Here is a 115,343-nt window from a genome sequence, read left to right on the forward strand (position 1 = left end):
TCCAGACCCAGATTGAACTGGTCTTCCCACCGGAACTCGAACCGCGCGCGGGACAGCGCATCGTCACGCATCTGCGCGCCCGGATGTCCCTTTGCCAGATCCGCCGCATGCGCTGCGAGCTTGTAGGTAATAACGCCGGTTTTGACGTCATTCCGGTCCGGCAGGCCCAGATGTTCCTTGGGGGTCACATAGCAAAGCATCGCCGTGCCGAACCAGCCGATCATCGCCGCACCAATAGCGGAGGTGATGTGGTCGTAACCCGGCGCAATATCGGTCGTTAGTGGGCCAAGCGTGTAGAACGGTGCCTCATGGCAATGTTCGAGCTGCTTGTCCATATTGGCCTTGATCTTGTGCATCGGCACATGACCCGGCCCTTCGATCATGACCTGACAGTCCTTCGCCCAGGCGATTTTCGTCAGTTCCCCAAGGGTTTCCAGCTCCGCGAACTGCGCCGCGTCATTGGCATCCGCAATCGAACCGGGACGCAGTCCGTCGCCCAACGAGAACGAGACGTCATAACGGCGGCAGATGTCGCAGATTTCATCAAAATGTTCGTACAGGAAGCTCTCGCAGTGATGATGCAGGCACCATTTCGCCATGATGGAGCCACCGCGGGAGACAATGCCCGTCACGCGGCGCGCCGTCAGCGGGATCATGTGCAGGCGGACACCGGCGTGGATGGTGAAATAATCCACCCCCTGCTCCGCCTGTTCGATCAGCGTGTCGCGGAAGATTTCCCATGTCAGGTCTTCCGCAATTCCCCCGACCTTCTCCAGCGCCTGATAGAGCGGAACCGTCCCGATCGGCACGGGCGCATTGCGGATGATCCAGTCGCGGATGTTGTGAATATTACGGCCCGTCGAGAGATCCATAACCGTATCCGCGCCCCAGCGGATGGACCACACCATTTTCTCGACTTCTTCTTCCATCGAAGACGTCACGGCCGAATTGCCGATATTGGCATTGATCTTCACAAGGAAATTACGGCCAATAATCATCGGTTCGAGTTCGCGATGATTGATGTTGGCGGGAATGATGGCGCGACCCGAGGCAATTTCCTGCCGCACGAATTCCGGCGTCACAAAATCCGGGATGCTGGCTCCGAAATCCTCGCCGTCGCGCGCCTCTTTCAGGGCTTCCGCCCGGCCGATATTTTCGCGGATGGCGACGAATTCCATTTCCGGCGTGATGACCCCCGCACGCGCATAGGCCATCTGTGTGACGGCGCGATTCCCAACAGCCCGCAAGGGACGACGCTGCTGCGGAAAGCTCGGAGTCAGACGATCCCCCTGTGCAAAACCGTTATCGGCTGCCGTGATCGTCCGCCCCTCATACTCTTCCACGTCCCCACGATCGCGAAGCCAGTTTCCCCGGTTGTCCGACAGGCCCTTTGCGATGTCGATGCTGACGGCGGGATCGGTATAGGGGCCTGAACTGTCATAGACATTCAGCGGACATCCACCCGAAACCGCAATCTGCCGCAGCGGCACCGCGATGTCGTGATGCACGCCACGGACATGGATCTTGCTGGAGGCCGGCAGAGGGCCAGTCGTAATAGCGGGAATGGAAGCGTTCATGTGGTGTCTCCTCAAGCGCACTCGAAAAGACCCAAGAAACGTGAGGCAGAAAGGGAGCCGCCGCCCCCAGTGCCCGATAACGGACACGGAAAAGGCCAAAACGGCCCGAGAGGGACACGCCCTCCGGTCTTCCTACGCCAGCATCAACTGGGTCAGGTTCAAAGGGTCGCCTCACCGTGACGCCGGTTTCCCGACGTCACCAATTGGCCTCTCAGTCCCCTAGGCGGGACTCCCCTGACAGAGTTCGACAGTGCTGGAGAAGAGCAGAAAGATCAAGACCCGACAGATCTGGCGAAAGGGGTTCGCCTTGAAGTTTGATGGCAATTTATTGTCACGAAAACGAGAGGGCGCCTTGGTATGGGGCAGTCACAAATTTTCGAAAATTCGCTCATCAGCTCGGGATAAGGACACAACATGCAGATTATAGATTTTATTATTCCCACGAAATAACAAATTATTCTATGGAAATTGTTTCGGAGAGTAACATTGCATTTTAGGTATGTTTTTAGGCAACACACAGGCATTAAATTTTCGACTGAAGAATAAACAGTTTTTTCGACAGTAAAGCCAAGCTATCAGGCAAATTATGTTGTTTTTACGGAATGACATTATCCGGTAACGAATCCACCAGTTTCCCATCCAACGTGAGGATTGTGTTTTTATGAAAGCCAGATCAGCACCACGTCGGAACATCATGCTTTTCGCCTTTTCCGCGCTCACCGGGGCCGCTGTCACAGCCCCCACTGGCTCCGCGCAGGCACAGACCGTCAGTGCGTCCCAGGACAGCACTGCCGCCCCCAAACAGACCAAGTCCCAAAGCCGTGCTGCTACGGGAAAAACATTGACAACCACATCATCGCGCAAGGCGGTGTTGCAAAAAGCCTCCGCAACCGGCGTCAATTCAACCCGCGCAGAGAGCGTCGTCGTCACGGGCACATTGTTCCACGATAAGAACCTGAGCAGCGCGTCTCCGATCGAACAGATCACCGCCAAACAGCTCCAGCAACGCGGCATCAAGACCGTGACTGACGCCCTTCAGCTTCTGTCGTCCAACGGTTCCGGCAACCTGACCAACGCCTTCTCCGCAAACGGCGCCTTCGCAGGCGGCGCATCAGCCCCCTCCCTCCGCGGCCTTCAGACATCCGCAACGCTCGTGATGATGGACGGCATGCGTCTCTCCTACTATCCCGCGGGCGACGATGGGGCGCGTAACTTCGTTGATACGAACTGGATGCCCGCATCTCTGGTGCAGACCATCGACGTACAGCAGGATGGCGGCTCCGCACTGTACGGTGCTGACGCCGTGGCCGGCGTCATCAACATGATCACGCGCGAACAGATCAAGGGCTTCGAAGGCAACGCCGAAGGCGGCCTCAATCAGGCTGGATATGGCGGCCATCAGCGTCTTTACGCCAATTACGGCGTGGGCGATGTGGAGAAGGATGGCTACAATTTCTATGTCAATTCGGAATATCAGTCCGATGACATGATTACCAACAGCCAGCTCGGCTATCCTTACAACACCAGCAACCTGACAGGTATCGGCGGCGGCAACGCGGACGGAAACATCCTTGGCCCGGATGGAACATTCAGCAATGCTGTCACGCAGACCACAGGCGTCGTGGCCAAAGCCGTCGACAGCAGCGGCAAATCCCTCAGCGGCTATCAGTTACTCAATCCGACTTCAGGCTGTAACGGTTTGTCCGGCGCACATTCGGGCTATGTAACCGGCACGCCGACAGGTTCCGTCAGCAGCCTGTGCCAGCAGGACACTGTCTCGAAATACAGCGTGATCTCACCTTATGATCGCCGTGTGGAGGCCACCGCGCATCTCACGGTCAAGCTCGGACCGCGCGCCAAGCTCGTGAGCATGTTCACCTACTCCCAGAACCTGTCTTCCTACACCGGCACACCCAGCGCGTTTTACGCCAACACACAGTCGCAGCTCGGAACGAGCAAAGGCGTGCTGGCCCCGGCCTATCTGCCCGACGGCTCCCTGAACCCCAACAATCCTTATGCGTCGCTTAACGAAAGCGCACAGCTTTACGGACGTTTCATCGACCCTACAGAGGTCACGCAGTTCTCCCAGAACTATCGCGGCTCCATGCATTTGACGGGCTGGGAGTCTTCAAGCTGGGGCGGCGACTGGAACTACGATTCCAGCATGGTCGGCATGAATACCGATCTTTCAACGAAATACGGCAATTACATCAATATTGGCGATCTCAATAATGCGATTGAGAACGGCACCTATAACTTCGTCGATCAGAGCGCCAATTCCACCGCAGCAAAGAACGCCATCGCGCCGACAGAAATCGTCCATTCCAAGACGGAAGAATATTCCTGGCAGGCGTCCGTCACCAAGGGGCTCGTCCGACTGCCCGGCGGCATGCTGAACCTCGCGATCGGAACAAACGTCCGTTACGAAGGCTTCAGCGCGCCAAACGCCAACCCGGTCGACACCACCGACGTCAACAACCAGTACGAAAGCATCAACCCGTTCAGCGCGATCGGCCATCGTTACGTCTATTCCGGCTACTTTGAACTGAACGCCCCCATCGTGAAAATGCTGAACGCCGATTTCCAGGGGCGTTACGACTCATATTCCACAGGTTTCAGCCATTTTTCTCCAAAAATCGGCGTCACGTTCAAGCCAAGCAAGGAGTTCATGCTCCGTGGGACATGGTCGCAGGGCTTTCAGGTTCCGAGTTTCTATGAAACCAACGGCACCACCATTGGCTATACGTCCTATGGCCCGTCGAACCTGACCTGGATCAACCAGCATCTGGATGCCAACGGCAGCAAGGACAGCTACGCACAGGCTTACAGCCTCGGCGGCCAGAGCGTCGGCAATCCAGACCTCAAACCCATGACAAACAACACCTTCACGGGCGGCCCGGTCTTTCATCCCTTCCCGTGGATGACGTTCAGCGCGGAATACTGGTATATTCGCGAGAAGAACGTCATCGTCTCCAACCCGACCCCGGCAGCAACCGTGGCGGCGGCCTACGAGGCCATGAACACCAACCAGACGGTCATGATCGACGGCAATACCGTCGTCCCGGACATTGCGGACCCGCTGCATCCTGACGCGCCGCGCCGTGCGGGCATCATTGAATCGTCCTACATCAACGCCAACAGCATGATGACCGACGGCGTGGATCTCAACCTTTCGATCACCCATCGCCTCCCCGGCCCCCTGAAGATGATCAACTGGTACAGCAACGGCCACGCAACATGGGTCCACCGCTTCAACCAGACCATTCCGGGTGTCGGCGTTGAGCGTTTCGCCGGAACCGAAGGCCCGTGGAACACGACCTCAGCCTCTGGAACGCCCCGCTGGCGCGCCAACTGGCAGAACACCTTCACCTGGAACAAACTCTCAACGACCTTCACCGTCTATTACACCAGCGGCTATCACGGCACAGCAGAAGACAATGACGGCCCGGGAACAGCCGGAAACTGCAATTACGCCCTGTATCAGAATGTCAGCAGCTTCTATCCGTCCCAGTGCAATGTCCGCCATTTCTGGGATCTCGACATGACTGTGAACTACCAGTTCAACAAACAATGGGCTGGTTACGTCAACATCTACAATCTGGCCGGTTTCAAGGCACCGTATGATTTTGGCACCTATGGATCCTATCTCTACAATTCGTCCTGGGCGCAGAGTGGTGCTTTGGGGCGGGCCTTCCGTTTCGGAGTTACAGCAACACTGTAAGGCGTGATGCACAACACAATCAGGCGCTCCTGTTCGCGCACGGCATTCCTCATGGCGATGATCGCCATGGGGGTGCCCCGAGCCTTTTCGGCCCCCTTCGCGCCCTCCGGCATGGCGGAGGCGTCTGCGCCTTTCGCCCTCCAGTCAGGCTCCGGCCCGGACTGGAGCCTGTCCGATGCGGACGGCCCCACGAAAAACGAAGTCCTCACGGCCCGTGCCGGAAGCGGCCTGACCGGCCTCCGAACGCTTCGCCTCGACACCACTGCGACAGATCTGCGGACCGTCATCGCAAAGCCGAACTCCGCCTTTCGCATCAACAGACAGTCGCATCTCACCTACGCCATTTTTCCTGTCGCCGACGCGCTCTCCCTGACGGATGACGCGACAGATACCAGCCTCGATATTCTGTTCACCGACGGCACCCGCGCCTCCACACTCGGCGCCCGCGACCTGTCCGGCGCTGCCCTGACAGCACAGGGTCAGGGCGCAGGACGCGCACTTTATCCCAACCAGTGGACACTCGTGGACGTTCCTCTCGGCAATATTGCCGCAGGCCGGACTGTCGCAGCCGTTGAACTGGCGTCCCATGCGCCCAACGGCACAACCCGGCGCGTTTATCTCGATGCCGTCTCCATCGCCGATCGTCCCGATCAGACCGGCCTGACACCCGCCGACCTCGTAGATACGCGCCGTGGCACCAATGCGAACGGCCATTATTCGCGTGGGAACAATTTTCCCGCCGTGGCGGTCCCGCACGGCTTCAACTTCTGGACGCCCGTGACGCGGGGCAATTCCAACTGGCTTTACCAGTATCAGGAACGCAACGGCCCCAATAACCATCCGCGCCTCGAAGCCCTCTCTTTAAGCCACGAGCCCAGCCCGTGGATGGGCGATCGCAATACTTTCCAGATCATGCCCGCTCTCGGACCCGACGCGCCTTCCGCAGATCGAACCGCACGCGTCATCGGCTTCACGCACGATCACGAAACCGCCCTGCCCTACCGCTACGCCGTCACGCTGGATAACGGAATCACGGCGGATCTGTCCCCGACCGACCACGCGGCCATCCTGCGTTTCCGCTATCCCGACGGCACAACGCGCGGACAGGTCGTGTTCGACAACATCACCAATCAGGGCCGCCTGAAGATCGCTCCGGACGGACGCAGTGCGGACGGCTACACGGATGTCGCCAGCGACCTCTCCACCGGCGCAAGCCGGATGTATGTCCATCTGGAATTTGACCGTCCCGCCGTCGCACAAGGCCGCCTGACCGGCCAGAAGCGCGACGATGTGCAAGCCTGGGCCGCGTTCGACACCACAGCCAACCCCACGGTCACGCTCCGGATCGCAACGTCCCTCATCAGCCTCGATCAGGCGCGATACAATCTTGCGCTCGAACTGCCGCCCGGCGCCACACTGGAAACAGCCGCCCAGAGCGCGAAAGCCGCGTGGAACAGCAGGCTGGACCGCGTTCAGATCCCCGGCGCACCTCTCGACGAGCAGCGCACGCTCTACGGCAACCTCTACCGCCTCTATCTCTACCCCAACAACGCGGCTGAAAATGTCGGCACAATCGATGCACCGCATCTGCAACATGCCAGCCCGTTCCAGCCGAGAAAGCACCTCGACAGCCCGACGCAAACCGGCGTTCCTGTTCTGGACGGTCCGCTCTACGTCAATAACGGCTTCTGGGACACGTACCGCACGGCATGGCCCGCTTACGCGCTGCTGACACCCGAGGAAGACGGCCAGTTGATCGACGGCTTCGTCCAGCAATACCGCGAGGGCGGCTGGATCGCGCGCTGGTCTTCGCCCGGCTATGCCGACCTCATGACCGGAACGAGCGCGGACGTCGCCTTCGCGGACGCCTACGCCAAACATGTCCGCAACTTCAATGTCGCAGCCTTCTATCGCGCAGGCCTGAAGGATGCGACCGTCATGCCCGACAATCCGGGCGTGGGCCGCAAGGGCCTCAACCGCTCCATGTTCCGAGGCTATACCGACACCGATACGGACGAAGCCCTGTCATGGTCCAATGCCGCCACGCTCAATGATTTTGCTCTGGGTGAAATGGCTGTCTCCCTGTCCGCCGCCGCGCCCGATGCGACAAAAGCCGATTACGCGGCGGAAAGCTGGTATCTGCACAACCGGGCCCTGAACTACGTCCATCTGTTCGACCGGGATGTCGGGTTTTTCGTTGGTCGCCGCCCGGACGGACAGTGGAGAGTCCCGAAAGAACAGTTCGATCCGCTCGCCTGGGGGGGCGACTATACCGAGACGAACGCCTGGACCATGGCTTTTGACCCCGTTCAGGACGGGCAGGGACTGGCCAGCCTCTATGGCGGACGCGACGGACTGGCGCACAAACTGGACGCCTATTTCGCAACACCCGGCGTCTATCACACCGGCGCCTATGGCGGCGTCATCCACGAAATGCGTGAAATGCACGACATCCGCATGGGCCAGTACAGCCACAGCAACCAGCCCGCACATCATATCCTCTATCTGTACGACACCGCCGGTCAGCCCTGGAAAGCACAAGATAAAATTCGCGACGTCATGAACCGGCTGTATCGCGGCACGGCGATCGGTCAGGGCTATCCGGGCGATGAGGATAACGGCGAAATGTCGGCCTGGTGGGTCTTCAGCGCGGCGGGGTTCTATCCCCTGAGGATGGGCACGCCGACTTACGCCATCGGCGCGCCGCGCTTTGAGACCATGCGCCTGACGCTCGGAAAAGGACACATCCTGACAGTCCGGGCACCCGGTATCAGCGACCGCAATCGCTTCGTCCAGTCCGTCAGCCTGAACGGCAAACCGCTCACGCGCTGGTGGCTGGACCATGACGACATCGCGGACGGAGGCGACCTGCTGTTCCGCATGGGGCCGCATCCGTCGCACTGGGGAACAGCGCCAGAAGCGTCGCTGCCCTCCCTGACTCCCGCCGGGCACAGTCCTGACCCCGCGATCGATCTGACCGATATCGCCGGAGCGACGCATACCGGATCGGAGGCGCTATTCGACAATGACGCCCTGACTTCCGCTTCCATCGGAACCACGGACGTCACCGTCACCCTCCCTGCCGGAGCTTCCGCGCTTGCCTATACGCTCACCTCCACCGACATGCCCGGCCATGCTCCGTCCGCATGGGACGTACTGGCTTCGGATGACGGAAAGACATGGCAGAAAATCGACCATCGCGAGAACGAAACATTTCCATGGAAACACCAGACACGCCCGTTCCTTCTCCCCGACCGTTCGCCACACAGACTGTATCGCTGGCATGTGCTCCAGCCGACTTCTGCCGAGGCTGGAGAGTTTGAACTGCTGGGCCACACGCAGCCCTCGTCACCCTGAAAGTCTTATTTTCCGGAGCCCCAAGCCCTTATGTCGCTTTCCACACTCACCCGAAGCCTTTTGGCCGCAACCCTCCTGTCCGGAACGGCTTTCCTGCCCGTCCATGCCCAGACCATACCGCAGCCACAAGGCTCTCCCGCCTCTGCGGTAGATCCGCGCATCGGAACCGGAGGGGCCGGACATACCTATCCGGGTGCCACCGTGCCGTTCGGCATGATCCAGCTCTCTCCCGATACCGCGATGACGGATTTTCATCACGCCTATGCCTGGGCGGCGGGCTACCAGTATGACGACCCAACGATTATGGGCTTCTCGCATACCCATTTCTCGGGCGCGGGCCATTCCGATCTCGGCGACGTTCTGGTGATGCCGATTGCGGGCGACGTGCGGCTGGAGCCCGGCGATGCCGCGGTGCCGGAAAGCGGATACCGCTCCCGCTTCCGCCATGCCACGGAAGTGGAAACTCCGGGCTATTACGCCGTCACGCTCGACGATTACAAAATTCGCGCCGAACTGAGCGCCTCCCGCCGCGTCGGCTGGCATCGCTATACGTTCCCCAAAGGCCAACCCGCCCATCTGCTGCTGGACCTGCGACCCAGCATCTACGACTATCCGGGCAAGGTTCTGTGGGCGCGCCTGCATGTTGCCGCCGATGGCACGGTCTCGGGCTGCCGGACGACGCGGGGCTGGGCGCCGGGGCGGACCCTGTGTTTTGCCATGCGTTTTTCAAAACCCATGACGGAACGCACGCTCTATAATCGCGAAACGAAAGTGGCGTATCGCGGCTTCAGTGGACCCGGAAACCACCCTGTCGATCATGAGGCGCAGAATGGCCGCGAACTGGAAGGCGTGTTCGATTTCGGACGTCTGAAAGAGCCGCTCCTCGTCAAAACCTCCATCTCCCCGGTCAGCGAAGAAAACGCCGTCGTCAATCTCGACAGCGAAGGACAGGGCTGGGATTTCGACGCACAGCACAACACGGCTCTGGGCGCATGGAACAAGGCCCTGTCGGTCATCGACATGCAGGGCACGCCGGATCAGCGGACGCAGTTTTATACCGCGCTCTATCACGTCATGCTGGCCCCCACGCTCAGCATGGATGCCAACGGCGACTTCACCGGCCCTGACTATCAGCGTCACCGCGCGGACGGGTTCGAGTTCTACTCCACATGGTCAATGTGGGACGTTTACCGCGCGCAACAGCCGCTTCTGGCCATCCTGCGCCCCGATATGAGTTCGCATTTCATCCGCTCGCTCATCGCGTCCCAGCAGACCAGTCCGTTCGGCCTGCTGCCGGTCTGGGCATATCAGGGCCTCGAGACCTGGTGCATGATCGGCTATCACGCCGTCCCGGTCATTGCGGATGCGTATCTGGCGGGCGTGCGCGGCTTCGATGCCGACGCAGCCCTCAAAAGCATGATCCGCAGCGCAACCTACGGACCTTACGGCGACCTGACCGACTACATGAAAATCGGCTACGTCCCGATCGACAAAGAGCCCGAGGGCGCCTCCAAGACGCTGGAATACGCCTATGACGACTGGGCACTGGCCCGCATGGCGCGCGCGATGGGTAAAACCGATGTGGCGCGCACATTCGAAAAGCGCTCCGACAACTGGCGGAAGGTCTGGGACCCCGAAACGCGCTTCATGCGCGCCCGCACGTCCTCAGGCGCGTTCCACACGCCCTTCACCCCGGCCGCCGCCGCTTATGGAAGCGACTATACCGAAGGCAATGCCTGGCAGTATTCTTGGTATGTGCCGCAGAATATTCCGGGCCTGATAAAGGTCTTGGGCGGGCGTGAAAAATTCACGTCACGGATCGACGAACTGTTCGACACGAAGGTCGATCCTGCGATTTTCAAGAATGTCGAAGACATTAGCGGTCTGATCGGCTGGTATGCACATGGCAACGAGCCCGATCATCATGTCGCCTATCTGTATGATTATGCAGGTGCGCCATGGAAAACGCAGCAGCGCCTGACACAGATCATGCAGACACAATACGCCCTGCGCCCCGACGGTCTGGCGGGCAATGACGACCTGGGCCAGATGTCGGCATGGTATCTATTCACGGCCATGGGCTTCTATCCTGTCGCCCCGGCCAGTCAGGAATATGCAATCGGTCGGCCCTTCGTCTCCCGCGCCGTCATGCATCTGGGCAACGGACATGATTTCACGGTCACAGCCGACAATCTGGACGACGCCCATCCTTATGTTGGCAAAATGACGCTCAACGGTCAGCCCCTGAGCACTCCGTTCCTGCATCAGCAGGACGTTCTCGCAGGCGGCGAACTGCACTTCGTGATGCAGGCCCAGCCGCCAGCATAGCCCTACCTAAAAGTCCGTAAAATCTTTTGGCGATATTCCGGACTACTAAGCTGTTTCCCTCAACGGTCCGTCAGGGTTTTAAGAAACGCAATAATGGCTTCGCGATCATGCGGGGTCATGGCGGGCTGCTCGCCGGGTTTGCGATCGAACGGAGCGTCGGTCGTGTCCAGATTTGCACGGTACTGGGCCGGGATATCGTTGTACGCCTCAACATGCCCGGTCTTTGAAACCGGATAGAAGCGTTTGGGTTCAAGATCGCGCAAGGCGTAGAAATCAAGTACGTCCTCCAGCGAACGAAAAACGCCGTTATGGAAAAAGACCTTGCGCGTGGCCACGTTCCGTAGCGTCGGCGTGGTGAACATGCCGCAATAGAGGCTCAGAGCAGTCCGACCGTCGGGCTGACGATCACAGACCCCAAGATCATAGGAAGACGGGTTGTGATTGGCCTTGAGCGCCATATTACGCGGCGCTCCCAGGGCTTCGTACTGGTGATCTGTAAAAAGCGGCGGCAGGCGCGTGCTGGCGACCGTATCGACATGACACGCCGCGCAATTGCCTTTTGCGGGATCGTTAAAGGCCAGATACCCCTCCCGTTCCAGAGGGGAGAATTTTTCGTGTCCTTCGAGCCATCCATCGAATTTACTGTTGTAGCGATGAAAGGCCGGGTCCTCGATCTGATAGCGGGCCATGGCGAAAATCGCCTCGGCCAGCAGGAGGGAAGATGAGGCGTTAGTGCTCACACCAGCAAGCTGTTTCAGGGTTTCCGAATAGGGCGCATGAATGACGCGGTCCGTCACCTTCTCTGGCGTTGAGGCCATTTCAGCAGGATCGTAAAGCGGGCCGAGAGCCTGCTCCTGCAAGGTGTCGGCACGGCCGTCCCAGAACAGACCGCCCTGCGGCACCATATTTGCTGACGCAGCGCCCGGATTGGAGGCATTTTTTCCACCGCGCTGTGTAGCCGCCGCATTGGCCACGATAGCAGGTGCGGCTTCGCTGGTCGGATTGTCAGGACCAATACTGAAATTGGGATTCCGCTCGGCATAAGTCAGAGTTGGAATGGAGCGCCGCCCCTGAAGATCCAGATGCGCGCCACCCAGAAAAACAGGTGTTGCAGCCGAGGAGGCATAATGATTTCCGGGTTCATGACACGACGCACAGGACAGTCGGCCAGACCCGGAAATCAGAGGATCGTGAAAGATCTGTTTCCCGATTTCCGCCATCTGGGAGAGCGGATGAACATCCGGTCGCCGCAATGACACAGGACATGGATTGCTGCCGTCCTCTGCGGGAAGGCAGGAGCCAGTCTGCTGCGCCAGAGCACTTCCCGTCCAGAGAAGTGCCAGAAGAGTGATGCGACCCAGAAGAGGCCGCATCCGATGGTGAAAATCGGGCATAAAGATCAGAGGTAGCGTGAGAACATGGAGAAGATCGAGGACAGCAGGGAGGAGAAATAACCCTGCGCGTTATCGTTGGAAGCCGTGTCACCCGAGTGATGGCCGAACGGTGAGTCATCATGCCCGAAAGAATGATGGCCACCGCCATGATGGGGGTGACGGGTGGCAACGATATCGCCTGTGTTGTCGTCAAGCTCAAGCGTTTCCGTGTTGGGCTCGTGACGGAAGTCAAACAGATCGTCGATCTTGCCAGCCGTGGCATCAAAGGAACCCTGTCCCAGACGTTTGCCACCCAGCCAGTTGTCTTCGATGAAGCGTGCGATGGAGGCCTGGGTCGTCAGGGTATGGCTGACGAAGTTCTGCTTGGCCCAGGGCGAAATCACGATCAGCGGGATACGCGTTCCGGGTCCGCAACGGCCATTGACCGGCTTTCCGCCAACGCCCTTCGGAGCCGCGCCTGTGCCACAGATCCCTGCGCCACCGAGCTGGTCCGCAGAGGCGTCGAAAGAGCCGTGTGTCGGCGCGACATAGGCATGGTCATACCAGCCGTCAGAGTCATCATAAGCGATCAGGATTGCTGTATCCTGCCATTCCGGCAGCTTCTGAACAGCATTGACCACGTCAACCACGCCAACCTGCTCGTCCAGCGGGTCGGAATATCCAGCGTGACCGTCCTGATAGGCCGGGAGCTTGACGAAAGACACGGCAGGAAGGTTGCCGGCTTTCACGGCGGCGTAGAAATCCTTCAGATCATATTCATGATTTGCGGGTTCCTTTTTCGCCGTCCCCGGAACGTAGCTGTATCCGATGGACCTGACCGAAGCCGGGCGGGCATGGGTCGGGTTAGACGTGCTGAGGTAATACTGGAACCAGTTGTGATGCGGGATATAGTCCGCAACGTTTTCCGAAACGATGCTGGAATATGTTGTACGCGCACAGCCCGTGGAGCCATCCGTGTTGGAGGCGCTGAGGTCGAAGCCTCCCATGAAGCCGCCCCAGGTGATGCCACGCTCGTTCAGCAGGTCGCCGATATTGCGGCCCGTCATCATGCCCTGATTGGTCTTGGAGGAGCAGGCGTCGTAGCCGGGGTCGATGTCGTTGACCATCGTCCAGCCGCCCTGTCCGTCAGCCACATAGGCGGACGACTTGGCAACGGTGGACGGCTTCTGCGTGGTCGCCAGAAGCTGAAGACCGTTCGTCTGGCCGGAAACGACTTCAAGTGCGCCCGGGGTCGAGGGGCCATACGTGTCGGTGTAGGAATTATCGCTCATGGCAAAGCGCTGTGCATAACGCCAGTACGCCGTGACCGTGTTGCCATCGTAATAGCCGAGAACCTGCCCCTTGGTGCCGAAAGCACCAACGCCGCCGGATGTTCCACGACCGGTATAAAGCGGGAAGAGGTCCGCCTTGCCGTTATCATAGGCCATCTGCTCGGCCGTATAGGCGTGATTCTGGTCGGCCGTGCTGGCCTGAGTACGATCCAGACGGAACGGAAGCGCTGCGTCAGATCCGTTAGCCGGATTGGTGTTGGGATTCTGCTCCAGCAGTCCCTGCGAGAGCAGGTTGTTGACTGTCGGTGTGCCGAGGCGCGCCCTGAATCCCGGCTCTCCCGTAGGGTTTGCCGCCTTCGGATAGGTGGCGAAGTAATGATCGAAGGAGACGTTCTCCTGATAGATCACCACCAGATGACGAATGGGGGTCCGGGTCTCGGACCCATGATGGAATGAACCCTGATTCTGGTCCTGCCACTGGTCATTCCAGGGATTCCAGCCACGAGCCTGACTGAGGGCAGGAGCGGCAACCGATAGGGAGAGCAGAACAGACAGAGCAATTTTGGTGCGCTTCGCAGACACGTCGCGGAATCTTTCATGATGCACGGCATGACCGGAACAAGGTGCCAGAGGTTCAGGTGAACACCATCTTTACCGGCTCACGCCAACACAGTGGATGAGACAGTGCGTTAACTAAATGAAAGCCATTAAAAGAAGTGTTATGGTTTCGTGAAAAGCGATATCGTTTGAAACATTACTGTCACGGAGCTTCCCCGGACGCCGGATCGAAATGAAACGTCGGTTTTGACTGACCCGAAACGGGAGCAGCCGGTGAAGTGCTCGGGGGCACACTCGGCGTTGTTGCACCCGGCGGCCGAGATGCTGCCTGAGAAGAATGTTTCGCAAAAACCGGAGCGAGATGCCGCACGCTTTGCCCGCGTTTGAGAGTTACTCCGCCCGCACTGATCTCCACGATGCTCCAGTCGCTCACTTTGTCACCGGCAGCCACGACCTTGCCGCGGCTCCCGGAAGCGCCGGTCCTGATGATTGCCCGCCATCCTCCCGGATGCCCAGAAATCCCCACAACCTGCGGCTCACCCGCCTGCACAGCGCCCCTGCCCTTTGGCTGGCGGTCAGGCTCGAACAAAGGATGTGCCAGAATGGAGTCAACATCGATCCTCTGAGGCTCCTTTTGGGGTTGAGCATAGGCATGCCCCATCAGCAGAAAACTGCCAAACAGACCGGCGTAAGACGTTCGTGCCAATATCGTCATGAAACATCTTCCCTCTGATCTGACCGGATTGGTCGCCGTCATGTTCTTACTCTCCGGCGGGAGCAGCGAGCAGCGGGCGCACCAGAATGGCGGGCCAGAGGTCCCCTCCTCCGACGCGTTCCAGCCGAATGCGGACCAGCAGGGGCAGCGCCCGGCTTTCCCATGTTTTCTGCCAGACATAATGTCCCTCAACGACGCCGTAATAAGAAAATTCAACGCGCCCCACATTATGGGCCAGCGTTTCTTCATGCGGAATTTCAGGTTGCAGGGCGCAGTCCGCGCGCCGGAACCGCCCCCAGCGCAGAACCAGCCGTTTGTCCGCATCCACGCCGAACGCCACCTGAACCTGTTTCCTGTAACCGCCCTGCTCCGGCAGCCACGACACGAAACCAAGCCGCTCTGCATCGCCCGAAAAGACGGAAGCACCTCGGGCATCGGGGGGTTCCGCACGCTCGATCAGACGACGCAGGGACTCTTCCGTTCCCTGAAACGTTGCCTCGTCCCCATAGCGTCGCTCCGCCTGCGACCAACCGCGCGTTCCTACGCCTACACCCTGCCAGAGGGCGACGGACAGCAGCCCGAACACGACCGTCACGACCAGAATTTCCAGCAGCGTGAAACCGTCTTCTCCCGAACCTTCCCCTCCACCCGGCTTCATTCCTGCACGGCAGCCCCAACTGCCCTCCCCGACAGAGACACAGACCGCGCCGCGCCGTCTTCCCACACTCGCACCTCAATCGAAAACAGCCCCAGTGGCGCCCGCTCCCCCCTCGCCGGAGACGCTGTAATCTGGTGGATGTCCACGCTGGAATGATAATGCGGCGGGACGTCATAGGTCTGCGAGCCCGGCCGGAAAGACGGCATGGCCAATGCACCATCCAGCTGCGACCGGGCTACAGAAAGCAGACGCAAACCATGATCCGCCCGTCCCCCGCCCGCCAGCCCCGCTTCGATCGAGCCCAGCATGGCCGCCAGGGCAAAACCCGCGATCATCAGGGCCACGATGACTTCCAGCAGCGTGAAACCCTGATCCGGGCGCAAAGTGCGGACCGGTCGTTCAGCGCTCATCGATCTGAATCCGTCCCGTTACGTCGCTGAAGCTGACAAGAGCGGCATGATGCCCCAGAACAACCATCAGCGGCGGCCCCGTCACGCGTCCATCCGCCATGAACCGGTAAGACGCCCGCGCCATCATCCCGCCAGAGACCGTCGGAACAAACGCCCGCGCAGGCTTGTGAATGCGCGTCGTCCGGAGCGTGTGTCCCTCAACCGTCAGGAACGTCCCCTCCGTGCTGTCCAGCAGAACCGTCACGGTTTCACCACGGGTTTCAGACAGATCCTGAGCCTGATGCAGGAGATCCACAACCTGTCGCCGCGCCACGGAAAAGGAGAGGGCCTCACTCCGTAGCGGTCCCCGCTCCAGCGCAACACCCAGCAGAATCCCGGCAATGGCCAGCACCACCATGATTTCCAGAAGAGTAAAACCGGCATCCCCCCGGCCCTGCGCGTCAATGTGCAAGATCATTAAGGCTCAGCATCGCCAGAAGCAGCGCGGAGACGATCCCGGCCACCAGAACGCCCATGATGATGGTAATCGCCGGGACGAGAATGGCCAGAAGACGCTGGATAATGACGCGACTTGCATCCTCATGAATATCAGCAGACCGCAGGGCAATAGCCGAAAGCTGGGCCGTTTCTTCACCCACGCGCAGAAAATGGATCATGGCTTCGGGAAAAACCTTCGTCCGCTCCAGAGAATAGGCCAGACCCCGCCCCTCTCGCATGTCCCGCGTAGCCTCGCTGACACACGCCGCGCCCGCCGTGTTTCCGATGACCCCCTCCGTGATTCTCAGAGCCCCCACAATGGGGACACCGTTCTGCATCAGCGTGCCGAGCGTGCGGGTAAACTGGGCGGCCATGATCTCCAGCAGCAGCGATCCAAGGATCGGAACCCGCAGCAGAAAACGGTCAAAGACAAGCCGCCGCTCAGGCTTCCGAAGTATTGCGTGAATACTGACGCCCGCAATTCCGAAAGCGGTCAGCAGCACCAGCCCCCAATGCGTCAGGAAACTGCCCGTCGCAATCACGATCCGCGTTGCCAGCGGCAGGGTAGCGCCATTTTCTTCAAACAGAGGCACGAACTGCGGCAGCACCTGCGTCAGCAGAAGCACGATCGAGAACACGGACGCCACGACCAGAACCGCCGGATAGATCATCGCGGACTGGATGGTCGCCCGCAGCTTTCTCTCCCGTTCGAGCAGTTCCGAAAGATGCAGCAAAGCCTCTCCTAGCGCGCCCCCCGCTTCCCCGGCCCGGACCATGCCCACATAGAGTTTTGGAAAGACGGAGGGCATGGTCTCAAGGGCCTCGGCAAAGGCCTCACCATCCCTGACCCGATCCCGCAACGCCCCGATGACCCGACCATTGCGCGGCCCCACGGCCGTTTCCCCCAGAAACCTGAGAGCACGGTCCAGATCGAGCCCGGCGGTCAGCATGGTTGCCAGTTTGCGGGTAAAATCCGCAACCTCAGCAGGCCGCAGCCGAAGCGTATGGCGTCGCCCCAGCAGCATCCGTACGCCGCCCTGCACTGCGCCCCGCCGCGTTGCGGGCGCGACCTGCACGACCATCAGTTTCTGCCGTTGCAGCCGCTGCATCACCTGCTGTTCCGTGCTGGCAAGCATGTCGCCATGCACCAGCCGCCCGTCCGGACCAACCGCGCTGTAGTGCCACATCTCGGAAGGACCCGATGCCGCACTCATCCGTCATGCCCGATGATGCGCGAAACCTCTTCAAGAGACGTCTCGCCTTCAAGCGCCAGCCTCAGACCCGCCTGAAACAGCGTTTCCATTCCTGCCGCAACAGCAGCCTGTTCGATCTCGGAATGGTCCGCCCCTGCCATGATGAGGCGGGAAATCTCCCGCGATGTCGGAAGAAATTCCGCCACGGCACTGCGGCCGCTATAGCCGGTCTGACGACACTCCGCACAGCCCACCGGATGCCACAACGTGTGCGACACCTCCGGATCAAGACCCAGACGATGCGCGAGTGCCGGATCAACAGCTTCAGGACAGCGACAGTGTCCACACAGCCGCCGCACAAGCCTCTGCGCCAGAATACCGCGCAGAACGGCCGTCATGAGATAGTCTTCCAGCCCCATGTCCCGCAGTCGCGTCACCGCCGCCGCCGCCGAATTCGTATGCAGCGTGGACAGCACGAGATGCCCGGTCAAAGCTGCCTGTACGGCAATCTGGACGGTCTCGGTATCGCGAATTTCACCCACCATGATGACATCAGGGTCCTGACGCAGAATGGCCCGGAGCAGACTGGCAAATGTCAGACCGATGGCCGGTCTGATCTGAAGCTGGTTGATCCCCGAGAGCTGATACTCCACCGGGTCCTCGACCGTCATGACATTGCGCTCGGTCGCATTGAGGCCGGCCAACCCCGTATAAAGGGTGGTGGTCTTGCCCGAACCAGTCGGTCCCGTCACCAGAACAATCCCGTTAGGCATCTCCAGTGCAGAGCGGAACGCCGCGATGACGGAGGGCGCAAGGCCCAGACGGCTGTAGTCGAAACTGACGGTCGTACGGTCCAGAACACGCAGAACGACTGTCTCCCCATGCAGTGACGGAACGGTCGAGACCCGGAAATCCACCTCATGCCCGCGCACGGCCAGCTTGATGCGCCCGTCCTGCGGCAACCTGCGTTCCGCAATGTCCAGCTTGGCCATGATCTTGATACGCGACACGATCGCGGCCGCCAGCCGCGGGCTCTGGCTGTCCACCTCATGCAGCACGCCGTCATAACGATACCGGACCAGAATCCGGTCCTCGAAGGGTTCGATATGAATATCCGACGCCCGCGTTTCCACAGCCTGAAAAATCAGCTGGTTCACCAGCCGGATAATCGGTGCTTCGCTGGCAAGATCCTTCAGCCGGTCCGTATCGTCCTCGGCAGCAGACCCTTCCGCATCGAAAGCACCCTGCCCTTCGGAGCCGTCCGCGCCGTCCTCAGGATAAAGCCGGTTCAAAATCGCAGAGATATCCGACGGCCGCCCCACCTCACGCCGGACCTCGCAGCCCGTAGCGAGGTGAACAGCAGCCGAAGTGTAATCATCCAACGGATCCGCCATGGCCAGACGCAGCGTACCCTGCACACAGTCCAGCGGAACGGCGCGCGCCTGATGTAAGAACCGTGCCCCCAGATCGTCGGGCAGAACCGGCTCCAGCACTGCGGCCAGTTGCTCCGGTGTCAGAACGGTTCCGCCAAGCATGGCAGCATAGGTTGCAGCCAGATCGCCCTCGCTGACCAGACCGAGTTGGAGCAAAACAAGCGCCAGAGACTGCCCTGTCTCGGTCGCCACGTTCCGCGCACGCTCCAGCGCACGATCTTCGCAGACGCCGCGCTCGCTCAGAGCAGCCTCAAGGCGCGCATCAGCCGAAACCATGCAAAACTCCCGCGGCCTTGCGAGACAGACGGACGCTTCTCATGAGCTTGTCGTGCAACTGCAAATCCGCCAGTGTCCCACCGCCATGACCGTTTCCCTGCTTGTTGCCGTTTTCCTTCTGACCCCGGTTGCGGGGAGCTTTCTGGGCGTGCTCATACGCCGGATCCCGAGGGGAGAAACCGTGGTTTCCGGCCGCTCGCATTGTGAAAGCTGCCATGTTCCGCTGTCTGCCCGCGACCTGATTCCGATCCTGTCCTACGCGATGCAGAAGGGGCGGTGCCGTCACTGCAAAAGCCGGATTACCCCAGACCATCTCTGGATCGAACTTGCGGCGCTCACCGTGCCCGCCATGGCCCTTCTGGCCCGCATGATCGCCAGTCATTTTCAGGACATCCCCTTCCAGCTGGCCGACTGGGACGCGCTGTCCTTTGTGGGAGACTGCATCCTCGGCTGGGGGTTGCTCGCCCTGTCCGTGATCGACCTGATCTGCCTGCGCCTTCCAGACATGCTGACGCTGCCGCTGCTTCTGATCGGGCTTGTGGAAGGATATGTCACAGCCGGAACGGACGGCGCGCTGGACCGTGCGCTCGGTAGTACGGCGGGGTGGCTGATCTTCGCGCTCATTGCCGTCGGATACAGGATGATCCGTCACAGGCAGGGTCTCGGAGGGGGGGACGTCAAGCTGCTGGCCATGGGCGGAGCCTGGGTCGGGCTGGGCGCGCTGCCTGTTATCATCGGTGCGGGTTCGGCCTTCGGTATCGTGCTGGCTCTGGCAACGGCCATGCGCTCGGGGCGCTTCAACATGACGATCCTTGTTCCCTTTGGCCCGTGCCTTGCCGCAGCGATCTGGCTGGCGCGTCTCATGCTGTGTCGTTCGTGATCCTGCCATGACTTACCCGATGCCCTGATACAGGGGCAGAGAGGTTTTCGAACTGTCATGAATTTATAATATTCCAGCCCTGTCATCCTGCGGGGGTGCAATGATATTGCCTCGCGGAGCCTTTCATTCCCTTGCATGTGGACCGTTTCATCAGGTGGCCCCTCCCCGCTTTCCCGTGTTCCGTCTCAACACATGATCCTGTCGATACCGGGGTTTGACACTGTCTTCCGCTGGTGGCTGAGCCGTATGGCGGAACTCCTGCCTGCCGCCCTGAGGCGGGACCAGAAGCAGGATGTGCGCCTCCCGATCCGGCCGGACGGGACCCTGGAACCCGGCAGCCTGTCCCGCGTTCCGCTCCCGTCCTCCCGCAAGAAGAGCCTGCTTTCGGCCCGTCCCGCGCCGTTCTGTCTTGTCCTGCCTTCCGGTGCCATCCTGTCGCGTGAACTCACTTTGCCCCGCGCAGCAGCCCCTCATGCGGTGCAGACCATCGGCTACGATCTGGACAGGCTGACCCCGTTCCGCCCCGAAGACGTCGTCTGGACTGTCACGCCAACGGGGAAACCCTTCCCCCTGCGCAATGGTCAGGTGAGCTTCCGCCTTCTCGTGGCCCCACGCCGTGCCTTTGAAAAAGCGATGCAGGAACTGGCAGAGCATGCCATCAGCCCGACGCATCTGCGGTGCGAGGGGCTGGAGGGTGTCCTGCCACTCGGCACGCCCTCGAAGACCACAAAGATCCGGCCTTCTCTGCTCGTTCTGCTGGGTCTTGCCCTGATCGCATCACCCTTTATCCGTCAGGAAATCTCGCACCTGCGGCTCGATCACGCCCTCTCCGCGCTGTCCGCAGAAAAACAGCAAGCCGAGGCGCTGCGGCGAGACATCACCCGCTTCACACAGGGGCCAGCCGCTATCCGCCGGGAAGAACACCGGCTGGGATCGTCCCTCCTTGTTTTGCAAACCCTCACACAGGCGTTGCCGGAAGATACATTCCTGACAGAACTGCATCTGCATGAACGTCATGTCACGTTGGAAGGACAGTCCGCACAGGCTACGCAACTGATCGGCATTCTGGAGCACCATGCCGCATTTTCGAACGCGGCTTTCTCGGGGCCGATCACACGCTCCGAAGACCGTCGGCAGGATCTGTTCACCCTTCATGCTGACGCTCCGGGTTGATCCTGATGTCCGCCTCACCCACCTTTTTCAGCCTGCCCGACGGACGAAAAGGACGCGTCTTCGCCCTCGGCATGACGGTCGTCCTGCTGGTGCTGGTCGCCTCTGCTGCCTCCCTGCTGCTGAACCAGTATGCCGAGGGGCAGGCCGATCTGGCCGAGCAACAGGACATCCTCGCCCATACACAAATTCTGGTGGATAACCTGCCCGATCTTGAAAAACGGGCCCAGACGGCATCGCTTCAGGCGCGTGGCAGCACGCTCCTGATCAGTGAAACCTCGCAGGAAACGGCCCTTGCCCGCCTCCAGCAGATCGTGCACGACACCGCCCTTGAAGGTCAGGCCCTGCCGACGAGCATGGAACCGCTCCCCGTCTCCCGCGCCGGAGCGTTCGAGCGGCTCGGCGTGAGGGTTTCTCTCACCACATCCTATGCCGTGCTGGTCCGTCTTCTGGACGCCCTCGACCACAGCACCGCTCCGCGCCTGCTGGTCGATGATCTTCGGATCGACGTGTCTGGCAACCCGCAGGCCATTGACGAAACGGCTGAAGGGCGTGCCCTGGATGCTTCCTTCACCATCCTCGCATTGCGCGATCCCCACTCCATCGCGGCGTCCACCGCTCCCCGGCCATGATCCCTTTCCGCCGACAGAACAGACTGAGAGACAACGTGCCTGCTTCCCTGTCCCTTGCCATCTCCGGGATGTCCCGCCGTTTCCTCCTCATGGCAGCACTTCCGCCGCTGACCCTGCTGGCGGCCTGTTCTTCCACACCACCACACCTGACACCCCTGCCAATCTCAAAGCATCTGTACGGCCAGACCGCCACGCCCCGCGTTGACGGCCCGGTCGGGAGCATGGAATCCGCCCGGGGCGGTATGCTGAGTTATGGTCGGCCCTCCGGCACCCGTCAGGCCGGCGGCGCCTCCGGAAATGGAACCTTGACCCTGAATTTCGTGGACGCTGATATCCAGTCGGTCACAGACGAAATTCTCGGGCGGCTTCTTCAGGCCAACTATCTCGTCGATTCAAACGTCCACGGCACCATCACCCTGCGCACCCCGCATCCGCTGCGTCAGGATCAGCTTCTGCCGGTTTTCCGGACCGCACTCGCAGGCGCGGGCGCGGCGCTGGTTGAGGAGAACGGCATTTACCGCGTGACCACCCTTGCGGGCACGGGAGGAACCGGCGGCGGAACGGCAGGCAACACGATCGTTCCGCTGCGCTACACTTCGGCTGAAAGTCTGGTGAAGGCGCTTCAGCCCATCCTCAAGGGCGGGGACCACATCGTTGCGGCCCCGGCGGGAAATGCTGTCGTGATTTCGGGCGATCCCGCCACGCGGGCCTCTCTGGAAGAACTGGTCCGGACGTTTGATTCCGATGTGCTGGCCGGGCAGTCCTATGCCCTGTTCCCCGCGACCAGCGGCAATGCCAGCGAAGTCTCGCAGGCCCTTCAGGCTGCTTTGGGCAGCAAAAAGGAGCAGGCGCTCGCTGGCCGGATGCAGGTCGTACCCATGCCGCATATCGAAGCGGTGATGGTCATTGCCGCAACCCCCGCCCTTCTGGATCAGGCCCGCCGCGCCTTTTCCGTCATTGAGGCGCAGCGTCGCAGAACCGTGCGGAAATGGAATGTGTTCTACATCCAGAACAGCCGGGCGAACGACGTGGCCTATGTCCTGCAACAGGCCTTCACCCCCGGCCATGTCACGGCCGTTCCCACGGCAAAAGCCCAGAACTCCTCATCAGGCTTCCAGAACTCCTCATCCGGTTCCGGCTCGGGGAACGCGGGAGGTTTCGGCAGCGGGATGGGCTTCGGATCTTCCAGTGGCGGGACATCCCAGCAGGGCAACCAACTCTCCGGTTCCGGTCAGAATAGCCCGTCTTCGGACGGCCAGTCCGGCCAGACGCAGACCGCACAGGACGGAATTTCGAATAATCCCCTGCTCGGAGGGCTGGGTCTGGGCAGTTCGGGCAATAATTCCGAAACGTCGGAAATCCGCATCATTCCCGATACCCAGAACAATGCCGTTCTGGTCTATGGCACGGCCAACGAGATGGAAACCGTGGCTTCCATGCTCCGCAAGGTGGACATCATGCCCCTTCAGGTCCGGGTGGATGCCACAGTCGCCGAAGTGACGCTGAATGACTCGCTCAATTACGGCACGCAGTTCTTTTTCAAGTCGGGCGGAATAAACGGCATTCTCAGCAATGCGTCCCAGTCCCTTGGAAGCGCCAATCTGGTGTCGTCGCAGCTCTCCAGTTCGTTCCCCGGTTTCGTTCTTGGTGGATCAGGACAGGGCGGTGCGCCCTTCGTTATCAACGCACTACAGGCCGTTACGAAAGTGCGCGTTCTGTCCTCGCCTGAACTGATGGTCGTAGACAACCAGCCCGCCTCCCTCATGGTCGGCGATATGGTGCCGTATCTGACCGGCTCGACCACGGGGGTTCTGACGTCGAATTCCACCATCACGAATTCGATCAATTATCAGCCCACGGGCGTGATTCTTCAGGTCACCCCCCATGTCAGCAATGGCGGGACGGTCACACTCGACATTTCCCAGCAGGTCAGTTCCGTGGCTTCCAGCACGACAACAACCGGCAGCGGGTCCATCAACAGCCCGACCTTCTCCCAGCGTCAGGTCACCTCGCGCGTCGTCATCGCAGACGGTCAGACGGTCGGACTGGCCGGGCTGATCTCGGACACGTCCAACCGCAACAACAGCGGAATGCCCTGGCTGAAGGATATTCCACTCCTTGGAATGCTGGGCGGTAATCAGGCCAATACGCGAAACCGCACGGAACTTCTGATCCTCATTACGCCCCACATCATCCACAGCCAGAGCGAAGCCTACGCCCTGACGGAAGATCTGCGCGAACAGCTTCTTCACGCAGCACTCCTGCCGACTGAAATGAACGGCATGCCCCCGACCGGCTCGGCAGATCCGCAGCACCGCATTCTCAAAGCGGTCGGACTGCACGACTGACATGCCGCCCGGCAGCCCTCTGCGCGGACGGGAGGCAGGGTTTGCGCTGCTGCTGGTGCTCTGGACGCTCGCTTTTCTGGCGCTGATCGGCACGCAAGCCCTGATGATGGGCCGGGCGTCCCTGAACCTCGAAAGCACGGCACTTTGGAAGGCGCGGCTCCAGACAACGGCAGACGCCGCCATCACGACGGAACTCTACGCCATCGCCACGGGACGCACGCGCCCGGCGGGTCAATGGTCTTCCAGCCCTGAGGCCACAGAGTTTCAGGTCAGGACGCGCAGTCAGATCCGACGTGACAGGATCAATCCCAACATTGCCAGCCAGCCACTGATGGCGGCACTCCTGATGACACAGGGACTCCCTGTCGATCGGGCCGCGTCTCTGGCAGCCACGCTTCTCAGTTGGCGCAGTGAAGGGTTTCATGTGGCAGACAGAGCCTCGGCCTGTGTGTCACAGGGCCTGCCGTTTCATGATCTGGATGATCTTTCGGCTGTTCCCGGCATGACACCCCTGCTGCTTGAAGGGCTGGAGCCGCATCTGTCCTTTGCCCAGCAGGAGCTGCCCGATCTCAACAGCGGCGATCCATCCGTTCGGCAGGCTCTGCTGAAATCCGGGATTTCAAGTGGCGCGGATCAGACTGATCCGAACAGCGAAGGAAACGGCGGCGTTCTTGTTTCCGTGGACGCCATCGTCTTCCACGGTGCTTTCAGGATGTGGCGTCATGCCGAGGCGATCATGCTTCCCGATGAACGCCCCATTCCCTGGCGTCTGATCCGGCTGGAAACCATGACGCCAGACAGCAGTGCCTCAGGGATTGCAGATCATTCCTGCCCCGGCCTCGCCCCGGCCGTTCGGTCCGTGGGAACAGAGGTCATAATCATGCCCTTCCCGCTCGGAAGGAGCATGATACACATAGGCATGGTTCCAGGGATCGGACGGAACAGCGCCGCCCTTCAGATAAGGGCCGTTCCAGTTCTCCACCGATGACGGACGATGGACCAGTGCGTCCAGACCTTCCTCCGTGGAGGGATAATCGCCTGTATCGAGCTTATACATGTCCAGAACCGTACCGATCCGCGCGATCGACTGCTTGACGACGGACTGGCGCGCCCCTCCCAACTGGCGCAAAGCAGCTGGCGCCACGAGCCCGACCAGCAGACCCAGAATGGCCAGAACCACCAGAATTTCCAGAAGGGTAAATCCGGCATCATCGCGATGCTCGGCACGGGAGACCTGTCTGGGACATGACATTTTGATGACGTACCTTTTTTAACCGTTCGTCAAACGGTACTAAAGCCTCGGACCTTCTCTGCCCAGCGGATGAAGAGTGTCACAGTGCTGTCTTCATAATTTCTTCATTCCGGACAGAGCGTCCAGACAGGTTTGCCATGCCCGCTCCCCTTCTGGCCTGTATGCTTGCAGCAGCCATCCGGTATGATCTTCCACCACGGGTGCTGCCCGCTATCTGGGAAGTCGAACGCGGAGCCATTGGCCTCGTGCATCACAATACGAACGGCTCCGACGATCTGGGGCTGATGCAGATCAACACGCAGTGGATCGGCCTCCTTTCCCAGATCACCCGCATGCCGGCCACCCAAACGGCTGCGCGCCTCGTCTCGGACGGATGCTTCAATATCGCCGCCTCTGCTCTCATTTTGCGAAGTTACCTCAACGAAACACACGGAGACCTGCTTCAGGCCGTGGGAGATTATCATTCCCACACGCCCCAACTGAACTCCGCTTATCAAAAACGCGTTCTCGAACAGGCGACGCGGCTGTTCGAGAACAAAAATCCGTCACTGGAATAGTAACTTCGGGCTTCTTTAACGCCGCAAAGCAATCGCTTTGCGTGGTCGCAGCACAAAAACCCAAAATAACACTTGTCAGAATCCGAACGACAGATTAGTAACCCCTTCGCCTCGTCCCATTCGTCTAGAGGCCTAGGACACTGCCCTCTCACGGCGGCAACAGGGGTTCGAATCCCCTATGGGACACCAGCATTTCCAATAATTTAGCGGTTATATAGCGAAGCAATTGATTGCTTTTGGGCCCAGACGAGGCCCACTGTGAAAAACTGAGACATTTACCCTAAAACCCCCCTCCCAGCGGGGTCGAGTGTTATGGCCAAAGTCCAGTATCGGGTCCGCAACCGCATCGCAGAGTGGGACGTTCCCCTTCTCGAAGAGCCGCGGCGGCGTTGATAGCGTGATTAACGAACATCGCCTTAGGCTGGAGCGCATTTACATGCAGGCCTTTATGGGCTCGCTTGTAGGGCATGGATCAACCAAAAGCGCGTTCTTCATCACGTCCTCCTTCAGCATCCCGACGATGGACTACGTTTGTCCCCAGAGACAGCGCGCCACTCTGATTGACAGGTCCACGCTGGCCGATCTGATGACCGAACAGGGCTTGCGTGTCAGCCGCGCGGTAGAGCTCAACAATATTGACCTGAATTGCTTCGAGCCCGACTAACAGATTTTACGCGGACAGATATGGATCATCACGCCGTTGGGGGATGAATCGCGTGAAGGTCACTTGAAAATCATGCCCTGATCCGTGACAGTCTTCTGTAACGAAGTATGAATTTTTCTTCATGTTGCGCTCAACGAGATCACAGGCGCATGCATGCGATTATCGAGCGTTGTGGAGATTTCAGTGACAGCCGACCACCAACACATTGCTGACGACGTTGAAATCACTGCAGAAGAAAAAAAGCCTGAACTTCGGATCGTCCTACAGGAAACAGTCAATGCCAGCCTGTGGGAGAACAGCGTCCCCATCCTCGAAGCGCTGGAATTCGACAACAAGAGCGAAAATACATATCAGGTTGTTGAAATAACCATCACCAGCGAGCCGCATTTTCTGACCCCACGGTCATGGATGCTCCAGCAGATAGGCCCCGACGAACTTCGGGTTCTGAATGATCGTGACCTGACACTGAACGGGTCATTGCTCTCTGCCCAGGCCGAAGCATCAAGGGCCGTGGTAACCATTGTCGCCCGTGCGGGCGAACAGGAACTCACAAAGGTAACGCGTGACGTCCGGATGCTCGCCCGCAATGAGTGGGGCGGGCTGTCCGGTATCCCTGACATTCTGGCGGCTTTTGTTCTTCCCAACGACCCCGCTATTGCCCGTATTCTGCGCAGTGCGTCCGAGATCCTGCGGCAGGCCGGACACTCTCCCTCTCTGGAAGGTTATCAGGGAGACAAAACGCGTGTCTGGGCACAGGCTCAGGCGTTATGGTGCGCCATCTGCGCGCTGGATATCACCTATATCAATCCGCCCGCCTCTTTCGTTGAAAACGGCCAGCGTATCCGCCTTCCGACGCAGGTCGTCGAAGATCGTCTGGCGACCTGTCTCGATACGACTGTTCTGTTTGCTGCCTGTCTCGAAGCCATTGGTTTGCGCCCCCTGATCGTTCTGACGCGCGGGCACGCCTTTGCGGGCCTGTGGCTGTCCCAACAGGATGCGGGTTCTTCGGTAGTGCAGGACTTGCCAGGCATTCGCAACCGCCTGAAGCTCGATGATCTGCGCGTCTTTGAAACGACTTTGGTGACGGCTGCCCATAAACCCAGCTTCACCGCAGCCTGTGAGCATGGCGAGGCGCACCTGCGCAAAATAGACGATGACGATCAGGAGGCGTTCCGCGAAGTCATCGATATTTACCGGGCGCGCCTGCGCCGTATTCGTCCCCTCTCCACTTCCGCCGGCGCTCTGGGTGCCGACGCGGCAGAAACCATCCCCGATGAGTCAGCGGGGCAACCGGCATTTGAGGCGGCTCCCCCTTTACGTGAGGACCGCGAGGAAGAGCGCCTGCCAGATCGTCCGGCAGATCGCGTGCAGAGATGGTGCAATCGCCTGCTCGACATGTCCGCGCGGAACCGGCTGCTGAATCTGCCCAAATCAGATCGCCAGCTGATAGAACTCGACTGCCCTGATCCAGCTGCGCTGGAAGACATGGTGGCGGAGATGCGCTCAGGCGGGAGCGCCAAACCGCTTCGTTTTGTCGCAGCGCCCGGGCTCATGGACGATGATGATCCCAGAAACAAGGCACTTCATCAGGGAAGACATCACGAAGATGCCTCCAGAGCGTATGCTTTGGAAGCTCTCAAACGGCGCGAGATCGTCGTTCAGCGGAAAGAGGACAAGCTCCAAACCGCACTGACCGAAATTTACCGGCACGCCAGAAATTCCGAGCAGGAAGGCGGCACGAACGTCCTTTTCCTGACGATTGGGGCGCTGGCCTGGACATCGCAGGATAAATCCCGGCCGTATCTCGCTCCTCTCATTCTCGTTCCGGTCATTCTGGAACGAGCCAGCATCAAATCACCCTTCACGCTCCGAGCGCACGGAGATGAAACCCGTATCAACACAACGCTGCTGGAAATGCTGCGCGCCGAATATGATATCCGGATTCCCCTGCTGGAAGCAGAATCGCTTCCGGAGGATGAGTCCGGCCTCGATGTTTCAAAAATCATCGAAGCCTTCCGGTTGCATCTTCGACACATTCCGGGCTGGGAAATTCGCGACCACGTCAGCCTGACGACATTGAGCTTCGCGAAATTCCTGATGTGGAAGGATCTGCTGGAGCGAAAAGAGCATCTCGCCACAAACGACGTCGCCAGTCGTCTGCTGAACGGGGTCAAGGACGGCGAACAGACAAGCCCTCCTCTGCCAGACGGTTTCAATCCTGCTGATGACCTCGACGATGCTCTCGCCAAAGCCGATCTTGTCTGCCCGATGGAAGCCGACTCATCTCAGCTCAAGGCCATCGCACGCGCAGCAGCGGGCGAAAACTTCGTCCTGCTCGGACCACCTGGCACCGGGAAAAGCCAGACGATCGGCAATATCATTGCCAACACGCTCGCTCAGGGTCGTACGGTCCTTTTTGTGGCTGAAAAACGAACGGCGCTTGAAGTCGTCCGTGCGCGCCTGTCTAAACTGGGCATTGCTGAATTCTGTCTGGATCTGTTCTCGCCCAAAGCGAACAAAATGGCGGTGTTGCAACAGTTCCAGACTGCACAGGCTGCGCTGGAGGATTTTCAACCTGAAGAATATTCACGGACAAAACAGACGCTTGATACCATTCGTACAGAACTGAACGCCTATGTCCGAGATCTTCATACGCCCCGCCGCAATGGCTGGACGCCCTATCGCGGAATTGGCGTCACTCTTCGCGCACAGGAATCATCGATCGTCCGCATTCCTCTGGAATGGGCCAATGCAGATGTTCATTCAAAAGCGGATTACGATGCGCTGGTCCAGTCCGTTGAGGATCTGTCGACGCTCTACGCCCGCATCGGAGACGTCGTCGTCTCACCCAGACTGGCAGGTCTTGAGCAGACGGACTGGTCGCCACTGTGGGAGGGCAGACTGCTTGACGCCGTCAATGGAGCACTCTCTGCCCTCGACACGCTAAGAGAGGCGGCGCTGAGCGTTACCAAGGCGCTTTCGCTGCCTCAGAACAATTTCTCTCTTCAGCGGCTTGAACAGATCAGGGCACTTTGCTCACATCTCCTGTTGCCCAATGCAGCGGCATGGAGCTTTACAGAAAGCGCCCGCGAAACACGCGATGCCGTATTGCTGGAACAGGAATCTGTTGCACGGTGCCACACCCTGACAGTAGATCTTAATGCCCGATGGAAAGACAGCGTACGCACTCTTCCAGTGGCTGAAACCCTTGCGGAATGGCGCGCCACCAAGGAAAAATGGCTACTTGCGCGCTCCATGGGGCAAAAGGCCATCCGCAAACGGCTTGAGTCTCATGCCGTCGCCCTGCCTGAAGACTGCGAAAGCGACCTTGAGGCTCTTGTCGAACGTGCGGCCCTTCTTGAAAAACTCACGAATGCGTCTCACAAGACGAGCATCGGTCCGATGTGGCGGGGTCTGGAGACTGACTTCGATGCAATCAACGCCGCATTTGGCTGGGGACAGGAAACACGCACCCGCCTTGCGGGCTGTACGGCTGAAACGGGCGAGTTGCTCACTGCACGCGCCCACCTCAGAACCCTTCTCACGGAAGGCCAAGATCTTCTCGCACCTGGCGGAACAGTCCACGCCTCCCTGACCCGTTCTCTGGCTGCATTTATCAACCTTGATGCCGCTGTGGAAACACTGGCGAACTATAGCGCCAGCGACATTACCCGACTGGCTCCCCCCGAAAATCCCGATTGGCTCGAACAGACCTCAGACAAGCTGCGGGACTGGAAAGAGGCTGCTCGCGAACTGCGCGACTGGTGTTCATGGCGCCGCGCCTGCCATCAAGCTGCACAACTCGGTCTGACACCCATGATTGAAGCCATCGAGCATGGGTTGGTCGCAAAAGATGACGTACTGGCCGCTTTCGAAGCGAATTACGCGCGCTGGTGGACCATGCACGCGGTCAGTGAGTCCGTCCTGCTGAGCAGTTTCGTGGCCGCGACCCACGAAGGACGGATTGTCAGGTTCCGCGAACTGGACGAAAAACTGAAGACCCTGGCCATCCGTCTGATCCGGGCACGCCTTGCCGGACGTATTCCCGGCGAAGCCGCACGACAGCACGATCCGGAATATAAGGTTCTGACGCGCGAGATCGCCAAGAAGTCCCGTCATCTTCCGGTCCGTCAGTTGGCCGAAAAGATGCCGAGTGCCCTTCGCACCCTCACGCCCTGTCTCATGATGAGTCCGTTGTCGGTCGCGCAGTATTTGCCCGCCGATGCAGATCCGTTCGATCTTGTTATCTTTGACGAAGCGTCCCAGATCGCAACATGGGACGCGATTGGCGCCATCGGACGTGGCAAACAGGTCATCGTGGTGGGCGATCCCAAACAGTTGCCACCCACGGATTTCTTCACGGCGGGTCGGGTGGGGGCCGATGCTGATCCATCCGATGAGATGACCGACCTTGACTCGATCCTCGACGAATGTCTTGGGGCGGGTATCCCGGCCATCAGTCTGGAGTGGCATTATCGCAGTCGTCACGAAAGTCTTATCGCATTTTCGAACCAATCTTATTACGGCGGGGATCTGGTCACCTTTCCCTCACCGGTTACAGCGGATCAGGCCGTCTCTTTCCGTTTTGTCCCGAAAGGGATTTATGAACCGGGCAAAAATGGGTCACACACCAATCCTGCGGAGGCCCGGATGGTGGCTGCCGAGGCTGTGCGGATCATGCGTGATGGCACTGACCGCTCGGTCGGTATCGTCACTTTCAACGCAGAGCAGCAGAAGCTGATTGTCGATCTTCTGGACGCGGAAGTCCGCAAAGATCCTGCGCTTGAAAGATTTACGGGAGAACAGGCCCATGAGCCTGTGCTTGTGAAAAATCTGGAAAACGTACAGGGCGAAGAGCGGGACGTGATGCTGTTCTCGCTCACCTACGGGCCTGACATCACGGGCAAAATTTCCATGAATTTTGGCCCCCTGAACCGTGATGGTGGGGAACGTCGTCTCAATGTTGCGATCACGCGCGCTCGCGAACAGTTAATCGTGTTCGGGTCGCTGCGGGGGGATCAGATTGCGATAGAACGAACACGCGCGGCTGGTGTTCGGGACCTGCGCCGCTTCCTGCTGTTCGCAGAACGGGGTCCAATGGCTCTTGCCGGCGCCCATGAAGGATCTGTTGGAGGATATGACAGTCCTTTCGAAGTCGAAGTTGCTACGATGCTTCAGGCAAAAGGCTGGGAGGTCACGACACAGGTTGGCGTCTCCGGTTTCCGTGTGGATCTGGGCGTCATTGATCCCGATTTACCCAGCACATTTCTGGCAGGCATAGAGTGCGACGGCGCCACCTATCACCGAAGTGCCACGGCACGCGATCGCGATCGTCTGAGACAGGCTGTTCTTGAAAATCTCGGCTGGAACATTCTGCGTATCTGGTCCACGGACTGGTGGACCAATGCCCCTCGCGAAGTTGAGCGGGTTGAGGTTGCCCTGCAAAACTTTCTGAAGATTGCCCGCCAAGAGCGTGCTGATCAAGCCGAGCAGGACGCAGCAAAAGCTGAAGCACTACTGAACACAGGTCCTATTGAGCACGAAGAAAACCCTGCTGCCTCGGTCGAGACCACGGAATGTGAAGTGCTTCCCGACCAACCCGCCGCAGAACCTTCATCTGAACAGATCGAGCATTTGGAGCCTCTGTACGCAAAGGCACCCGAACATATGCCATCAGATGATGTAACCTGTTCGGATATCGAGGCCGATCCATCCAGATTTACGCAGGACGATTATCTGCCGACGTTGGCTCGCCTTGTCGTTCGCACTGTTGATCAGGCAAAAGTCATTCGAGAAGACGTTCTTATTCAGACCCTGTCGCGGGCACACGGCTTCAGTCGGGTCGGGCGCGAAATTCGCGAACGCGTCCAAAGCGCTATTCCCACATCAATGGCGCGCACCGAGGAAGATATCGGCACTTTCATATGGTCGGATCGACAGCCTGTCGTCCCAAGACTACCCCTGACGTCATTAACGGCTGAGAAATCCGTGGACCCAGCCATGTTTCCTCTTGCAGCCCTCATGGACCTGGCAAGCCGCGCCATCGCTATCGACTGTCCAGACGACGACGCAATTGCACGAATGCGCGATGCCTGCGGTATGAGTCGTATGGGACAGGCAACACGAGCACGATTTGCCACAGCTCTGAATGAAGCACGCCGTATGAAAGATGCGCCCGATACGTTTCATCTATAAAAAACGCTGCCTGCCAGCCTTGAATTGGCAGGCTTTCAAAGTAATTGGGAGCCGGAATACCAACCCTCTGAAAATGTCGCAGACTGCGTGAAGCACAACATAGTTCTTCACCATCGCTGTCGCCGCGATTGTCGCGGCAAACTGGCTTCAGACTGAACACGACTGGAGCGTGGATCGAAACTTGCGAGGACGGCATTATGCGCTGACGGATGATGGACCGGGAAGCGCTATATTCTAATCTACCAGGAGGCGATACTAGTCCTCTTGAGGAAAATAAATCGGCATCTGCTGTAGATGAATACTGATGGCCTCGATCCCCATACAGACACAGAGAGTACCCACGGTCAGGATGAGCCGGATCTGAAGATTGGCACCAGATCATATGAAAGCGGCTGCTTTTGCTCCCATCCACTGAGGGGCAGAGCCTTGTCCAGATTAGGGCGGAAGGCCTCAAAATCCCCAATCAGGGAAAAGTTGGTTGCCAGGTCCTCACAGTCGGACAAAGCGCTCTGCAAAATCAAAAGAAATCGGCGCGCTACACGAGCCATTCCAATTCCAAAAAAAGAATACAACCACAAAGGCGGCTTGCCTGTAAGAATTTATTCCACGCCATCAAAATACTGAACAAAAGAAAAAAAATATATATCTTAAAATAAACTCATAGTAGAATTTTTATATAAAATTAATTTATTTCTATTCTTCATTTTTAACTAAAAAATTTACAAGTAAATTTTATTCATCATCTACAGACACAATTATATTGTTATAATCAAAATTATTTTATTCATAGAAATAAATGAACTTTTCATTTTTGATTCCGTTAAAAATATTCAAATTATCTCCATACCACTTATTATAATATAAATTACTATTTTGATTTTATTTATCAAAATAGTTTGGATTTAATTATATAAATATCAATTATTAATGGATATATATCATGATTTTTTGTAATGATTTTGTATCAATGAATTTTTCTCCAAAAATCAATAATGATGGAATAAGAGACAATACTATAATCGTAACAATAAGTGGAATTGGGCATGAACATGATTCAGATAAATATATTCTGTTAGAAGATGATTTTTCTGATTTCAATTTGCTTGGCATAACCAGTAAAAAAAGAGATTTTTTTATCAATAATTCTACAAATATAGCCATAGACTTTTTGAAAAATTTTTTGGGGCAATTCTCTGAAGTGATTGTTATTACCCATTCTATGGGTGGTTTTTTTGGATTTTATTTAAATAAATACATAGACATTGATTTATGTATTGTTTGCAGCCCGTATCTATCTCTTTCTTCAGAGGAAATGAATTTAAGCAATGACGACAATAGGGTGTTACAAGACAGAATAAGTGGGTTTTGCATAGAAAATTACTGCATTAATAAAATTAAAGTATCAAATTTAGAATTAAAAAGACAAGAAAATCTTATAATTATAATAGACCCAATTTTAATTGATGATAAAAAAACAGCTCACATGGTAGATACATTTTTTAAAAAAATTAATGTTATTATGCTTCCAAACTGCGGACATTTATCACTTTATTATTTGGAGAGGAGCCATGTAATAAGCTCAATAATAAGAAATAAAATAAAAACTATTGATAAACTGTTTGTTAAGAAAATAATAAGTGGCGTATTAACTTTTTATCTTCGGTGCGTTTCTTTTAGAAGTTCAAAAATTTGTATCAAGAGTCAAATTTATTTCAACGATCAGGAACTTCATAAAAATTATTATTCCTTTGTCTATGATGCATCGTGTTCAGATGAAAACAATGACCATTATATATTTATCAATAAATATGGTTGCATTATGAGTTTTTGCCTCTCAAAATCAGGAATTTCTTGGTCATCAATGCCTTTTGAAGACGGTAAGTTTTCTGCTGTCATTATGAATAAGCACAAAAATATGTGCTTTTCGTTCTATAATGAGCAATTTATTGAAATGGACTATAAAAAAGTCTATTTAGAATTAAATAAATCAGAAAATGAATTTTCAAAGATTCCCTTTTCAAGAGATTTTTTTACTAATTACTTCAATAAATTAAGCTTTAACGAAAAAATAGATCTTTATTCAATCATAAATAGGAACAAAAAATCATGAGAATAAGTTAAAATCTATTATTAATAGACTTATTGGAGAATAATATAAATAAAATAGGAGAAATTTTTAAATTATTACTCCAAAGAGAGGTTTTAATTTATTTATCCTTCGTAAATAGCCGTCTTTGTGGAACAAAATCAAATTACGAGCGCCCGCCTCTCTTTCCATATTAGCGTTTGATCGCAAGTTCCGCCCAAATGAGCCAGCCCGTTGCCAGACAGGTTGACGTCAGCATGTACTTTTAACGTCTCAGCCAGAATAATTTTTCTCTGTCTTGATGGAGCACGGGCATGTTGATTGGGACTATCGCTTCGGGAGGCACTGAAGCAGGTGCTCAGACGGCGGGCAGCGAACTGGAACATTCTGGCTCGGAGAGTACCAAGACAGGAAAGAAAGCCGACAAGAATGCGGCCTATAACGAGGATCTAGAACAGGGAATGGATACGCTTCAGCAGAGCGATCCGGCCCTGTTTTCAAAGATCATGACCGCTGGCGAATCTGGAAACGGCAACGGCCTCGTCGAGAACGAGCTTCAGGCTTACAAGAACGGCGATCTAACCAAGAGCCAAGCAATTGCAGCGATTTCCGGCGCCCAGTCACTTGCAAATAACAATGGCGGCGGACGGATCAACAAGAAAGAGCGGGCCGAGGCAAAAGAGGTTCTGGGGGGAAGCTATATCAAGGGCGGCCAGACCCGTGCCGGTCATGCAATTCTCAAATTTCTTGAAGATACGTCCCCGATTGCCCAGATCGTGAAGGGCATCAAGTCCAAGACGTCTGATGGACCGGGGAAGGAAACGATTCTTCAGGCAGGAAGCGGCGCTTTGTCGACCGCGACACAGCAAGCCATGTCTGATCTCGAACAGACAGATCCTTCTCTGGCCCAACAGTTTTCGACCGATGCCAGCAAGAAGAATGGCAATGCCATGGCGCAGGATCTGGAGATTGCTGGCGAAGAAGCCGTCAACTCTGGGGGAGCGTTTTCTGATGCAGATGCAGCAACACTCGGAAGTCAGATTGGGCAGATGGGGGCAGGAAAGGTCTCCAAAAAAGATGCGGCAGCTTTTGAGGCCGAATTCGGGGAGGGCACGATTGATCGTGGCAGTACAAAGGCCTCCAAAGGGTGGGACAAGTTCGAAACGGGGATTGGAAATTTCCTGTCCTCTGTTGTTTCTCCGCTGACAGACGGGGTCGGAATGATCGACCAGTTTGCCAAAGGGAATAAGAGTCAGGGTCTGAAAGATCTGGGCGGGATGTTTGAAGGCGTCGCCAGCGATGCCGCGCTGCTCTTTGTTCCCGAGATCGCGCCGGAAGTGGATGGGGCAACCGCTGCTGCCCGCACTGCTGAAGGCGTTGCGGAGAGTGCAGGGAAAGGTGCATCTTCAATTGGCGACATTCTCAAAAGTGCCGCTGGCAAGGTGGGCGACGGCCTCATGACAGGCGTAGATACCCTAGATTATGGATATAATATCTACTCCATGGGAGAGGGCGATCCGACTGCTCAGCAGCACAAAAATGCAGAACAAGCCTGATCAGACTGTATTCTGGTTTTAGTCTTCCAAAGACAAAAAGCCATAAACCGGGGCGATACGGCCCCGGTTTATGGCTTGGTTATTTAACCCTGATTCAGGCGTCTCCGAAATCCGCAGTGTAATGCTGGCTTGCATCCTGCGCCATGGTCATCGGATTGGAACTGGTGGCGTTGCGATCGTCATCGGGATGGAGATAGGCGTTGCCTGTTCCCAGCTTTGACTCCATATAGGCGCCGCCATCTTTCATGTCCTGCGTTGAGCCGTCATACCATCCGGTTACGGTAGCGCGGCCGCCTGCGTCTTTTGTTACGGCGTTGGAAGGGGCGTCACTGGCAATGCTCTTGCTATCGCCTGCGGTCTTGCCATTTCCATCAGAGACTTTGATGGATGCGTTGCGTCCGTCAATATAACTGACATCGTCATTATTGACGCCCTTGGCATCCGCATAGAACTCCAGACGGCTGGCAGTGGACTGGAAATTGCCGGATGAATCTGCCTCGGCGTCATAGCCGCCCTGACCATTCTGATATTTCAGTGTGCCAGTCTGGCCGGGTTTGAGGTCGATCTCAGCTGTAGGCTGGGTCGTGGACCCGCCGTTGAGAAACTGGCCGATTTTTTCATCGTGATTGCTGGTATTGGTGATGGTGGTCGTATTGGGACCGTCTCCCGCATTGACGCTGGAAGTGCCAGACGTTGCCGCAGCGGGGCTGGACGCGTCGCTCGAAGCCGGAGCCGCGGCTGCGGGCGATGTGCTTCCTGTTGCGGGTATCGCAGATGCAGAAGGCGCACCGGCCGGAGAGATGGCAGGGCTTGGCGTATCGGAACCCGGGCTTGTGGAGCCTTCTTTATTTCCCTGCTTCAGCAGGACCATGAGCTCCTGAAAGACTTCCGCAAGTTTGGCTTCTTCCTGCGTGTTCTGTGGGCCGCTGCTCTGGCCTGCGCCATTCGCGCTTCCTGTACCGGAAGACAGGCTTCCGGACTGCATTGCGGCCATCAGTTCCTGAATCAGGCTCTGTGTGTCGGGCGTAATTGAAGTGCTCATGTCGTCCTCATCGTGCGGCTGAAAGCGGGCATGACAAACGGATTCATAGCCGCGTTTTTCTGCAGGATCTGTTTACGATGGGAAGCTGACGTCAGCCTGATTTGCGTCCCGACGGCTTCATGACGGAAGATTCTGAAGAATACGCGCGACGGGCTGGAAGAATTCCGGCGTGATCGTTGTGCCAGGCTTGAATTTTTCCGCAAGATTTCGCGCAAGTTCATAATCCCAGACGATAGGAATGCGGCTCTCCTGAGCAATCGTTCGATAGATCTCAGCCTGTTCTCCATGCGCTCGGCAGACAATACGCGGAAGCGGAGTTTGCGGCGGTTTATAGCGCAGGCCAATGGCAACCGAGTCTCCACAAATCATGACGCTTGCCTGCTTCGGACCAAGCGGCACCGTATTGCGACGGGCCTGACTCTGAAGACGGCGCTGTTGTCGTTTGATCAGCGGGTTGCCCTGACTTTCCTTCCGTTCGTTCTTCGCCTCGGTGGGCGTCATCCGCATTTCCTTGAGAAACATCTGTCTTTGGATCAGCAGGTCGATCACGCCGGAAACCATGTAAAAGACGCAAGCCGCCCCAAAGATCGGCATAAGGAGCGTAAAGAGAATGCGGGGCAGTTCGGTAACCCCGGCTTCAGGCACACGGACGAGACCACCAATCGCGCCATGAATAATGAGTGCCAGTGTTCCACCGAAAAACAGAACCTTGACCACTGACATGCCCAGATCCACGAAAGTCCGGGCTTTAAAGAGGTTTGCGAACCCTGAAACCGGATTGATCTTCTCGAATTTCGGCATCACGGGATCAAGTGCGAAGACAAACCCACCATTGGTCAGAATCCTGACGAGAATGCCTGTTATAATGGCGAGAGCGAGGGGCGTCAGGGCGTCTTCGAGGCAGACATTTCTGAGGGCCTGACCCACGCTCCCGACCCCGGACCTGAAATCCATCGTGAGAGCATTTCCGACAGCATCCATCATCGTTTGCAGATGGATGGCAATCGCATTGCGCCGCAGCAAAAGCCAGCCGATCAGAACGATAGTCACCACTCCGGACTGAAGGTCCGGAGCCTTGGCGATATGGCCTTTGCGACGTTCATCAGCGAGTTTTTTGGCAGAGGCCGGGAGGGATTTTTCCTCGCTACTGCTACCGCTCATGGCTTCAGCAACTGGTGCATGGTGCCAAGAACATCCCGGGAGGCGACAAGATCATGCTTCATGTACGAAACAAGCCAGGCGCAGTAGCCGAACATCATCAGGATGAAGACCAGATTGCGCAGGTTCGGAGCGAGATCATAGAGATGCAGTTTCGGGATGGCGCGCATCAACAAAATGACGCTCGCCTCACACAGCAGCATCGCCAGCATGACGGGGGCGCCGATTGAAAGACTCACGGTCTCCAACCGGTCGAGCAGCCCCAGCAGAACCATACCGAAACCCGGTTGTGGCGCCAGCGCCAGAGCGAGCGGAGGCCAGAGCATTTCGGACGACAGCAGCGTATCGGCCAGAAGATTGAGCCCTCCTGACAGGACAAACAGAGTCGTGACAGCAAGAGCGAAGAAACCGGCGGTTGTGGATTCCTGATTGCCGCTTCCCGGATCTTCGGCCTGTCCCTGTGTTGCGCTGCGCTGGGTATCGAGCAGTTCGCCCGCACATTGAACGCCCCAGATTGGCAGACCAATGAGGAACCCGATGATCACACCGATCACCATTTCCTTGGCGCCGAGCATACCGAGCGCCATCAGGGAACGTGGTTCGGTAAGCAATCCGGCATGGATCATGGGTGTTGCGGGAATACCGAGCGCGAAGGCAATGGCGCCAGTGATGGGGCCGCCAAGCTGCATGCGTGTAAAGACCGGCAGCACGATAGCCGCCCCCGCTGGACGGCTCATCGCCAGTGCGATGGCGCTCAGCCAAGGCATCATCTGTTGCAGGACAACAAGGGCGTCAGTGGCAGGCACGGATCAGAAGCGCGTCATGGCCGGGAAATCAGTCAGGACGTGTTCAGTAAAAGCCAGCAGAGGCGGAAAGAGCGTCGAGGCCATGAGCAGCAGCGTCGCGCAAACAGCGACGACCTTGAAGGTCAGCGGCATCGTCTGGTCCTGCAGCTGCGTTACGGCTTGCAAAAGACCGATCAGGAGCCCGACCACCAGCGCAATCGCCAGCGGCGGCCCGGCGATCGAGGTAAACAGAAAAAGCGCGGAAGAGAGTTCCTGCGTGAGGGCCGCATCATCCACCGGTAGTGTTCTTCCGCAGATACCCGCGAAGTGGCGGCCTACGCATAGCTCATCACCAGACCGTGCAGCAGGCGCGTCCAGCCGCTGGCGAGAACGAACAGAAGCAGCTTGAGCGGAACCGAGATCGTGTTGGGCTGAACCTGGGACAGGCCCATCGCGATCAGGATCGTGGTGACGACGAGGTCAATCGTGATGAAGGGCAGATAGATCAGGAAGCCAATTTCGAAAGCCCGTTTGAGCTCTCCCGTCAGGAAGGAAGGCAGGAGAATGGGAAGTGATTCCGGCGTCAGGCTGTCGCGCATGTCTTCGGGCCACAGGCGCTGGGTGGCGTTCATGAAGAAATTACGTTCGGGGGCCTGTGTGAAGCGGAGCAGATGCTGGGCAACGGGCGCCTGCACGCGTTCATAGGCATCCACATAATCCGTCAGCGTCTCGTATTTCTGGTCGCTCTCCATGGCCGCCTTGTAGATGTCGTGGCCGAGAGGCGCGGAAATGAAGAGCGTGAGAATCAGCGAAATCGCATAAAGCACAATATTCGGCGGAGACTGCTGAATACCGAGCGCAGTGCGCAGCAGGAACAGGACGACCGAGATTTTCACGAACGACGTGGTGGTGATGACCGCGAGTATCAGGACGCCGAACCCAAGGGTCAGGACGAGGGCCGTGACGAGATTGGTCGAGCCGATCATGCGGTGATGATCCGCGTCACCCGGATGGCGACGGAGGACCCGAGATCCACGAGTTCGCCTTCGCCAATGCGCCGGCCATTGGCCATGATTGACACGGAACGCTCGGTCAGGGCGCCGATATCAATCACATGCCCTTCTCCGATCGTCCTCAGTTCAGCCAGCGAAACCGGCATCCGCGCCAGTTCGAAGGTCAGGGGGATCTGAAGCTGTTCGATTGCGGAGGCATCGGCCACGACAGTCGTGGACTGGTGCGGTTCGGTCGCGGAGGACGGAGGTGTTTCAGTCATGCTGTTCCAATCTGCTGGCCAAATCCGGGCAAGCGGCGCAAACGCACCCTCAAAGACAATCCTGCTGCCATCATGCCGGACCAGTGCGCCCAGTACATCGCCCGCAACGATCACATGCCGGACCTGCGCTGCCGTTCCGAGAACCAGTCCAAAGCCGGGCCCGAGCGTCATGAGCTCATCCGGTGAGACCAGAACGCTCCCGATCCTTAACGACAGCATTACTGGCGGATCAGGAAAACGACGCATAAGCGGCGGTGCAAGACGGTGCAGCACGGGCATCAGTACCGGAGGCAGACGAAGCACGCCACAGAAACTGCCCGACGTATCAAAACGGGCCTCAAACCCAATTTCAACCAGTGCGGAAGCTTGGGCCGTGGCCTGTTGTGCTGGTTCGATCCGCGTGAAACGGATCGGCGCGTTTATCGCAGCCTCCAGCGTCGTCAGCCCCCGATCCAGCAATAGCTCCAGAAGCAGCAGGACCGCCGTGGACTCCATAGGCGCGCGAGGCTTCGGCTCAGCCAGTGAAACCAGCGTCTGAAGGACATCGTGAGGGAAAAGACATTGCCCCTCCTCCCGCTCGCCGATCCGAAAACAGACTGCACTCCACCGCGCTGATGTGATTCTCGGTGGTGTAAAACGGGCCGAAAGCCTCTCTTCGCCCACCGGCAGGGCAAAGTCGTGTCGCCCGAGCAGGCCGGCCGCCGAAACGTCATAGCCCAGAGGCTTCGGAATGAGCCGTCGTATCGCGGGTGGCAAAGACAGCATCATGGAACGCTGTGCCGTGATGTCGTGCGATACTGGCGGGTGAGGCGCGCGCTACTCTGGCGCATCATGGCGAGTTCCGCGATGTCCTGCTCCTCGCGCCGTTCCTGCGCCGTGCGGCGTTCAATGACAACCCGTTCCAGCAGGTCGCGCGCCTGTTTTTCGCGCTGTTCGTATTGCATCAGGAGACGACGGGTCGCGGCAGCGAGCTGACGCGCTTTTTCGACGTCACGTTCGGCCTGAGCAACCTTGTCCTTCAAGCGTTTTTCGTGATGGGCCAGCTCCTCAGTATGCTCGTGATCCCGGCGCAGCAGAACGGCACTGACCAGCGCGTCCTGCGGGCGAGAGGAGATCTCCGCCCGCACCTGAAGCTGGTGTGCCTGGTGGGTGGAAAGGACCTGACATGCATGAGTGAGTATGCCGAGACGCTGATCGACCTGTGACGTCGCAGCAGACAGAAGCTGCCGCGCCTCTGTGGCACGGCGCTGACGCAGCGTCACAAGCTGTCCCGCCGCCTGCGGACTCAGGCGCAAAGACGGCTCAGCCATTCCAGCATCTCCGCAAAGGACGTCCGCTCGTCGTTACCCTGACGCAGGAAATTCCGGAGCGCGCCGATTTTGGCAATCGCTTCATCTGCCAGCGCGTCGCCGCCGGGTTTGTATTCGCCGACCTGCAACAGAAACTCGATCTCCTGATATTTCGCCCAAAGGCTCCGGATTTTCGTGGCCGCAGCCTGATGCCGCGGATCGGCCACGAGAGACATCACGCGCGAACGGCTGGTCAGAACGTCGATGGCCGGATAATGCCCGGCTGCTGCGAGTGCGCGCGACAGAATGACATGGCCGTCCAGAATGCCGCGTGTTTCCTCGGCAATCGGATCATCCATCCCGTCCTCGACCAGCACGGTATAAAACGCCGTGATCGATCCCCTCACCCCCATGCCGGCGCGCTCCATGAGCTGGGGCAGTGCTGCGAAAACCGACGGAGGAAAGCCGCGCCGTGTGGGAGGCTCCCCAGCGGCCAGTCCGATTTCGCGCAGGGCCCGGGCGTAACGGGTGACATTGTCCACGAACAGCAGGACCTTCAGCCCCTGATCGCGGAAATATTCCGCAACCGTCGTGGCGGCCTGTGCACAGACGACGCGCTCGGCGGCGGGTCGGTCAGAGGTGGCGACGATCAGGACAGCGTTCTTCAACCCTTCCGCACCCAGATTATGCTCGACGAATTCGCGGACTTCACGGCCACGTTCGCCTACCAGCGCTACGACCGCGACATCGGCGGAACTGCCCTTGACGATGGCAGACATCAGGGTGGATTTGCCCGCCCCGGCCTCGCCATATACGCCGAGCCGTTGCCCTTCCCCACAGGTCAGCAAGCCGTCCAGAGCACGCAGCCCGACAGGCAGCGGCCGGTCGATTGGCTGACGCTCCATCGCGGGAGGCGGCGCGGCAGAAACGGAGCGTGAGGGCCCTGCTTCCAGAGGTCCCAGACCATCAATGGGCGTGCCGAGCGCATCAAGAACCCGGCCCAGAAGCCGCTCGCCAACCGGAAAGCTGCGTCGTCCCCCCGTCGTGACGACTTCCGTATCCACCGAGACGCCTTCGAGGCCGCCCATTGGCGTCATGAGCACTTCGTTTCCGTCCAGCCCCACCACTTCCGCATCCAGAGACCAGTCGCGATCACGGTTTTGCAACCGACAAAGATCGCCCACGGCCACATTTGGTAAAATGGCGCGGATAATGGTTCCGGTGGCACTTACGACGCGCCCCTGCATCGGGTGCGTATCGATCCCCGCCGCCCGTGAGCGCAGCATGGGCAGGAGGGTCTTCATTCGCGCAATGACATGATCGGCAGTCTGTGACGGATCACGACTCACCTGCGCTTGAGACGCCTGCTTAGCCTGCGGTTTATGCGGCTCGGCCTCATCGGGCAGACGGGGCGCGTCCGTCGGGTCTGTGTTTTCCGAAGCCCGATCCTGTCCGATAAGAGACGCACCGGACTGACCGGTCCGGGCATCAGGTGTTTCGGGATCGGAACGTGAAACGGCCTGTTCCGTTTCGCTCGGGACCAGTTCCTGTGCCTGCCGTTTCTTGTCCGTCCGTTGCAATGTATGGAGCCGAACGAAATCTGCTTCTAACACGCTGGCAAGCGACACAGCCGGACGGGACACATCCGTCATGCCATCCACAGAAACCGTGTCGTCCGGAAAATGTGAGGATGGCGTCAGGGGCATGTCAGTCATGCTGCATCCATTGTGCGCTCAGATGCTCTCGCAGCACGGCAAGCTGGGCGTCCACGCCCAGTTCTGCGACGCCCAGCTCACTTTCCAGCACGCAGCGCCCGGATGCCAGCATCGGGTCGATCTCAAGGCGCAGGCCGGGGTTGTGGACTGTCAGGTCTTCTACGACCGGACGCAGGATTTCGGCGCAGTCGGATGCCACGCGCAGCGTTGCCAGCGTGCCATGCCGGATTTTCCCCAGTGTATGCCGGATGGCCGCAGGAAGGGCGCTCCCGATATCGAGCCGTCCGAACAGATCCGTTACGACGTCCGTCACGATAGCTGGAAGGCTCGTTTCCAGATCCCGAAGCACTTTGGCGACGGCTTCATCCGTCGCGAGAAGACGACGTGCCATTTCTGCGGAGGCTTTGTCATGGCCGGTCTGATAGCCACGCCGACATTCCGCGTCATAGGCGTTCCGCGTCGCGGACAGCAGCACGGTGGCATTACGGATGGCGGTATCATAGGCCAGAGACGCCTCGCACCACGCGCTCATGTCCTCAGGGCGCAAGACCGTCGTGGAAGGCCGCATCCGCGAAAACATCCGTTCAGACATGCGCAGCAACCCCTTCCGCGACCTTCAGGATGATCGGGTCGTACGCGCCGGATGCTGCTGGCAGAAGTGTTCTTGCAGGCAATTTCAGCGTTGCGAGGCGCCCATAATCTCCCGTCAGGCTGTCGCGCCAGCGGATCAGACAGGACCAGCCGCAGTCCGTTACGGCTCTGGCGAGTCCGGCAATGTCCGTATCGGGTTCGGGGGATGGTCCTGCGGACGGCATTGGCACACCGCTCTGCGCCCAGTGCGCACCATTGCGAATTCCAAACAGTCTGACATTTTCGCCCAATACGGTATCGAGCACCGTAATCGCCTGACGGTCCACCTGTTTCGCCAGACTCCGCCAGTAAACGACAGCCCCCATATGCCGCCCTGCCCTTTGCAAACCCTCCTCCGGCTGAAGGGCCAAAGCCTCCAAGGGGTCCTGTGGAGGATGGACAGGCGGCAGTCCCTGACAGTCCAACAGCTCGATCAGGCGTTCTGAAAGTCTTGAACAGGTCTGGAGTTTCTGAACCGTATCACGGTGCAGCATCGGCAGACGCAACTGCAAATGGGACGGATGAATGTCCGCCAGCATCTGTCCGCATTTCATTTCAGAAGAAACGGCCATACTGTACGCTGCGTTCACGCGGCTTCACGCTGCACGATAGCCAGTTCCGTCGCGTTCGAAGCAGTTTTCCTGCGAAAGCGCCGCCATAGAATGCTGGCGCCATACCCGGCAGGAAAGGCGAAAGCAAAAAACCATCCGGTCCAGCCGAGCGGGCTCATCCATTCCGTCTGAACCGGCGGAAGATGCGGAACCGCGACTGGCAAAAGAATGACGGAGACCCGGTCATAGGCCAGATCCTGAACGGCATTGGCGACCATCAACTTGATCTTGGGCAGCAGCCCCGATACAGCCGTTCCGGAATCGTACCGGATGACGACAGAGGCTGTGGCCGGTTTGTCCACACCCGTCACCGGGTCGCTCGCGGCAGGTGCGATATGGACACGCGCATCAATCACACCATCAATATCATTGAGCGTGTGCCCAAGCTCCTGACTGATGCCGTAATACAGCTTGGCCCGTTCAGCGGTGGGCGTGCTGATCATGCCCTGCTGCTGGAAAATCTTGTCCATGCTGTCATATCCGTTGCGGGGATAATGACTGCTGCGCAGGATGGAGACCGCATCCGCAACATGCCGCTCTGACACCTCCACGGTGGAACTGCCGTCCTTGGCAATCAGACGCGTAGCGGAAATCCCGTGTTGCAGAAGGATGGCGATCATCTCCATCGCATCGCGTTCCGAAAGCTCGGTGTAGAGCACGGTCTGGCACGCAGTGAGGGAGAGGAGAAGCAACAGGGCAGGAAGAGTAAGAAACAGGCGGCGGATACGAAACATCGCCTCATCCTCCCTGTGTGAGGAGGCTCTTCAGCGTGGATGTCATGTTCTGTGACGACACGGTGATGATATGGGTTTCGAATTCGGAATTGGTGAATGCCATCTGGCGGGTCAGGGCTTCGTTATACATCGCAACCCCCTCCTGCTCGACTTTTTCAAAAAGATTGTTGAGAGGGGCAGTTTTTTCGTCCACTTTCCCTGCGGGAGCGGCACTGGAAGACCCTGAAAGTCCCGGAACTCCCAAACTGCCCTGCGGAAGAGCCAGATGTCCCGATCCTGTTGCCGGAATAACTGTCGGCGCCAGCGCATTGAGCGTTGAAAAGGCACTACTGATCCGCCCCAGTCCTGACAGGATCTGATCTCCCAGTGTGTCTGTCGTGGAGATGGACTGCGTCTCGTATGTCTGACGTGCGGGCGTGCTTTGCAGGAAAGCAAGCTGATCTTCGCCGACAGGAGATACGCCTGCCGTCATCCCGGTTGTCTGGTCAGTTAGGGAGCGCTGGGCCAGCGCTGTCGCATCCAATCCCGTAATGCCTGTCATACCTGCGACCCCGAACGATTTCCTGCAACAGGCCCGGACCTATCGGGACTAGTTCTAGGGACGAAAGCTGATCTGAACCTGACCTTAAAATGGCCGCCGGAAAGCGTCTTCATGCAGTCGGCAAGAATTGTCGGGCTTCTGTGCGCGGTCTATAGAAGAACAGATGAAGCAGAACTCCACTTGCAGTTCAAAAAAGACGATGACGCTGCACCAGCGATTTCTTTCGGGCGTTCTGATGGCCTCTGCCATGTTTGCACTGCCTCGCAGCGTCAGGGCAGAGCCGCTGCCGCTTCCCGATCAGGGGCGCTATACGGTCATCCATCAGACCTTGTCCGACGTCCTGACCCAGTTCTGTGAAGATGTGAATCTGCGCGTTGTTGTGGACCCATCCATTCAGGGGAATGTGCGCTCAGGCTTTACCGCTGAGACGCCTCTGGCATTTTTGAATGCTTTGTCCGCCGAATACAGGCTGGACTGGTATTATGATGGCAACATCTTGCACGTCACACCATCATCCGCGACGACCACCCAGTCCTTTCCGCTTGGCGGCGTGTCGTATGCGGCGCTGATGCGGGTTATCGACGCAAAGAAAATGCTGGAACCCCATTATGCGATCCACACCGATGATCATGGGCGTTCAGTGAGCGTCTTCGGGCCGCCCGATCTGCGCGATCGCGTCAGCCAGACGATCCAGTCCCTCAGCGGACCGGGCGCGGGGCATCGAACAGTCAAGATTTTTCGAGGAAGTGCCGTTCAGGAAGTTTCGAAGTAGCTCGGGATTTCCTGAAAAATGCGCTGCCGACGAATTTGACCAGTTTTCCTAGTCCGTTCGTCGGCAGAATTCCCGATCAGAAATTCTGACCGGGAAGAGGAGCGCGCTATATCCTCAGGAGGCCGGCTGGGAAGGAATGGGAGCCAGATCCGGCTGACCTGTTTCGCCGGTCGTTTCCCCGCCCTTCGGGCTGGAGCTGCTGGAGGAGTCCTTGTTCTTGGCTTCCTGAGCCTGGATGAAACTGACCAGGCTGGTAATCTGCGTGAGGGACCCCAGCGGAACGGTGAGAGGCTTCAGAATCTTGTCAAATTTATCGCCAAAATCCTTCGCCTTGTCGCTTTTGGACTTAGTAGGCTTGGCCTTCGGTTCTGCGATAGCGGGCTCGGGTTCAATATGAGGGGTGTGCACGGCAGGCACATGCTCAGACGCTATCGATGCAGGATGGATTTCCGAATTTTGCGAATAAACGGAGCTGGGAGGTCTTGGCGCCGTGTTGTGAAGAGTCTCGTTGAAACTCGTAATTTCGCTGTGAGGGGTGGAGGTGCTTTCGCCAACGTGGGTTACAGGCGTATGCGGCTCAATTTCGCTGGATCCGATTCTACCGGGCATCTCTGGCTCTCTCCATGAATCAATGTTGCGCTCATCACCGAAATGCTAAAAGACCGGGACAGAGGGGCAAATCGGCGTGCTTTCATTCTGTAAGAGAGCAGTCTGTCTTTATCCTGATCTAGTTTTGACATTTGAAAGTGCTGATCCGGTTTCACGGAACCATTATACTCTGACGGGAATCCGGCCTTCGGGATCTGTCAAAAAAATTCCATATTTCAGGAGGCCGCCTGAAATCGTCAGCGCCGGATAAGATTGATAAGTTGCGCCTCTCAGAGCTGTTCTGCGCTTCGTTACGAAAGTTTTTCCATGCGGGTTTCTTTTCCGTCACGTACCGTGTTTTTTGCTTCCATCATGACGGTTTGCCTTGCCGGATGCGTGTCAAACGCTTCGCATAACGCACAGGATGTCGCGCGGGAGCGACAGGCGGCGCGAAACCCGGAAAGCATGATGAAAGTCGGTGACAGTGCGCGCGCGCGTGGAGAGTGGTCGACCGCCGCAGCCTTTTATGGTCGCGCCGTTGCCCTGCGTCCCGGACAACCGGATTATGTGGGGCCGTACGCCGAAGCGCTCATGCATCAGGGGCGAACGAACGAGGCGATCGAGGCCATTCACAGTGCCGAAGCCAACGCGACATCTGCTGAGCGCGTGCGCCTTGCGCTGCTGCTCGCCCAGTTACTCAATACCTCACAGCGTTCGCAGGAAGCGATCGGGGTTCTGCTCCCCGTGATCCAGCAAAACCCCAATTCCGCTCCTTTACGGGTGGCATTGGGGATTTCCTATGAAATTTCCGGAGATGCACAGGGTGCGCGTCAGAGTTATCGCGATGCGCTGCGGATCGACCCAAACAATATCGCCGCTGCGAATGATCTCGCCCTTTCGGAAGCCCTTGCAGGGCAGCCGCGTCAAGCACTTACTGAGCTTTTGGCTCTGCGGACGCAGGCCGTGGAGCGCGGGGCTTCGGCAGCCTCGCTTTCCACGATCGATGGAAATCTGGCGATCGTTTACGCTCTTGAAGGCAAATTATCTAACGCACGGCAATCCGCACGCTCGGCGGCCCTCAGCAGCGAACAGATCCAGCAGAACATGCGGTTCTATACCCTCCTGCACGCTGCTCAGGGCGTAGATGCCGCCTCATCCGTAGCGGGAGACTGAGACGCATCAGTCTGCGTCGTGGTGGTTGTGGATGTTGCCGGACTGTCGCTTCCAGTCGTCGCAGACGAACTGGTCCCCCCCGTGCCTCCACCGCCGATAGCGGATGGGAAATTCGACGTCGCAGGCGTTCTGTTCTGTGAATTGCGATCCATCCCCGCTTCCCACAATTCCACAACGCGGCCAAACCGCGCGCCATTGGCCGGTTGCAGATGCGCGGGCTCCAGCAGATCTCCCGGATTGGCGATTTCCGCGGCCAGGGCTGCGGCCTGAAGGCACTGCCCAAGCGGATACAGGCTTTCGGATGTATCCCCCGTCCAGGACGGACGGACGGCCTGACGACAATCGGGCTGCGCGACGACATAGGCCCTGAGCACAAGCGTGTCGGACGCATCGTGGACCACGCGGATCCGCGCCGGTTCCACACCAGCACGGACAAGTGCATGCGTCACGAGAGCCGTAATCTGCGGATCCGCGCCGTTGATCGTGGCGTGAACAGCGCGCGGATCGCCCAGTTTGGTGAGCGCGGCGTCGAGCGCACGGGCTGCGTTGGCGGCGTCAAGAGGAATGCGATGCTGGTTGACGCCCAGAAGAAGCGGCGGCGGAGGGCCAGACGAACGCGTGCCGCTGAATGTGCATCCGGTCAGCGACAGTGCAAGAAGGGCGAGGAGCGCGGGTCTCATTCGTAAAGAAACCCGGCCGCACCCTGAAGATGGGGCATGCGTGTGGGGTCGGGCCCATCCGTTGCCGCGGCCGCCGAGCGTCGGAGCAGCAGCGCCTCGATGGCGGATGTCGGACGGATATAGTCGGTCGGCAGCGCCGGGACACGATCGGACGGGTGAACGATATAGGCCGTGACGACGATCAGCAGTTCGCTCTCGTTGCGCTGGAACGACGTGGAGCGAAACAGCGATCCGAGCACCGGAATATCCGCCAGCCCTGGCACCTTGGAGATGGTATTACTGGCATCGTTTGAAATCAGCCCACCAATGGCGAAGCTCTGACCCGATGCAAGCTGGATGGTGGTGTCGGCCCGGTTGGTGCGGATTGCGGGAACAACACTGCTGCCGGAAATGGAATACGCCCCTTCCGAGGCTTCGGTAGAAACGGAACTGACTTCCGGAGCGACATGCATGCTGATCGTCCCGTCAGACAGAACCGTCGGCGTGAAATCGACGCTGACGCCATAATTCTTGTAGGTAATCCCGACAGTCCCCAGACCCTGCGGGATCGGAACCGGAAACTGCCCGCCGGACAGGAATTTCGCGGTCTCGCCGGACATGGTTGTGAGGTTGGGTTCCGCCAGCATAGTCGCAAGCCCCTCCGTCGCCATGGCGTCCAGTGTGCCCGTAACGGAAGACCCTCCGCTCGTATAGCTCCCCGAAAGCGCATTGGTTGCGCTCGACAGCGCCTTGATCGCGCTGGGAACACCACTCAGGCCGCCTGTTGCGGCACCGATGGCGAAAGAGCCCACCCCGTTGAAAACCGTTGTCCAGTTAAAGCCCAGATCCTGCGAGAGCTGCCGTTGCACTTCCGCAACCCGCACCACCAGATTGACCTGAACCGGCTCGCCGATCGTCAGACGATTGATCAGTTTCGCACCACTCCCGCCATATTGTCTGGCCAGGGCCTCGAGATGCGCGGCCGCTTTGGCATCCGGAACCGATCCGGACAGCACAACGCCTTCAGGCGACATCTGGACTTGAACATTCCGGCCGCCTTCCTTGGCGATCATGGCGCGCATCGCGTCCATGTTGAACGTCACCGTCACGTCGCCGGAAATCATTTTCTGGCCGCTCTGATCCAACACAATAAGCGTTGTATGGCCGGGTTTCTTGCCGAAGACGAACAGGCCGTCATTATCGGTGTACTGCACGTCCATAATCGTCGGATCGGCGATCATGACATTGCCAGCCGCGCGGGGGAGCTGGATCAGTTGCGCTCCTCCGACAGACAGTGTCATGGAGCCGCCATGCCGGGCGGGCTGCACCTGTGCGGCTGCACTTTGTGTGGTCAGCCCGACACTGGCAACGCTCAGGAACAGAAATGATCCCTGCAATGCGCCTGTACGGGCGATCTGCCAGAAACGTGTATCGTGTGCTGAACGGCCTGAAATCATACTGAAAAACTGTCCCTGCTCATCATGCCGTAAGTTCCTGCGACTGTGTCAGTCCCATATCCTTGTCGAGCCGTGCCGCAAGACGATAACCCACGCCGCGCACAGATTCGATTGTCACAAGGGAGCGTGCCTTTGCAAGCTGCCGCCGGATCCGGCTGACGCGGACCTCAAGGGAGTTCGGGCAGTATTCGGCCTGCGCGCCATAAACGTCATGTTCAAGTCCGGCCCGGGGCACGACGTGACCACGGCGGCGCATCAGGGATTCCAGAATCAGCGTCTCGCGGCGCTGGAGTGTGAGTTCAAGATTGCCGACCCGCACTTCACGTGTGGCGGTGCAGAGTGTGAGGTCGCTGAACTGATGCTGTTCGGCCGAACGGATGCGGGGACGACGCATGATGGTGCGAACACGTGCGACCAGTTCGCGCGAACTCACATCGCGCGTTACACTGTCATCCGCGCCCGCTTCAAGAGCTGCGATCCGCTCGTCCTGACAATTGGCAATAAGCACAAGAAATTCGTCGCCGTCATGTCGGCGGCAACGACAGCGCGCCTGCCACCAGACACTATAGACGCCATCGCCACTTGTGGAATCCAGCAGGACAAGACTGTAATTCGAAGCCGTTAGGGCCTCGTTTGCATCGTCGAGTGTTGTGAAAACATCCGCGCCGAAACCGGCGTTCTGAAGGTTTTTGGCAAGGCTGTCTGCATACCCACTATCGGGGGACATGATCATCAGTCTCATGTGCTTTTCTCCTGCAAAATCCGTTGATCCGTCATTGCTGTCTGGCAATGGCTGCATCGGCCCCGAACACGTCCGTTCCGATGGACGCGATGGGATGGACCGGGAATTCGTCGGCAAGATCCTGATAGGACAGAACGGGATTGTCGAAACCGTTCCGGATCAGGAATCCCCGGACGAACCGTCGCGTGTCGACTGAACACACGATGATGGGCTTGGTGGTTTCCGCTTCTGCGCCGGATTTCCCCGGCGCATTTGCCAGACGCTCGCGAACAGCCTCCAGAAGCTTCTGGGACGCATCGACCTCAAGCGCCAGAAACGAACCGGCAGGCGTCTCACGGACGGACTGCCGCAGAAGCTGGTCCGTTGCCTGTGACAGAACGATCGCAGGGATCGCCCTGTGGTTCGTCGCATAACGGTGGCAAATCTGACGGGACAGGGCGTTGCGGACGTGCTCGGCCAGCATCGGCACCTTGTTCTCGGTCTCGCCCCATTCCACGAGCGTTTCGAGAATAAGGCGCATATTGCGCAGGGAAACGTCCTCTTCCACGAGACGTCTGAGCACTTCTGCGAGACGCTGGACGGGAACCAGTTTCGTGGCCTCGCGCGTCAGATCGGCATATTGTGCTTCCACGCGCTGAACGATCTGGCGTGTTTCCTGAAGCCCGAGGAAACGCCCGGCATGACGGCGCAGCGCGGTACGGAAGCGAAAAGCAATGATCCCGGCGTGATCGTAAAATCCGATCCCCGCCGCCCGGAGCCGTCCTTCGCTGACGGAGGGAACCCAGAGGGACGGATCATTGGTCAGCAGAGCAACGCCTTCCTCGCCATCTATTCCGGCAAGGTCCAGATGAACCGGATCGTCGTGCAGCAGGAGGAAATCCTTGCGGAGCTCATGCTCCTCGATGGGAACATCTTCCAGATCGATCGAAAACCGCAAATCCCCGCTGTCGTCGCGCTGCCGGAGCGTGGGTGGCGGGAATTGGAAGCCCAGATCGTTGCCAATTTCCATGCTGACGCGGGCCAGAAGGCGGCTCAGACGTCCCTGATCCATGACGGCATTCAGCTTCTGGCTGAGTGTGATTGCCATGAGCGGAGTGAAATTCTCCTGCAGGATCGCGCTGGCCTGACCTGTGGGCGACGCTGCGGAAAAGGCATCGTCCTGCGCGCCGGAATGCGTTTGGGCGGAGCGTCGGAGGACGCGGTTCGTCAGGCCCTTCCAGTCCGGACGGCTACCGCAGAAGAAAATCGCCGCCAGAATGAGGAAGACGGGTTTGGGAAAACCGGGAATGAGCCCCATCGCCAGAAGCACGACCGACGCCACGCGCAGGGCACTACTGTTTGCCGTAAGCTGGGTCGCCATATCGCGGCCCAGATCCATGCCATGCCCACCCACGCGCGTGACCACGACGGCCGCCGTGATGGACAATAGCAGCGCCGGAATCTGCGAAATCAGAGCATCGCCGACCGTCAACAGCGTGTAGGTCTGCATGGCCTGACCAATCGCCATGCCATGCTGCGCCACACCGATGCCGATCCCGCCCACCAGATTGACCACGATGATGATCAGTCCGGCGATCGCATCGCCTTTCACGAATTTCAGGGCACCGTCCATTGCGCCATGCAGGGCGCTTTCGCTGGCAAGTTCGGTGCGCCGACGCCGGGCCTCGATCGCATCGATATCGCCCGACCGCAGATCGCTGTCGATGCTCATCTGCTTGCCGGGCATGGCATCAAGCGTAAAGCGTGCGCCCACTTCGGCAACGCGTTCAGTGCCTTTCGTGACGACAATGAACTGGACCGTGGTGACGATGGCGAAGACCACCAGACCGACAACGATGTTTCCGCCGATGACGAATTCGCCGAACGTCTCAACAATCGCCCCAGCATCCGCCGTCGTCAGGATCAGCCGCGTGACGGTGACTTCAAGTGCCAGCCGGAACACTGTCGAGACGAGGATCATGCCGGGAAGCGCCGTCAGATCCAGCGGCGAGCGCAGATAGACCGCCACCATTAACAACAGGACCGACAGGCTGAGATTGCATCCGATCAACACGTCCGCGAAGGCCGCAGGCAGCGGCATGATGAGCATGCCGATCGTCAGGACCAGCACCAGAACGAGGGCCAGATCCTGCCGCTGGCTCATGACCCGGAAAAAGGGCGTGAGATGCTTCATGCCGCAGCGTGCCGCGTATAGTGGGCAAAACAGGTACGCGCTTCGTCGAGGCGGCCAAGCTGGTGCAACGCCCGCGCCCTCAGGAGCGCATTGCCTGCATCAGGAGTGGTCTCAAGCCTGTCGAGACAGTCGAGCACAACGAGGGCGAGTTCGCTGCGGCGGATGACGGTATAGACATGCGCCAGCATCCGCAGACATTCATGGTCTCCCGTGCGCTGGGCAAGCACCAGCAGCAGCATGGGCAGAGCCCGCCAGGGCCGTCCGCAACAGATGTAGAGATAGGCCAGGGACAGCAGGAGATCGCGTTGATCGCTTTCCACCTCTAGCCGCCGATCAGACTGTTGGATGCCTTGAGCAACTGCTCAAGGCCCGCAAGTTCATGCCTGAGCGTTTCCAGCCCACCGGGGACGACAGGGGCGTTGCTGGCGTGTGAGGACGCCTGTTCTTCCAGCTTTCGCAGCAGTTCCTGCCTACGGGAAGACAAAAGAACTGCCGGATTGCGGAGATGCGGCATGATATGGGCGTACACCGCTCCGATAATGGTCGGTGGATCAATAGTTTCGGACAGCGCGTTTTCAGTCGCCAGGGTCTGGCGAAGGGCAGCGACTTCGGCATTCAGAAGGCTGTCGTCATGCTGCAGCGAGAGGTCCTGCAGAGCGCGGTCAAGACGGACAGTGCCTTCAGACCAGACCCTCTGAATCATCTGTACTGTCTCCGGCTGATCTGCCGGAGAGGCAGATCAGTAATTAAAGTTAATAGGCCGTAAACCCTTATGCATTATTACGGTATGTTTCCGTATCTCTGAAAGAGACAATCCTGTGACAATTTCATTACCGATCCGGTAGCGCTGCGAATGCACGACAATATTGGGGTTTTTCCCCGACCAGACGGCCTGTATGGGCACATCAACCGGTGCTGCGGCTGGAGCAACTGAGACGTTCGAGACCCATACGGCCTGCGTTCCGAAGGATGCATCGAACCATTTTTCGACGTCCCGGAATACCTTCATTTCCTGAACCGAAAGACTTCCCTCGACAATGATGACACCGGAAGACGCACTGACCTTCAACTCAGGAAGATGATTTTTCGTCAGTTGCTGCACGACGAGGCGTCCAAGCTCCGCATCGTTGATCGGCGGCTGGATGGAAGAAGCCGTTTCCGGATCAGGTGCACGGGAGGTAGACACGATATCTGTTCTGCGCGCGGGCGTCGCTGAATGTGACAACGCCTGCATCACGACAAGGATCAGAATGGTTGCCACCCCGCCGACAATTGCAAGCGTGGGATTGATTTTCCGTTTTGAAACAGGAATATTTTGATTCGTACTCGGAAGGGCTTCCGCAGAGGCTTCGAGAGTGCCATCGGCTCCCAGATGAAGAGACACCGACCCAAGTTGCAGCATCGCGGGGGCTGTGACGATCGTGCTTTCGCCAGACGGAAGCGGCTTTGTGTTCACCACGACATCAGGCGCAAGAGCGTGCAGCAAATATGCGCTGTCAGGCTGTTGCTTTATCGAAAGATGCTGTGCTGCGATGCCATCATCAAGCAGCGCCATGGTTGCATCCGGGCCTGAACCGACGATGACAGCCTCTGTGCCGAGCGTCATGACGGCATCGCTGTGCAATCCGTTCTGAACAACCAGCATGATCCGGCCCCGCGTCTGGAGGGATAATTCCCGTGTTGATGAAAACAAAAAATGGCCTGCATGACGAGGTCTGCCCCCGGCATGCAGGCCATGTCCGACGATGCGGAAATCAGTCCTTCGTAAAGGCAGACTTCGCGTTGCTTTCCATCGTCTGGGCAAAATCGTTCGCAAACGTCTGAGCGTTGGAGATTTCAGACATCTGCTCCTGCTTCTGCAGGTTCTGGTCTTCCATAGCTTCAGACTGCTGCATGATCTGCTGCATGGTTGAGTCGCTGCTGGCAGAGATGGAACCGCTCATTTTATTCTCCATGACGTTGTTAGTGACTAAAAACAGCGCCGTTTTCTCTCGGCGCCATTCGGAAGCTCACATGAACTCCCGAAAACCGTGACGTTCGTAACGAACGCCTGAACACGCTCTGCATTCCCCCCGCGCCCCGAAAACGCGCAGGGCAGAATGCGGGGCGTCAACCCAGTGCGGACTTCAGTTCGGACGCAGCGGAGCTGCCGTTGAACGTGCCGGACTGAATTTCGCTGGCCAGCATCTTCGCAACGTCAGCAAGGTTGTTGTTGCCGGCGTTCGAAGCTTCGCGAGCCAGAGCATTCAGATTGTTGAACTCATCCGAGCCGGACTTGCCGGACTGCAGGGCATCAGCAATCGTGTCGACATTGTTGCTCAGCGCATCAACGCTGTTGCCCTGAAGAGCCTGCTTGATGGCATTGCTGCTGCCGCCCTGATCATAAGTACCATCCGACAGGCTGCGGCCAATGTTGCCCGCAACGGAAGAGTCGAGGCCGTTACCCTGCTGGCTGGCTTCCGAAGAAACAGCCTGAGCGTACTGCTGAAGGGTGTTGCCGTTCGTGCCGTTCATATCGACAAGCGTCTTCAGCGTTTTCATGTCATCGCTGAGGTTACCAGTCAGAGACAGACCCGTGTTGCCGACAGGTGTGGGCGTCGAAGAACCAGCACCGGACGAACCCGCGCCCGAGCCGTTGCCGCTTGCTTCCATTTCCTGCAGGAGCTGGATCAGAGCCTGCTCCATTTCCTGTGCCGTTTGCGTGCTCAGGTTCTGGCCGGTGACTGAAGTGTTGAGGTCGCCCGTGCTCATCGGGCTAAATGTTGCGTTGTAACTGTCAACCGAGGACATACGGCTCTCCACATCAGAAAATCTGTGATCAGAGAGCAAGATATCGCTCACCCTCTTGCCCGAACTTTCCATCAGATGCGGCTGCAGGTCTTATGGTCGTTTCGGTCTGACGAAAGAGATATTTGAGCAGTCTGACCAAAACCTGACGTAAATTTCGTCAGATTTAATTTCTGGGGAAAACCGGAAAATGTTCACCAAATTGCAATCAAACAAATTGCGCATGACCATGAAAATCTGGGAGGTCGTGCTCCCGCCATAAAAACGATTGGTGCAGCCAAATCTCCAGAAACGACTTTTGAGATCTTCCCAAAAGCTGAATAAAAGAAATTTTCCGGATCGCAATATTTCACAACAAACAGAACTGCGAAATACAGATCCCCAGAAGAGTTTTTAGTCGCATCCAGATGTGACTTTCTCATCCCCTGAAAGTCGCATATCTTTCCGATATCTTGTTTCTATTTCGCAAAGCCGACGCACAATGCCAGATTTTTCCCAGAATGGTCCGCAGGACAATACCCGTTCCGTTCTGGTCGCCCTGTTGGCAAGCGCAATTGTCATCAGCGCCATCTGGATCCTCAAACCCTTCCTTCCTGCCACAATCTGGGCTGTCACCATCGCAGTGACCACCTGGCCCCTGTTACGCCGTCTTCAGACTGTCGTCGGAAATAGTCGTCGGACGGCGGTCTCGTTGACAATTCTGATCGCAATGCTGGTTTTCATTCTTCCGCTGTGGCTCGCCATTACTACCGTTTCCGGCCATTTCAGCGATATTGCTACCCTGATCTCCACTGCTTCATCACTTCACATTCCGGATGAACCGGAATGGCTCGCCCGGCTTCCGCTGGTTGGCCAGCATATTGCGCCGCTCTGGGACCGTGTCCAGCACATGCAGCTCCCGGAAATGATTCAAAAAATTATTCCTGCACCAGAAACGATGATCCACACCTTTCTGGCTTATGCAGGCAGCTTCAGCATTCTTGCTCTGCAATTTATTCTCACACTCGTCATTCTCGGCTTCCTCCTCATGCGCGCGGAGGCTGCAACTGCCGTTGCGAATAGCCTTGTCACCATTCTGGCAGGCCATCGCGGCAAGGAAATGTTGCAACTTGCCGCCTGTACAATCCGGGGCGTGGCGTTTGGCGTCACCGTTACTGCAGTCGTAGAATCTACCGTTGCCGGTATCGGCATGAAACTCGCAGGTGTACCCTGGATCAGCATCCTCACCGCCGCCACATTCATGATCTGCCTGCTTCAGGGCGGCCCAGGTTTTACTCTCATTCCAGCCGTGATCTGGGTCTATTTTGAACGTGGTCTCGCACCTGCTGCACTTCTGTTTGCCGTCACGATCATTACCATTGTCATCGACAACGTCCTGCGCCCGTTCCTGATCCGCAAACAGGCCGACATTCCGCTCATTCTCATTATGCTTGGCGTTATCGGTGGACTGGGCGGACTGGGGCTTGTCGGTATCTTCATTGGCCCACTGATCCTGTCCGTCGCTTACACGCTGACCAAAAGCTGGATCAATGACTCCGGCCGGAAAAATCCTTCCCTCACGCCTCCGATGGAATCCTGAACCTACGGGGCGTTACTCGGTGGCTACCGGCCCATAGTTCTGCCGGATGCGACGGGCCTGATGAATGAAATAAAGCTTGGCGCCTGTCATGCGGACAGAGCGAAACACCAGATAAAGCGGTGCCGTCAGGGCGGTGCGGGAAGACAGCGGGATATAGGCCACCTGTCCGGCATGATGCTGCTGCATGGACTGGGGAACAAGGGAAATCCCAAGTCCTCCTGCCACCAGATTGAGAGCCGCCAGAAGCTGCGGTCCCTTCTGGTGAATCCTTGGTGTAAAACCCGCCCCAAGACAGGCATCCACGATCGTCTTGTACAAGCCATTATTATATTGGCTCTGATACAGGATGAAATCCTCGTTCTCGAGTTCGGTCAGTTTCAGACCTGAAGCCGGAGCGTCTTTCGCCAATCTGTGCGTCCGGGGAACCGCTACCACCATGGGTTCTTCCACGATCAGTTCAACCACGACATCCGACACATCAGGAATGGACGTCCGCACAAAAGCGACATCCACGGCATCTTCCCGCAGGCCTTCCAGAAGCTGACTGGAATTGCCCTCCGTCAACGTTAGTCCCACGTCCGGCCAGGTTTCGCGAAACTGCCCCAGCATGTCCGGCAGACTGGGATGACACAGGGCGGAATTCGTAAACCCGATCGACAGTTCCCCGGTTTCGCCCCGCACAATCCGGCGGACATCTTCGATCGTCTCATCCATACGCGCGATGACATCATATGCCCCCTTAAGCATACTACGCCCCGCCGATGTCAGCCGCATGCCCTTTGCATGACGCTCGAAGAGTTGAACTCCCAGTTCCTGCTCCAACCCCTTGAGCAGCCGGGTAAGCGGAGGCTGCTGGATTCCCAGCCGTTCGGCAGCCCGGGTGAGGTTGCGTTCTTCGGCAATGGCAATGACAGCATGGAGATGTCTGAGTTCGATCATCCCATACCTTTAAAGTATGATGAAACCCCTCCGCAAACATTGGTTCAGGCGCGAAATCTCTTTAAGGTCCGCTGCGTCATAAACACATATCCTTATTGACCGGACAGGAACGCGCCATGACCAAGACCATTCCCGCCACACTCATCGCCGGTGACGGAATTGGCCCGGAAATCATGCAGTCGGTCACGACCGTCATGGACGCCCTCGACGCCCCCTTCCTCTGGGATCACCAGAGCGCAGGCGTCGGCGCCTTCGAGGAGCACGGAACCGCTCTCCCCGAGGCTACGCTCGACAGCATCCGCCGCACCGGCCTCGTGCTGAAAGGCCCGCTGACCACGCCCGTCGGCAAGGGTTTCCGCTCCATCAACGTCACGCTGCGTCAGGCCTTCGACCTATACGCCAACGTGCGCCCGACCCAGACGATCGTTCCCGGTGGGCGCTACGAAAACGTCGATCTGGTCGTGATCCGCGAAAACATCGAAGGGCTTTACGCCGCGATGGAGCACTACATGGCCGTGGACGGGGACCCCGAAGCTGTGGCGTATGGCGCAGGCTTCAATACCCGCGCGGAATGCAACCGGATCGTCCGCTTCGCCTTCGAATACGCCATCAAGAACAACCGCAAGAAGGTCACGCTCGTTCACAAGGCGAACATCCTGAAAATCCTGAGCGGCCTGTTCCTGCATGAGGGCCGCAAGGTCGCCGCAGAATATGAAGGCCGCGTGGCGCTGGAAGAACGCATCGTCGATGCCTGCGCAATGGAACTCGTCATCCGTCCGGAGAACTACGACGTCATCGTCACGACCAATCTGTTCGGCGACATCCTGTCCGATCTGACGGCTGGTCTCGTAGGCGGCTTAGGCATGGCGCCGGGTGCGAATATCGGCGAGAAAATGGGAATCTTCGAAGCCGTCCATGGCTCCGCGCCCGATATCGCCGGACAGGGCATCGCCAATCCACTGGCGCTGATGATGGCGGGCAGCATGATGCTCGCCCATGTCGGACGGCTGGACCTCTCCGAACGGCTTGACGGTGCGATGAAGCAGATCCTTCAGGTCGAAGGCCTCCGCACGCGCGATCTCGGCGGCAAGGCCACCACGCAGGACGTCACGCAGGCCCTTCTGCGCGCCATCAACTAATTCCCTGACAGCCCTCCAAGGAACATTCCCATCATGAAACAGGTTGGACACGACCTTCTGGACTGCCAGCGCGACCTTTCGGTTGAAGGGCGCTCCTATCGCTATTTCTCCCTGCCCGTCGCCGCTGCAAAGCTGGGAGACATTTCGCGCCTGCCCGTCAGCCTGAAGGTTCTGCTCGAAAACGTGCTGCGCTTTACGGATGGCACGACCTATCGCGTTGAAGACGCACAGGCGATTGTCGACTGGACGAAAGCTGCACACTCCACCGAGGAAGTCCCGTTCAAGCCCGCGCGCATCCTGATGCAGGATTTCACCGGCGTTCCAGCCGTCGTCGATCTGGCAGCCATGCGCGACGGCATCGTCTCGCTCGGCGGTGATCCGCAGAAGGTCAATCCGCTCGTGCCCGTCGATCTGGTGATCGACCATTCCGTGATGGTGGACGTCGCCGGACGCAAGGATGCGCTTCAGCAGAACGTTTCGCTGGAATTCGAGCGCAATGGTGAGCGTTATGCGTTCCTGCGCTGGGGTCAGGAAGCATTCGACCAGTTCCGCGTCGTCCCGCCGGGAGCTGGCATCTGCCATCAGGTCAATCTGGAATATCTGTCGCAGGTGGTCTGGACGGGAACGGTTGGCGACGTCACCTACGCCTATCCCGACACGCTGTATGGCACGGATTCCCACACGACTATGGTCAACGGGCTTGGCGTTCTGGGCTGGGGTGTCGGCGGGATCGAAGCCGAGGCCGCCATGCTCGGACAGCCGATTTCCATGCTCATTCCCGATGTCGTGGGCTTCCGCATGGACGGGCGTCTGCCGGAAGGCACGACCGCGACCGATCTGGTCCTGACGGTCACACAGATGCTTCGCGCCAAGGGCGTGGTCGGCAAATTCGTGGAATTCTTCGGCCCGGCGCTGGATCATCTGCCGGTCGCGGACCGCGCCACCATCGCAAACATGGCGCCGGAATATGGCGCGACCTGCGGCTTCTTCCCCGTGGATGCACTCGCGCTCGACTATCTGCGCCAGACCGGCCGTGACGAACACCGCATTGCCCTGACCGAAGCATGGTTGCGCGCGCAGGGTATGTTCCGCGATGCCTCAACGCCGGAGCCAGTCTTTTCGGACGTTCTGACGCTGGATCTGGGCACAGTCACGCCCTGTATTTCCGGCCCCAAGCGCCCGCAGGACCGGATCGAACTCTCCGCCGCCACCCCGGCTTTCGAAAAAGCCCTGACGGAAGCGCTCGGCGTCAAACCGGACGCGATTCACAAAACTGCCCCCGTCGCTGACACGGATTATGCGATCGGGCACGGCTCCATCGTCATCGCCGCCATCACATCCTGCACCAACACGTCCAACCCCGCCGTTCTGGTCGCAGCCGGGCTGGTGGCCCGCAAGGCCCGCGCGCTTGGCCTGATGCCGAAGCCCTGGGTCAAGACGTCGCTCGCACCCGGATCGCAGGTCGTCACGGATTATCTGGATCGCGCCAATCTGAGCGCCGATCTGGACGCGCTGGGTTTTGAGACGGTCGGCTATGGCTGCACGACCTGCATCGGCAATTCCGGCCCGCTGGCGAAAGAACTTGTGGACGCGATCGAGGGCAATGGTCTGGTCGCGACCTCGGTCCTGTCCGGCAACCGAAATTTTGAAGGCCGGATTTCGCCCAACGTGCGGGCCAATTATCTCGCAAGCCCGCCGCTCGTCGTCGCCTATGCGCTGCTGGGAACGATGCGCGAGGACATCACGACGGCTGTTCTCGGACATGCGCCCGACGGCACGGCGGTCCACCTGCGCGATATCTGGCCGACCAACCACGAAATCGCCGAGCTCGTCGGTTCTGCCGTCACGCGCGAAGCGTTCGTCGAGCGTTACAGCCACATCACGGAAGGCACCAAGGAATGGCAGGCTCTGGCCTCTGCCGGAACCTCAGCCACCTATGACTGGCAGCCCGGCTCGACCTATGTGCAGAACCCGCCCTATTTCGACGGTCTGACCGCCGAACCCGCGCCCACGAAAGACATTTCCGGCGCGCGGATTCTGGCGCTGCTGGGCGACAACATCACGACCGACCACATCTCCCCGGCCGGTGCGATTGCGGCCTCTTCGCCTGCGGGCGTGTATCTTCAGGAGCATCAGGTTGCGGTGAAGGACTTCAATTCCTACGGCTCCCGTCGCGGCAATGACCGCGTCATGGTCCGGGGAACCTTCGCCAATATCCGCATCCGAAATGAGATGGCACCGGGAACCGAAGGCGGCGTCACGCTGCATCAGCCGGATGGCGCGCAGATGTCCATCTATGATGCCGCTAGCCGATATGCAGAGGACGGCGTGCCGCTCGTGGTGTTCGGGGGCAAGGAATACGGGATGGGCTCATCGCGTGACTGGGCCGCGAAAGGCACGCGCCTGTTGGGTATCAAAGCCGTCATCGCCGAGAGCTTCGAGCGCATCCACCGATCCAACCTCGTCGGCATGGGCGTCCTGCCCCTGACCTTCGAGCCGGGCACAACGCGCAAAACGCTGGGTCTGGACGGAACGGAAACGATCGCCATTCACGGCATCGAAACCCTGACGCCGCGCCAGACGCTGACCATGACCATCACCCGTCAGGATGGCAGCACGCAGGATGTCCCGCTGCTATGTCGTGTCGATACAGTCGATGAGGCGGACTATTACCGCAACGGAGGCATCCTGCCTTACGTTCTGCGGGGAATGGCTTCAGTCTAAAAAAATGGCGGGGCTTCGGTCCCGCCATTTTTGTCTGAAACTCAGGCTCTGCGGCTCAGCGCCAGCTTGAGGCTGAACGCCAGAAAAATGCTGCCCGTCAGCCGGTCCATGCGGCGCACGACCGTCGCACTCGACAAAAACCGCCCTAAAGGCACCGTCAGCACAACGAGCAGTCCGAGCCACGAGAACGACAGCAACGCCTGAATACCGGTCAGAAGGAGCGAAAATTCCTTCACGTTCACATGCGGCGGGATGAACTGCGGCATGAAGGTCATGTAGAAAATGCCGACCTTGGGGTTGAGCAGATTTGTCAGCAGACCCCGCCGGAAGGCTGCGCGCGCATCGGCCTGCACAGGCACCGCATCCGCTGCCCCGAGGGACGTTCGAGGATGCAGGATCAGGCCGATCCCAAGCCAGGCGAGATAAAGCGCGCCGGCCCATTTGACGATCATAAAGGCCGTTTGAGAGGCCGCTAGCAGCGCCGTCAGACCGAAAGCCGCAGCAAGCCCCCAGATCCCAAGTCCGAGACAAATCCCCACGACCGCTGCCAGACCGGCCTTCCAGCCAGAGGTCGTGGCAGTTCGCAGCGTCATGGCCGTATCGAGGCCCGGCGTAATCGTGAAGACGGCAGCCGCAGCCGCGAAAGTGAGAAGGGGGATCAGGTAAGGATGCATGACCGAAATCTACACCCCGTCCTGAAAATCCCCAATCCCCCTTTTCTTTATCCGGCCTTTGCAGTCACGGGCAGACGGATCAGATAATCGAAGGCGGACAGGGAGGCCTTGGCTCCCTCACCCATCGCAATGACGATCTGCTTGTACGGAACCGTCGTCACATCTCCTGCCGCGAACACACCGGGGACGGATGTTGCGCAGTGATCATTGATGACGATCTCGCCATACGGGCTGAGCTTCAGAGCCCCCTTCAGCCACTCCGAATTGGGCAACAAACCAATCTGAATGAACACGCCATCCGTTTTGACCTGATGCAGTCCACCATCACCGTCGCTATAAGTCAGACCCGTGACTTCCTTGCCATCCCCTTCGATCTTCGTGGTCAGGGCGTTCGTCAGAACCGTGACATTCGACAGGCTCAGCAGCTTGTCCTGCAACACCTTGTCGGCTTTCAGATGCGCGCCGCGCTGTAAGAGCGTGACATGCGAGACAATGCCTGCCAGGTCGATAGCCGCTTCCACACCGCTATTGCCGCCACCAGCCACAACAACCGGACGTCCCTTGTAGAACGGACCATCGCAATGCGGGCAGTAGGCCACGCCCTTCGTGCGATATTCGTCCTCGCCCGGAACCCCCAGATGCCGCCAGCGCGCGCCAGTCGCGATGATGACCGTCTTTGAACGCAACGTGGCACCACTTTCCAGAACGATCTGATGCAGACCACCGACGTCTTCAGCCGGGATCAGCTTTGCCGCAAGCTGCGAGGCGATGATCTGCACATCATACTGCCGCACATGAGCCTCAAGCGCTGCCGAGAGCTTCGGCCCTTCCGTTTCCTGCACGGAAATGAAGTTCTCGATCCCGGCCGTATCCATGACCTGACCGCCAAACCGCTCCGCTACAAGACCGGTCCGCAGGCCCTTACGAGCGGAATAGATCGCCGCCGCATCACCAGAAGGCCCAGCACCAAGCACCAGCACATCAAACGGTGCCATGTCGTTCAGCTTTTCCGCCGAACGGGCGACCGAAGCCGTATCCAGCTTGGCGAGAATATCCGCCACTTCCATCCGACCCGACGCAAACGGCTCACCATTCAGATAGACCTGCGGGACCGAGCGAATGCCGAGGCGTTCTACTTCTTCCTGAAAATCCGCACCATCAATGGCGGTGTGATGGATCTTCGGGTTCAGCACGCTCATGGCATTGAGCGCCTGCACCACGTCCGGGCAGTTCTGGCAGGACTGGGAGAAATACGTCTCGAAATGGAACTCCCCGTCCAGCGCGCGGATCTGTTCGACCACATCCGCCTCAATCTTCGGCGGATGGCCACTGACCTGAAGCAGCGCCAGAACGAGCGACGTAAACTCGTGCCCCATCGGCAGACCCGCAAAGCAGACCTGAATGTCCGTGCCGGGGCGGCGGATGACGAATGATGGCGTGCGGGAGCCCTGCCCCTTGTCCGAAAACGTCACCTTGGGGGACAGGCTGGCAATGTCTTCCAGCAGGCCGCGCACTTCAGTGGAACGGGCATCCGCGCCAAGGGTCGCCTCAAGCACGACCGCATCACGCAGGTACTCCATATAGGCGCGCATCTGGGTTTTCAGGTCGTCCTGAAGCATCTTTTTTCTCCGGATTACGGGACTGAATATTTGGAACCGGAAGACTGTCCGGCACAGCCGCCTTCAGAAGAAGGCGGAAGCGGGTGGAGCCCGAAAGCCCCACCCTGATCAGATCCGGAAAGGATCAGATCTTGCCGACGAGGTCGAGGGACGGCTTGAGCGTCTCGCTGCCTTCCTTCCACTTCGCCGGGCAGACTTCGCCCGGATGGCTTGCGACGTATTGTGCAGCCTGAATCTTCTCCAGAAGTTCGGTCGCGCTGCGGCCGACGCCACCGGCGGTGATTTCGATGTACTGGATCTTACCTTCCGGATCGATCAGGAACGTGCCGCGATCGGCCATGCCGGCTTCTTCGATCAGCACATCAAAGTTGCGTGCAATCGCGCCCGTCGGGTCGCCCAGCATCGTGTACTTGATCTTGCCGATAGCCGGAGACGTGTCGTGCCAGGCTTTGTGCGTGAAATGCTTGTCCGTGGAGACGGAGAAGATTTCCACGCCCAGCTTGTCGAAAGCGGCCTGGTTGTCGGCGAGGTCTTCGAGTTCCGTCGGGCAGACGAACGTGAAGTCGGCCGGATAGAAGAAGAAAACGGACCACTTGCCGCGAACGTCGGAGTCCGTGACCGTGAGGAACTCACCGTTGCGGAAAGCATCGGTAGAGAAGGGCTTCAGCGGGGAGTTGATGCGAACCATCAGACTGTCTCCTGACCTTGGGTTGGTGTTGTGTTGCGGACTCTGTGTCACACAGAAAGAGAGGGACAGGAAACAGTTCCTGTCAATATGACTGATCGCCAAAACCGAACTTATAGAATGAAGATATCAAGACTCCCGATCATGATATGAACCTTGTCCGCAAGAAACAGCCTCTTCCGACGTTATTTTTCTTTAACAAGCAGAACCGCACTTCCCCATAACGTTATCCGGTCCTATTTATGGAACATGAGCTATGTTCCCCTTTCCGGCCTGTCCCTGCGTGATATCGAATATGTGGTTGCGGTCGATGACCTGCGCAACTTCTCCCGCGCGGCCGAACGCTGCGGCGTCAGCCAAGCGGGACTGTCCGAACAGGTCCGCAAGCTCGAACAGCTTCTGGATGTCACCCTTTTCGAACGCTCGCGGCGGCACGTCGCCCCGACTCCGGATGGCGAACGTCTGCTCGCGCTCGGGCGGGAGGTTCTCGCGGCAGCCCGCAACCTGCTCGAAGTCGCCCGTGCCCAGACCGGCCCCATGGAAGGCGCGCTCCGGCTCGGCGTCATTCCCACACTCGGCCCGTATTACATTCCGGGCCTTCTGCCCCGCCTGCGTGAGCATTATCCGGCGCTCAGCCTGCGCTTGCGTGAAAGCATGACGGACACGCTGGTGCACGCTCTGCGCAACAGCGAACTGGACGTCGCTCTCATGGCACTGCCCGCACCTTCCGAGGCTCTGGAAAGCGCGCCGATCTTTGAGGAATCTTTTCTTGCCGTGTTTCCGAGCACGCATGAACTGGCGCAGAAACCGAAACTCTCCCTCAGCCAGCTCGGCCGCCCAGACCTGCTGCTGCTGGAGGATGGGCATTGCCTGCGTGATCAGGCCCTGTCCATCTGCCCGACCGTTCCGCGCGAAGGCGAGCAGCGTCTGGCCACCAGCCTTGAAATGCTATGGTACATGATCGGAGCGGGCGAAGGATTTTCCCTCATTCCCCAGCTTGCACTGCGCAACCGCGTAGATTTCGAAGATCTCATCACCGTTCGCCCCCTTCCCGAACCCGAAGCGCGCCGCACGATCGGTCTGACCTGGCGCGCCTCGGACCCGAGAGCTTCCGTCTTTCGCGATTTCGCAGGCTATCTTCGCAGCATCACCCCAGAACACTGCCACGTCTGTCGCTGAACTCCTCATGACGCCTCCCCGATCATCAGCTTTGCGCTCCGCTGAACCCACCATCATGGGGACAGCCTATGGCGTCGTCCTGTGCGTGATGCTCCTCGTCATCGCCTTACAGGCCGCCATCCTTCCCGCTTCTGTCTGGCAGGGAGACGAATACGATTACTTTGCCAATATTCGGGAGCATGGTCTGGCATTTCTGTCAGACAGGCTGCTGCACTGGAGCCCGCGTCCATTTTCGGAAATTGTCATCTTCGCCTACGGAACAGTCGTCAATGCCGTACATAAGCCGCTGGCCTGGCTCTTTCTGGCCCTTACATGGCTGTTTTGCGCTGCGGTCGCATTTGTACCCTTCCTGCGCCGAAGTAACGGCCCCGCCTCGACACGCCTGCTGATTGCGGTGTCCGTTGCCGCCATTTTCATGCTCGGTCACCCTTCCGCAGACTTCTTCTACTGGCCAATGGGCACCATCGCCCATCTTCCCGTCCTTGCCGCTGCCTGCGGACTGACCCTTCTGAAGATCAGTCAGATCCTTTCTACTCGCGCGGAAGCCCTGTTGCTGTCTCTTGCACTGACATCAAGCGAAGCGGGAGTGTTTTTCGGAATGCTCTGGTTGGGAATGCGTGGGTTTGAGCTTCTATACGTTCGCCGTGCCACCGCATTTAGGCGGTCCAGATGGCTGCTTTTGCCGACAGGCGTTGGACTCTGCGTTTCTGCAGAGATGCTTCTCAATCACCGAATGGGCGGAAGTGGATTTCCGTTCACACCCACACATGGGCATATCAGAACCAGTCTTGCCGCGGCCTTTGGTCCATTCCTGCAAACGCTGATCGCCCTACAACCGAACGAAATGAGTTCGGGTAGCGAGTTCACAAAACAGGCCATCGCCAGCGGACTGGCACTGAAAATCATCCTGACCGGCGCCTTTACGACATTATTCATGACATGCGGCATCCGCCCCGCCTTGCGGACGCTCATAGCGCCCGCCGTTGCGCTTGCGGGCACGATGTATCTGACAATCGCCGCCGCGTTCTACGCCTTTGGATTTCTGTGCTGCCAGCGCCATGAAACGTTCCGGCTGGACCTTTCAGTCCTTCTTGTTTTGCTGCTTTCCGCGGGTCTGAGCACGGTTTTATCGGAAAAGTTCAAGATATCTTCCGGCGACCACAAGAGAGAAACACTCCTTCAGGTCTGTGCCCTGACGGGACTTCTGCTGTTTGCGGGATGGACAATGCGGTGGCGCCTGTCGGACCTGTCACTCGCCCTCGCAGGCCTTCCGCTGGAAGAAGCCGCCCATCATCATGTCTGGGCGTCCGGACTGTCGGCGGGGACCGATATGACCTATTCGCAAGGCACGGCCTCACCCGCATTCTATTACTGGCACTGGGAGCCGGGGACCTATCATGCGGGTGGAACCGGATGGGAAGTGCAGTCCGCCCTGCGATATTTCGGCAAGACGACGCTTCATGTCCTGCCGCCCCTCGGCCTGACCCCTCTTCCCGCTACACCCTGAGCAGGAAGAGATCGGTTTCTGAAAATCAGGCCTTATTCGGCAGCGTTGCACCGATGGGTTGAACCGGGGAAGTCCGAGCATTCGCCCTTCACGGAATCCCAGCGGAAATCCATTTCATCGCCCGCCATGCCGTTCTTCTGGAACTCGGTCGTCACCGCGCTCACATTCGTCACATGGCCTTTGTTGTAAACCAGTTCGACATAGCCGTTATAGAAACCCGGGATCTTGCCCACGCCTTCAAAATAGGTCGGCTTTCCATCTTTTCCCGGCACCGCAAACAGCTTGACGACCTGAGCAGGCGTCGCATGTTCCAACTTGCGCAGGAATTCCGGCGACAGGGTCTGGCAGCTGATTTCCGGGCGTGGGTCTTCACCGACATTCGACGGCCAGCAGGCGGCCTGCCCCGGCAACGGCGTTGCAGACGCCAGATGCGGCAGAACGAGCGCAGCCCCAAAAGCTGCGGCCATCGTGACATGCTTAAAACGTATCATCTGTAAAATACTCCAGCAGAACTCTCTGTTTTCCGAACCTATCACAGCCCTCTTTCGGAACCCACAGAACCCACCGAACACCTTTTGCGGAAATATCGCCTCAATGGGGCTTCAGGCTGGAGGCACTTCGACTGCGGAAGGCTTCTCGGGATACAGCCAGCGCGCCACACGCCCCATCGTCAGACCCTGAACGATGATCGTGAACACCACGACCCCGTAGCACACAGGCAGCAGCGTATCGCGCAACTCACCAGCCGGAAGCCCCAGTGCGAGTGCAACGGAAATACCGCCTCGCAGGCCGCCCCACGTCAGAAGCCCCAAAGCGCGCCCCCGCTCTCCGGGTTGCAGTTGCACAGGAATGGTACACAGGAAAACACTTGCCCCGCGCACCAGCACCGAGAGCGGAATAGCGACCACCATCATCAGGAACGGCGCCAGGTGGGGACTGATTTCCAAAAGCTCGAAGCCGATCAGAAGGAACAGCAAAGCGTTCAGAATCTCATCGATCAGGTTCCAGAACCCCACCATTTCTGCTCGGGATTGCGGTGTAATGGCGCGATGCCCCGCTTTACTGGCCAAGCTCATTCCAGCTACCACGACCGCGATCGGGCCGGACATATGTAGCCCGTTCGCTAGACTATAAGTACCCGCCGCCAGTGCCAGAGAGCCCAGCAGATCAATCTGTGCGTCTTCCACGCCACGTAGCAGCATCACCGCCAGCCACCCCGTGAAAGCACCAAACAGGCCACCACCCACGGCCTCGACCAGAAAACGCAATATGAAATCACTGACCGAAACGGATGCAATATCCCCGGTAGCCATCCCGATCATCGTTCCGTAAATGACGACCCCCACGCCATCATTAAACAGACTTTCACCGGCGAAAGTCGCCTGAAGAGAGGGTGGCAGCCCCAGACGCCGCAACATGCCCACAACCGAAACCGGATCAGTCGGCGCCAGCATCGCGCCCAGAAGCACGCACCAACTGAAAGGCACGGCAAGCCCGAATAAGGGGAAAATGAGCCATACCGGAACCGCCATCAGCGCTACAGCCAGCGACGTTCCCACAATCGCCAGCGCCGCAACCGACTTGCCGCGCGACACCATCATTCCCAGATCGACCTGCATCGCCCCTGCAAACAGCAGGAAGGACAGTGCCCCATCCAGCAGTGTCCGGGGCAGGTTGATCGTTCCCAGCAATGTCCGGGGAACCTCCTGCAGGTCATAGCCCTGAAAAAGCGGATTCAGGAGCATGACAATCAGGGAGATTACCATCGAGAACAGCAGAATTCCGATGGCCAGTGGAAGTTTCAGGGTCCGGTAGTTGATGATCCCAAGCAGCGTTGCCACGGCCAGCAGCAGAGCAAACAGCCCCAGAGAATTCATATCCGCATTTCCCTTCCCGAATCCTGCTCTGCCAGCGACCTGCGACAGAATGAGCTTCGGGTAAACAAGTCCACTTTGTTTAACCCCTCACAGACACAGGAAGTTCCTTGCGAAAATCCTTACGATCTGTTGCGGAACAGGGAGTCTGAGGATCAGTAAAGGAGACGCCACTCCGCTGGTTCAGCCTCAGCCAGCGCGTACCATTCCCGCATCAGCGGCTGATCGAGCATCGTCCGCACCCAGGTCTTCACAACCGGATCAACTGCCAGTTCGAACGTGTGAATGCGAATGGCAATCGGCGCATACATGCAGTCCGCCACCGTCATCCGGTCCCCGAACAGGAACGTCGTCGGCTGACCCGAGCGCAAGAGCGCATCTTTGAGTGTACGGCTCAGCAGCGCCACATCGGCCGCCAGCTCCTCGCTGATTTCCGGCAGAGGCGCGGGAATACGCTCAACATCCATAGAGCAGTTCTGGCGGATCGGACGGAAACCGGCATGCATCTGCGCGCTGATACTGCGGGCATGAGCCCGCACAATCCGGTCTTCCGGCCACAGGGACGGTGCAATTTCCGCGCAATATTCGCAGATCGCCAGACTTTCCCAGACATCCGCACCGTCATGCTGAAGATACGGCACCATCCGGTTGGGGGAGCGGACATGAATCTCGGTCGTCCGGCCACCGCCCTTGAGCGCAATGACCTCTTCCGTCACGTCCAGCCCGGCCAAACGGACCGCCAGCCAGCCCCGCAGGGACCAGGACGAATACCGGCGCGACCCCAGAAGCAGCACTCCCGCCATCAGGCCTCTCCCGCAGTAATGAAGCCGCCGCCCAGCACACGGCTTCCGTCATACAGCACACAGGCCTGACCGGGCGCGGGCATCGCGGCTTCGTTCAGCTCCACCAGTGCGCCACCATTCTCCAAAGGCTTCACGACAGCCTCGCGCAGCTTCTCCCGGGCGCGGATCTGAACACCACAGCGCACCCCCTCAGCAGGCGCATCGATCAGCCAGTTCATGTCGCGCAGACGCACGGTCCGGCGGCTGTCGGCTTCCGAAAGCTGCACGCGCGGCCCGACCACAATGCGCCGCTTCGGCACATCAATGCGCGTCACCATCTGGCGTTCGCCTGTCGCGGTATGGATGTCGCCCAGACGCTTGCTCTGTCCGACCGTATAGCGCGCCACGCCTTCGTGACGGCCCAGAACCCTGCCGTCCTCGTCCACGATTTCGCCCTCGCCCCGCACTTCCGGGCGCAGCTTCTCGACCAGTTCGGCATAGGAGCCGGTTGGGACGAAGCAGATGTCCTGACTGTCTGGCTTGGCGGCGATGGACAGGCCCAGTTCTTCGGCCAGCGCCCGAACATGCGCCTTGTCCGGCATCTCGCCCAGTGGAAAACGCAGATAGTCAAGCTGGTCTTTGGTCGTGGCGAACAGGAACCAGGTCTGATCCCGCTCGGCATCGACGGGACGGTGCATTTCCGCCCCGTCCGGCCCTTCAACACGGCGGACATAATGCCCGGTCGCCATGGCCTCGCAGCCCAGATCCCGCGCCATGCCCAAAAGGTCCGTGAACTTCACGCCCTGATTGCAGGCCACGCAGGGAACAGGCGTTTCGCCACGCGCATAGGCGTCCGCAAAGCTCTCGACCACACTGTCACGAAAGCGCGTTTCCGCATCAATGACGTAATGCGGAAAGCCCAGACGGTCTGCCACGGCGCGCGCATCCATGATGTCACGCCCCGCACAGCACGCACCCGGCTTGGCCGCCTGTCCGTGATCGTAAAGCTGGAGGGTCGCGCCAATCACCTCGTGGCCCTGCCGTTTGAGCAGCGCGGCCACTACGGAACTGTCCACGCCTCCCGACATGGCAACGAGGATCCGCATGGTGCTCAGCCCGCCTTCGGAAGACGGACGATCAGGCCATCCAGCGCATCCGTCATGACGATCTGACAGCCCAGACGGGACGTCTTTTCCAGACCGAACGCCAGATCGAGCATGTCTTCCTCGTCATCGGTCGGCGTGCTCAGCTTGGCAGCCCAGTCCGGATCGACGACCACATGGCAGGTCGCGCACGCCAGCGATCCTTCGCAGGCGCCTTCGAGGTCAATGTCATGCTTGTGCGCGATTTCCAGCACCGACAGTCCGACAGGCGCGTCCACGTCACGACGGGTTCCATCACGCTCGATAAAGGTCATCTTGGGCATAGGTCGTACGCTTTTTCCGGTTTCAGTTGGGTTGGCACGTCCGTGCGGCTGCGATCAGAAGTTCGGCCGCACGGTCAATATCGGCCTTGGAGGTAGAGCGTCCGACCGACAGGCGCAAGCATTGCGACGCCTTCTGCGCAGAAAGTCCCATCGCCGTCAGGACATAGGAGGGCGCAATCTCCGCCGCCGTACAGGCCGATCCGGTCGAAGCGGCCACATCCGGGCAGGCTTCCAGCACGTCGAGCGCCCGGATTCCCTCAGGCAGACAGACATTCAATGTCCCCGCCAGACGCGGCGCCCCAGCCGCGTTCAGGGCGGTCCCAGGCAAGCCGTTTTGAAGCTGGGTCCACAAATCGTCCCGCAACAGGCGCAACCGCACGGCCTCATCCGCCATGTTCGCAACAGCCAGCTCCGCAGCCACTCCAAACCCGACAACCAGCGGTGTCGGCAGCGTTCCGGAACGGAATCCGCGTTCCTGGCCGCCCCCCGAAAACAACGCCTCCAGCCGAACGCGCGGTCGTCGGCGGACGTACAGCGCACCGATCCCTTTCGGCCCATACATCTTGTGCGCGGACACGGACGCCAGATCCACATCCTTCAACGACACCGGCATTTTCCCGGCCATCTGCGCCAGATCGACATGCATCAGCGCGCCCGCGGCCTTCGCGAGTGCCGCGAGCTGCGGAATATCCTGCAACACGCCGGTCTCGTTGTTCGCGGCCATGATGCTTACGAGCAGTGTCGGCACCTTCAGCGCCTCCCGCAGTGCCTCAGAATCAACCTGCCCGTCAGCATCCACGCCGAGCACGACCTCCTCAAAGCCTTCAACCGCCAGCGCCCGCACCGATTCCAGAACGCATTTGTGTTCGGTTGCGACCGTGATGATCCGCCGTCGCGGATCGCCCAGCCGTATCAGATGTCGCGCTGCCCCTTTGATGGCGAGGTTGTTCGCTTCCGTCGCACCGGACGTGAACACGATCTCCCGCGCTTCCACGCCCAAAAGCCCAGCCACGCTCTCCCGCGCCCGCTCCACGGCCTCCGCCGCCTTCCGTCCCGGACCATGCACACTGTGCGGGTTGCCGAAATCCTCCCCGAACCACGGCAGCATGGCCGCTACAACGGTCGGATCACACGGAGTTGTCGAAAAATAATCGAGATAGATCATGCCCCCCGTCCCTCTTTATCTACCCCGATCATTTGCGCAGACGCAGCGCCATCGCCTCGTAAGCCTCACAAAATGCCTCGACCTGAGCCTCCTGCACGTTCCAAGGGAGCGAAACACGAATGGCCTGCGCCGCACCCTCCGTCTCCCCCATCGCCCGCAGCACATGCGAAGACGACACCTTCCCCGACGAGCAGGCCGACCCCGCGGACACGCAGAACCCTGCCAGATCCAGCGTCATAAGCTGAACCTGCGCCGCCACCCCATCCAGAATCAGACAGCTCGTATTCGGCAGCCGTGCAACAGCCTCCCCCGAAACCCGCGCGCCGACAGCTTGCGCCACAGCTTCGACCCGGTCCCGCAGACGCTGCACCGCCCCCCAATCCTGCGCACGCGCTGCATCGAATGCCGCCGCCATGCCCAGAATGGCCGGAAGAGCCTGCGTTCCGCCCCGCCGTCCCCGCTCCTGCCCGCCGCCCGCCACCAGCGCGTCCATGGGTTCGTCTTCCGCAAGCAACAACACACCCGCCCCTTTTGGGCCACCCATCTTGTGCCCCGACACCGCAACACTGCATCCACCCAGCGCAAACGGCACCCGTCCCGCGCTCTGCACAGCGTCCACATGCAAATGCGCGCCCGAGTCGCGACAGACTGCCAACACATCCTCCAGCGGCGAAAGCACCCCCGTCTCGTTATTGGCGGACATCACACAAACCAGTGCCGGACCACTCTCCCGCAGCCGTGCGCGAAGGTGTTCCACATCCAGAATTCCGTCCCCATTCATAGGCAGGATTTCCGCTTCGGGAGCCGCCTTGAGGATGGCATCATGTTCCGTAGCACCAACAAAAATCCGGCGTCCACGTCCGAAAGCATACACCGCCATCGCATCGGCTTCCGTCGCCCCGGACGTGAACACGCAAGTACCGGAAATCCGCCCGAAACCCTCTGCCATCCGGCTGCGGGCGTCTTCGAGAAATCGACGTGCCTCCCGCCCTTGAGCGTGAACCGAAGACGGGTTCCCCAACAGCATCATCCCTTCAAGCGCCGCCTCTCTCGCACAGGGCCGCAGCGGTTCGGTGGCATTGGCGTCCAGATAGGTCGTCCCGGCGACGGTTTTCAGCGCAGTCATCATGTTTTCCAGATTGGACAAACGGGCGGAAATCGCAATGCCATGTCGATTTTGGTGGAAATCGGCTTTTGCGAATCGATATATACAGCATCACCGGACGGCAGAGTTCCAATCCTGCCTGACACAGCGCGAGAGTATTATGCCTGAAGTGATGTTCGCCGGCCCAGACGGCCGGCTCGAGGGTCGTTACCACCACTCCAGCGAACCCAACGCTCCGCTCGCCCTGGTGCTGCATCCCCATCCGCTCCACGGCGGCACCATGAACAACCGCATCACCTACACGATGTATCGCAGCTTCGAGAAAATGGGTTTCTCGGTCATGCGGTACAATTCGCGTGGCGTCGGCCGCTCCCAGGGCCGTTATGACGGCGGTATCGGCGAAATTTCCGATGCAGCCGCCGCCCTTGACTGGATGCAGATGGTCAATCCGAACTCCACCGAACTGTGGATTTCGGGCTATTCCTTCGGCGCGTTCGTCGGCATGCAGCTTCTGATGCGTCGCCCCGAAATCAGCGGCTGGATCAGCGTGGCTCCTCCGGCCAACGACTACGATTTCGGCTTTCTGGCACCCTGTCCTTGCGGTGGCCTCATGATTGCCGGCGGCAAGGACGAGATGGCCCCTGAGCCGGGCATCCGAAAGCTGGTGGACAAGCTGAACACCCAGAAGAACGTGACCGTCGACTACCGCATCTTCGACGACGCCGACCACATCTTCGCCAAACAGGCCGACCGTGTCGGCGAGGCGCTGGAAGACCACGTCAACACGATGCGCGGTCGCAAAACACTGGCGCTGGCCGCAGACTGATCAGGGACACACATCCCGTCAGACACCCACTCAAAAAGGCTCTCCCTCACGGAGAGCCTTTTTTGATTTCGGCCCGTCCAGCCCCTCGTCTAACGCCGAAATTTCCGCTCCCGGGCCGGTCATGCTAGGGTCCGCGTCCCTTCTTTTCAGCAGCAGCGTAGCAAGACCGACCCATGCCAAAGAGTCCGTTCCTCCTCGAAGCCCAGGCCCGCGGCCTGATCTTCCAGTGCACCGACCTCGACGCCCTCGACGAGGCCCTGCTGGCCGGACCGATCACTGCCTATGTGGGTTTCGATCCGACAGCGAACTCCCTGCATGTCGGCAATGCACTTTCCATCATGGCGCTGCGCCTGCTCCAGAAACACGGCCATCGCCCGATCGCCCTGATGGGCGGCGGCACAGCCAAAATCGGCGATCCATCCTTCCGCGACGAAGCCCGCTCCCTCATGACGGGCGAGACGATCGCGCACAACATCGCCGGGATCGAGAAATCGCTACGCCAGTTCATCACCTTCAGCGATGAAGACCCTTCCAGCGGCGCCATCCTCGCCAACAACGCGGACTGGCTGGACAAACTGTCCTACATTGACCTGCTGCAAGACGTGGGCGTTCATTTCTCCATCAGCCGTATGCTCGCTTTCGACAGCGTGAAGCAGCGTCTGGAGCGGGAACAGGGTCTGACGTTTCTGGAGTTCAACTACTCTATCCTCCAGTCCTACGATTTCCGCGAACTGAACCGCCGACACGGCGCCGTGCTCCAGATGGGCGGCTCGGACCAGTGGGGCAACATCGTCTCAGGCATTGATCTGGCTCGCCGGACAGACGGAAAACAGGTCTTTGGCCTCACGACGCCCCTCGTCACCACATCTTCCGGCGTCAAAATGGGCAAATCCGCCAACGGCGCGACATGGGTCCGGGCAGAGCGGTTGCCAGCGTTTGAATACTGGCAGTTCTGGCGCAACACTGAGGACGCCGACGTCGGCCGCTTCCTCAAACTCTTCACGGATCTTCCGGTCGAGGAATGCGAACGCCTCGGCGCGCTCGAAGGCGCGGATATCAACGAGGCCAAGAAAATACTCGCCACCGAAGCCACCGCCATCTGCCACGGTCGCGCCGCCGCCGAAGACGCCGCCGAGACGGCACGCCGCGTCTTCGAGCAGGGCTCCACTCAGGCCGCCCTGCCGGAAATCGACCTGCCCGCCACCCTGATCGCCGAAGGTCTGCCCGCATTCCGCGTCTTTCAGGAGGCCGGACTGGCGGCAAGTGGCGGAGAAGCCCGCCGCCTGATCCGGGGCGGCGGCGGTCGCGTCAACGATGTGGTGGTCTCGGACGAAAACCAGACCTTCACGCTCGACGACCTGCGCGACGGTGTCCTGAAAGTGTCGTCCGGCAAGAAGAAGCACATTCTGCTCCGTCCGGTCTGAAACCCATGATGACCAATGTCATCCGCGACTCCTGACACTGAACCCTGTTTTTTCTCCTCCGGAACGGGCATCCTCGCCGCAGGTTGCCCCAACGGAGACGCAGCGCGGATGATGACGGAACGCAAAAACTGGCGTGGCCTGCTGACTGACTGTGCAGGTCTGGCCTTCGCGGCCGTCTGGGCCACGCGCGGCGCACAGGCGGCCAGGTTTCCCATAGCCTTGACCGTTGCTCTCATCGCCATCCCGACGATCCTTCTTATCCTCGGTTTCACCCGCCGTGACCTCATCCTGCGACGCCCCGAAATCTCCGTTGACCCGAAGCTGACGCGCCGTATCAAAATCCTGCGTTTCGTAGGGATTTTTGCTGCCGCCTCATGGACCCATGCCCATCACCGGCTGGACCTGTTCTATCCGATGCTCGGGGCCATCATCGGCTTGTCCTACGTCCCGCTGGGCCGCGCCCTGCAAGAACCGGTGCATGTCTTTATGGGGGGCGCCATCGTCCTGATTTCGGGCCTTTCCATGCTTCTGCCCGAACCGCACCATCTGGAAGTCGCAGGTTTCGGAACGGCCCTCGCTATCTGGGTTGGCAGCGCGATACGACTATGGCGGTCCGGCCTGTTCCTGCCTGTCGAACCGGCCACCATCACCCTCACCTGATGGCCGCAGATTCCCTCTCCCGCCATCTGGCGGATCGCAAAACGCCTTGGCCGCACTTCAACCATTATCTGGTGGCCTATCTGAGCTACCTGCTGTTCTATCCGGTTCCGTGGCTGCTGGGCTATCACCGCCCGACACTCCCGGGCGTCCTGTTTTCCGCAGCGGCCATGCTGCTGTTCCTGCTGGTCTATTTCGCGCCCTACCGCAAAGACCGCTATTACGGCTATGGCGAAATCATCCTCACCGATCTGATCGGCCATGCCTGCGCATGGACGCACGGCGACTGGGAAGTCTATTGCATTTTCGCTGCTGGAATGTGTGCACGCCTGCCCGAAAGGCGACAGTCCATCACGATGGTCATCCTGTTGCAGGTCGTGCTCATCATTTCCGGCCATTTCCGACACAAAACCACGCTTGAAGTCATTCCCGGCGCCTTTTTCAGCATCATCACCTATATGGGCACGCTCGTGCAGTGGCAGCTCGGTATCCGCAATTTCGAACTGCGCGAAGCCCAGAACGAGCTCCGTGCGCTCGCCACCACCGCCGAGCGCGAACGCATCGCCCGGGACCTGCATGATCTTTTGGGTCATTCCCTGACCGTCATTTCGGTCAAGGCTGAACTTTCTGAACGCCTGTTCACAGCCGATCCGCCTCGCGCCCGGCAGGAAATCAACGAAATCAGCCAGATCGCCCGCACGTCCCTGCGCGAAGTCCGCGAGGCCGTGTCCGGCATGAACGGGGCGTCCCTCCTGCGCGAACTGGAGCGTGCCCGCAAAGCCCTGCACACGACAGGCATCACGCTCGTTCTCGAGGGCCGCGAGCCTCCTGCTGATGCCCCCCCAAACAGCGTACTCGCCCTCGCCCTGCGTGAAGCCGTTACGAACGTCATTCGCCATTCCGACGCGCGAACCTGCACCCTGACCTTCCTGTATGACGCCAACGGAAACATCCACACCTTCACCCTCGAAGATGACGGCCCGCTTCAGGCCGCGCAACCCGCCCGGACCATCGTCGAAGGCAACGGTCTGCGCGGCATGCGCGCCAGACTTGCCGCTTCAGGTGGCACCCTGACCATCTCTCCCCGCCCCCGGGGCTTCACACTGACTGCGACGACCCTGCCATGATCCGCCTCATCCTTGCCGAAGACCAGACCATGCTCCTCGATGCCTTCGAGGCTCTGCTCCATCTTGAAGACGATATCCAGATCGTCGGGCGCGCGACGGACGGGCGCGAGGCGCTGGACCTGATCCGCGAGCACCGCCCCGATGTGGTCCTGACCGACATCGAAATGCCCTATGTCACAGGCATCGAACTTGCCGAGAAAATCCTTCAGGAAAATCTCCCCAGCCGCGTCATGATCGTGACGACCTTTGGACGCTCCGGCTATCTGCGGCGCGCGCTTCAGGCGGGAGTGCGCGGCTACATGCTCAAGGACGCCCCCATCACGCAGCTTGCCGCCGCCATCCGCAAGGTCGCCGCAGGGGGGCGCGCGATTGCGCCCGATCTGGCCGAAGCCGTCTGGGACGCCCTGCCCGATCCGCTTTCCGAACGCGAACGCACCATGCTCCGTCTGGCCGAAGCCGGACGGACGAACCGTGAAATTGCGGAAGAACTGTCCCTGTCCTCAGGAACAGTCCGCAATTATTTCTCGGAAATCGTACAGAAGCTGGACGCCCGGAACCGCATAGAAGCCGGCCGCATCGCTCGCGCGAACGGCTGGTTATAGGCGGCTCGCCGTTTTATCAGGGTTGGAACAGAACGCTCAGAGACCGCACACCCTGGGCACCATGCACCAGAACACCCTCGATATCCGCCGTCGCTGACGGGCCGCTCTGGAACACGGCATAATGGGCCTGCAACCATTCCGGACGCTGATAGGCATTGTGCAGGTTGTAAACGATCTGGGCGGGGTCCAGCAGGACGATCAGATGCTGCGGCAGAAAGCCCGTCGTGTTCACATGAAGCTGCTTTTCGGTGAAACACAGTGAGCCGGTCTCCGCCACGCCGAACGCCGCGCGCAGAACCGCGTATTCGACCGGCGCGATATCCGTGGGCTTCGTTTGGGGCGTGATTTTCATATCCCCCTCAAACTCCGGCACGCAGGACACAACAGGCCCTGGTTTGACGAAGGCCTGCCGCACGGGTGCCATCGGATCAGTCGCATCCGGGATCAGTATTTTTCCGCCCATACGTTCCAGAGACTTCTGAAACAGAGCCTTCAGATCGGCTGGGGCTGCCTGATCGAACAGCGGCACGGCAGGGCGAGGACGCTCACCCTGAATATGGTTTTTCCGGATCGCCCCAAGAATGGCGTCGCGTGAGCCGCTCATGACTTTTCTCCCTCGCTCTGCGACTTTCGGTTCCTGCGATACCATTCATTAAACGTCTGTTTGGGCGTTTCGGGAATGTCGCGCTTGCGGCCCCAGGTATTGAGCTTGTTGTACAGCATGAAATGCGGCAGGTGTCGCAACGCACTGCGGCCAAGCGGCAGGCTCGCCCTATAGACCACAGGCGACGCCAGAACCTCGCCCGCCGCCTTCATCATGACCTTCTTAACCGGAGAAATTTCTCCCTCGCCCGCCAGCGTTTTGCGCCAATCCGCAATCTGTTCGTGAATATTGATCTTCACCGGACAGACATTGGTGCAACTTCCGTTCATCGTCGAGGAGTATGGCAGGTTACGGTATTTATGAACGTTGAAGGTCGGGTCGATAATCAGCCCGATCGGCCCGGCATAGGTCGCGCCATAGCTCAGACCACCACTGCGCCGGAAAACCGGGCAGGTGTTCATGCAGGCGCCACAACGGATACATTTCAGCCCCGGCCAGAACTTCTCCATCCCCAGACGCTCGGAACGCCCGTTATCCACGAGCACGACATGCATCTCGCCACCCTCACGCGGGCCGCGGAAATGCGACGTATACTGCGTGATTGGGGAACCCAGCGCACTGCGTGACAGGAGACGGATAAAGACCGGCAGTTCGTTCAGACCGGGGATCAACTTCTCAATCCCGATGGAGGCGATATGCAGCGGTGGCGTATTGGCGGACAGATCCGCATTACCCTCGTTGGTGCAGACAACGAACGTCCCCGTTTCCGCAACCACGAAATTACCGCCCGTCATCCCTGCCTGCGCCGAGAGGATCAGCGGACGCGTGGCCTCGCGCTGACATTCCGTCAGGTAATGCGCATCGGCATTGTCTGGGTCGGAGCCGATCGTTTTGGCAAAAACACTGGCGACATCGGTGCGCAGCTTGTGCACGGCCGGAACCACGACATGGCTCGGCGCTTCGTCATCGAGTTGCTGGATGCGTTCGCCAAGATCGGTCTCGATGACCTCGACGTTGTTCTTCGCCATGAACTCCCGGAAGCCGCATTCCTCCGTCAGCATGGACTTGCTCTTGATCAGTAATTCGACGCCCTTGCTCCGCAGGATCTCCAGAACGATGGCGTTATGCTCTGCCCCGTCCTTCGCCCAGTGAACCTTGATCCCGTTGGCCGTCGCATTCTTCTCAAACAGTTCGAGATAATAATCGAGCTTCGAAAGCGTGTGTTCCTTGATGCCGGAAGCAAGGTTCCGGAGCTCTTCCCATTCCTCGATCCCGTGCATTTCCTTGTCGCGCTTCTGACGCAGATCCCATAGACGCGCATCATGCATGGCCTCGTGCTCTGTCGCGGCCATGAAGCGGTTTGCGGCTTCGGACTGGTCAACGGGCCGGTTGCCGCGGATTTTCGCGCCCCTCGGCTGAGGCTCCGAAATCCGGGATTTCAGAGGCCGGGAGGACGCGGCACCGTGATCGAGCTGTTCGCCGGCATGCGGATCTGTCAGCTCTTCATGCAGTTCGGCGGTCATGCGCGTGCTCCGTTCAGGATCTGGGCGATATGGATGTATTTAAGGTTGACGCCCATCCGCCGCGCGCAGCCTTCCTGATGCATCATGCAGGAACTGTCCGAGGACGTGACATATTCCGCCCCCGATTTAAGCTGGTCCGTGACCTTGTCCTGACCCATCTTGGCCGAAACACCTTCCTCGAACACCGAGAACGTCCCGCCAAAGCCGCAGCATTCGTCAGGGCGCGTCAGATCGGCAAATTCAATCCCCTTGACCATTCCAAGCAACGCTTTCGGTTTGGAAAACGGCTCTTCCCGACGTTCGCTCATGCTGGCGATCCGCAGATTCCGCAGCGTGTTGCAGTTATTGTGCAAGGCAACACGATGCGGAAATTCGGCCCAGGGGAAGGCATCGACCTTGAGAACGTCGTGCAGGAACTCCACCAGTTCATAGGTGCGGCTGCGAACGTGTTTGACGGCCTCGGTCTGCTCAATGGCCGTCATGTTGTTGCGCACCTGATTGGTGCAGCTTCCAGACGGCGTGACGATGTAGTCGTATTTCCCAAAATTGCGAACGAACAGTTCTTCCGTCTTCGCCGCCTCGCGCTCACAGCCGGTATTGGTCATGGGCTGGCCGCAGCATGTCTGATCGACAGGATATTCAACGGACAGCCCGAAACGCTCCAGCAGTTCCAGCGTCGCAATTCCTGTTTCGGGATGAAACATGTCCACATAACAGGGAACAAACAGACCGACCTTCATGGGAATACCTTTGTCTTCAACCAACATGTGTGGCCACAGTCTCATGAAAACAACGCAGAAACAAAAGACAAGTTTACGGGAGAATCAAAGTTATCATAACAAGAGTATTTTAGTCCTGATAGTAATACCAAAATCTTATCGTGATTTAAAAAGACTGTTTTCAAGTATTCATCCAAACAAATCGGAAGAATAAAATAATCTCAGGTCTTCTTTCCGCCGACAGCATGTCCGGATGCGGCCTTTTCCATCAGGGCAACGACATGTCGGAGAATATGGTGTTCGTCGTAAGCCTCCAGCGCCACCCGTCTTGCGGCTTTGCCCATGACGTCTCTCAACGCCACATCCTGCACCAGAAGACACAGGGCGCGGGCGAGCGGAGCGGAAAGGCCCGGCGGCACCAGAAACCCGGTTGTCCCGTTTATAACCTGCTCTCTGGGTCCGCGAACATCCGTCGCCACGACCGGCAGCCCGCTCAGCATCGCTTCGATAACTGACATGGGCAGACCTTCAAAATGGCTGGGCAGCGCGAAAATATCCGCCGCCATCAGAAGTTCGGCCACATCCTCCCGATATCCAAGCATCCGCAATCGCGGTCCCAGACGCTCCCCTGCGCGTTCGAAAGGCGCTGTCAGATCCGCCCCATGATCCGAGGCCAGACGCTCGCCGACGACCCAGAGTTCGGCATCCGGAACATCTTCCATCGCCCGCAGCAACTCGGGATGCCCTTTGTGCCGCACCAGACGCGACACCACGATAACCACCGGCCGATCCTGCGGAACCCCAAGTTCCTCGCGCATCCGGGCCCGGACGGCGAGGTCGGGATAAAAGCATTTCGGGTCCCGGCCATTTCCAATCGCAATAGGATGACGGTTCAGATGCAGCCGACGCGCATCTCGCGCTTCCTCGCGCGAGACAGTCATATACAGATCCGTCATGCGTCCCGCTGCCCATTCCAGCACAAGAGACAGCATCCGGCGTCGCCCTGATCCCGGCTGGTTGAACAGAAAGCCGTGGCAGGTATAGGCCACGATCCGTACTCCACAGAACCGTGCGGCAAACCGCGCCAGAATACCGCTGATGGGCATATGGCCATGCACCAGATCCGGCTTTTCACACCGGATCAGGCGCAATAATGCGACAAAAGCGCGATACTGGGCCACTGGCGACAGCGATCGCGCCATCGGAACGCCATGCACCGTAAAGCCCTCGGCCCGCACGGCGTCCAGATGGCTCCCTTCCGCGCAGGCTCCCTGAACATCATGCCCGGCCTCACGCAATTCCCGCATCAGCGGCAGTAAAAACTGCCTGAGCGCAAAATCCACATTCGTGATTTCGAGGATCTTCACGTCGGCATCCTGAACACGAGACGGCTTATTCCGGAATGCGTTCGAGCAACCATGTCACGCTCTGATGGGTCCGTTTGACCGGCTTCTGCGCTGCGGGTTTTTCAGGCTCGGGAGCGCTTTCGCCGTCAGGCGGAGCCACAACCTCCGCAACGGGCTGCGGCGTGATGATGATCTGGCGGCAGATTTCGCGTTTTCCACGCCCCAGATACACGTCGTTTTCCAGACGGACGACGCCGTCGCGCTGCCTGAAACGCCAGATCGTCCCGCCGACCTGAAGGATAATGTCCTCGTCGTCCTGCGTCACTGTCACATCCGGGTGGATGTGAAAACGGATGGCGAAGTCGATGTTGCGTTCGCCGTCGATCAGTTCCTGCCCCCGCAGATCCTCGCCATCAGCGCCGAAATACAGACGCCGCGTCCATTTCGCTCCCAGCGGGGCGTGATAGCCGTCATGCGACAGATCCAGCCAGTGCGCGTTTCCATCCGTCTGGTGATCGCAGGAAACAGTGACCGGACGGCGCGTCATGCCGCCATCAGGTCCGAAATCCGCCGAAGACAGGCCATCCGCCACGAGAACCGTATGGGCAGCACTGCTCCGCATGGCATCCCGCCATGCTCCGATCACGGCACTGCCGCAATTGACGAACAGACGGTGTCGCTGATGCGAAAACTCAAAAGACAGCGTTCCGGCATGGGCGGTTGTATCAAACCCAGCCGGAGCAGGTGGTCCGCTATCGACAATCAGCAGCGATTTCCCGAGCGCCAGTCGCGTGAAGCGACCCTGCGGCATGGCAGGCGCGATCAGCTTCTGACGCGATCCTTGCGCCAGAACATCCTCCACCGCCGCACTATGCCGCTCGTTCGATCCGTTGAAGACCGCAAGCCCCCCGTCCCCGTGCCGCATGGCTCGCAGAACAGGACAGACCTTGTCCAGAGCCCGGTCGATGAACGGCGGCACACTCGCATGGGCCGTGCGAAACATGACGGACATTTCCGCCAGCTCACGCGCCACCAGAAACTGCGCCTCGGGGCTGCGCTCAATCACGGTCCCATCCGCGAGAACAAGGCGCTCCAACTCCGCCGGAAGATAGCGCAGAAAGCGTGACATGAATCCCGTCTGCTCGGGCATCGCCATCGCCGCGGCCAGAAGCCCACGAAACGCCATCAATCCGCGCGCGCCCTGCGGTGGCAGCGGCAGAAGAGCCGCAATGGTCCGGCCCTCCACCAGCATCCGTTCCATCAGACGCTGCTGAAGTCGCGGATCGGCAGACGCCAGACAGAACTCGTGGTTCGAAAGCCATGAGGCCAGACGCGAACCCGTCACACAGGCATCGCGGATCAGGGGATCGGTTGGCGGATGTGCCAGCCAGTCACTGACGAGTCCGCGCGCGGTCAGACGTGCCCTGTCGCTCCCGAGGGTCCGCAGATCGCGCAGCCAGCCGAATCCGTGCAGCCACTCCCGCGCGGGTTCTGGCCAGGGGCCACGCTCCCAGTTGCCACTGGGCAAAACATAATCGTGCCGGTCGAAACGAAAATGCCCACCGATCAGGCGTGCGCCCTGCTCCGCATCCCCTTTCCAGGGATCACGGAACGCATGCATCGGTCCTTCAGGAGCAGGTGCCCCGAAAGGAAGGCGCGCAAAAGAAAGACGGAGACCGCGAAGCCAGGGACTGCCTGTCATCCGGGCATCTGTTCCACGAACGGCCCTTCAAGCGCCCGGATCGCCGCGTCCCGATCCTCTTTCCCGAAAATCGCCGAACCTGCTACAAGCATCGTCGCACCGGCTTCAACAACGCGGGGCGCGGTCTGCGGGTCGATCCCGCCATCCACAGCAAGAATAATCTCACGACCACTCTTGCGGATCATCTCCGCCAGCGTCCTGATCTTGGCAAGCTGGCTATCGAGGAAGCTCTGCCCGCCGAAGCCAGGATTGACGGTCATAACAAGGATGATGTCCACCAGATCCATGACTTCCGACAACGCCACCGCAGGCGTCGCCGGGCAGATCGCCACACCCGGACGGCAGCCCAGCGCGCGGATGGTCTGGAGCGAACGGTGCAGATGGGGCGCGTTCTCGACATGCACCGTGATATGGTCGGCACCGGCTTTTGCCGTCGCTTCCAGATACGGGTCCACCGGATCGATCATCAAATGCACGTCGAATTTCGCATCCGTATGCTTGCGTAGTGCTGTAATCACCGGAGGGCCAAACGAGATGTTCGGCACGAAATGCCCGTCCATCACATCGAGATGGAGCCACGGCGCACGCGCGATGGAGGCGATCTCTTCCCCGAGGCGGGAAAAGTCAGCAGCCAGAAGGCTGGGGGCGACAATGATCGAAGAACGCTCAGTCATACTGTCATGTATCGGCAAACCCATCGCGCGACGCAAGCCACATCCGCATCCGTGCGCATCTTCGTGAGGTTCATGTCTGCGTGTCCGCCGTTTTGGAACCCCGGCGTGTCTGAAACGTCCTGATGCCCAGATCCGCCGACCTGCCCGGAGTGCCTCATGACCGATCGCCTTTCACCGACCCTGCTCAGCCGCGATAGCTGGATCCGCCGCCCCTCACACCGGGCCTGGCTGGAAATGCAGGGCCGCCGCCTTCTGGACTTCAGCAAAGGCGGATGCGTGGACGGAGGCTTTGCGGGACTGGATCTGGAAGGCACTCTTCCCGAAAATGCCAAACCCGAAGCCACCCTGACCGCGCGCTGCGTCCATGCCTATGCACTGGCCGAGCTTCAGGGCCTGCCCGGGAGCGCTCCGCTTGTCGAACATGGCATTCACGCCCTGCGCACGCATTTTCGCGATGACGCCCATGGTGGCTGGCAGCACTTTGCGGACAAGGACAATGACCGCAAACAGGCTTATCTCCATGCTTTCGTTGCCCTTGCCGCCTCTTCCGCCGTCCTGATCGGAGCGGAAGGCGCAGGCGAACTGCTCAAAGACGCCACCCATCAGATCGACACCCATTTCTGGAACGAGGACGAAGGTGTCATGCGCGAGAGCTTCGCGCCGAACTGGTCGGATGAGGAAAACTATCGCGGCGCAAACAGCAACATGCACTCCACCGAAGCCTTCATGGCCTTGGCGGACGTGACCGGAGACGTGAAGTGGCTACATCGCGCCCGACGCATCGTCACCCGTTTTGTGCATGAACTGGCCGCGGGGCAAGGCTTCGCCATGCCGGAGCATTTCGATCGCGACTGGACTCTCATGCGCGATTATCACAGCAACAAACCCAACGACGACCTGCGCCCCTATGGCATGACGCCGGGGCACTTCGTGGAATGGGCACATCTGACCCTAAAGCTTGAAGCCGCCCTGCTCCGTCATGGTCTGAAGGCGCCGGAATGGATGCTGCATGACGCACAGGCGCTGTTCGAAACGGGGATGAATACCGGCTGGAACGCAGATGGTCGGCCGGGAATGCTCTACACGATCAACTGGGAGCACACCCCTCACAACCGCACCCGCATCCATTGGGCCCAGGCCGAAGCGCTGACGGCCGCCATCAACCTCTACAAGCGGACCGGCAATCCCCATTACGAGCACTGGTACCGCACGATCTGGGACTATATCGACACGACCCTGATCGACCGGGATTTCGGAAGCTGGTTCAACGAAGTCAGCCCCGAAGGCGAACCCACCGAAACGATCTACAAGGGCAAGGGCGATCTGTATCACGCCTATCAGTCCACACTGGCCCCCATGATGCCGCTGGCGCCCTCTCTCGCCACAGCCATTGAGCAGATCGGCGTTCCCTACTGAGTCAGCCGGGCGGCGTTTTCGTCAGAACATAAACCGGAAGCGCCACGGAATCGCGAAACAGATACCAGAGTTCCGCAGGCCGAAACCGGAATGGCGCCGCACCCGAAACCGGCGACACGCCCGCCCGTTCGAGCGCCCATTCCGCCCGCAGAACATGAAACCACTGCGTGACCACAACCGCGCCCTGCGGATGCAGGCGAGCAACATGCAGGGCCGTCAGCCAGGTGTTGTTCCCGTGTGAATCCACAATGATGGCGGCTTCCGGTACGCCCCGATCCATCAGCCAGTTCGCCATGATCCGGGCTTCATCGCGACGATTGCCGCTTTCGATCGCGCCGCTCACCACCACCGTTCGCACAAGCCCGGCACGCCACAGCCGCAGCCCTTCCTGCAACCGTTCCTGCAACGCCGGACGCGGCTGCCCCTTCGCAGTCACCGCCGTTCCGAAAACGACCGCCATTTCAGACTGCTTCGGAATAGCCGACACACCCCGAAACGCCACGAATCCCATCCAGAGCAGAAACAGGCCGGGAAGCACCGCACCGACGCGCAACCCAGTCACAATTCGGTTCCTGCGCTTCATCAGGACAACGTCTCTTTCTCCGTCTGCGTACGGTGCAGATAAAGCAGCGCCACCCCTGCCGCCAGAATCCCTGACAAAGACCCCACGCCCAGTGCCCAGCGCGGGCCAAGCGAGTTGGCCACCATCCCCACCAGCGGTGCCCCCAGTGGCGAGGACCCCGCAAAAACCGCAAAACGGATCGACACCACCCGCCCCCGCATGCCCGGATCGGTCGCAAGCTGCATGTAGCTGTTACTCACCGCCGTAAATGTCAGAGTGGCCATCCCCGCCATAACCAGCGTGACCGCAAAAGCCCAGTATCCCGGAGCGAACGCGCCCAACAGACAGGCCAGACTGAAAACAATCGCTCCCTGCGGCAAAGCTGAAAATTTCATAGTTTTGCGGCTGGCAGCAATCAACGCACCCGTAATCGTCCCGACCGCCATGGCAGAATTGAGCACCCCATAACCATGCGCGCCGACATGAAAGACGCTGACGGCCATGGTCGAAATATAAATCGGGAAATTCAACCCGAAGGCCCCGAGCAGAAACAGCATGAACAGGATGGTCCGCAGATCATCGCGCTTCCAGACATACCGCAGGCCCGACAGCAGATCCTGCTTTTCCTGATGCGCGTTTTCAGGTTTTCGAGCCGAAAGGCGGTGCAGATCCTGCGTCCGCAGGGACAGGAGAGATAGCAGCACACCGTAAAACGAAAAACCGTTAAGGATGAACGACCATCCCGAGCCCAACTCCGCAATACAAAATCCCGCCACCGCGGGCCCGATCATGCGGCCTGCATTGTAGGACACGGAATTGAGTGCCACAGCATTCGGCAGGTCTTCCTCACCGACGAGTTCACCCGCAAAAATCTGCCGGACAGGACTGTCGAACGCCGCCACACACCCGCTCAAGAAGGCGAACAGATCCACCTCCCAAAGCCGGACCATCCCCGTCACCACCAAAGCTCCGAGCGCGATTGCCAGCGTGCCAAGAGCGGCCTGGGTCAGAAGCAGAAAGCGATGCTTCTCCACCCTGTCAGCGATTTTTCCGGTCCAGAAAATCAGCAGAAGCGGCGGTGCAAGCTGAAGCGCTGTAACAATCCCGACAGCTGTTGCATCATGTCGTGTCAATTCTGTCAGGACCAGCCAGTCCTGCGTCGTCATCTGCATCCAGGTTCCGACATTCGAAACCAGCGCCCCCATAGCCCAGACACGGTAATTCCGCCGCCCCAGAGACCGGAAGGCCCCGCCCATCATAAGCAGGCCCTGTCATTCAGCGCAGAAAGAAAGAGCGAACGGACAAACATGGACATCAGTGTCGGGAATATCGCCCCCGATGTCGAGACATGTCAGGAAAATGCGTCTTTCACTTTCCTGAAAAGCCTTAGAAAGCTGCCGGAACCAGTTCGCGGGGCATGGACCGCGTTCGCCTGCCCAAGGATTGTGCGGGACTGAAACGAAATTTGGACAATTCGGCGAAAAGATCCTTCGCCTCGTTGCTCAGATTTCGACAGGCCACATTAACCTCCTCCACCATCGCGGCATTGCGCTGCGTCATCTGGTCCATTTCATTGATGGCCTTGTTGATCGTCTCAAGGCTTTCTGCCTCCCCCGTCGTGGAGCGGGAAATGTCTTCAAGCAGGGACGTAATCCCGTCCACATGTTCGCTGATGACCTTCATCGAGCGGTCTGCATCCCCCACAAGCTGGACACCTTCCTCCACCTGTCGGCCCGAAGAGGTGATGATGTTGCGGATATCCTGCGCCGATTTGGCCGAGCGCTGCGCAAGCGCCCGGATTTCCTTCGCCACGACGTCGAAACCCTGACCGGCCTCTCCCGCGCGGGCCGCTTCGATCCCGGCATTCAGCGACAGAAGATTGGTCTGGAACGCGATTTCCTCAATCAGGCCCAGAATGCTCTCGACCTGCCGCGAGGAGGTTCGGATCTCGCCCATAGCGCGGTTGGCGGAATGCATGATGCCCGACACCACGACGGTCTGTCCCCGCGTTTCAAGAGCTGTTTCGCGCGCCCTCACAGCAGAACGCGCTGTTTCCCCAACCGTCTGGGTAATACTGTTAATAGAGGCGGCGGACTGCGCCAAAGTCATGGCCTGACGCTCCGTCCGCTCGCTCAGTTCCGTCGAGGCCGACGCGATCTCAGAGGTTCCATTGGCGATGACGGAAGTCGCATCGGAAATCTTGGCAATCGCCGTTCTATAAATCTGGATCAGCGTGTTGAAGTTCTGCCTGAATTCCTCAAACCGGTCCTGAAAACCGTCACGAAACGTAAAGGTCAGGTCCCCTTCCTTCACGATCTCCAGTCCCGCGCAGATGGTTCTGATTGTCTCGTCCTGCACGCGGCGGATCCGCTCACTACGACCGGACAGTTCCTTCTGGATCTGCACCGCGTCCCGCGCTTCTTCCGCCGAGTTTTCCTGAAGCGTCAACTGCTTCTGGCTGTTTTCCCGGAACATCTGAAGGGACCGCGCCAGCCGTCCCGCACAGTCGCGGTGGTGAAGGCACGGAATGGTGATATTGAGGGCACCGCTCGCAACTTTTTCGGTCGCCGCCGTAATCTGCTCGAACGGTACGGCAATCACATGAATGGCGAACCGTCCAATCAGGAGTGTCAGCGCAACCTGAACCAGCAGTCCCAGACACTGGGATAACATCTGTTCATGCCGATAATGAATGAACAGATGCTCGCAAAACTGCTCAATCACGAATTGTACCATGACAATCATGACAAGAAGCGCAAACAGTACCTTGATTTTCTGACGGACGTAGGCGGTTTTCTCAATCCAGTTTAACATGATCGCCTTCATTGACCTTGGGTCTCACGTTATCTTCAGAATCTGGCGTGAGCTTTTCTGAAAACTATACATGTCGTTGTTAATAAAGCATGAAGAATGCTCTCGAAATTGTTTGCAACATTCTAGCTGCACTGCACGTAGAGAATCTGCTCATATTGACAATTTTCTGCCCCCGGAGGATTTCTGACACTTCACCGTGGGGAGCCCTGGCAAAGGGCTGAGATTCTGCTGGTATGGCGCAAGTCCGTCATAAGGCGCAGTGACCCATTGAACCTGATCCAGTTCACACTGGCGGAGGGATGGTGGTCGCTGCCTGCCGGATACAGTCTCACGAACCCGCCAGCCAGCAGCTTGAACCTTTCCTGTCAGCGCTGAATTCCCATTGCTTGCAGGCGAGGCGTTTTCCATCATGGCCCACAGACACCCCGGAGACTCTGCTGCGTCCCGCCTGCGGTATCATGGCATTCTCCCCGCCCTAATCAGCACAACAGTCTGTCTGTCTGTCGCCCACGCTGCTGACACGAGCAGACCGAAAGCCCATCACACAGTGGCCACCCCTTCAGCCGCAAATGCACAACACCCTGCCCCGCCCGAAAATACCGCCGAGCATATTATCGTTCATCGACTTGCGGACAGCGCGCCCGGCAACCAGCCGGGAGGCGGGCTGATCCATCCGCAGGACGGCGTGAAATCCGTCAGTACGGTCAGTCAGGATTTCATTTCCAAACAGGCTCCCATGGCAACGGCCTTTCAGCTCGCATCCATGCTGCCCGGCGCCAATGTGTCCTCGTCCGATCCGATGGGATTTTCTCCCAACACGAACATCACCGTCCGCGGGCTCGATAACAGCGCCATCGGTTATGTGCTCGAAGGCATGCCGCTGAACGACGTCGCCGCCTATTCCGGCACGCCCAGCCAGTTCGCAGACAGTGAGAACTATCAGGAAATCGCCCTGTCGCAGGGATCAGCCGATCTGGACAGCCCGGTCCTGAACGCTGCCGGGGGCCTGATGAACCTGACATTCCGCGATCCGGCCAAAAAAGCGGGCGGCGACGCCAGCGTGTCCTACGGCTCCTACAACACCAACCGCGAATTCATCCGCCTCGACACCGGCGACATCGCCCATACCGGCATCCGCGGCTTCGTCTCCTACTCCCACGGCGCAACCGACAACTGGCGCGGACCAGGACGCGACGAAAAGCAGCATGTCGATTTCAAATTCCTCAAGGAATGGGGGCAGGGCAACCGCGCCAGCCTCATCGGCACTTTCAACACAACCATCACAAGCTGGTACCCCGAGCCTACCATGGGCACATGGAAGTCGGACGGCATCAGAGGCCAGAATAATCGTCTGGCCCATTACGACAGCAGCAATCCGGAAAACGGGGCGAATTACTGGCGTCTGTGGCGGGACGGAGAGCGCACGCTTTACGGCGGAGCGCCGGTTCATCTAACGCTAACCGACCATCTGACTCTCGACGTCACACCCTATGCACAGCTTGCCTATGGCAACTGGCCCGGTGGGAGTACGCTGTCCGAAACCGGACTTTACCAAGGCACGCAGGCTTTGCCCGACACGCTGAACCTCCCCGGCGCGCAGGACGGCGTGGGTGTGGTCCGCGCGGATTACACCCAGCGCAGCTACCGTTCGGGCTTTACCAGCGCGTTGCACTACAAAACGGGCTGGAACGATTTCGTCCTCGGGTACTGGTACGATTACGGTGACGACAACGAACAACAGCCCTTCACGGCAGTTCAGACCAATGGCTATGCCCCCGATATCTGGGCGCAGAATGGCCGCGACGTGATCCGCCTGTCCAACGGCGAGCGCCTTCTGGGCGGCAGTTTTCACACCATTTCCCAGACGAACGCGCTGTTCGTCGGCGATCACATGTCCCTGCTGCATGACCATCTGGCCATCGACCTTGGCTTCAAGGCCGTTATGATGAGCCGCGATGGCACGAACAGCATGCCGGGCCCGCAGTATCATGTCGGCTCCAACAGCATGGAGCCCCTGCCCCGCCTTGGCGTGCGCTGGCGTATTGATGCGGAAAACCAGATCTTCTTCAACGCCACGACCAACTTCCGTGCTCCGGCCCAGAGTGCGCTGTACAACACCTATGACCCCTCTTCGGGCGAAATGTACGGAACCGGATCGGCCGACGTCCGGAACGAATATTCCATTTCCGAAGAACTGGGATATCGCCGCACGGGACGCTGGATCATCGGCAGCCTGACACTGTTCAACTACAATTTCACCAACCGCCAGATTTCCACGCAGGCAGTCCAGAATGGCTCCATTGTCAGCACGACGATGAACGCGGGTGGCCAGACCTCACGCGGGGTGGACGTAGAAATCGGCCTGCGTCCCTGGCATCATTTCAGTCCCTATGTCTCGGGCGAGTACCTGCATGCCACGATCGACAATGACCTGATGTCAGGCGGCGACCTGTTGCGCACCCGTGGCCGCATCGCTGTCCGCAGCCCGACCCTTCAGGCCGCAGCCGGGCTGAGCTATGATGACGGACACATCTTCGGCGTCGCCACACTGCATTACACTGGCCACCAGTATGCGACCTTCACGAATGACGAGCGCGTCTCGGATCATACGACTGGCGATCTCGCCATCGGCTACCGCTTTTCGGACCATATCCATCTGCATCAGCCGACCCTGCGGATGAACTTCATCAACATCACGAACGAACACTACCTTTCCGGCGTGGCGAGCCCGACCATGAATGCGAAAGACACAACCGGCGTGTATGGCACTACCATCGCCGGAAGTGCCCCGAGCTACTTCATCGGTGGCGGGTTTGCGGCCCTGTTCACCGCTTCGACGGGGTTCTGAGCATGGCAGAGGCTTCCGGACAGTTCGGCGTCAATGGTCCCGAAAGCAGACGGGACTGGCCTGCCCTGTCGGACGCCGAAGCCCGCGATGTCCTATCCCGTTTTCCGCTTCCTTCTCCCGCGCGGCAGGTCATCTGGCACGGACGACGGCCCTTTTCCTCCACGGGCGTCGTTTTGCTGGAGGATGGAAGCCGCGTTTTCCTCAAACGCCACGACCATTGCCTGCGCGATGCGGCAGCGCTTGCGGAAGAACACCGCTTCATCACACATCTGGCAGCGCAGGGTGTTCCGGTCGGCCAGACATGGTGCACCAAAAGCGGGGATGCCGCACTCGATCTCAACGGATCGGCCTACGAAGTCTTTTCCATCATGCCCGGCCATGATCTGTACGAGACCGTGCAGTCCTGGGAACCGTTCCACAACGCCCGACACGCCTTTTCCGGCGGCCAGCATCTGGGCCAGCTTCACGCGGCTTCCAGAAGCTTCGACGCCCCTGCGCGCCCCTCACGCCGCCCGCTTCTCTCCACATTCGAGGTCATCACATCTTCCGACCTGATGACTGGGCTGGACCGCTGGATTCCACATCAGGCCGGACTGGCCGAAGCCTTGACCCATCATCCTTGGCGCACCGATATTCCGCAGGCTCTCCTGCCCTTCCATGAACGACTGAAACCGCATCTCGGCACAATTAAGCCGCGCTGGGGACATGGCGACTGGCACCCGTCAAACCTGTTCTGGGACAGCACCGGACCGGAAGCGCAGGTCTGCGGCATTCTTGATTTCGGCATGTCGGACCGCGCCTGCGCCGCCTACGATCTCGCTGTCGCCATCGAGCGCACCGCCATCGCATGGCTGGAACCCGAAAACGACTGCCCTGTCAGTCTTGACCGCCTCGAAGCCTTCTTGTCCGGCTATCTGACACACTACGCCCTTTCGAGGGAAGAACGCCGTCTGGTGCCCCTTTTCCTGCCGCTCGTTCACGTCGAATATGCCCTGTCCGAAGTCGCCTATTACGAGACACTGGTCCATGACAGAGCCGGAGTGAAAGCCGCCTATACGGACTATCTGCTGGGCCATGCCCACTGGTTCTCGTCTCCCACAGGGCAGCAGTTCCTGCACTGGCTGACGCATAATCTCCAGACAGCACCATGTCCCTGATCGAAATTCTGGGCGCCGTCCTCAGCGCCCTTGCCGTCTGGCTGACATCGCGGCGCAGCATGATCTGCTGGCCCGTGTCTCTGGCCGCGGCAGGACTGTATTCATGGATCTTCCTTCAGGCCCGGCTTTACGCCGATGCCGGGCTTCAGATCGCATTCTGTCTGTATGTCATCTACGGCTGGCAGCACTGGCGCCAGATGGCGAAACCGGATGGCCGCATCCACGTCCGCCGTCCGACACGCCCCATGCTTCTGAAAGGGCTGCTCTGCGGCGCGACGGGAAGTGCTATCTGGGCGTTCGTCCTTGCCCGCTTCACCAACGATCCCACCCCCATCACGGACGCCACCCTCACGGCCTACAGCATTCTCGCCCAGTACTGGGACACCATGCGCTATCGCGAAACCTGGCTCTTATGGATCGTGGTGGACAGCGCCTATGTCGCTTTATTCATCAGCCGCGGCCTTTATCCGACAGCGGTGCTTTATGCCGGTTTTGTTGTGCTGGCGGCAAACGGGTACCGGCTCTGGAAACCCGAAATTTCTGCCGGGGCCGCATCCAGCCATCAACCCTGAATCACCATAAAAAAAACCGCCCTGAATGTTCAGAGCGGTTTTTATCAAGAGAGCATTCAGTCGACCGGTTCATCCTCCGGCAGAGGCTGGATCTGACGCAGCTTGCCGTAACGATCATAGTAAAAAACCGATGTTCCCCGCCGTTCGGCATAGCCGTCCGGCTGACCATCCTTCGTCTGGAACAGCAGCCGGAAAGCATCCGGCTGCTCGATCACCTTGTCCCCGGGCGGGCGATACCGATAGCGGCTGAAATCGGCATGGCTCTTGGGCAGCGACGAGTTGTGATACAGGTCGTGCATGTTTGGCTTCTTGGGGCCATCATCCGCATCCTGCGCCACGGCCGTACCAAGAGCCGCGCCTGAAACAGCAAGAACGGCCAGTACTGGAACAATCAACCTGCGCATGATGCTCTCCGGTCAGTGCGTTTGTGCGGGCACCTTAGGCGAAACCGTCTTCTGGCTCCACCCACCACCGAGCGCGCGATACAATGTCACAATATTCTGGAACCGCGCGGCCTTGACCATGATGTCGTTCTGCTGGGCCTGATAGAGGGTGCGCTGCTGCGTCAGGGTCGTCAGATAGCTGTCGATGCCCGCCTTATAGCGCATGTTGGCCAGATCGAACGCCTGCTGCGACTGCGCCACCAGCTCGTCCATGTGTCGCTGCTGGGTCGTGTAGGTTTCCCGTGCCGTCAACGCATCCGAAACTTCACGGAACGCCGACTGTACGGTCTTTTCATACTGTGCCGCATTCTGACGGGACTGCGCCTTGGCCATCATCAGGTTCCCTTCGCTCTGCCCCCATGTCAGCAGCGGAACGCTGATGGACGGGGAGATGCTCCAGGTTTCAGCACCCGGTGTGAACAGCTTGCGGAACTGAAGCGAACTGGTGCCCTCCGAAGCCGTCAGCGTAAAGCGGGGGAAGAACGCCGCGCGCGCTGCACCCACATTTGCATTGGCCCCCAGCAGAGTATGCTCTGCCGCACGGACGTCCGGCCGCTGCTCCAGCAGATCCGAAGGAAGGCCCTCCGGCAGATCCGTGATCATGGTCTGCGACCCGAAAGGAGCCGGTTCCGGCAAAGTCGACGGCAACGGCGAGCCGACGAGAAGCTGAAGCGCATGCTCGTCATCCGCCAGAGCACGCATATATTGCGCCTCATTGGCGGAGGCCTGCTCGACCTGCGTCTTGACCTGCGCCAGTGTCAGCGCATCCGTTTCGCCATTGTCATAGGAAAGCTGTGTCAGACGCAGTGTATCGCGTTCTGACGTCAACGTGGCACGCGTCACCCTAAGCTGCTCGCGATCAGCCAGCCACTGGATGTACGTCGTCCCGATCTGCGAGACCGTCGTGATGAGAACGTTCCGCGCGTTCTCGACGTTGTTCAGCACCGTTTCCTTCTGCTGACGCGTCAGGTTGCGGATGCGACCCCAGAGATCGATTTCGTAAGACGAGAACCCGATCGACGTCTGATACAGACGCAGGGTCGAGATATGCTCGCCAACGCCAGGCGCAAACGAGAAACCTGCCGTGTCGGATGGCGCCATGAACATCCCCTGCCCGCCGGCCGAGATGATCGGGAACAGCGACGCATTCTGGATCTCATACTGACCGCGCGCCACGCCCACAGCATCAAGCTGCGCCGCGATGTCACGGTTGTTTTTCAAGGCCAGTGTTACGAGCGCTTTCAACCGCGGATCAGTGAAGAAATCCTCCCACCCGAGGTTGGATGCAGCCTGAACTGCGTGCGTGTTCTTGGATGCCGTATCTGCGGGATAGCTGTTCTGGATGGCCTGCGTGGGCCGGTGGTAAACCGGCGCCATGTTACAGGCTGAGAGCATCAGCATTCCGGCAAATCCGGAAGTCAGTCCGAGACGGGCCTTCATGCGCCGTGCTCCCCTTCGACGACGGGTGCCGCCTTGTTGTCCAGATGGGCATACGGGTCCTTGCGGTCCTTGATCCGGCTGACCCGGAACAGACGCAGCACCACCACGAAGAAGACCGGTACGAAATAGACCGCCAGCAGTGTTGCCGACAGCATACCGCCCACGACACACGTGCCGATCGCCACACGCGCCGCAGACCCGGCGCCGGTTGCGATCGCCAGCGGAAACACGCCGCAGACGAAGGCGATGGACGTCATGAGGATCGGACGCAGACGCTCACGCCCGGCTTCCAGAACCGAGTCTTCCAGAGATTCGCCGTTTTCGAAGAAGGCCTTGGCGAATTCTACGATCAGGATCGCGTTCTTCACCGACAGACCAACCGTCGTAAGCAGTCCAACCTGGAAATAGACATCGTTGGCCAGCCCACGCCCCAGCGTCGATGCGATGGCACCCAGCACACCGAGCGGAAGCACGAGCAGCACCGCAAACGGAATCGCCCAGCTCTCATAAAGCGCCGCCAGACAGAACATGATGACCACGACGGCCAGAGCATAAAGCGGTCCGGTCGATCCACCCGACGCAAGCTGCTCGAACGACAGACCCGTCCACTCATAACCAATGCCGCGCGGCAGCTTGGCCAGAAGCTTCTCCATTTCCGTCATGGCCTGACCCGAACTTGCGCCCACGGCCGGCTGGCCTTGGATTTCGTAGGAGTTCAGACCGTTATAGTCCTCGACCTTCTGCGGCCCGTTAACCCAGTGCCCGGAGGCGAAGGCATTGAACGGCACCATCGTCCCCATCGCATTGCGGACATACCAGCGGTTCAGATCCTCCGGCGTCATGCGCGCCCAGTCTTCACCCTGGATATAGACCTGCTTGACACGATCATTGCGCATGAACTGGTTGACGTAGATGGAGCCCAGCGCCCCTTCGATCGTCGTGTTGATATCCGCATTCGTCAGACCGAAAGCATTGGCGCGTTCACGATCAATATCGAGCTTGAACTGCGGCGCGTCGTCCATACCCAAGGGACGAACAGCCATCAGAAGCGGGTTCTTTGCTGCTTCACTCAGGATCTGGTTTCGCGCGGCCAGCAGGGCTTCATGGCCCAGATGCCCGGTATCTTCCAGTTCAAGATCGAAGCCGGTCGCATTGCCCAGTTCCATCACGGCAGGCGGATTGACGGCAAAGATCTGCGCTTCCGGGTCCATCCAGAAATGCATCATGATCTCGCGCGACACGGTCATGGTCGTGTGCGCAGAGCCCGGACGCTTGTCCCAGGGTTTCATACGGATGAAGAATGCACCCGCACTCTGCCCCTGCCCCGCGAAGCTGAAGCCCGTCATGGTGAAGACGGATTCAACATACGGACCGTAGGTTTTGAGAACGTAGTCGGTGATCTTGCGGTTGACGGCCGCCGTCTGCGCTTCGGTCGCCCCGTTGCGCATCGTGACCTGTCCGAAGATGATCCCCTGATCCTCGTCGGGCAGGAACCCGCCCGGCACGCGCATGAACAGGAACCCGACAAGCGCGGTCAGCAGGGCGAACCCGATCATGCTGACGACCGGCACACGGATCAGCCACTTCACGCCACCGATATAGCCGTTCGTCATGCGATCGAACGTCCGGTTGAACCAGGCCGCGGGCCCACGATCATGCCCCTTGTGCGTCGGCTTGAGCATGGATGCACAGAGGGCCGGAGTCATAACCATCGCCACCAGGACCGACAGCCACATGGCCGCGACGATCGTGATGGAGAACTGGCGATAGATCACACCCGTCGAGCCGCCAAAGGCCGCCATCGGCAGGAACACCGCCGTCAGCACCAGCACGATGCCCACAAGCGCGCCCGAAATCTCGTCCATGGAGACGCGGGCCGCTTCCTTGGGAGACAGCCCCTTGTCCGTCATCACACGTTCGACGTTCTCGACCACCACGATCGCGTCATCGACCAGCAGACCAACGGCCAGCACCATGGCCAGCATGGTCAGCGTGTTGATGCTGTAGCCCATGATGGACATCAGCCCGAACGTTCCCAGCAGCACCACCGGCACCGCAATCGTCGGGATCAGCGTCGCCCGGAAGTTCTGGAGGAAGATCAGCATGACGATGAACACGAGGACAATCGCCTCGATCAGCGTCTCAACCACTTCATGGATGGAAAGCGTAATGAACGGCTCGGTATCCAGCGGATACACGAGCTTCAGACCCTGCGGAAAATAGCGGCTCAGTTCGTTCAGACGCGAACGGACGGCAGCCTCGGTCCTGAGCTGGTTTGCGCCCGGCGCCAGTTTGAGCGCCATCGCAGCCGCAGGATGGTTGTTGTAAGACGAGCCCAGCGCATAGCTCTGCGCCCCAAGCTCAACCCGCGCCACATCCTTCAGACGCACCTGACTGCCATCCTGCTGTACCTTGAGCAGAATTTCCTTGAACTGGTCAGGCGTACTCAGACGTGTCGGACCGATGATCGTGGCATCAAACCCGATGCCCTTTTTGGCTGGCAGACCGCCAAGCTCACCCGACGAAACCTGAATGTTCTGCGCCTGAATGGCGGATTGGACATCCCCGACCGTCAGACCGAAATTATACAGCTTGGACGGGTCGAGCCAGACGCGCATCGCGTATTCGGAACCGAACAGCGTATGATCGCCCACACCCGAAACACGGGACAGCGGGTCGGAAATATTGGACGCAACATAGTCCGAGATGTCCTGACCGGACATGCTGCCGTCTTCGGAAATGAAGGCCACGACCATCATGAAGTTCTTGGTAGCCTTCGTGATGCTCAGACCCTGCGCCGTCACTTCCGCCGGCAGACGCGGCTGGGCCAACTGAAGCTTGTTCTGGACCTGAACCTGCGCGATGTCAGGATTCGTGCCCTGCTCGAACGTCAGGTCGATCTCCATCTGTCCGCTCGCATACGACGAGGCCGACAGGTATTCAAGATGGTCCAGACCATACATCTGCTGAAGGATCGGACGAACAACCGTGTTGTTCACCGTCTCGGCCGATGCGCCCGGATACATGACGGAAATGGCGATCTGCGGTGGTGCGATATTTGGATACTGCGCGATCGGCATGCGCATGATCGCCACGGCACCGACGAGCATGATGATCAGACCGATCACCCACGCAAAGATGGGTCGGTCAATGAAAAAGCGGGACAATGACATGCGGGGTTACTCCGCCTTTCCGGCAGGAGCTGCGGGAGGCGCTTCATGAGGGGTCACCTTCGCCCCCGGCTGCACTTTCTGCAGGCCGCTCACGATTACCTTCTCGCCTTCCTTCAGCCCATCCGAAACCAGCCAGGACTCGCCGACCGTTCGCAGAACCTGAATGGAACGCTGACTGACCTTGTTTTCGCCGTCCACGACCATGACAAAGGGATTGCCCTTGGCATCCCGCGCAACTGCAACCTGCGGCACCAGCAGACCGTGCGGATCAATGCCTTCCTCAATATGAGCATTCACAAACATGCCCGGCAGCAGCAGATGATCGGGGTTCGGGAAGACGGCCCGCATGACGAGCGTTCCAGTCGCCGGGTCCACCGTGACTTCGGAAAGCTGGAGCTTGCCGCGCATCGGATATTCGGAGTTGTCTTCCAGCTTCAGGCCAACCGCTGCCGCATCCGTACCGTTCCGTTCAAGCTGCCCATCCGCCAGCTCACGCTTCAGACGCAGCATGTCGGTGGCTGCCAGATTGACGTCTACGTAAATCGGGTCCAGCCGCGTCACAACCGCAACCGGCTGGGTCTGCCCTGCCGTCAGAAGCGCACCGGCTGTATAGAGCGTACGGCCAATGCGACCGCTGATGGGCGCACGAACATGGGTGTAATTCAGATTGACGGCTGCCGCTTCCAGCGCGGCCTTCGCCTGCGCTACCTGTGCCTCAGCCTCACGCGCCGTTGCCAGCGTATTGTCAAAATCCTGCGAACTCACAGCATGAGCCGCCACCAGCGGACGATACCGCTTGAGCTGCCCGTTCGCCCGTGCTGCCACAGCCTGTGCGTTCAGAAGCTGTGCTTTCGCCTGATCGTAAGCGGCCTGATACGGCGCAATATAGATCTGGAAAAGCTGTTGCCCAGCCTTGACGTCCGCACCCTGCTCGAAATCACGCGAGACAATCACACCATTCACCTGCGGGCGGATCTGCGCCTGTTCATAGGCATCCGTCCGCCCCGGCAGGGACGTCTCAAGCGTGACTGGCTGCGTCTTCAGTGTGACCACATCAACAGGCTGCGGCGGCATCTGGGGAGAGGGTGTTTTCTTCTGGCATCCTGCCACCAGCAACGGGAGGGCCAGAAGTGGCACCAGAAAACTGCCCCTCCCACCCCACGAACCGACCGGAGACAGGGCGGCAGAACAATTCAAAGAGATTTTCTGAAAAGAAGGCATGATACGGCCGCTATCCTGTGATACAGAAACCCGCTAGTTTCCCACGAGAACGGAAACTAGCGGGTTTCTTTGACAGACGTCAATTCGGTCTGCGAAATAATATCGGAGTTCATCTTGCCCAGTCAGTCGAGCAGCCAGTCCGAAGACCGGAAACAGTCCTGCTGTGGCCGCCCAGCACAGCTCGACGAAGCGGAAAGACGTAACCGGATTCTCGACGCAGCCAGCTCGGTCCTGATCACGCATGGTTATCATGCCGCGTCGATGGACAGCATCGCGTCCTGCTCGGGAATGTCCAAAAAGACTCTCTATCAGTTTTTCGACTCCAAACAGGTTCTGTTCGAGACGCTGATCCTCGAGCGGCTGTTCGCTCCTATAAACTACACGCCGGTGCCCACGGACTCCATGGAAAAACAGCTTCTGGGCCTGATGACCAGTATTGCTGCCTGCATGTTCTGTGATGAACGTCTGAGCCTTCTGCGCTCCGTCATTACAGAAACGAGCCGCAATCCCGCAGTGCGGCAACTCGTCGCAGATTTGTTCCAGCTTTCGGGGCGTGTTCTGCCAATCCAGCACTGGATGACCATTCAGTCCGCAGCGGGCAAGTTGGATATTCCCGACATTACAGAAGCCTCGGACCTCCTTTTCGGCATGACCCTCGGCGGCCCCACGCTGGGACGCCTCACACACTGCAAACCAAGCCGTTCAAAAGAAAAACTCGAGGAATTCATGGCTTACGGCATCAGGGTTTTCCTCGAAGGACATCGTCCCGTCAGCCCTCCTCCAAATGGGCATTAACCACCCGCCGAGACGGGTGGCGTCGCGGCGACATCCTTGCTCCCCGTCAACAGACTGAAAACACCTTCAGAAGCTGTCCCTTTCATCGACGAGCCAAACCGGGTCTGCAGATTTCTGAGCGTCTGCTGATCCTGCGCCCTTGATGCATCTCCACCAATCCGAAGAATGAGAGCCTGCTGGTCCGGAGAGAGTGGCACCTTGGCCGCCTCTCCATTCCCTGGCAAAGCATCCAGCATTGGCGTCAGCGCCTCTATCGCCCGCGACCATTCCCCGGCTTTTTCAGCAATCTGGGCCCGCAGTGTCCAGGCCCGCGGATCCCGGATGGTCGCAAGCTCTCCCGCCGCCTCGTCCGCACGATGATCGGCAAGTGCAATCTGCGCACGCAGAAGCGCGACTTCCACGGACTGACTGCTGCTCCCTCCCGGCAGGGCCAGTGCGGCATCAGGGGAGCCTTCAGCGAATGCCGAAAGATCCTGCTTCGCCGCCTTGGTATCTCCCATATCGAGTTCCAGCTTTGCCAGCCGGATCCGAACAGCCATGCCCTGCGCCCCACTCTGGATGTCCGCAAGCTTTCGCAGCGCGTCCCGTTCCTGATCCGGCAGCCCCATAGCCTCATAACGACGCGCCAAACCATCGAGAATATCCCGCTGTAACGGTGCATCTTCCGACGCTACGGTCAGCGCATCCTTCAGAAACGCGACTTCATCCATATTCTGCCTCCCACCTGAAGAGGGAGCCTGGGCCATCCGCCGGATAATATCCGTCTTCTGCGATTCCACTTTGGCTATATCGTCAGGATAAAGCCGATCCCATTCCTGAATCGCTGACGCAGCCCTTGCAAGATTGCCCCCGTTCATCAGCGCCTCAATCTGCAAAAGTCGGGCATCCTTTTCCCGACCCGCAATCCGCAGCGCCGGCAGGATGCCATCAACCTGATCGGCAACAGCCTGCGGTGACAGAGTTTTCTTATCCAACGCCTGCCGAAGAAGCGCTTCCCTCGCCACCGGCCAAACCAGCGGCGACGTTTCATGCGACAGTGCTTTCAGCTTCCCCTCTGCGTCCGGCGCATTCCGACGCGCCGCCAGAAGTGCTTTCGCCAGGGTCACTTGTGGCCCCTCTGGCAACTGCTCAAGGATTTTCGTCGCGTTTTCATTACCATAACGCGCAACCCATTGAGTTGCAGACGGCAGGAGACGGTCTCGCAGAGGAGCCGCATATGCCTGAAGAACAGGCAGGCCCGTCGCAATCAAGTCAGCCGTATGAGCAGGATCGCTTTCCGCCGCCCCTGCCGCAAGCTGCCCAGCCCGGCTGGCAAAGGGCATGGCCATCCGCATCATCCCACGCCAGAGCTGATCTTCAGGCGTACTTCCCCCATCTTCGGCCAGATAAAAAGCAACTGCGCGCTGGTTAAGCACCGCCGAGATCTGTTGCAGTCGGCGCGTTTCAGGTTTTTCCGCCCCTTCTGGCCAGTCCTGCAACGCCACCTGCATAACTTCCCCCAGCAGCGGCCCATTCCCTGCACGAGCCGCTGCCTGCGCAACCCGCATACGCGCCTCAAACCGATCGGCAGATGGAGCCAGAGCTGCGGCATTCACACTTCGTCTCAGGGCCTCGCGCAGTTCTTCTGGCGTCCCTGCCCCCAAACTGACACCACTTAGAGACGAGCCGTAGGGCTGAAGCCGGTTGGACGCCATCAAGGGAAAACTGCCCGGACCCATCGTATCCAGCACCAGTTTTCCTGCCGTCTGGCGCAGTTCGATGTCATCAGAATCAGCAGCAACCACCACACCTATCAGGCTGCTCCGAACCGCAAACCCACTTCCCTGACGGCGCATGGGCTGTTCGATACGCCCTGATCGCGTCATTCCCAGCAGAAGCCTCCGCCCCGAGGCCGGGTCATCCAATGCCACGACCTGAGGCACCCCGTCCTGAACAGGCGAGGTGAACGTCAATGCGTTTCCGTCCTGCCCCAGAAGCATATCGGCCTGAGGCTTCACATCAGGAGCAATCGAAACCGTCCAACCGGCCCCAACCGGCCGCAGAACCGGATCGCGATCATCAGACACTCCAATGGTGATAACCGTTACATCAGGGAGAAGTCTGCTGGAGACTGATGTGAAAGGCCCAACACCAGATAGGCCTGCCGTATCAAGAACATGTCGTCCGGCCGCTACGAGGACGATATTCTGACCGTTCCGAAAAGCTACGACAGGCGTCAACTCCCCAAGCGGCAGCCAGAGCCCGGTTGCGTCGGGGGCCTGCATGGAGGCTGCGGGAGGCGCATTGACAATCTGAGGCCGAGTTTCGGACATCGGAGCGGAACCGGTCGAAATCCGTTTTTCCTGTACAGCTTTTTCCGGGTGGGGGAAAAGAGGTGCAGGATCGTTCAGAAACAACCATCCCGCCGGTAGCAGCTTGTCATCTGTTGCAGAACCGACATGGCCTTTCTCTGGTCCGGATTTTACACTGGTCGCTCTGATCGGCGCGGCAACAGATGCTCCAAGCGAAGAGAAGCCCAGAACTGCGGCCAGAATCACCTTTTTCATCCGTTACCGCCAATTCGGGCAGTGGGACGTGCATGGGAATTCGCAAGAAGCTGCGTCGCGAGAATGGCACGTTGAGGCGACATCGCTTCCATGATGGCTGAAGCCTTGCGTGGGTTCATTCTGTTGAGCAATGCCACGCCGACACGCAGGTCCAGAATATTGAAGATCGCGGCAGCATCCTCCGGCCGCATCGCCTGATAGATCTTAACGAGCCGGTCTGCGTCATCATTCCGCAACTGGTCCGTGTGCTGCTCGCTGCTCTCAAGGGCAGTCCGGGAATTTTCCAGCGCAGTCATGCGGCGCTGGAGTTCTTCTTCCGCAGCATCAACAAGACGCTGACGATCGTTCAGAGCTGCATCCCTACGATCCAGCTCTTTTTCGCGTGCGGCGAGTTGATCCGCGAGCGCGGGATCCGCAGGCTGGGCCAAAAAAGGCTGATTTGCGGGTGCTTCCCCCTTACATCCCCCTTTGGCACACAGATCATTGGCCTTCGCAATCGTTCCAGTCGGTGATGTCGTGACCTCAACAGGGTTAGGCGGCTGAACCTGTTGAGGGGCGACAGGTTGAGGTTGAGCCATGGCAGCAGTGGCCAGAGCAGACGACGTGCTATCCGTGTCGCCCATAAGATCGCCCGCAATCGCGTAAATCTTAACGCCGAGAAGAACTATCATCAGACCGCAGGCAAGATGCAGAATACGGAAAAACATGCCTGATTATCCCTGCTTCTGACGAAGCGCTCGCAGGAGTTCACGCTCCGCCGCACTTTTGCTGCCACTGGGCTTCATTGTTCGGACTTCATCCGGCTTCAGACGGAGGGCTGAACGGAAGGAAGATTCCTCAAATCGTTCCTCGGTCAGAGGGGATGCTTTCACTGCAACACGTCCCGCAGGCAGGAGCGATTCCAACTGCTGAGCGAGGGTCTCTGATCGGTCACACAGCATGGCCAGATCCCGCTTCAGACTTTTGCCGGATTCAACCGTCTTACCCAAAGCACGCCCTACGAGTTCCGTGGTCTGACGCAGATGATCAATGCCAGACTGAGCCTGTGCACTACTGGACTGAAGACTGGAAATCAGAGCATCGAGCTGCCCACGATCACGTCGCAGCACAGACAAAGCCCGCCCCAGATACAGGCTGTAAAAAATAGTCACCAGAAGCAGCACTGAAAGGGCAATCTCAATCCCAAGCTGAAATCCGTCCATAAAATATGCTCCGATCAGCTATAGGATGTGGCACGATCCGTGCCGGGTTTCTGGTTGAGGACTTCTTCAATTTTGACGGCGACCTGCCCCTGTTTTCGCCCAACACGCCCTTTAAAAAGAGCATGTTCACCGCAACGCAGAGTGACGAGGGTTTCGGGTTTTCGACGCAGAACGAGTTGATCTCCGGGAGAGAGATTCATGATGTCTCTCAAATTCACGGTCTGCTCTTCCAAAACGGCATCAAGAGTCAGATCAGTTTGCCAGAGTTCCTGCGCCAGATGGCTTTCCCACATTCCGTCATGGCCGAATTTCTCTCCCATGAACTGCTGAAGAAGAATATCCCGAACTGGCTCGAGCGTGGCGTGCGGCAACACAACATCCACGTCTCCTCCTCGACCTTCCATATCAATGCCGAACCGTGCTGTAATCACACCGTTTCCGGCACGACAGATCATCGCAAAACGTGAGTTCATTTCGAGCCGTTCGAAATGAAAATTGACAGCACAGAGCGGGCTGAAGCTGGTTTCCAGATCATCGAGAATAATCCTGACCATAGGCTCAACCAGAGCACGCTCAATAGCTGTATGATGCCGACCCGTTTGTCGGGGAGGCGTTGGGCTATCGCTGCGGACATGGCCCCCAAGAAGTGCATCGACGATGCTGTAGATCAACGAGGAACTCAGTACGAGAATGCCGTAATTGTCCCATTCTTCTGCCTTGAAGACCGCAAACATGGCCTGTCCAGGAACGTTTTCGAGATAATCTCCAAAACGTTGGGAGCCCAGCCGATCCATTGATGCTTCGACATTGTCGCTGGTGAAGTTGCGCAGGCTCGTAGTCAGTATCCGCGTAAAACGGTCAAAAACCACTTCGAGCATGGGCAGGCGCTCGGACGATACGCCCGATGTACTGACCACGCGTTCGATACCGCTACTGCTCGAAGGACCGCTGACTGCATTGTCCTTCCCAAAGAAGCTGTCAATTTCAGCCTGACTGAGAACCTGATCGTTACCCCCGTCGAAGGCTGCCATGCCGTTTCCGGCAAGCGGAAAGGCAGCGACAGGCATCTCGTCATGCTGATCAGCAAAAGTTGTATCGGACCGCTGGTCGTCGCTCACTGCACCAGCACCTCTACGAAAAAGAGATCCCTGACCCGAAGAGGCGCCACGATATTGGTGATCTGTGCCAGCATTGTTTCCCGCAAACGATAGATGCCGCTTCCGGAAAGTTCCGAGGGCTGCATCCCATGCAGACAGGTCTGAAAGGCATCCTGAATCTGCGGCATCAGAGCGGCGACATTTTCAGCATTTTTGCCATCCTCGACCTCAAGCCGTGCACCAATACGGACGTATCGCGTCCGGTCCGACCCGGCGTCGAGATTGGAGAGAATGGTCGGGATGGTGATGGTCGTCCATTTCACGGGCTGGGCCGCAGTCTTGGCGAGCGGGGTTGCCGCGTGATGAAAATGCTTCCATGCAAAGGCTCCACCGCCAGCCAGAAGCAGGCATGCCAGCACTGCAAGGATGATGATCTTGCGCTTACCCCCCTTCTTGACCGGGGTTTCGTTTTCCGGAGTCTCCGTCGTCACCGTTCGTCTGCCTTCTCTTTCGGACAGCGCTCATCATCTGCGTAAAAGATTAACAGTGGGTTTATGATGCTCAGGAAAAGGCGAGTCTTCCTTCAGACGGGAACCATAATTCTGAGCCTCGTGACCCTTGCGGGCTGCGCGTCCCAGCGTTCTCCTTACAACCGTTATTATTCTTCAAGCGGGGCCTACCGCGCACCGGGTCCGGCAGGAGACCCTTGGCGGCCCTACATCCTGCAAGCTGCCAGCCGCTTCTCGATTCCGCAGGACTGGATCCGCGCCGTCATCCATCAGGAATCGGGCGGCCACCAGTTTCTGGACGGGCGCCCGATCACCTCCCATTCCGGCGCGATGGGGCTGATGCAGCTCATGCCACAGACCTACGCCGACATGCGCTCGCGCTACGGCTTGAGATCGGACCCTTATGAGCCTCATGACAACATCATGGCAGGAACCGGCTATATCAGCATTCTCGCCCGAAAATACGGAGCTCCGGCCTTTCTGGCAGCCTACAATGCCGGTCCACAGCGACTTGAGGAGTACCTCTCCGAAGGACGCCAGCTTCCCAATGAAACCGTCAATTACGTTGCAAGCATCACACCCCATCTAGGTACGCAGATTGCCCTGACAGGCCCCTTGGCCGCCTATGCCAGCGCCGATCAGCTGAACGCATCCCAGTCTGGAGGCTCTTATGCCGGACTGCCAGCGGCACGGATCGTTCCTGTGCCCGTCATGACGGCGTCGCGCAGTGTTGGGCAAGTCTGGGCCAGCCGTCATGTCACGAGTGCTGCGGCCCAGACACCGATTACAGGACCGATTGCCGCGCCCAGTGCTGTACCCTGCAATCCGGACGACGCCTACGACCCGGACGTGCCCTGCGCGGTTCAACCCGTTGGCGAGTCACAGCTTCCCCCGCCTTCTGCAACAGCCACGTCCCGGCCTCTTCCAGCGCCTCCCACCATACCGACACCCCATATGCTCCCGGTTCAGCCTACGGAATCGACCACAGTGGTTGTCGGCTATCACCGACCGGGAAGCTATGGACCGTGGGCCATTCAGGTGGGAGCATTTGGCAGTATCGGGCAGGCGAAGTTTGCCGCCACAATGGCGCGTCAGGCCGCCTTTGCACCACTTCAGTCTGCCCGAATCGAAGTTCATCCGACGCCGAGTCATGGCACCACGGTCTGGCGCGCGCGCTTGACGGGAATCAGCCGCGTGGGAGCCGCCGAGGCCTGCTCAATTCTTTCCGGACAAGGAATGGCTTGTATGGCCGTTCCGCCTGGGCATTGAAAGCACAATCAGCAGCTCAGTTTCACCTGCGCCAGCAATCCGCGTTGGCAACCCGGCGACTTTCGCCTATGTTCCCATGCATGAGACACATAGCTGCCGCGCATGAAGCGTAGGCCCACCCGGCCTTCGCCTCTCGTCAGACCCTTTCAGCTTCACCGCTACCTTCCCCGACGACTTCTCAGGACGCGCAGATGACGACAAGCCCGGTCCCCGATCACACCCCGACCCACCGTACAGGGGTCATCAGCGAGGAAGGCTATCACAAGGACCTTGGGCGCCGTCATGTCCAGATGATCGCCATCGGGGGTGCCATCGGTACGGGACTGTTCCTTGGGGCAGGCTCACGCCTTCAGATGGCTGGCCCATCCCTTGCCATCATCTATGCAGTCTGCGGCGTTTTTTCGTTCCTAATCCTGCGCGCGCTGGGCGAGCTTGTCATGTATCGCCCGACCAGCGGCAGTTTCGTGACCTATGCGCGCGAGTTTCTGGGAGAGCGTGCGGCCTATATGGCGGGCTGGCTGTCCTTTCTGAACTGGGCCATGACAGGGATCGTCGATATCACCGCCGTCGCTCTCTATATGCATTACTGGGCGGTTTTCCTGCCGGTACCGCAATGGGTTTTCGCGCTTGTGGCGCTGGCGATTGTCGGCACCATGAACATGATCGGCGTCCGCTATTTCGGCGAGATGGAATTCTGGTTCTCACTCATCAAGGTCATAGCGCTGGCGCTGTTCCTGGCCGCAGGCGCTCTCATTCTCGGCACGCGCATGCCGGTCGCGGGGCACACCACGGGCTTTCATCTTATTACAGAGAATGGTGGCATTTTCCCGCACGGGCTGTTTTCGGCTCTCATGCTGCTTCAGGGGGTAGTGTTCGCCTATTCCGGTATCGAATTGCTGGGTACAGCCGCAGGTGAGTGTGAGGACGCCCGTGAAATCCTTCCGCGCGCCGTCAACAGTGTGATCTGGCGGATTGGGTTGTTTTATGTGGGCTCGGTTGTTTTGCTGGTCTGCCTGCTGCCCTGGACCGAATATCATGCAGGCACCAGTCCGTTCGTCACGTTCTTTCAGGCACTTGGTATCCCTGGCATCGGCACCATCATGAACATCGTGGTGCTGACGGCTGCCCTCTCCAGCCTCAATTCCGGCCTGTATTCCACAGGACGCGTGCTGCGTGCCCTGTCTCTTGGTGGGTCCGGCCCCAGAGCCCTGAGCAAGCTGAACAAAAGCTCTGTCCCCTATGTCGGCATTCTCACCACGTTGGGTGTGTATCTGGTGGGTGTGATGCTGAACTATCTCATCCCGGCCCGTGTGTTTGAAATCGTCCTGAACTTTTCGGCGCTGGGCATCATCAGCACGTGGGGCTTCATCCTGCTGTGCCAGCTCCGTCTGCGGGCCGCGATCAATCGCGGGGACATCATGCCGACGGGTTTCAATATGCCGGGTGCCCCTTACACAACATGGGCAACCCTTGGTTTTCTGGGCTTCGTTCTGGTCATGATGGCCTTCGATTACCCGGACGGCACCATCACGATCGGTTCTATCCCGCTCATCGGCGCCGTCCTGATCGGCGGTTGGTGCCTGCTGGACCGCAGCCGTCGTCACGGTTAATCCCGTTCTTCAAACACAGACTCCCGGCACAAAAAAGGGCGCTCTACAGAGCGCCCTTTTTTCATGTCCGCATGATGCGGAAGCTTATTTCGTCCGGCCCAGTTCGGACCACAGATAAGCATAGCTGAGTGCCTGCGTCTGGGCGATTTCCTTCTGGCTGGCCCCAAAGCCATGTCCGCCCGCAACCTGCTCCCAGTAATAATAGGGCAGTTTGAGTTCGCTCATCCGCCAGGCAAAACGCCGCGCATGAACGGGACCGACACGATCATCCTTCGTGGTCGTCTCGATGAACGGCACGGGGTATTTCACGTCGGGCCTGAGGTTCTGCAGCGGCGAAATGCCGCGCAGGAACGCCTTCTGCTCTGGGATGGAAACCGTTCCATATTCCCCGACCCACGACGCACCAGCCGACATGTGTTCGTAGTTCATCATGTCCAGCAGCGGCACTTCGATATCGACCGCCTTCCAGAAATCCGGATGCTGCGTGAACTCAACACCCATCAGCAGACCGCCATTGGAGCCCCCCTGAATCGCCAGATGCTGAGGCGACGTCACTTTCCGGTCCATCAGATCCTTCGCCACCGCCGCGAAATCGTCATAGATCCGCTGGCGATTGGTCTTGAGACCCGCATCGTGCCATGCTGGGCCGAACTCTCCACCACCACGGATATTCGCCAGAACATAGACCCCGCCGCGTGACAGCCAGTTATTGCCGATCCCGGCCGAATAGAACGGGAAAAGCGGGACTTCAAACCCGCCATAGGCATAAAGCAGCGTCGGGTTGGTTCCATCCAGCGTCATATCCCGACGATGGACAATGAAATACGGAATGCTGGTGCCGTCCTTTGAGCGGACCTCCTGCTGTTCCACCGCCATGTTCGAGGCATCGAACTGCGCTGGCAGAGTATGGAGCTTCTGAACCGAAGCCGTATCGCTGTTGATCTCCCACAACGTGGTCGGACTCAGAAACCCGCTCGAAACAGCATAAGCCACCGGGCTGTCCTCATCGACGCTGGCCAGATCGACCGACATGTTCTCCGGCAGAGGCAGATCCCGGTGCGTGAAGGCGGCTCCTGTCGGCGTGTAGATCGAAATCTTGCCACGAACATTGTCGTACAGCGTGACAATCAGATGACCGTGGCTCGTGGAGGCCCCCTCGATCATCTGACGACCTGTCGGCGCCACCAGAAGCTGAGGCGCGAGCGTTGCCGCAGCCGGATCAACCAGCACCACGCTCCCCTGCGGGAAGGACTGCGCCCCGACTTTCCAGTCTTCCTTGAGTTGAACTACCAGACGGCCATTGAACAACCCGGCGACATCCGCCTTCAGGGGAATGGCAACCTGCGTCACCTGACCGTCCCGATACAGGAACAGCTTCGACGAAAACGCATCCAGACCTTCGCGGATCAGCGTGACCTGATGCCCTGCGCCGTCGTGCAGCACTTCCGGCCCGACTTCGACGTCTTTGCGGTTGCCGGTGAAGACCGTCTGCGCCTGATCGAGAGACTGGCCGCGCTTGAGAAGCTTGACGATGTAGGGATAGGAGGATTCCGTTACATCAGCAGACGTCCAGGGATAGCTGACCAGAAGCGTGTCGCGGTCCAGCCAGCTTGAATCCTGCTTGGCATGCGGAAGATTGAACCCGCCTTCAACGAATTTTCCGGTTCGCAGGTCGAATTCCCGAACGGTCTTCGCGTCTTCACCACCATCGGAAAGATGGAGCAGGCAAAGATTCTGCTGGCTGTGCAGGCAGTCCACGCCGCCATAGACCCAGTTGCGCTTCTCTTTCGCTGCCAGCGCATCCAGATCCAGCGCGACGGTCCATTCCGGATGATCGGTCGCGTAGGAATCCGGCGTCGTCCGGCGCAAGACACCCCGCAGATTCCGGTCATCACGCCAGAAATTGTAGATCATCCCATCGATCTGGATGGGGGAAGCGAGGCGGTCATGCGTCTGAAGCAGTTTCAGGGACGTCACATACAGGCTCTGATAAAGCGGACCATGCCCCAGAAGGCGCAGAGTACGGTCGTTCTGCTGCTTCACCCAAGCCATCGCCTGCGCGCCATTAATATCGCTCAGCCAGGCGGGAATGGTGTCGGGGACGTCTGCCGCATGAAGCGGGGTGAACATGCTGCCAGTCAGCAGAGCAGCCAGAGCGGTACGGCGAAAACTGCGAAAAACTGTCACTGTAACAATGCCTTCTGATTGTTTCAGAAGGAACCTGTCATTCCACCAGCGAAATTGCAAGTGCCGCTCCTGCTGCTGGTAGCCACACCAGACAGGTCGTGCCTTTGCCCGGCGCACTCGCAATCCGCAGACGTCCGCCATGCCGGTCCAGAATATGCCGCACGATGGACAGACCCAGCCCCGTCCCCTGCCCGGCTCCGTCGGTCGGTGCACCGACACGATAGAACCGTTCCGTCAGCCGTGGCAGATGATGCGCCTCCATCCCGCAGCCATTGTCTTCAATCCCGAGAATAACACCGCCATCCGCAGGCCAGCGGTCATCGGGAATGACGGCACGCCGGGCCGACAATGTGATAGTCAGGGGCTCGTCTTCCTTTGCCCCATAGCGCAGGGCGTTCTCGATCAGATTGAGCAGCACCTGCACCATCTCGTCTTCGTCAGCCCGTACCATGAGATCGTCTTCAACTTCGAGGGTCAGCGTACGCCCTTCCCGCTCGAAACGAGGCGCAACCTCTCCGAGTACTATGGCCATCAGATCCGCCACATCCACCAGATCGCGGGGGCGCTGATGCTCGTGGGCCTGAACACGCGACAGATACAGAAGCCGGTCGATCAGGCGTTTCAGACGCTCGGACTGCTGGCGCATGATGTCGAGAAACTGCTGCCGCATCACCGGATTTTCCCCGGCTGCGCCTTGCAACGCATCGATAAACCCGCTCAACGACGCCAGCGGCGTGCGCAGTTCGTGGCTGGCATGCGCTACGAAATCTGTCCGCATCCGGTCCGCAGCCCGTGCTTCGCTATGATCGTTCAGTACGACCAGAACACGCTTGTCCTGCCCCTTGCCACCGGGAAGCCGACGCAGCATCAGGTGAAGCGTTCGTGGAACCGGCACATCGAGCGTGAAAGTCGTGGAACAGACGGGCGGCAGGTCCCCACGACTACTACCCTCCGCTGTCCCGGACGGCGCCGGAACGCGCAGAGCCGCAGACAGGGCCGAGCGAGCCGCCGGATGACGCAGGATCGCGCCGACCGTTTCCCCGAACTGGGACGCCGCTTCTTCATTAACCTGCACGATCGCCCCAAGCCCATCCAGAACCACCGCGCAGGCGGGCAGCGGATCGACCGGCAGATCGGCCGGAGACACGGGTTTCAGATAGTCGTCAGGAGGCGAGCTCGGAACACGCGGCTGTCGCAACAGGAGCCAAACCGCCAGTACCCACCCTGCGAGCGCCACACAGACAAGAACCATGCCCACCTGCAACGGCAGCGTATCCGCTACCGGCGGAAGCCCCCCTCCCGGCAATGCTCCGGAAAGTACTCCTGACGACACCCGTCAGGCGCCGTCCGTCGTTGGGCCGTCATCCAGCGCATAACCCGCCGCACGTACAGTCCGCACCAGATCGATTTCGCCCGGCCCATTAATAGCTTTGCGCAAGCGTCGGATATGGACGTCGATGGTGCGGATCTCGACATGAATATTCTGCCCCCAGATCCGGCGCAGCAGATCCTCACGGGAGAACACTTTGCGCGGATTGCGGATCAGCAGGTCCAGCAGTCGATATTCCGTGGGGCCCAAAGATAGCATCCGCCCGCCACGCTCCACGCGGTGCGTCTCAGGATCAAGCGTGATGTCTGCGAAGGACAACCGGTCATACGAAGACTGATGCCGCCGCAGCAGTGCCCGCAAACGGGCATCAAGCGTATCGACGCTGCACGGCTTCATCAGATAGTCGTCCGCGCCCGTGTCCAGTCCACGGATCGCATCCTGCTCGGCCGAACGCGCCGTCAGCAACAACACCGGAACGTCCCGCAGCGCAGGATTGGCACGAATACGACGACACACATCCAGCCCGGACAAACCCGGAAGCATCCAGTCCAGCACGACGGCGTCTGGTCGGGACGTTTCAAGCGCCAGCAGCGCCGCTTCTCCGTCTTCCGCCGTCTCGACGCGATAGCCGCGCTGTTCGAGATTATAGCAGGTCATCAGCAGCAGGGCTGGATCGTCCTCGACCAGAAGAACGAGCCCCTTGGCACGCGCGGG

Annotated in this window: 95 protein-coding genes, 1 tRNA gene and 2 riboswitches (2 of these 98 running past the window's edge); of the genes, 32 read left to right on the forward strand and 64 right to left on the reverse strand. The window is 58.9% G+C overall.

Annotation, left to right across the window (positions count from 1 at the left end; all coding sequences use genetic code 11):
• Positions 1 to 1,577, reverse strand: the 5' portion of a protein-coding gene (thiC, locus tag HKD21_RS00725) for a phosphomethylpyrimidine synthase ThiC (RefSeq protein ID WP_194253766.1). 217 nt of this gene lie to the left of the window's left edge; the window shows 1,577 of its 1,794 coding nt (coding positions 1-1,577); the start codon lies at positions 1,575 to 1,577; its stop codon lies off the left edge, out of view.
• A 112-nt stretch (positions 1,578 to 1,689) separates the two neighbouring features.
• Positions 1,690 to 1,823, reverse strand: a riboswitch (TPP riboswitch).
• Positions 1,824 to 2,238: 415 nt separating this feature from the next.
• On the opposite strand from thiC, the gene HKD21_RS00730 reads away from it, so the two are divergent.
• The 3 genes from HKD21_RS00730 to HKD21_RS00740 are packed head-to-tail and all read left to right on the forward strand — an operon-like array spanning position 2,239 to position 10,983.
• Positions 2,239 to 5,298 carry a TonB-dependent receptor plug domain-containing protein gene (locus HKD21_RS00730; protein WP_194253767.1) on the forward strand — a complete coding sequence of 1,020 codons (3,060 nt, stop codon included), beginning with the start codon at positions 2,239 to 2,241 and terminating at the stop codon, positions 5,296 to 5,298.
• Between the two features lie 6 nt (positions 5,299 to 5,304).
• Entirely contained in the window at positions 5,305 to 8,655 is a 3,351-nt protein-coding gene (locus HKD21_RS00735) for a GH92 family glycosyl hydrolase (protein ID WP_194254068.1), read from the forward strand.
• A 30-nt stretch (positions 8,656 to 8,685) separates the two neighbouring features.
• The gene (locus HKD21_RS00740; protein ID WP_194253768.1) at positions 8,686 to 10,983 is read left to right on the forward strand and encodes a GH92 family glycosyl hydrolase; all 2,298 of its coding nucleotides are present in this window, start codon (positions 8,686 to 8,688) and stop codon (positions 10,981 to 10,983) included.
• Between the two features lie 59 nt (positions 10,984 to 11,042).
• Here the strand turns inward: HKD21_RS00740 and HKD21_RS00745 are convergent, their stop codons facing one another.
• The 8 genes from HKD21_RS00745 to HKD21_RS00780 all read right to left on the reverse strand — a co-directional run bounded on the left by HKD21_RS00745 (position 11,043) and on the right by HKD21_RS00780 (position 19,368).
• The gene (locus HKD21_RS00745) at positions 11,043 to 12,377 is read right to left on the reverse strand and encodes a cytochrome-c peroxidase (protein ID WP_228120678.1); all 1,335 of its coding nucleotides are present in this window, start codon (positions 12,375 to 12,377) and stop codon (positions 11,043 to 11,045) included.
• 5 nt (positions 12,378 to 12,382) lie between these two features.
• Complete coding sequence (locus HKD21_RS00750) at positions 12,383 to 14,059, reverse strand: phospholipase C (protein WP_407646513.1); 1,677 nt, start codon at positions 14,057 to 14,059, stop codon at positions 12,383 to 12,385.
• A gap of 349 nt (positions 14,060 to 14,408) precedes the next feature.
• Positions 14,409 to 14,921, reverse strand: a complete 513-nt coding sequence (locus HKD21_RS00755) for a hypothetical protein (protein WP_194253769.1) — start codon at positions 14,919 to 14,921, stop codon at positions 14,409 to 14,411.
• Positions 14,922 to 14,967: 46 nt separating this feature from the next.
• A complete protein-coding gene (locus tag HKD21_RS00760; RefSeq protein ID WP_194253770.1) occupies positions 14,968 to 15,579 on the reverse strand; it encodes a prepilin-type N-terminal cleavage/methylation domain-containing protein in 612 nt (203 codons plus the stop codon).
• On the reverse strand, positions 15,576 to 15,989 hold the full coding sequence (locus tag HKD21_RS00765; protein WP_194253771.1) for a type IV pilus modification PilV family protein: 414 nt from the start codon (positions 15,987 to 15,989) through the stop codon (positions 15,576 to 15,578). The genes HKD21_RS00760 and HKD21_RS00765 overlap by 4 nt, the downstream gene beginning before the upstream one ends.
• On the reverse strand, positions 15,979 to 16,446 hold the full coding sequence (locus tag HKD21_RS00770) for a pilus assembly FimT family protein (protein WP_194253772.1): 468 nt from the start codon (positions 16,444 to 16,446) through the stop codon (positions 15,979 to 15,981). The genes HKD21_RS00765 and HKD21_RS00770 overlap by 11 nt, the downstream gene beginning before the upstream one ends.
• Positions 16,430 to 17,680 (reverse strand): type II secretion system F family protein, encoded by a 1,251-nt coding sequence (locus HKD21_RS00775; RefSeq protein ID WP_228120680.1) that lies wholly within the window; start codon positions 17,678 to 17,680, stop codon positions 16,430 to 16,432. Before HKD21_RS00775 ends, HKD21_RS00770 begins: the two co-directional genes overlap by 17 nt.
• Entirely contained in the window at positions 17,677 to 19,368 is a 1,692-nt protein-coding gene (locus tag HKD21_RS00780) for a GspE/PulE family protein (RefSeq protein WP_194253773.1), read from the reverse strand. The genes HKD21_RS00775 and HKD21_RS00780 overlap by 4 nt, the downstream gene beginning before the upstream one ends.
• On the opposite strand from HKD21_RS00780, the gene HKD21_RS00785 reads away from it, so the two are divergent.
• From HKD21_RS00785 to gspD, 4 genes are all read left to right on the forward strand, one after another.
• Positions 19,367 to 20,248 (forward strand): prepilin peptidase, encoded by an 882-nt coding sequence (locus tag HKD21_RS00785; RefSeq protein ID WP_228120682.1) that lies wholly within the window; start codon positions 19,367 to 19,369, stop codon positions 20,246 to 20,248. The two genes, HKD21_RS00780 and HKD21_RS00785, sit on opposite strands and share 2 nt — an antisense overlap.
• 192 nt (positions 20,249 to 20,440) lie before the next feature.
• A complete protein-coding gene (locus HKD21_RS00790) occupies positions 20,441 to 21,421 on the forward strand; it encodes a PilN domain-containing protein (protein WP_194253774.1) in 981 nt (326 codons plus the stop codon).
• Positions 21,422 to 21,426: 5 nt separating this feature from the next.
• Positions 21,427 to 22,050 carry a type II secretion system protein GspM gene (gene gspM / locus HKD21_RS00795; protein WP_194253775.1) on the forward strand — a complete coding sequence of 208 codons (624 nt, stop codon included), beginning with the start codon at positions 21,427 to 21,429 and terminating at the stop codon, positions 22,048 to 22,050.
• 35 nt (positions 22,051 to 22,085) lie between these two features.
• Positions 22,086 to 24,398, forward strand: coding sequence for a type II secretion system secretin GspD (gene gspD / locus HKD21_RS00800; protein WP_194253776.1), 2,313 nt, complete (start codon positions 22,086 to 22,088; stop codon positions 24,396 to 24,398).
• An 808-nt stretch (positions 24,399 to 25,206) separates the two neighbouring features.
• Here gspD and gspG read toward each other — a convergent pair.
• Positions 25,207 to 25,650, reverse strand: a complete 444-nt coding sequence (gspG, locus tag HKD21_RS00810) for a type II secretion system major pseudopilin GspG (RefSeq protein ID WP_194253777.1) — start codon at positions 25,648 to 25,650, stop codon at positions 25,207 to 25,209.
• A gap of 137 nt (positions 25,651 to 25,787) precedes the next feature.
• Here gspG and HKD21_RS00815 point away from each other — a divergent pair, with 137 nt between their 5' ends.
• The 6 genes from HKD21_RS00815 (at position 25,788) to HKD21_RS00840 (ending at position 36,708) form a co-directional block, all read left to right on the forward strand.
• On the forward strand, positions 25,788 to 26,207 hold the full coding sequence (locus tag HKD21_RS00815; protein WP_194253778.1) for a lytic transglycosylase domain-containing protein: 420 nt from the start codon (positions 25,788 to 25,790) through the stop codon (positions 26,205 to 26,207).
• Between the two features lie 113 nt (positions 26,208 to 26,320).
• Positions 26,321 to 26,396, forward strand: a tRNA-Glu gene (locus HKD21_RS00820).
• A 247-nt stretch (positions 26,397 to 26,643) separates the two neighbouring features.
• Positions 26,644 to 26,871, forward strand: a complete 228-nt coding sequence (locus tag HKD21_RS00825) for a restriction endonuclease (protein ID WP_194253779.1) — start codon at positions 26,644 to 26,646, stop codon at positions 26,869 to 26,871.
• A 183-nt stretch (positions 26,872 to 27,054) separates the two neighbouring features.
• Positions 27,055 to 33,066, forward strand: a complete 6,012-nt coding sequence (locus tag HKD21_RS00830) for a DUF4011 domain-containing protein (RefSeq protein ID WP_407646498.1) — start codon at positions 27,055 to 27,057, stop codon at positions 33,064 to 33,066.
• Between the two features lie 940 nt (positions 33,067 to 34,006).
• Positions 34,007 to 35,176, forward strand: coding sequence for a hypothetical protein (locus HKD21_RS00835; RefSeq protein ID WP_194253781.1), 1,170 nt, complete (start codon positions 34,007 to 34,009; stop codon positions 35,174 to 35,176).
• Between the two features lie 290 nt (positions 35,177 to 35,466).
• Positions 35,467 to 36,708 (forward strand): hypothetical protein, encoded by a 1,242-nt coding sequence (locus HKD21_RS00840; RefSeq protein ID WP_194253782.1) that lies wholly within the window; start codon positions 35,467 to 35,469, stop codon positions 36,706 to 36,708.
• Between the two features lie 94 nt (positions 36,709 to 36,802).
• Here the strand turns inward: HKD21_RS00840 and HKD21_RS00845 are convergent, their stop codons facing one another.
• The 12 genes from HKD21_RS00845 to HKD21_RS00900 form a co-directional block, all read right to left on the reverse strand.
• Complete coding sequence (locus tag HKD21_RS00845; protein WP_194253783.1) at positions 36,803 to 37,750, reverse strand: hypothetical protein; 948 nt, start codon at positions 37,748 to 37,750, stop codon at positions 36,803 to 36,805.
• Positions 37,751 to 37,867: 117 nt separating this feature from the next.
• A complete protein-coding gene (locus HKD21_RS00850) occupies positions 37,868 to 38,911 on the reverse strand; it encodes an EscU/YscU/HrcU family type III secretion system export apparatus switch protein (protein ID WP_194253784.1) in 1,044 nt (347 codons plus the stop codon).
• A complete protein-coding gene (sctT, locus tag HKD21_RS00855; RefSeq protein WP_194253785.1) occupies positions 38,908 to 39,714 on the reverse strand; it encodes a type III secretion system export apparatus subunit SctT in 807 nt (268 codons plus the stop codon). The genes HKD21_RS00850 and sctT overlap by 4 nt, the downstream gene beginning before the upstream one ends.
• Positions 39,715 to 39,717: 3 nt before the next feature.
• Positions 39,718 to 39,990 carry an EscS/YscS/HrcS family type III secretion system export apparatus protein gene (locus HKD21_RS00860; protein ID WP_194253786.1) on the reverse strand — a complete coding sequence of 91 codons (273 nt, stop codon included), beginning with the start codon at positions 39,988 to 39,990 and terminating at the stop codon, positions 39,718 to 39,720.
• Positions 39,991 to 40,028: 38 nt separating this feature from the next.
• On the reverse strand, positions 40,029 to 40,679 hold the full coding sequence (sctR, locus tag HKD21_RS00865; RefSeq protein WP_062029803.1) for a type III secretion system export apparatus subunit SctR: 651 nt from the start codon (positions 40,677 to 40,679) through the stop codon (positions 40,029 to 40,031).
• Positions 40,676 to 41,734, reverse strand: a complete 1,059-nt coding sequence (locus tag HKD21_RS00870; protein ID WP_194253787.1) for a FliM/FliN family flagellar motor switch protein — start codon at positions 41,732 to 41,734, stop codon at positions 40,676 to 40,678. The genes sctR and HKD21_RS00870 overlap by 4 nt, the downstream gene beginning before the upstream one ends.
• Positions 41,731 to 42,276 carry a hypothetical protein gene (locus tag HKD21_RS00875; protein ID WP_194253788.1) on the reverse strand — a complete coding sequence of 182 codons (546 nt, stop codon included), beginning with the start codon at positions 42,274 to 42,276 and terminating at the stop codon, positions 41,731 to 41,733. Before HKD21_RS00875 ends, HKD21_RS00870 begins: the two co-directional genes overlap by 4 nt.
• Positions 42,252 to 43,970, reverse strand: a complete 1,719-nt coding sequence (locus HKD21_RS00880) for a FliI/YscN family ATPase (RefSeq protein ID WP_228120685.1) — start codon at positions 43,968 to 43,970, stop codon at positions 42,252 to 42,254. The genes HKD21_RS00875 and HKD21_RS00880 overlap by 25 nt, the downstream gene beginning before the upstream one ends.
• Positions 43,963 to 44,562 carry a hypothetical protein gene (locus tag HKD21_RS00885; protein WP_194253789.1) on the reverse strand — a complete coding sequence of 200 codons (600 nt, stop codon included), beginning with the start codon at positions 44,560 to 44,562 and terminating at the stop codon, positions 43,963 to 43,965. Before HKD21_RS00885 ends, HKD21_RS00880 begins: the two co-directional genes overlap by 8 nt.
• Positions 44,555 to 45,172 carry a hypothetical protein gene (locus HKD21_RS00890; protein WP_194253790.1) on the reverse strand — a complete coding sequence of 206 codons (618 nt, stop codon included), beginning with the start codon at positions 45,170 to 45,172 and terminating at the stop codon, positions 44,555 to 44,557. The genes HKD21_RS00885 and HKD21_RS00890 overlap by 8 nt, the downstream gene beginning before the upstream one ends.
• Positions 45,173 to 45,186: 14 nt before the next feature.
• Positions 45,187 to 45,945: a type III secretion system inner membrane ring lipoprotein SctJ gene (gene sctJ / locus HKD21_RS00895; RefSeq protein ID WP_194253791.1), complete on the reverse strand. Its 759-nt coding sequence runs from the start codon at positions 45,943 to 45,945 to the stop codon at positions 45,187 to 45,189.
• Between the two features lie 4 nt (positions 45,946 to 45,949).
• On the reverse strand, positions 45,950 to 46,486 hold the full coding sequence (locus HKD21_RS00900; protein WP_194253792.1) for a hypothetical protein: 537 nt from the start codon (positions 46,484 to 46,486) through the stop codon (positions 45,950 to 45,952).
• 163 nt (positions 46,487 to 46,649) lie between these two features.
• Between HKD21_RS00900 and HKD21_RS00905 the strand changes: the two genes are divergently transcribed.
• Positions 46,650 to 47,258 (forward strand): hypothetical protein, encoded by a 609-nt coding sequence (locus HKD21_RS00905; RefSeq protein WP_194253793.1) that lies wholly within the window; start codon positions 46,650 to 46,652, stop codon positions 47,256 to 47,258.
• Between the two features lie 114 nt (positions 47,259 to 47,372).
• On the opposite strand, the gene HKD21_RS00910 is transcribed toward HKD21_RS00905, so the two are convergent.
• Positions 47,373 to 47,867 (reverse strand): hypothetical protein, encoded by a 495-nt coding sequence (locus tag HKD21_RS00910; protein ID WP_194253794.1) that lies wholly within the window; start codon positions 47,865 to 47,867, stop codon positions 47,373 to 47,375.
• A 375-nt stretch (positions 47,868 to 48,242) separates the two neighbouring features.
• On the opposite strand from HKD21_RS00910, the gene HKD21_RS00915 reads away from it, so the two are divergent.
• A complete protein-coding gene (locus tag HKD21_RS00915; RefSeq protein ID WP_194253795.1) occupies positions 48,243 to 49,019 on the forward strand; it encodes a tetratricopeptide repeat protein in 777 nt (258 codons plus the stop codon).
• Here the strand turns inward: HKD21_RS00915 and HKD21_RS00920 are convergent.
• The 9 genes from HKD21_RS00920 to HKD21_RS00960 all read right to left on the reverse strand — a co-directional run bounded on the left by HKD21_RS00920 (position 48,980) and on the right by HKD21_RS00960 (position 56,840).
• Positions 48,980 to 49,699 (reverse strand): hypothetical protein, encoded by a 720-nt coding sequence (locus HKD21_RS00920; RefSeq protein ID WP_194253796.1) that lies wholly within the window; start codon positions 49,697 to 49,699, stop codon positions 48,980 to 48,982. The two genes, HKD21_RS00915 and HKD21_RS00920, sit on opposite strands and share 40 nt — an antisense overlap.
• Positions 49,696 to 51,135 (reverse strand): type II and III secretion system protein family protein, encoded by a 1,440-nt coding sequence (locus HKD21_RS00925; RefSeq protein WP_194253797.1) that lies wholly within the window; start codon positions 51,133 to 51,135, stop codon positions 49,696 to 49,698. Before HKD21_RS00925 ends, HKD21_RS00920 begins: the two co-directional genes overlap by 4 nt.
• Positions 51,136 to 51,157: 22 nt before the next feature.
• Positions 51,158 to 51,877, reverse strand: coding sequence for a winged helix-turn-helix domain-containing protein (locus HKD21_RS00930; RefSeq protein WP_194253798.1), 720 nt, complete (start codon positions 51,875 to 51,877; stop codon positions 51,158 to 51,160).
• Between the two features lie 31 nt (positions 51,878 to 51,908).
• Positions 51,909 to 54,050 (reverse strand): type III secretion system export apparatus subunit SctV, encoded by a 2,142-nt coding sequence (gene sctV, locus HKD21_RS00935; RefSeq protein WP_194253799.1) that lies wholly within the window; start codon positions 54,048 to 54,050, stop codon positions 51,909 to 51,911.
• Entirely contained in the window at positions 54,047 to 54,370 is a 324-nt protein-coding gene (locus HKD21_RS00940; RefSeq protein WP_062029774.1) for a hypothetical protein, read from the reverse strand. The genes sctV and HKD21_RS00940 overlap by 4 nt, the downstream gene beginning before the upstream one ends.
• Before the next feature lie 2 nt (positions 54,371 to 54,372).
• Positions 54,373 to 54,753 carry a hypothetical protein gene (locus HKD21_RS00945; protein ID WP_194253800.1) on the reverse strand — a complete coding sequence of 127 codons (381 nt, stop codon included), beginning with the start codon at positions 54,751 to 54,753 and terminating at the stop codon, positions 54,373 to 54,375.
• Between the two features lie 36 nt (positions 54,754 to 54,789).
• Complete coding sequence (locus HKD21_RS00950; RefSeq protein WP_194253801.1) at positions 54,790 to 55,695, reverse strand: SctD/MshK family protein; 906 nt, start codon at positions 55,693 to 55,695, stop codon at positions 54,790 to 54,792.
• A 109-nt stretch (positions 55,696 to 55,804) separates the two neighbouring features.
• Complete coding sequence (locus HKD21_RS00955; protein ID WP_146792858.1) at positions 55,805 to 55,993, reverse strand: hypothetical protein; 189 nt, start codon at positions 55,991 to 55,993, stop codon at positions 55,805 to 55,807.
• 166 nt (positions 55,994 to 56,159) lie between these two features.
• A complete protein-coding gene (locus tag HKD21_RS00960) occupies positions 56,160 to 56,840 on the reverse strand; it encodes a hypothetical protein (RefSeq protein ID WP_194253802.1) in 681 nt (226 codons plus the stop codon).
• Positions 56,841 to 57,318: 478 nt separating this feature from the next.
• Between HKD21_RS00960 and HKD21_RS00965 the strand changes: the two genes are divergently transcribed.
• Positions 57,319 to 58,416 carry an AI-2E family transporter gene (locus tag HKD21_RS00965; RefSeq protein ID WP_194253803.1) on the forward strand — a complete coding sequence of 366 codons (1,098 nt, stop codon included), beginning with the start codon at positions 57,319 to 57,321 and terminating at the stop codon, positions 58,414 to 58,416.
• Positions 58,417 to 58,428: 12 nt separating this feature from the next.
• On the opposite strand, the gene HKD21_RS00970 is transcribed toward HKD21_RS00965, so the two are convergent.
• Positions 58,429 to 59,355: a LysR family transcriptional regulator gene (locus HKD21_RS00970; RefSeq protein WP_194253804.1), complete on the reverse strand. Its 927-nt coding sequence runs from the start codon at positions 59,353 to 59,355 to the stop codon at positions 58,429 to 58,431.
• 116 nt (positions 59,356 to 59,471) lie between these two features.
• On the opposite strand from HKD21_RS00970, the gene HKD21_RS00975 reads away from it, so the two are divergent.
• Complete coding sequence (locus tag HKD21_RS00975; RefSeq protein ID WP_194253805.1) at positions 59,472 to 60,494, forward strand: isocitrate/isopropylmalate dehydrogenase family protein; 1,023 nt, start codon at positions 59,472 to 59,474, stop codon at positions 60,492 to 60,494.
• A gap of 33 nt (positions 60,495 to 60,527) precedes the next feature.
• Positions 60,528 to 63,218, forward strand: a complete 2,691-nt coding sequence (gene acnA / locus HKD21_RS00980; RefSeq protein ID WP_194253806.1) for an aconitate hydratase AcnA — start codon at positions 60,528 to 60,530, stop codon at positions 63,216 to 63,218.
• A gap of 41 nt (positions 63,219 to 63,259) precedes the next feature.
• Here acnA and HKD21_RS00985 read toward each other — a convergent pair whose 3' ends face one another.
• The 3 genes from HKD21_RS00985 to ahpC all read right to left on the reverse strand — a co-directional run bounded on the left by HKD21_RS00985 (position 63,260) and on the right by ahpC (position 66,199).
• Positions 63,260 to 63,892 carry a LysE family translocator gene (locus tag HKD21_RS00985; RefSeq protein WP_194253807.1) on the reverse strand — a complete coding sequence of 211 codons (633 nt, stop codon included), beginning with the start codon at positions 63,890 to 63,892 and terminating at the stop codon, positions 63,260 to 63,262.
• Between the two features lie 47 nt (positions 63,893 to 63,939).
• Positions 63,940 to 65,511 carry an alkyl hydroperoxide reductase subunit F gene (gene ahpF, locus HKD21_RS00990; protein ID WP_194253808.1) on the reverse strand — a complete coding sequence of 524 codons (1,572 nt, stop codon included), beginning with the start codon at positions 65,509 to 65,511 and terminating at the stop codon, positions 63,940 to 63,942.
• Between the two features lie 124 nt (positions 65,512 to 65,635).
• Positions 65,636 to 66,199: an alkyl hydroperoxide reductase subunit C gene (gene ahpC, locus HKD21_RS00995; protein WP_194253809.1), complete on the reverse strand. Its 564-nt coding sequence runs from the start codon at positions 66,197 to 66,199 to the stop codon at positions 65,636 to 65,638.
• Positions 66,200 to 66,445: 246 nt separating this feature from the next.
• Between ahpC and HKD21_RS01000 the strand changes: the two genes are divergently transcribed.
• Together HKD21_RS01000 and HKD21_RS01005 are read left to right on the forward strand one after the other, a co-directional pair.
• Positions 66,446 to 67,375 carry a hydrogen peroxide-inducible genes activator gene (locus HKD21_RS01000; RefSeq protein WP_194253810.1) on the forward strand — a complete coding sequence of 310 codons (930 nt, stop codon included), beginning with the start codon at positions 66,446 to 66,448 and terminating at the stop codon, positions 67,373 to 67,375.
• Between the two features lie 7 nt (positions 67,376 to 67,382).
• Positions 67,383 to 68,882, forward strand: coding sequence for a hypothetical protein (locus HKD21_RS01005; protein WP_194253811.1), 1,500 nt, complete (start codon positions 67,383 to 67,385; stop codon positions 68,880 to 68,882).
• Positions 68,883 to 68,914: 32 nt separating this feature from the next.
• Here the strand turns inward: HKD21_RS01005 and HKD21_RS01010 are convergent, their stop codons facing one another.
• From HKD21_RS01010 to HKD21_RS01040, 7 genes are all read right to left on the reverse strand, one after another.
• Entirely contained in the window at positions 68,915 to 69,373 is a 459-nt protein-coding gene (locus HKD21_RS01010) for a hypothetical protein (protein WP_228120688.1), read from the reverse strand.
• A gap of 111 nt (positions 69,374 to 69,484) precedes the next feature.
• Positions 69,485 to 70,759 carry a cation:proton antiporter gene (locus HKD21_RS01015; protein WP_194253812.1) on the reverse strand — a complete coding sequence of 425 codons (1,275 nt, stop codon included), beginning with the start codon at positions 70,757 to 70,759 and terminating at the stop codon, positions 69,485 to 69,487.
• A 152-nt stretch (positions 70,760 to 70,911) separates the two neighbouring features.
• The gene (locus HKD21_RS01020) at positions 70,912 to 71,559 is read right to left on the reverse strand and encodes a glutathione S-transferase family protein (RefSeq protein WP_194253813.1); all 648 of its coding nucleotides are present in this window, start codon (positions 71,557 to 71,559) and stop codon (positions 70,912 to 70,914) included.
• On the reverse strand, positions 71,559 to 72,644 hold the full coding sequence (mnmA, locus tag HKD21_RS01025) for a tRNA 2-thiouridine(34) synthase MnmA (protein WP_194253814.1): 1,086 nt from the start codon (positions 72,642 to 72,644) through the stop codon (positions 71,559 to 71,561). Before mnmA ends, HKD21_RS01020 begins: the two co-directional genes overlap by 1 nt.
• 5 nt (positions 72,645 to 72,649) lie before the next feature.
• A complete protein-coding gene (locus HKD21_RS01030; RefSeq protein ID WP_194253815.1) occupies positions 72,650 to 72,964 on the reverse strand; it encodes a ferredoxin family 2Fe-2S iron-sulfur cluster binding protein in 315 nt (104 codons plus the stop codon).
• 22 nt (positions 72,965 to 72,986) lie between these two features.
• The gene (locus HKD21_RS01035) at positions 72,987 to 74,129 is read right to left on the reverse strand and encodes a cysteine desulfurase family protein (RefSeq protein ID WP_194253816.1); all 1,143 of its coding nucleotides are present in this window, start codon (positions 74,127 to 74,129) and stop codon (positions 72,987 to 72,989) included.
• Between the two features lie 28 nt (positions 74,130 to 74,157).
• Positions 74,158 to 75,258: a cysteine desulfurase family protein gene (locus HKD21_RS01040; protein WP_228120690.1), complete on the reverse strand. Its 1,101-nt coding sequence runs from the start codon at positions 75,256 to 75,258 to the stop codon at positions 74,158 to 74,160.
• 136 nt (positions 75,259 to 75,394) lie between these two features.
• On the opposite strand from HKD21_RS01040, the gene HKD21_RS01045 reads away from it, so the two are divergent.
• The 5 genes from HKD21_RS01045 (at position 75,395) to HKD21_RS01065 (ending at position 79,870) form a co-directional block, all read left to right on the forward strand.
• The gene (locus HKD21_RS01045) at positions 75,395 to 76,060 is read left to right on the forward strand and encodes an alpha/beta hydrolase (RefSeq protein ID WP_194253817.1); all 666 of its coding nucleotides are present in this window, start codon (positions 75,395 to 75,397) and stop codon (positions 76,058 to 76,060) included.
• Positions 76,061 to 76,233: 173 nt separating this feature from the next.
• A complete protein-coding gene (gene tyrS / locus HKD21_RS01050) occupies positions 76,234 to 77,484 on the forward strand; it encodes a tyrosine--tRNA ligase (protein WP_194253818.1) in 1,251 nt (416 codons plus the stop codon).
• Between the two features lie 108 nt (positions 77,485 to 77,592).
• Positions 77,593 to 78,144, forward strand: a complete 552-nt coding sequence (locus HKD21_RS01055) for a hypothetical protein (protein WP_194253819.1) — start codon at positions 77,593 to 77,595, stop codon at positions 78,142 to 78,144.
• Positions 78,144 to 79,268, forward strand: coding sequence for a sensor histidine kinase (locus HKD21_RS01060; protein WP_194253820.1), 1,125 nt, complete (start codon positions 78,144 to 78,146; stop codon positions 79,266 to 79,268). The genes HKD21_RS01055 and HKD21_RS01060 overlap by 1 nt, the downstream gene beginning before the upstream one ends.
• Entirely contained in the window at positions 79,265 to 79,870 is a 606-nt protein-coding gene (locus HKD21_RS01065; RefSeq protein WP_194253821.1) for a response regulator transcription factor, read from the forward strand. The genes HKD21_RS01060 and HKD21_RS01065 overlap by 4 nt, the downstream gene beginning before the upstream one ends.
• Positions 79,871 to 79,886: 16 nt before the next feature.
• On the opposite strand, the gene HKD21_RS01070 is transcribed toward HKD21_RS01065, so the two are convergent.
• The 6 genes from HKD21_RS01070 to rpe all read right to left on the reverse strand — a co-directional run bounded on the left by HKD21_RS01070 (position 79,887) and on the right by rpe (position 86,438).
• Positions 79,887 to 80,474, reverse strand: coding sequence for a LutC/YkgG family protein (locus HKD21_RS01070; protein ID WP_194253822.1), 588 nt, complete (start codon positions 80,472 to 80,474; stop codon positions 79,887 to 79,889).
• Complete coding sequence (locus tag HKD21_RS01075) at positions 80,471 to 81,997, reverse strand: lactate utilization protein B (RefSeq protein ID WP_194253823.1); 1,527 nt, start codon at positions 81,995 to 81,997, stop codon at positions 80,471 to 80,473. Before HKD21_RS01075 ends, HKD21_RS01070 begins: the two co-directional genes overlap by 4 nt.
• Complete coding sequence (locus HKD21_RS01080; RefSeq protein WP_194254076.1) at positions 81,994 to 82,737, reverse strand: (Fe-S)-binding protein; 744 nt, start codon at positions 82,735 to 82,737, stop codon at positions 81,994 to 81,996. The genes HKD21_RS01075 and HKD21_RS01080 overlap by 4 nt, the downstream gene beginning before the upstream one ends.
• Positions 82,738 to 82,937: 200 nt before the next feature.
• Positions 82,938 to 84,083, reverse strand: coding sequence for a glycosyltransferase family 4 protein (locus HKD21_RS01085; RefSeq protein ID WP_194253824.1), 1,146 nt, complete (start codon positions 84,081 to 84,083; stop codon positions 82,938 to 82,940).
• 25 nt (positions 84,084 to 84,108) lie between these two features.
• A complete protein-coding gene (locus HKD21_RS01090) occupies positions 84,109 to 85,764 on the reverse strand; it encodes a heparinase II/III family protein (RefSeq protein WP_194253825.1) in 1,656 nt (551 codons plus the stop codon).
• A complete protein-coding gene (gene rpe / locus HKD21_RS01095) occupies positions 85,761 to 86,438 on the reverse strand; it encodes a ribulose-phosphate 3-epimerase (RefSeq protein WP_194253826.1) in 678 nt (225 codons plus the stop codon). The genes HKD21_RS01090 and rpe overlap by 4 nt, the downstream gene beginning before the upstream one ends.
• 156 nt (positions 86,439 to 86,594) lie before the next feature.
• On the opposite strand from rpe, the gene HKD21_RS01100 reads away from it, so the two are divergent.
• Positions 86,595 to 87,854: an AGE family epimerase/isomerase gene (locus tag HKD21_RS01100; protein WP_194253827.1), complete on the forward strand. Its 1,260-nt coding sequence runs from the start codon at positions 86,595 to 86,597 to the stop codon at positions 87,852 to 87,854.
• 1 nt (position 87,855) lies between these two features.
• On the opposite strand, the gene HKD21_RS01105 is transcribed toward HKD21_RS01100, so the two are convergent.
• The 3 genes from HKD21_RS01105 to HKD21_RS01115 all read right to left on the reverse strand — a co-directional run bounded on the left by HKD21_RS01105 (position 87,856) and on the right by HKD21_RS01115 (position 91,242).
• On the reverse strand, positions 87,856 to 88,437 hold the full coding sequence (locus HKD21_RS01105) for a YdcF family protein (protein WP_194253828.1): 582 nt from the start codon (positions 88,435 to 88,437) through the stop codon (positions 87,856 to 87,858).
• The gene (locus tag HKD21_RS01110; protein WP_194253829.1) at positions 88,437 to 89,675 is read right to left on the reverse strand and encodes an MFS transporter; all 1,239 of its coding nucleotides are present in this window, start codon (positions 89,673 to 89,675) and stop codon (positions 88,437 to 88,439) included. The genes HKD21_RS01105 and HKD21_RS01110 overlap by 1 nt, the downstream gene beginning before the upstream one ends.
• A gap of 127 nt (positions 89,676 to 89,802) precedes the next feature.
• Positions 89,803 to 91,242, reverse strand: coding sequence for a methyl-accepting chemotaxis protein (locus HKD21_RS01115; RefSeq protein ID WP_228120701.1), 1,440 nt, complete (start codon positions 91,240 to 91,242; stop codon positions 89,803 to 89,805).
• 175 nt (positions 91,243 to 91,417) lie between these two features.
• Positions 91,418 to 91,547, forward strand: a riboswitch (TPP riboswitch).
• A gap of 92 nt (positions 91,548 to 91,639) precedes the next feature.
• Between HKD21_RS01115 and HKD21_RS01120 the strand changes: the two genes are divergently transcribed.
• The 3 genes from HKD21_RS01120 to pnuC are packed head-to-tail and all read left to right on the forward strand — an operon-like array spanning position 91,640 to position 95,807.
• Positions 91,640 to 94,078: a TonB-dependent receptor gene (locus tag HKD21_RS01120; RefSeq protein ID WP_228120703.1), complete on the forward strand. Its 2,439-nt coding sequence runs from the start codon at positions 91,640 to 91,642 to the stop codon at positions 94,076 to 94,078.
• 2 nt (positions 94,079 to 94,080) lie between these two features.
• The gene (locus tag HKD21_RS01125) at positions 94,081 to 95,235 is read left to right on the forward strand and encodes a phosphotransferase enzyme family protein (RefSeq protein WP_194253830.1); all 1,155 of its coding nucleotides are present in this window, start codon (positions 94,081 to 94,083) and stop codon (positions 95,233 to 95,235) included.
• Positions 95,226 to 95,807 (forward strand): nicotinamide riboside transporter PnuC, encoded by a 582-nt coding sequence (pnuC, locus tag HKD21_RS01130; protein WP_194253831.1) that lies wholly within the window; start codon positions 95,226 to 95,228, stop codon positions 95,805 to 95,807. The genes HKD21_RS01125 and pnuC overlap by 10 nt, the downstream gene beginning before the upstream one ends.
• Positions 95,808 to 95,863: 56 nt before the next feature.
• Here pnuC and HKD21_RS01135 read toward each other — a convergent pair whose 3' ends face one another.
• The 4 genes from HKD21_RS01135 to HKD21_RS01150 are packed head-to-tail and all read right to left on the reverse strand — an operon-like array spanning position 95,864 to position 102,084.
• A complete protein-coding gene (locus HKD21_RS01135) occupies positions 95,864 to 96,211 on the reverse strand; it encodes a hypothetical protein (RefSeq protein WP_194253832.1) in 348 nt (115 codons plus the stop codon).
• Between the two features lie 12 nt (positions 96,212 to 96,223).
• Positions 96,224 to 97,690: an efflux transporter outer membrane subunit gene (locus HKD21_RS01140; protein ID WP_194253833.1), complete on the reverse strand. Its 1,467-nt coding sequence runs from the start codon at positions 97,688 to 97,690 to the stop codon at positions 96,224 to 96,226.
• On the reverse strand, positions 97,687 to 100,863 hold the full coding sequence (locus HKD21_RS01145; protein WP_288144817.1) for an efflux RND transporter permease subunit: 3,177 nt from the start codon (positions 100,861 to 100,863) through the stop codon (positions 97,687 to 97,689). The genes HKD21_RS01140 and HKD21_RS01145 overlap by 4 nt, the downstream gene beginning before the upstream one ends.
• A gap of 6 nt (positions 100,864 to 100,869) precedes the next feature.
• Positions 100,870 to 102,084 carry an efflux RND transporter periplasmic adaptor subunit gene (locus tag HKD21_RS01150; protein WP_194253834.1) on the reverse strand — a complete coding sequence of 405 codons (1,215 nt, stop codon included), beginning with the start codon at positions 102,082 to 102,084 and terminating at the stop codon, positions 100,870 to 100,872.
• A gap of 114 nt (positions 102,085 to 102,198) precedes the next feature.
• Here HKD21_RS01150 and HKD21_RS01155 point away from each other — a divergent pair, with 114 nt between their 5' ends.
• Positions 102,199 to 102,879, forward strand: a complete 681-nt coding sequence (locus HKD21_RS01155; protein ID WP_228120706.1) for a TetR/AcrR family transcriptional regulator — start codon at positions 102,199 to 102,201, stop codon at positions 102,877 to 102,879.
• Here HKD21_RS01155 and HKD21_RS01160 read toward each other — a convergent pair.
• From HKD21_RS01160 to HKD21_RS01180, 5 genes are read right to left on the reverse strand one after another with little or no spacing between them, the layout of a single operon-like run.
• The gene (locus HKD21_RS01160; protein WP_194253836.1) at positions 102,876 to 105,425 is read right to left on the reverse strand and encodes a tetratricopeptide repeat protein; all 2,550 of its coding nucleotides are present in this window, start codon (positions 105,423 to 105,425) and stop codon (positions 102,876 to 102,878) included. The genes HKD21_RS01155 and HKD21_RS01160 overlap by 4 nt on opposite strands.
• Entirely contained in the window at positions 105,422 to 106,132 is a 711-nt protein-coding gene (locus HKD21_RS01165; RefSeq protein WP_194253837.1) for a MotE family protein, read from the reverse strand. Before HKD21_RS01165 ends, HKD21_RS01160 begins: the two co-directional genes overlap by 4 nt.
• Before the next feature lie 6 nt (positions 106,133 to 106,138).
• Positions 106,139 to 106,627 (reverse strand): DUF6468 domain-containing protein, encoded by a 489-nt coding sequence (locus tag HKD21_RS01170; RefSeq protein ID WP_194253838.1) that lies wholly within the window; start codon positions 106,625 to 106,627, stop codon positions 106,139 to 106,141.
• Positions 106,628 to 106,641: 14 nt separating this feature from the next.
• Entirely contained in the window at positions 106,642 to 107,745 is a 1,104-nt protein-coding gene (gene fliM, locus HKD21_RS01175; RefSeq protein ID WP_322782883.1) for a flagellar motor switch protein FliM, read from the reverse strand.
• Positions 107,742 to 108,215: a flagellar basal body-associated FliL family protein gene (locus HKD21_RS01180; RefSeq protein ID WP_194253839.1), complete on the reverse strand. Its 474-nt coding sequence runs from the start codon at positions 108,213 to 108,215 to the stop codon at positions 107,742 to 107,744. The genes fliM and HKD21_RS01180 overlap by 4 nt, the downstream gene beginning before the upstream one ends.
• Positions 108,216 to 108,278: 63 nt before the next feature.
• Here HKD21_RS01180 and HKD21_RS01185 point away from each other — a divergent pair, with 63 nt between their 5' ends.
• A complete protein-coding gene (locus HKD21_RS01185; protein WP_194253840.1) occupies positions 108,279 to 109,502 on the forward strand; it encodes a lytic transglycosylase domain-containing protein in 1,224 nt (407 codons plus the stop codon).
• A 191-nt stretch (positions 109,503 to 109,693) separates the two neighbouring features.
• Positions 109,694 to 111,112, forward strand: coding sequence for an amino acid permease (locus HKD21_RS01190; RefSeq protein ID WP_194253841.1), 1,419 nt, complete (start codon positions 109,694 to 109,696; stop codon positions 111,110 to 111,112).
• An 84-nt stretch (positions 111,113 to 111,196) separates the two neighbouring features.
• Here HKD21_RS01190 and HKD21_RS01195 read toward each other — a convergent pair whose 3' ends face one another.
• The 3 genes in view from HKD21_RS01195 to HKD21_RS01205 are tightly spaced (at most 37 nt apart) and all read right to left on the reverse strand, a layout consistent with a single transcriptional unit that may run on beyond the window.
• Positions 111,197 to 113,299: a prolyl oligopeptidase family serine peptidase gene (locus HKD21_RS01195; protein WP_322782884.1), complete on the reverse strand. Its 2,103-nt coding sequence runs from the start codon at positions 113,297 to 113,299 to the stop codon at positions 111,197 to 111,199.
• Between the two features lie 37 nt (positions 113,300 to 113,336).
• Entirely contained in the window at positions 113,337 to 114,632 is a 1,296-nt protein-coding gene (locus tag HKD21_RS01200; protein ID WP_322782885.1) for a sensor histidine kinase, read from the reverse strand.
• A gap of 3 nt (positions 114,633 to 114,635) precedes the next feature.
• On the reverse strand, positions 114,636 to 115,343 hold the 3' portion of the coding sequence (locus HKD21_RS01205; protein WP_194253842.1) for a response regulator. 15 nt of this gene lie beyond the right edge of the window; 708 of the gene's 723 nt are visible here — the last part of the coding sequence; the start codon falls outside the window, past its right edge — the gene reads right to left on this strand; the stop codon is at positions 114,636 to 114,638.

The organism is Gluconobacter cerevisiae (genome assembly GCF_015244675.1).
In the GTDB taxonomy this organism is placed as follows: Bacteria; Pseudomonadota; Alphaproteobacteria; order Acetobacterales; family Acetobacteraceae; genus Gluconobacter; species Gluconobacter cerevisiae.

Coding starts and splice junctions, on each gene's coding strand:
- HKD21_RS00730 (WP_194253767.1), top strand. CDS start 2,239: ATGAAAGCCAGATCAGCACCACGTCGGAACATCATGCTTTTCGCCTTT.
- HKD21_RS00735 (WP_194254068.1), top strand. CDS start 5,305: ATGCACAACACAATCAGGCGCTCCTGTTCGCGCACGGCATTCCTCATG.
- HKD21_RS00740 (WP_194253768.1), top strand. CDS start 8,686: ATGTCGCTTTCCACACTCACCCGAAGCCTTTTGGCCGCAACCCTCCTG.
- HKD21_RS00745 (WP_228120678.1), bottom strand. CDS start 12,377: ATGCCCGATTTTCACCATCGGATGCGGCCTCTTCTGGGTCGCATCACT.
- HKD21_RS00755 (WP_194253769.1), bottom strand. CDS start 14,921: ATGACGATATTGGCACGAACGTCTTACGCCGGTCTGTTTGGCAGTTTT.
- HKD21_RS00760 (WP_194253770.1), bottom strand. CDS start 15,579: ATGAAGCCGGGTGGAGGGGAAGGTTCGGGAGAAGACGGTTTCACGCTG.
- HKD21_RS00765 (WP_194253771.1), bottom strand. CDS start 15,989: ATGAGCGCTGAACGACCGGTCCGCACTTTGCGCCCGGATCAGGGTTTC.
- HKD21_RS00770 (WP_194253772.1), bottom strand. CDS start 16,446: ATGATCTTGCACATTGACGCGCAGGGCCGGGGGGATGCCGGTTTTACT.
- HKD21_RS00775 (WP_228120680.1), bottom strand. CDS start 17,680: ATGAGTGCGGCATCGGGTCCTTCCGAGATGTGGCACTACAGCGCGGTT.
- HKD21_RS00785 (WP_228120682.1), top strand. CDS start 19,367: ATGCAAAACTCCCGCGGCCTTGCGAGACAGACGGACGCTTCTCATGAG.
- HKD21_RS00780 (WP_194253773.1), bottom strand. CDS start 19,368: ATGGTTTCGGCTGATGCGCGCCTTGAGGCTGCTCTGAGCGAGCGCGGC.
- HKD21_RS00790 (WP_194253774.1), top strand. CDS start 20,441: ATGATCCTGTCGATACCGGGGTTTGACACTGTCTTCCGCTGGTGGCTG.
- gspM (WP_194253775.1), top strand. CDS start 21,427: ATGTCCGCCTCACCCACCTTTTTCAGCCTGCCCGACGGACGAAAAGGA.
- gspG (WP_194253777.1), bottom strand. CDS start 25,650: ATGTCATGTCCCAGACAGGTCTCCCGTGCCGAGCATCGCGATGATGCC.
- HKD21_RS00815 (WP_194253778.1), top strand. CDS start 25,788: ATGCCCGCTCCCCTTCTGGCCTGTATGCTTGCAGCAGCCATCCGGTAT.
- HKD21_RS00825 (WP_194253779.1), top strand. CDS start 26,644: ATGCAGGCCTTTATGGGCTCGCTTGTAGGGCATGGATCAACCAAAAGC.
- HKD21_RS00835 (WP_194253781.1), top strand. CDS start 34,007: ATGATTTTTTGTAATGATTTTGTATCAATGAATTTTTCTCCAAAAATC.
- HKD21_RS00840 (WP_194253782.1), top strand. CDS start 35,467: ATGTTGATTGGGACTATCGCTTCGGGAGGCACTGAAGCAGGTGCTCAG.
- HKD21_RS00845 (WP_194253783.1), bottom strand. CDS start 37,750: ATGAGCACTTCAATTACGCCCGACACACAGAGCCTGATTCAGGAACTG.
- HKD21_RS00850 (WP_194253784.1), bottom strand. CDS start 38,911: ATGAGCGGTAGCAGTAGCGAGGAAAAATCCCTCCCGGCCTCTGCCAAA.
- sctR (WP_062029803.1), bottom strand. CDS start 40,679: ATGATCGGCTCGACCAATCTCGTCACGGCCCTCGTCCTGACCCTTGGG.
- HKD21_RS00870 (WP_194253787.1), bottom strand. CDS start 41,734: ATGATGCTGTCTTTGCCACCCGCGATACGACGGCTCATTCCGAAGCCT.
- HKD21_RS00875 (WP_194253788.1), bottom strand. CDS start 42,276: ATGGCTGAGCCGTCTTTGCGCCTGAGTCCGCAGGCGGCGGGACAGCTT.
- HKD21_RS00880 (WP_228120685.1), bottom strand. CDS start 43,970: ATGACTGACATGCCCCTGACGCCATCCTCACATTTTCCGGACGACACG.
- HKD21_RS00885 (WP_194253789.1), bottom strand. CDS start 44,562: ATGTCTGAACGGATGTTTTCGCGGATGCGGCCTTCCACGACGGTCTTG.
- HKD21_RS00890 (WP_194253790.1), bottom strand. CDS start 45,172: ATGGCCGTTTCTTCTGAAATGAAATGCGGACAGATGCTGGCGGACATT.
- sctJ (WP_194253791.1), bottom strand. CDS start 45,945: ATGTTTCGTATCCGCCGCCTGTTTCTTACTCTTCCTGCCCTGTTGCTT.
- HKD21_RS00900 (WP_194253792.1), bottom strand. CDS start 46,486: ATGACAGGCATTACGGGATTGGATGCGACAGCGCTGGCCCAGCGCTCC.
- HKD21_RS00905 (WP_194253793.1), top strand. CDS start 46,650: ATGAAGCAGAACTCCACTTGCAGTTCAAAAAAGACGATGACGCTGCAC.
- HKD21_RS00910 (WP_194253794.1), bottom strand. CDS start 47,867: ATGCCCGGTAGAATCGGATCCAGCGAAATTGAGCCGCATACGCCTGTA.
- HKD21_RS00920 (WP_194253796.1), bottom strand. CDS start 49,699: ATGAGACCCGCGCTCCTCGCCCTTCTTGCACTGTCGCTGACCGGATGC.
- HKD21_RS00925 (WP_194253797.1), bottom strand. CDS start 51,135: ATGATTTCAGGCCGTTCAGCACACGATACACGTTTCTGGCAGATCGCC.
- HKD21_RS00930 (WP_194253798.1), bottom strand. CDS start 51,877: ATGAGACTGATGATCATGTCCCCCGATAGTGGGTATGCAGACAGCCTT.
- sctV (WP_194253799.1), bottom strand. CDS start 54,050: ATGAAGCATCTCACGCCCTTTTTCCGGGTCATGAGCCAGCGGCAGGAT.
- HKD21_RS00945 (WP_194253800.1), bottom strand. CDS start 54,753: ATGATTCAGAGGGTCTGGTCTGAAGGCACTGTCCGTCTTGACCGCGCT.
- HKD21_RS00950 (WP_194253801.1), bottom strand. CDS start 55,695: ATGCTGGTTGTTCAGAACGGATTGCACAGCGATGCCGTCATGACGCTC.
- HKD21_RS00955 (WP_146792858.1), bottom strand. CDS start 55,993: ATGAGCGGTTCCATCTCTGCCAGCAGCGACTCAACCATGCAGCAGATC.
- HKD21_RS00960 (WP_194253802.1), bottom strand. CDS start 56,840: ATGTCCTCGGTTGACAGTTACAACGCAACATTTAGCCCGATGAGCACG.
- HKD21_RS00965 (WP_194253803.1), top strand. CDS start 57,319: ATGCCAGATTTTTCCCAGAATGGTCCGCAGGACAATACCCGTTCCGTT.
- HKD21_RS00970 (WP_194253804.1), bottom strand. CDS start 59,355: ATGATCGAACTCAGACATCTCCATGCTGTCATTGCCATTGCCGAAGAA.
- HKD21_RS00975 (WP_194253805.1), top strand. CDS start 59,472: ATGACCAAGACCATTCCCGCCACACTCATCGCCGGTGACGGAATTGGC.
- acnA (WP_194253806.1), top strand. CDS start 60,528: ATGAAACAGGTTGGACACGACCTTCTGGACTGCCAGCGCGACCTTTCG.
- HKD21_RS00985 (WP_194253807.1), bottom strand. CDS start 63,892: ATGCATCCTTACCTGATCCCCCTTCTCACTTTCGCGGCTGCGGCTGCC.
- ahpF (WP_194253808.1), bottom strand. CDS start 65,511: ATGCTTCAGGACGACCTGAAAACCCAGATGCGCGCCTATATGGAGTAC.
- ahpC (WP_194253809.1), bottom strand. CDS start 66,199: ATGGTTCGCATCAACTCCCCGCTGAAGCCCTTCTCTACCGATGCTTTC.
- HKD21_RS01000 (WP_194253810.1), top strand. CDS start 66,446: ATGAGCTATGTTCCCCTTTCCGGCCTGTCCCTGCGTGATATCGAATAT.
- HKD21_RS01005 (WP_194253811.1), top strand. CDS start 67,383: ATGACGCCTCCCCGATCATCAGCTTTGCGCTCCGCTGAACCCACCATC.
- HKD21_RS01010 (WP_228120688.1), bottom strand. CDS start 69,373: ATGATACGTTTTAAGCATGTCACGATGGCCGCAGCTTTTGGGGCTGCG.
- HKD21_RS01015 (WP_194253812.1), bottom strand. CDS start 70,759: ATGAATTCTCTGGGGCTGTTTGCTCTGCTGCTGGCCGTGGCAACGCTG.
- HKD21_RS01020 (WP_194253813.1), bottom strand. CDS start 71,559: ATGGCGGGAGTGCTGCTTCTGGGGTCGCGCCGGTATTCGTCCTGGTCC.
- mnmA (WP_194253814.1), bottom strand. CDS start 72,644: ATGCGGATCCTCGTTGCCATGTCGGGAGGCGTGGACAGTTCCGTAGTG.
- HKD21_RS01030 (WP_194253815.1), bottom strand. CDS start 72,964: ATGCCCAAGATGACCTTTATCGAGCGTGATGGAACCCGTCGTGACGTG.
- HKD21_RS01035 (WP_194253816.1), bottom strand. CDS start 74,129: ATGATCTATCTCGATTATTTTTCGACAACTCCGTGTGATCCGACCGTT.
- HKD21_RS01040 (WP_228120690.1), bottom strand. CDS start 75,258: ATGATGACTGCGCTGAAAACCGTCGCCGGGACGACCTATCTGGACGCC.
- HKD21_RS01045 (WP_194253817.1), top strand. CDS start 75,395: ATGCCTGAAGTGATGTTCGCCGGCCCAGACGGCCGGCTCGAGGGTCGT.
- tyrS (WP_194253818.1), top strand. CDS start 76,234: ATGCCAAAGAGTCCGTTCCTCCTCGAAGCCCAGGCCCGCGGCCTGATC.
- HKD21_RS01055 (WP_194253819.1), top strand. CDS start 77,593: ATGATGACGGAACGCAAAAACTGGCGTGGCCTGCTGACTGACTGTGCA.
- HKD21_RS01060 (WP_194253820.1), top strand. CDS start 78,144: ATGGCCGCAGATTCCCTCTCCCGCCATCTGGCGGATCGCAAAACGCCT.
- HKD21_RS01065 (WP_194253821.1), top strand. CDS start 79,265: ATGATCCGCCTCATCCTTGCCGAAGACCAGACCATGCTCCTCGATGCC.
- HKD21_RS01070 (WP_194253822.1), bottom strand. CDS start 80,474: ATGAGCGGCTCACGCGACGCCATTCTTGGGGCGATCCGGAAAAACCAT.
- HKD21_RS01075 (WP_194253823.1), bottom strand. CDS start 81,997: ATGACCGCCGAACTGCATGAAGAGCTGACAGATCCGCATGCCGGCGAA.
- HKD21_RS01080 (WP_194254076.1), bottom strand. CDS start 82,737: ATGAAGGTCGGTCTGTTTGTTCCCTGTTATGTGGACATGTTTCATCCC.
- HKD21_RS01090 (WP_194253825.1), bottom strand. CDS start 85,764: ATGACAGGCAGTCCCTGGCTTCGCGGTCTCCGTCTTTCTTTTGCGCGC.
- rpe (WP_194253826.1), bottom strand. CDS start 86,438: ATGACTGAGCGTTCTTCGATCATTGTCGCCCCCAGCCTTCTGGCTGCT.
- HKD21_RS01100 (WP_194253827.1), top strand. CDS start 86,595: ATGACCGATCGCCTTTCACCGACCCTGCTCAGCCGCGATAGCTGGATC.
- HKD21_RS01105 (WP_194253828.1), bottom strand. CDS start 88,437: ATGAAGCGCAGGAACCGAATTGTGACTGGGTTGCGCGTCGGTGCGGTG.
- HKD21_RS01110 (WP_194253829.1), bottom strand. CDS start 89,675: ATGATGGGCGGGGCCTTCCGGTCTCTGGGGCGGCGGAATTACCGTGTC.
- HKD21_RS01115 (WP_228120701.1), bottom strand. CDS start 91,242: ATGAAGGCGATCATGTTAAACTGGATTGAGAAAACCGCCTACGTCCGT.
- HKD21_RS01120 (WP_228120703.1), top strand. CDS start 91,640: ATGGCCCACAGACACCCCGGAGACTCTGCTGCGTCCCGCCTGCGGTAT.
- HKD21_RS01125 (WP_194253830.1), top strand. CDS start 94,081: ATGGCAGAGGCTTCCGGACAGTTCGGCGTCAATGGTCCCGAAAGCAGA.
- pnuC (WP_194253831.1), top strand. CDS start 95,226: ATGTCCCTGATCGAAATTCTGGGCGCCGTCCTCAGCGCCCTTGCCGTC.
- HKD21_RS01135 (WP_194253832.1), bottom strand. CDS start 96,211: ATGCGCAGGTTGATTGTTCCAGTACTGGCCGTTCTTGCTGTTTCAGGC.
- HKD21_RS01140 (WP_194253833.1), bottom strand. CDS start 97,690: ATGAAGGCCCGTCTCGGACTGACTTCCGGATTTGCCGGAATGCTGATG.
- HKD21_RS01145 (WP_288144817.1), bottom strand. CDS start 100,863: ATGTCATTGTCCCGCTTTTTCATTGACCGACCCATCTTTGCGTGGGTG.
- HKD21_RS01150 (WP_194253834.1), bottom strand. CDS start 102,084: ATGCCTTCTTTTCAGAAAATCTCTTTGAATTGTTCTGCCGCCCTGTCT.
- HKD21_RS01160 (WP_194253836.1), bottom strand. CDS start 105,425: ATGAAAAAGGTGATTCTGGCCGCAGTTCTGGGCTTCTCTTCGCTTGGA.
- HKD21_RS01165 (WP_194253837.1), bottom strand. CDS start 106,132: ATGTTTTTCCGTATTCTGCATCTTGCCTGCGGTCTGATGATAGTTCTT.
- HKD21_RS01170 (WP_194253838.1), bottom strand. CDS start 106,627: ATGGACGGATTTCAGCTTGGGATTGAGATTGCCCTTTCAGTGCTGCTT.
- HKD21_RS01185 (WP_194253840.1), top strand. CDS start 108,279: ATGATGCTCAGGAAAAGGCGAGTCTTCCTTCAGACGGGAACCATAATT.
- HKD21_RS01190 (WP_194253841.1), top strand. CDS start 109,694: ATGACGACAAGCCCGGTCCCCGATCACACCCCGACCCACCGTACAGGG.